Raw genomic sequence first — 115343 nt, forward strand, 5'->3', positions numbered from 1 at the left:
CGTGAGGACAACGCGCGGTTCTTCGGTGACGACGTGGACCAGGTGCCGCGGCACTGCCTGACGCAGGGGCTGGCCACGATCATGTCGGCGCGGCACCTGGTGCTGCTGGCCACGGGCAAGGGCAAGGCGGAGGCGGTGCACCAGCTCGTGGAGGGTCCGATCTCGGCGTTGTGGCCCGCGACGATCATGCAGATGCACCCGCACGCCACGGTGCTGGTCGACGACGCGGCGGCCTCGCGCCTCCAGCTCGGGGACTACTACCGCCAGACGTACGCGTCCAAGCCCGACTGGCAGGGCCTGTAGCCGATCTGTCGATGAACTCTCGCGGGCCGTCGCCCGCGAGGCACAGCCGCCCGCCGGCGCGGCGGTCCACGCCCCTGGACCGCCGCGCCGGCGGGCTCTTCTCGTCGCCCGGGCGGGGCGGTTCGCGGCACTCGCGGAACGACGCCGCGCCGCACGGGTGTCGGCGCACCGACGTAGACTTCCCTCCATGATCGAACTCCGTGCGAGCACGCCCCCCGGGGGTCCCCAGGACCCGTTCCGGAACCCCGCGACCGAGCCGACGACCGGCACGTCGACCGGGGTGCTCGAGCGCGAGGAGACGCGCGAGCAGACCGAGCCGGGCGACCACGAGCGCTTCGCGCACTACGTGCGCAAGGAGAAGATCATGGAGTCCGCGCTCTCCGGCAAGCCGGTGATCGCGCTCTGCGGCAAGGTGTGGGTGCCCGGACGTGACCCGAACAAGTTCCCCGTGTGCCCCACGTGCAAGGAGATCTACGAGGGTCTGCGGGACCCGCAGGACGGCGAGGGTGACTCCGGCAAGTGAGCGGGGAGCACCACACGACGTCCACCGGTCACTCCGTCCCCGACACCCGTAGCAGGACCACCCCGCCTGCGCCGCAGAGCCCGTCGTCGGCGGCGGCCTCCCACCTCTCGCCCGCGTTCCCGCGACGTGCCCCGTGGGGCTCGGCGTCGAAGCTGCGCGCGTGGCAGGCGGAGGCTCTCGAGCTCTACCGCACGCGCGCGCCGCGCGACTTCCTCGCCGTCGCGACCCCCGGCGCGGGCAAGACGACGTTCGCGCTGCGCGTCGCGACCGAGCTCCTGGAGCAGGGCGTGGTGCGGCGGGTGACGGTCGTCGCGCCGACCGAGCACCTCAAGCACCAGTGGGCCGACGCCGCCGCGCGCGTCGGCATCCGCATCGACCCCAACTTCCGCAACAGCCAGGGTCGGCACGGCGCCCACTACGACGGTGTCGCGCTGACCTACGCGCAGATCGCCGCGAAGCCTGCTCTGCACGCGGCACGGACGACCGCCGACCGCACGCTCGTCATCCTCGACGAGGTGCACCACGGCGGCGACGCGCTGTCGTGGGGCGACGCCGTGCGCGAGGCGTTCGAGGACGCGACGCGCCGCCTCGCGCTCACCGGCACGCCGTTCCGCTCCGACACCGCCGCGATCCCGTTCGTCGAGTACGAGCGCGGGCCTGACGGCATCCGCCGCTCGCGCGCGGACTACACGTACGGCTACGGCGACGCGCTCCGCGACCACGTCGTCCGGCCGGTGCTGTTCCTGTCGTACTCGGGGAACATGCGCTGGCGCACCAAGGCCGGCGACGAGGTGAGCGCGCGTCTCGGCGAGGCGCTCACCAAGGACATGACGGGCCAGGCGTGGCGCACCGCCCTCGACCCGAACGGGGAGTGGATCCCGTCGGTCCTCGCGGCCGCCGACAAGCGGCTCACCGAGGTACGACGGGCGATCCCCGACGCCGGGGGACTGGTCATCGCGACCGACCAGACCGACGCCCGCGCCTACGCGGGCCACCTCGCCCGCATCACGGGGAAGTCACCGACGGTCGTCCTCTCCGACGACGACGGGGCGAGCAGCCGCATCGAGGAGTTCTCCGACGGCGACGGCCGCTGGATGGTCGCCGTGCGCATGGTGTCGGAGGGCGTGGACGTCCCGCGCCTCGCCGTCGGCGTGTACGCAACCTCGACGGCGACCCCGCTGTTCTTCGCGCAGGCGGTCGGACGGTTCGTGCGGGCGCGCAAGCGCGGCGAGACCGCGTCGGTGTTCCTGCCGAGCGTCCCGCACCTTCTGGAGCTCGCGAACGGGCTCGAGATCGAGCGCGACCACGCGCTCGACCGCCCGCTCACCGCAGAGGAGCAGGGCGAGGGCTTCAACCCCGAGGACGCGCTGCTGGCGGAGGCGAACCGGGAGGACAAGGCGTCGGGCGAGCTCGTCCAGGGCTCGTTCGAGGCGCTCGAGGCGCAGGCCTCGTTCGACCGCGTGCTGTTCGACGGCGGCGAGTTCGGCACGGGCGCGGACGTCGGGTCGGACGAGGAGCTCGACTTCCTCGGTCTCCCCGGCCTCCTCGACGCGGACCAGGTCACCACGCTGCTGCGCCAGCGTCAGGCCGACCAGCTCAGCGCCCGCTCGAAGACCACGCAGTCGGCGGAGCGCGAGCGCTCCGAGATGGACCACCGTCGGGCGGCCGAGCTCCGCAAGGAGCTCCAGCAGCTCGTGTCCGCGTGGTCGCGCCGCAGCGGGCAGCCGCACGGCTCGGTGCACACCGAGCTGCGCCGCCGCTGCGGCGGACCCGAGGTGCCGCTCGCGACCGTCGAGCAGCTCGACGCCCGCGTCGCGACCGTCCGCGGCTGGTTCGTCGGCAAGCGATGAGGCCGCTCGTGGACGCGGCACCCTGCCGGGGAGTCGCGGCCGGCAGCGGTCGGCGCCGCGATCACAGCCCGACGAGTCCGGGTTGCGGGCACGCGGCGTTGATCCGCACCTGCTCGGCCTCGGCGCGTTCGACGGGCAGCGTGCCGAGGGCTTCGACGAACGCCTCGTAGGCGCTCCACGCCATTCCTTGCGACTCGACGAAGTCGGACTCGCTGACGGGTTCGGGGATCGAGTAGCCCTGGGCGAGCAGGCACTCCCTCGTGTCGAGCTGGCGCTCGTAGAGGCCGTGGAGCTGGCTCGTGGTCAACGGGGCGCGGTACGCGGCTCCGAGGATGGATCGGGTGCACTCGTCGAGCGCGTCGTCGAGTGCCGTGGCGAGGGCCGGGTCGACCGCGTAGAAGCCGCCGAGCTCGTCCGTCTGGAACTCGACGCCCCGGTCCGTGAGGCAGCGGGACTGTCGAGCGACCAGGCGGGCGTCCTCGGCGAGCTGTTCGTCCATCCATGCCGGGCGCTCGTAAGCCGTCGTGCGCGTCGGCTCGACGGGGCCCGGGCCGGCAGCGCACGCCGCGACGGAGAGGAGCAGAGCGCACGCCCCGATCGTCGCGGGCAGGCGGTTCCCGAACCGCCGGGCTGCCCGGGATCCGAGGATCCCGGGCAGCCGTCGTGGCGGACGGTGCATCAGTAGATGCAGCCCTTGGCGATGGACAGGGTCGATCCGCCACCCCACACGAGCCACTCGCCCGAGCGGATGCCGTAGGCGTTGTAGCGGTAGGTCTTCGTGGTGGAGGTCCCCCAGTTGTAGCTGCCCGACGGGGAACCGATCCGGCTCCGCCCCGGGGCCCAGATGCTCACGCTGTACTTCGAGGTCCCGGCGACCCATGAACCGCCCGACGCTGCCGAGCAGCTCGTGTCGGGGTACGCGTTCACGTTGGCGGACGCGGTGCTCGCGCCGGAAAGGAGCGACGCCGCCACCACGAGGGCGACGACGGCTGCCTTGAGGGACGTCTTCATGCTCAACCCCTACCTCCGACTCGTCCGGCACCTCCATTAGTGCGCGTCCTTAACGAATCGGCCAGCGACGATGCTAGCGAAGCCTGAGGGCGACCGGAAGGGGTTGAGCCGAGCCCACCTCACGGGGCCTCGCCGTCAGCCGCCGCGTCGCGGTACGTCGTCGCGTCACCCCGTCGGCCGGCCGAGCACCGCAGGTCAGGGGAGCGTGTGCACGACCGTCGGGATGGCGGGGTCGCCGGCGGAGAGTCGGCGGGCGCCGCGGGGCAGCTCCGCGCGGGCCTCGCGGTGGCGGTGCGCGGCGTTCTGGACGCCGTAGGACCCGACCCAGCGCGAGTCGACCGCGCCGTCGACGACGAGCGGCACCTGCAGGGGCCGCAGGTCGCCGTCGTCGGGCTCCCACTCCTGGACGGGGAGGTCGGCGCCGGTGACGACGACCTCCTCGACCGCGCGCCCGTCGACGTCGTACCGGCGTGCCGCGACCTTGCGCCCGCCGGTGCTGGTCTTGGCCGTGGACGCCTTGGCGACGGGCTGGAGCACGCCGGTGGAGTCGGCGCGGGCGACGAGCTTGTAGACCATGCCGCACGTCGGCGCGCCGGAGCCGGTCACGAGCGACGTGCCGACGCCGTAGGAGTCGACCGGGGCGGCGGCGAGCGACGCGATGGCGTACTCGTCGAGGTCGGACGTCACGGTGATCTTCGTGTCGTGCGCGCCGAGGGAGTCGAGCTGGCGGCGCACCTCGACGGCGAGGACGCCGAGGTCGCCCGAGTCGAGGCGGACCGCGCCGAGCCGTCCACCGGCGGCGCGCACCGCGTTCTGGACGCCCTTGCGCACGTCGTAGGTGTCGACGAGGAGCGTGGTCCCGGGCCCGAGCGAGGCGACCTGCGACGCGAAGGCCGACTCCTCGTCGTCGTGCAGGAGCGTGAAGGCGTGCGCGGCGGTGCCAATGGTCGCGAGCCCGTACCGGCGTCCCGCCTCGAGGTTCGACGTCCCGGCGAACCCGCCGACCACGGCGGCGCGTGCTGCGGCGACGGCGGCCTGCTCGTGCGCACGCCGCGCACCCATCTCGAGGCACGGGCGCTCGACGGCGGCGCTCGTCATGCGCGAGGCGGCGGACGCGACGGCGGAGTCGTAGTTGAGGATCGACAGCACGAGGGTCTCGAGCAGGACCGCCTCGGCGAAGGTGCCCTCGACGGTCATGACGGGCGACTGCGGGAAGAAGACCTCGCCCTCGGCGTACCCGGAGATCGTGCCCGTGAAGCGGTAGCCGGCGAGGAACTCGAGGGTGCGGTCGTCGACGACGGACTGGGCGTGCAGCCAGTCGAGCTCCTCGGCCCCGAAGCGGAACGACGAGAGCGCCTCGAGGACGCGGCCGGTCCCGGCGAGCACCCCGTACCGGCGCCCGGAGGGCAGACGGCGCGTGAAGACCTCGAACAGGCAGTGCCGGTCGGCGGTGCCGTCCGCGAGCGCGGCCTGGAGCATCGTCAGCTCGTACCGGTCGGTGAGGAGCGCGGTCGAGGCGGTCGGCTGGTAGGGCGGCCGCTGCGTGCCGACCTGCGGCGAGGCAGCGCTGTCGGTGGGGGAGAGGGCGACGCTGCCCGGGTCGGCGAGGCTCATGCGGAATACGGTAGGGCAGCCGTCGGCGACGTGGGCGTCGACAGGCCCACGAATACAGTGGTGGCGTGAGCCCCCAGCCGATCTTCACCCGCGCCGTCGGCGCGCGGGCGTCCGTGACCGTGCCCGAGGAGGCGACCCGGGTCGACGAGACCGTCCTCCCCGACAGCCCGTGGGTGACGCTCGTGTGGAACGACCCGGTCAACCTCATGAGCTACGTCGCGTACGTGTTCGAGTCCTACTTCGGGTACGCCGCGGAGCGCGCCCACGAGCTCATGCTGCAGGTGCACCAGGAAGGTCGCGCCGTCGTGTCGACGGGCGACCGGGAGCGCATGGAGGTGGACGTGCAGGCGATGCACTCGTTCGGGCTGTGGGCGACGCTCCAGAAGGACGGCGAGCAGTGAGGCCGTTCCGCGCCGAGGCGCACGGGTACGTCGCGGAGCTCGAACCGTCGGAGCGGATCGTGCTGGCCCAGCTCGCGGGCGACGTCGCGCAGATGCTCCAGGAGGGCGTGCCGGGGCGGGCACCGGGGGAGCCCGGGCCGTCCGGGCCCGACGACGCGTGGTCACCGCCCGGCTGGACGGGCCCGGTGCCCGGCGGGCACGTCTCGGACGCGACGCCGCCGCCGGACCCGGCGGTGCGGCGTCTGCTCCCGGACGCGTCGGACGACGTCGAGGTGGCGGCCGAGTTCCGGCGGTTCACGCAGGACGACCTGGCCGCGCGCAAGGTCGCGCGGCTGGTGCGGCTGGCGCGCCTGCTCGTGGACGCGGAGCCCGCCGAGGCAGCCCCGTTCGCCGTCGCCCGCGACGAGGCCGAGGACGTCGCGGGGGCGCTGACGGATGTGCGCCTCGTGCTCGCCGAGCGCCTCGGGCTGCGGACCGACGAGCAGGTCGAGGGGCTGTACGACGAGCTGGACCGCGAGGGCGACGACGGCCCGGACGACGGCGAGGTGGGCGGCGCGCCACGCCGCTTCCTCGTGAGCGTGTTCCTGCTGACGGGCCTGCTCCAGGAGTCGCTCGTGGACGGCATGCTCGCCGACCTCAGGACGGGGCGCGGCGGAGGGTCCTGAGCCTCGGCCCCGAGGGGCGGGCCGAGGGGCAGCCATCCTGTGGGCGCTGCCACAGGCGGGACCCGCGGTTCGGTACGCCCCGCGCGCGGGCGCGCCAGTAGGCTCGGGCGGGTGAACGACGCTCCCATCGGGATCTTCGACTCGGGCGTGGGCGGCCTGACCGTCGCCCGTTCGATCCTCGACCAGCTTCCGAACGAGTCCCTGCTCTACCTCGGGGACACGGCGAACAGCCCGTACGGTCCCAAGCCGCTCGCCGCCGTGCGCGCGATGGCGCTCGCGGTGATGGACCAGCTCGTCGACGACGGCGTGAAGATGCTCGTCATCGCGTGCAACTCGGCGACGGCGGTCGCGCTCCCGGACGCGCGCGAGCGGTACACGGTGCGCCGCGGCATCCCGGTCGTCGAGGTGATCCTGCCGGCCGCGCGCCGCGCGGTGCTCGCGACGCGATCCGGGCGCATCGGCGTGATCGGGACCAAGGCGACGGTGGACTCGCGCGCCTACGAGGACGCGTTCGCGGTCGCCCCGGGCATCGAGGTGACGTCGCAGGCGTGCCCGGCGTTCGTGCCGCTCATCGAGCAGGGCATCACCTCCGGCCCCGAGGTCCTGCGCGTGGCGCACGAGTACCTCGACCCGGTCAAGGCGGCGGGCGTCGACACGCTCGTGCTCGGGTGCACGCACTACCCGCTCCTGACGGGCGCGATCTCCTACGTCATGGGCGAGGAGGTCACGCTCGTGTCGAGCGCGGAGGAGACCGCCAAGGACGTCTACCGCACGCTCGTCGCGCACGACCTCGAGCGCTCGCGCGACGCGGGGACGCCGCAGCACCGCTTCCTCGCGACGGGGAGCGCGGAGCCGTTCGAGCACCTGGCGCGCCGCTTCCTCGGCCCCGAGGTGCTCAGCGTGGAGGCCGCCTGATGCGCCTCGTCACGGTCGGGTGCTCGGGGTCGTTCGCCGGGCCGGAGTCGCCCGCGTCGTCGTACCTCGTGCAGGTCCCGGCCGCCGAGGCCGCCGCCGCGGGGTTCGAGGCGCGCGACTGGAACGTCGTGCTCGACCTCGGCAACGGGGCGCTGGGCGCGCTCCAGCGGTTCGTGGACCCGCTCGACCTCGACGCCGTCGCGCTGTCGCACCTGCACCCCGACCACTTCGTCGACGTCTGCGGGCTGTACGTCTACCTGCGCTACCACCCCGAGCGCGGCTCGACCCGGACCGGGGTGCCGAGCCGGCTGACGGTGCTCGGTCCGGCGGGGACGGCCGGGCGCATCGAGGCGGCGTACGGGGCCGAGCCGGGCGACGGGATGAGCGAGGAGCTCGACGTGCGGGTCTGGGACCCGGACGCGCCCGTGCAGGTGGGACCGCTCACGCTGGAGCCGTACCGGGTGTTCCACCCCGTCGAGGCGTACGGCGTGCGCGTGACGGGGCCGTCGTCGCTGCGGCCGGGCGAGCGGGCCGTGCTCGCCTACACGGGCGACACCGACGCGTGCGACGGCGTCGTCGAGCTCGCGCGGGACGCCGACCTGCTGCTCTCCGAGGCTGCGTTCCACGAGGGCCGCGACGACGGCGTCGAGCGCGGCATCCACCTCACGGGACGCCGGGCGGGCGAGGTCGCGACGGCGGCCGGCGTGCGCCGGCTGGTGCTGACGCACCTCCCCGCGTGGAACGACCCCGAGCGCTCGCGCGCTGAGGCCCGCGAGACGTACGCGGGCCCGGTCGACGTCGCCACCACGGGCGCCGTCTTCGACCTCTGACCGTGAGTGTAGGAAAGAGCCGCGCCCCAGGCCGATCGGCGGGCGATCTCCTGCACTGAGCGGGTGGCGGCTGGTCGGTAAGGTGGCCGCATGACCACCCCTGCCTCTTCCGCGGTCGTGCGCGCCGACGGCCGCACGCCCGACCAGCTCCGCCCCGTGACCATCACCCGCCACTGGCTCGACCAGGCCGAGGGGAGCGTGCTCGTCGAGTTCGGCCGCACGCGCGTGCTGTGCGCGGCGTCGTTCACGGAAGGCGTGCCGCGCTGGCGCAAGGGGTCGGGCGAAGGCTGGGTCACCGCCGAGTACGCGATGCTGCCGCGCGCGACCAACGAGCGCAGCCAGCGCGAGTCGGTCAAGGGCAAGATCGGCGGTCGCACGCACGAGATCTCGCGCCTCATCGGGCGGTCCCTGCGCGCGATCATCGACGTCTCGGCGCTCGGCGAGAACACGATCGTGCTCGACTGCGACGTCCTCCAGGCCGACGGCGGCACGCGCACCGCCGCCATCACGGGAGCCTACGTGGCGCTCGCGGACGCGGTCGCGTGGGGCCAGCGGCACGGCCACGTCAAGGGTGGCAAGCCCGTGCTGACCGACTCCGTCGCCGCCGTGAGCGTCGGGATCATCGACGGCACGCCCATGCTCGACCTCCCCTACGTCGAGGACGTCCGCGCCGAGACGGACATGAACGTCGTCGTCACGGGCTCTGGCACGTTCGTGGAGGTGCAGGGCACGGCCGAGCACGCCCCGTTCGACCGCGCCGAGCTCGACGCGCTGCTCGACCTCGCGGTCGCGGGCACCGCCGACCTCACCGCGATCCAGCGCGCGGCGCTCGCGGCGGACGCGCGGTGAGCGGCGCGCCCGAGGCGGCGGGCGTCGTCGTGCCCGACGGCGCGCGCCTGGTCCTCGCGACGCACAACCCGGGCAAGATCGCCGAGCTGCGCGCCATCCTGGCCGCAGAGCTCGACGCGCACCCGGGACTCGAGCTCGCGCCCGAGGCGATCGTCGGGGCCGGCGACGTCGGCGCGCCCGAGCCCGTCGAGGACGGGGTGACGTTCGCCGAGAACGCGCTCATCAAGGCGCGGGCGCTCGTCGCGGCGACGGGCCTGCCGGCGGTCGCCGACGACTCGGGGCTCGCCGTCGACGTGCTCGGCGGCGCCCCCGGGATCTTCTCGGCGCGCTGGGCCGGGCGGCACGGCGACGACGTCGCGAACCTCGAGCTCCTGCTCGCCCAGCTCGGCGACGTGCGCGCCGAGCACCGCGCAGCGGGCTTCGTGTGCGCGGCGGCGCTCGTCACGCCGGACGGCACCGAGGTGGTGCGGACGGGCGAGATGCGCGGGGCGCTGCTCACCGCACCGCGTGGGGCCAACGGGTTCGGATACGACCCGATCCTGCTGCCGGACGAGCAGCCGGGCGGCGTCGAGGACGGCGTCCGGTCCGCGGCCGAGCTGAGCCCGGCGGAGAAGAACGCGATCAGCCACCGCGGCAAGGCGTTCCGCGCGCTCGCCCCGGACGTCGTCGCCGCCCTGTCAGCGCGGTAGCGGGCCGCCGGCGAGGTCGCGTGCGCGGCGGCGCCGGTCGCCCGGCCGGAGCACGCCGACGAGCGCGACCACGCCGCGCCAGCCCAGCATCGTCACCGCCAGGAACCCGAAGGACACGAGCTGGAACGCCGGGGCGACGCCCTGGCCGGTGAGGACGCGCAGGAGGACGCCGAGCGCCCAGGCGCAGCCCCAGACGACCACTCCCGCCGGCCACAGGGCCCACGGGCGGCGCCACGCGCGCGTGACGAGCCAGCCCAGCGCGGCGCCCGCCGCGAACGGCCAGGCGACGACGAGCAGCCGGGCCATGCCCTCGTCGGCGGAGTGCGTCGCGAGGCCGCCGCTCGCGAGCGCCAGGACGCAGGCGACGTCGGCGAGCGCCGCGAGCAGGACGAGCCCGGGGCGACGCCCGGCCGCTCCGGTGGGCGCGAGGTCGGTCATGCTCACGACCGTACCCCGCCCACGGGGACGGCCGGTCCGGCCGAGTCCGCCGCGCGGGAGGCCGGTCTCGCCACGCAGGGGATCGACCACGCGGAACATAAGGTGGTCCGCGTGCATCTCGCCGCCGACGACCTCGCCTTCGCCTACCCCGGACGTCTCGTCCTCGACGGCGTGAGCCTGCGCGTCGCCGGAGGGACGCGGCTGGGCGTCGTGGGGGAGAACGGCACGGGCAAGTCGACGCTGCTGCACGTGCTCTCGGGCGACCTGACCCCCAGCCGCGGCGAGGTCCGCCGCGCGGGCTCGCTCGCGCTCGTCGAGCAGGAGCTCGCGATCGAGCCCGGCCAGACGGTCGGCACGCTCGTCGCCGCGACGCTCAGCGGGCTGCGCGCGGTCGCCGCGGAGCTCGAGGCGGCGGCGCGGGACTTCGACCACGAGGCCGGGGACCTCGCCGAGCTCACGGAGATCCTCGCGCGGGCCGAGCACCTCGCCGTGTGGGACGCCGACCGCCGCGTCGACGTCGCGCTGTCGCGGCTCGGCGCGTGCCGGGACCGGGACCGCGAGCTCGCGACGCTGTCCGTCGGCGAGCGCTACCGCGTGCGGCTCGCGTGCCGGCTGGCCGAGCGCGCCGACCTGCTCCTCCTCGACGAGCCGACCAACCACCTCGACACCGGCGGGATCGACTTCCTCACCGGCGAGCTCGTCGCGTGGCGCGGCGGCGTGGTCATGGTCACGCACGACCGGCAGCTCCTCGACGACGTCGCGACCGAGATCCTCGACCTCGACCCGGCGATGGACGGGAAGCCGGTGCTCTACGGGCAGCCGGGCTACCTGTCCTACCGGTTCGCCAAGAACCAGGCGCTGCACCGCTGGCGGCAGCGCTTCCGCGCGGAGCAGAAGCGTGCGGAGAAGCTCGCCGCGGTGCTCGACGCGTCGTACGAGGGCCTGTCCGACGAGTGGCGCCCGCCCAAGGGCAGCCAGAAGCACCGCCGCGCCACGCGCGCCCGCATCCACGTCAAGGCCGCCGACCGGCGACTCCAGCAGCTCGAGGCGGAGGCCGTCGAGGTCCCGGTGCCGCCGCTCCAGCTCGTCTTCCCCGAGCTCCCCGCGATGTCGCCCGGCTGGGACCCGGGGGACCCCGTGCTCGAGCTGCGCAGCCCGCGCGTCGGGCCCGACGGCGGCGCGCGCCTCGACCTGCCCGGGACGCGGGTCGCGCTCCCGCCCAGCGGGCGGCTCCTCGTCACCGGCCCGAACGGGAGCGGCAAGTCGACGTTCCTCGCGGCGCTCGCGGGCCTCGTCGTCCTGGACCGGGGCACGCGGTCCGTGGTCGACGGCGCGCGGCTCGGCGTCGTCGCGCAGGAGGGCCCGGCGCTGCCCCCCGAGGCGGAGGACCGCACCGGGTTCGACGAGTACGCGCGCGAGGCCCTCGAGCTCCTCGACGCGAACCGGCTGGACCCGGACCACCTCGTGCCGGTCGCCTTCCTCGGCCTGCTCACCGAGGAGGACCTGGAACGTCCGCTGCGCGAGCTGTCCGCGGGGCAGCGGCGCCGGTTCGACCTCGCCCGGGCGCTCCTGGCCGCGCCGCACGTGCTCATCCTCGACGAGCCGACCAACCATCTCTCGATCGACCTCGTCGACGAGCTCACGCAGGCGCTGCGGGTCACGCCCGCGGCCGTCGTCGTGGCGACGCACGACCGGCGCATGCGCGAGGACCTCGAGGACTGGCCGCGGCTCGAGCTCGCGGGCTGACCGGGGCCGGCGGTCCGCTCCGACCCCGCGAGCCGCTCTCTCAGCGGCCCTCGACCGGGCTGCCCGCCGGGACGAGGAGCCTGCCCAGCGCACGGCCCCACGCCCGCGCGCGGTCGAGCTCGCCGTCGTCGAGCGGGCCCTCGACGTCGCCGACGTAGAACGACGCCGGGGGAGCGACCAGGCGGAAGCCCGCGCGGCGCAGCACCTTGGCCGCCCCGCGGGCGGCGGAGCCGGGCAGCGGCTTGACCTTGGTGACGCGCGTGTCGAACGTCGCGGCGAGGCGCGTCTCCTCCTGGCGCGGGACGGACTCGACCCACTCGCGCAGGCCCGTCGCGCGGTCGGACACGTCGCCGCTCGCGCGCTGCACCGCCTCCGCGCGCGTCGCCGGCCGGGTCATGCCGAACGCGTGGGTGGGGCCGCCGGCGACCACGAGCCCCATGTGCCGGAGCGCGTCGGGGCTCGCCGCCGGGTCGGTCACGTCGACCACCATGACGCGGACCGTCTCGCTCAGCCCCTCGGCGACGGCCTGCGCGACCCGCTCGCTGTTCCCGTACATCGACTCGTAGACCACTGCGGCATCCATGGCGCGCCCCTTCGTCGTCCGCCCGTCCGGACCGGACGGGTCCCCTCCCTCCAGCGTCCGGGCAGGGGGACGCCCGACCCAGGGCCGAGCGGACGGAGGTCGGGGGCCGTTGGTCCTGGGCGTCGCGAGGTCGCCCCTGCCCGGGTCGCGCGGGATCGGGGGCGGAGTCGGAGGCAGCGGGGCGAGCGCGTCAGGGGGCCGGGCGCAGCCGCGCGTCGACGAGGCGCACGAGCCACGCGAGGAGGAGGAAGACGACGGCGACGACCGCGGTGTTGACCAGGGATCGCGCGAGCCCCAAGGCCGCCACGTCGAGGAAGGGGTAGGGGTACCAGCCGACGACGGCGCCTCGGACGAACGTGTACGCGATCCACGCGAGGGGGTAGGCGACCGACCACCACACCGTCGCGGCGTCGACCCGGGGGCGCGGCCCGACGAGGAGCCACGCGGCGACCGCGAGCACGGGCGCGAGCAGGTGCAGGAGCAGGTTCGAGACCTGGCCGGCGGCGCTCAGCTCGGCGAGGCCGCGGAGCACGGTGTTGTAGACGATGCCGGTGACGGCGATGCACAGCAGCGCGTCGAGGTGGGCGACGCGGAACACCGGGCCGTCGCGCTCGGGCCGCACCGCGAGGAGGAGCGAGGCGACCCCGACGAGCAGGTTCGACTGGATCGTGAAGTAGGAGAAGAGACGCACGAGGCGCTCGGCCTGGCTCGGTGCGGTGCCGGGTCCGTCGACGAGCGCGATGACGAGCTCCATGACGACGCCCGTGAGCGCGGCGAGCGCCACGAGCGCGTGGAGCACCCGCGCGACGGCGACCCGGCGTCCGGCCGCCGGGACGCGGGGTGCACCCGTCACGGGAGGCGGCCCACGTATGCCATCGCCTGGCGCAGCAGCACCCCCTGGCCGCCGCGCATCTCGAGCTGCACCTCGTCGCTGCACGCCTGCTCGGGCGTGAGCCACGCGAGCTCGAGCGCGTTCTGCTGCGGGCGGCAGTCGCCCGTCACCGGGACGACGTACGCGAGGGACACCGCGTGCTGGCGGGGGTCGTGGTAGGAGGTGATGCCGGGCGTCGGGAAGTACTCGGCGACCGTGAACGGCTGCGGCGACGCGGGGACCTGGGGGAGCGCGACCGGGCCGAGGTCCTTCTCGATGTGCCGCAGCAGGGCGTCGCGGATGCGCTCGTGGAACATGACGCGGCCCGAGACGAGGGCGCGCGTCATCATGCCCTCGGGCGTCACGCGCAGCAGGAGCCCGACGGCGACGACGTCCCCCGAGTCGTCGACCCGCACCGGGACGGCGTCGACGTAGACGAGCGGGAGCTGCGCGCGTGCCACCGCGATCTCCTCCGGGCTGAGCCAGCCCGCGGGTCGCGGGTTCTCGTGGGAGAAGTCGTCGGGCGTGAAGTCGGCGGTGTCGGTCACGCGACTGTTCTACCCCGTGCGGTGCGACGGGGCGAGTCCGCTCACGGCGCGCCGGGCTCGGAGGGCGGCTCGGCGACCCGCGCGACGATCTCGACGAGGGCGCGCTCTGCGACGGGCGCCGGCAGCACCTCCATGACCGCCATGAGCGGTGCGAGCCGGTCGGGCAGGACGGAGCGGCTCGTGCCGCGGCGCTCCCCGTCGTCCGCGGCGAGCGCCGCGAGCAGCGCCCCCCAGACGGCGTCCGCGGTGGGCTCCGCCCGGGCGTCGCCCGGCGCCGCGGTGAAGGCCCCGGCGAGGGCGCCGAGGACGGCGCTCACGTCCGGGCGTGGCTCGCCGCGCACGACGTCGGCGCCCTGGACGAGCGCCGCCACGAGGTCGTCGAGGCCGGCCTCCGTCACCGGGGTGACCGTGAGGTGGGTCGTGTGCGGCAGGTGAGTGCCGTCGTCCTGCGCGAGCCCCGGCTGCGGCTGGAGGACCCACCCGAGTAACCGGACGGCGTCGGCCCAGTGGTGCGGGTCGACCTGCCGCGCGGCCGGGACGGACTCGTCGCAGGCCACCGCGACCAGGGGACCGGTCGGGTGGCCGACGACGCGCAGCCCGTCGATCCCGTCGATCGCCTCGCGCAGGGCCCGGGTCGCCCGCACGCAGCGCGCGGTGAGGGCCGTGTACCCGGCCGTGCCGAGGGCCTGGCTCACCGCCCACGCCGCCGCGAGCGGGGCCCCCGAGCGCGAGCCCGACGTCGTCGGGTTGACCACCGGATAGCCGGGCCAGCCCGTGGTCGCGAAGAACTGGCGGCGCTGGCGGTCGCGGCCGCGGACGAGCAGGACCGACGTGCCCTTGGGCGCGTAGCCGTACTTGTGCACGTCGGCGGAGATGCTCGTCACGCCGGGCACCGAGAAGTCGAAGGCCGGCACCGGCTCGCCGCCCGCGCCCTCCCAGAACGGCAGGACCCACCCGCCGACGCACGCGTCCACGTGCACCGGCACGCCGCGCGCGGAGGCGGCGGCGGCGACGTCGGCGACCGGGTCGACGACGCCGTGCGGGTACGACGGTGCGGACACGACGACCAGCGCGACCTCCGGGCCGTCGAGCTCCGCGACGAGGTCGGCGGCCGCGAGGGTCCCGGTCGCGGGGTCGACCGGCACGAGCGTGAGGTCGACGTCGAGGTACTGCGCGGCCTTGCGGAACGCCGCGTGCACGCTCACCGGCGCGACGACGCGGGGGCGTACGCCGGGCCGGGCCGCGCGCGCGGCGTCGCGGGCGATCTTCACCGCGAGCAGGCAGCTCTCGGTGCCACCGGAGGTCACCGAGCCCACGACCGCGTCCGGCCCCGCGACGGGTCCGCGGAGCATGCCCCGGGCGAACGCGACGAGCTCGGACTCCATGACGGCGACCGACGTGAAGGTCGTCGGGTCCAGGCCGTTGACGGGCTGGACCGCGCGCGCGGCGGCGGCGGCGAGCTCGTCGAGCTCGGCGAGGCCCGGGTCGTAGACGTAGGACAGGACGCGGCCCCCGTGCGTGGGGGCGTCGGCGGCGCGGAGCGCGGCGAGCCGGTCGAGGATCCCGTCCGTGCGCAGGGGGACCTCGCCCGTCGGCGCCCCGCCGGGGCGCTCCGAGGACGGGTCAGTCGCGGGCTCGGTCGGTGGGGGCGTGGTCACGCGGCAGCTCCGGTGCTGTGTCGTCGATGTCCCCCTTGCGCAGACCGTACCGTACGAGCGGTACGAGGCTCGCCAGCACGAGGACCGCGGGAACGACCGAGAACGCCAGGGCGATGCCGTCGACGGCGGCGTCCGGCTGCGCGACGGTCTCGCCGGCGCGCGTCGACACGTAGCCCGTGACCCCGAGGACGAGCGAGAGCACGGCGGCGCCGAGCGCCATGCCCGTGGTCTCGCCCGCGGTCCAGACGCCGCTGAACGCCCCGCCGCGGCCCTCGCCGTGCGTGCGTGCGTCATGGGCGATGACGTCCGGGAGCATCGCGAGCGGGAGCGCCTGCATGCCCGCGTAGGCGATCCCGGCGAGCGCCGTCGGGACGTACACCCAGGCGCCGGGGGACCACAGGAGCGGGACCATGCCGAGCGCGGCGACGGCGAAGAGCGCCGTGGCGACGACGAACCCGCGCTCCTTCCCGTCGCGGCGCGCGAGCCGCGTCCACAGCGGCATGCAGAGCAGGGCGGGCGCGATGAGTGCGGCGAAGAGGTAGCTCACCGCGGCCTCGTCGTGCAGCACGTACCGCGCGACGTACGCCGCCCCCGCGAGCATGAGGCCGGTGGCGACCGCCTGGAGGAAGAACGCGGCGAGCAGCGTGCGGAACGGCCGCGAGCGGCGCAGCGCGTCGAACGCCTCGCGGACCGCGAGGGTCCACGCGCGCGAGGCGGACGTCGAGGCGGCGGGGGCGAGCGGCGTCGTGCCCGCGACCGGCGCCGAGCCACCCGTGGTGCCCGAGCGGCCGGACCGGGGGGCGACGCGGGTGGCGACGAGCATGCCCGCGCCGATGACCACGCCGGACACGACGCCCATGACGAGGTAGCCCGAGGTCGAGTCGCCGCCCCCGCGCAGCGCGGGCCCGCCGGCGCCGAACAGCAGGATGGCGAAGGCGAGCGCCGCGACGCGCCACGCGAGCAGCCGTGTGCGGCCGTCGTAGGTGGGGTCGAGCTCGGCCGGCAGGGCGATGTAGGGGACCTGGAAGAGGGAGAACGACGTCGCGGCGAGGAGGAACGCGACGAGCACCCAGATCGCCGCGGCGGTCGGCCCAGCCGCGGCGGGGACGGCGAAGGTCAGCGCGAAGAAGACGGGCAGCGTGAGGGCGCCGATCGTCATGAAGCGCCGGCGCGAGCCGGTGCGGGCCAGGTCGCGGTCGGAGCCGTACCCGATGAACGGGTCGATGACGACGTCCCAGACCTTCGCCCCCGTGACGATGAGTCCCGCGACGGCGGCAGGGACCGCGAGCGCGTCGGTCAGGTACACGAGCAGCACGAGGCCGGGCAAGGTGCCGAAGCCCCCGGTGCCGACGGAGCCGGCGGCGTAGCCGGCGATCGTCGCGCGCGAGAGCCGAGGGGAGGCGGTGGCGTTCGTCACAGGGGCAGCGTAGAGGCTGGTCGGGCGCGGGGCGGGGTCGGCGCGTGCCGCGGTCGAGGCGCGAGGGGAATACGTGGGCGAAGATCGTTGCTCTACGAGGCAGACACCCCCACGTCCCAGGAGGATCATCCATGGCCACGCAGACGCTCACCGAGTCCACCTTCGAGCAGACGATCACGGAGAACGACATCGTCCTCGTCGACTTCTGGGCCGACTGGTGCGGACCGTGCAAGATGTTCGCCCCCGTGTTCGAGGCGTCGTCGGAGGAGAACCCGGACGTGGTGCACGGCAAGATCGACACCGAGGCGGAGCGCGGTCTGGCCGCCGCCGCGAACATCACGTCGATCCCGACGCTCATGGCCTTCCGCGAGGGCATCCTCGTCTTCTCCCAGCCGGGCGCGCTCCCCGCTCCCGCGCTCAAGCAGGTCGTGGACGCCGTGAAGGGGCTCGACATGGAGGACGTCCGTCGCCAGATCGCCGCGGCGAACGACGGCACCCCGGCGCAGGACGCCTGACTCGCCTGCGCGCACGCGAACGGCCCGGCACCTCGAGGTGCCGGGCCGTTCGCGTCTCGGTCAGAGGCCGTCGTGCGCGCGCAGGATGCGCCTCGACGGAAGAAGCCGGTGCCCGCACCGGCAGGGGGCAATGGTGCGGGCACCGGCTCTGACCCCAGGCTAGCCGTCCAACTGGACGGGCGTCCAGTTGGCGGCCGGGTGAATCCCCCTCGCAGGGCCTCGGCGGTCTGCGAAGTGGTGCTGTCGCGGTGCGCCTCGGGGTCCTAGGGTGCGGGCATGACGACGAACGGCTCGCCCCTCACCAACCGCGTCGGCCAGGTCTTCGTCCCCGTCCGGGACGTGGCCGCAGCAGTCACGTGGTACCGCGCGCTGCTCGGTCTGCCCGACGAGGGGCGGACGGCGCACGACGGGACGATCCACGACCTCCCGGCACTCGGAGAGGTCGGCCTCGCACTGGACGGCACGGTCGCCGACTTCACGGCCGACGGGCCGCCGCGGTTCTTCTGGTGGGTCGACGACCTCGTCGCCGTGCGAGCGCACCTCGACTCTCTCGGCGTCGAGGTGGTCGGGGACGTGCAGGACATCGGTAGCGTCTCGTTCCTGCAGTTCCGGGACCCCGACGGCAACCTGCTCATGGCCTGCGCCCGGAACTGACGCGACCACGTGACGGTGCGCGAGGCGGGACTCGAACCCGCACGTCCGAGGACACCAGGACCTAAACCTGGCGCGGCTGCCAGTTACGCCACTCGCGCGCGGAGGTCATTCTACGGCGCGAGCGCTGCGTCCCCGGTCGGTCGATGCGTCCGGGGACGCAGCGCTCGTGCGGGGACCCAGCGCTCGCACCGCGGCGACTACTTGGGGTCGATGCCCAGGTCGCGGCGCAGCTTGGCGACGTGGCCCGTCGCCTTGACGTTGTACTGGGCGAGCTCGACCTTGCCCTCCGGGTCGACGACGACCGTCGAGCGGATGACGCCCACGACCGTCTTCCCGTAGAGCTTCTTCTCGCCCCACGCGCCGTAGGCCTCGAGGACCGCCTTGTCGACGTCGGAGACGAGCGGGAACGTGAGGTGCTCGGCCTCGACGAACGCCGCGATCTTGTCCACGGGGTCGGGGGAGACGCCGACGACCGAGTACCCCGCGCCCTGGAGCGAGGCGAGGCTGTCGCGGAAGTCGCACGCCTCGGTCGTGCAGCCGGGGGTGCCGGCGGCCGGGTAGAAGTAGACGACGACGTGCTTGCCGCGCAGGTCGGAGAGCGTGACGGTGCTGCCGTCGGCGGCGGGCAGGGTGAAGTCGGGAGCGGTGTCGCCGACGGTGAGGCGCGTGGACATGGATCTCCTTCGGTCCGGCCAGGGTGTGGGTTCGAGCGTAGGTGAGGTGTCGTGGCACCGGTAGCGTTGTGGCTGTGAGCAAGACGACGTCCGCCCCCTCTACGTCCTCGACCCGCCCGTCCTCGGCCCGGCCGGCGGCCCGTGACCTGCCGATCCGGATGCTGCACGACCGGCTCCTCGTCGACCCGGAGGTCGACGCGAGCGAGCGCCAGAGCTCGGCGGGCCTCGTCATCCCCGCGACGGCTGTCGGCCCCAAGCGTCTGGCGTGGGCCGTCGTCGTCGCCGCTGGTGAGCACGTGCGCCAGGTGGCGGTGGGCGACCGCGTCCTGTTCGACCCGGACGACCGCGCGGAAGTCGAGCTCGGGGGGCGGGACCTCGTGCTGCTGCGGGAGCGCGACGTGCACGCGGTCTCCCAGGAGCTCGAGGAGGACGGCCCGACCGGCCTGTACCTCTGAACCGTCCCGCGGGGTCGTCGTCGGACGGGCGCCCGGGAGCTGTCGCCGACGTCACACGGGAGCGGGCGGAACGGATTTTCCCGGCGCGCCCCCGGCTGCTAGTGTTTTCTCTCGCGCGCCATTAGCTCAATTGGCAGAGCAGCTGACTCTTAATCAGCGGGTTCGGGGTTCGAGTCCCTGATGGCGCACCACCACCGATCGGGCCGTCCGCATGGCGGGCGGCCTGAGCCGTGCCGGTCGAGGGACCGGGGCGGCGGCGGGAGCGGAACTCCTCGTGCAGGACGACCCGCAGCCGCTGGTAGTGTTCCCTCTCGCGCGCCATTAGCTCAATTGGCAGAGCAGCTGACTCTTAATCAGCGGGTTCGGGGTTCGAGTCCCTGATGGCGCACCCTTCCTGACCAGGCCGTCCACCCTCCGGGTGGGCGGCCTGCGTCGTCCCGGACCCGCCGTGCCCGTGCCGCCGTCGTCGCGCGCCTCCGCCGGGCGTCCTGTCGTCCGCCCCGTCACCGTGTCGGGCACCGGACCGTCTCCCGTCGTTCGGACCGCGTTCGTCCCGTCTCGTCCGAGAGTTCACCCGTGCCCGGAATGGTCCGGTACGGGTGCGCCCGCCGCGGACGTCGGACCGGTCGTGCCTTCGCCTGTCGACGACGAAAGGACACACCGATGCGCACGCCTGTGCACACGCCCCGCACCCGGAGAAGACGCCGAGGGCTCGCCGCCGTGGTCGGCGCGAGCCTCGCCGTGGGAACCGCGCTCCCCGTGACGGCTGCCGTGGCCGCCGACCGCGCGCCGACGCAGCGCGCCGCCGCGACGGCCGAGGAGCCGAGCGGGACGCCGGTGCTCCACCCCACCCCCGGGACGTACCTGGACGGCACGGTGACCGTCACGGCGCAGCCCGTCCTGGCCGGCGACCCGGTCCGCGAGCTGGCCGTCGACGGCCGGCCGCTCGCGGGCGCCACGGCGACCCCCGCCACGGCGCGTCTCCTGTTCGACGTCGGCAGCAACTCGATCGAGAAGCGCTACGGCAGCTACGTGCTCGTCAACGGCACGCGACTCGACCTCGACCGCGACATGGTCTCCGAGCGTGTGGCGCTCGACGTGCCGAACGACCTGCTCGTGCAGGGGGAGAACGCGGTGCGGTTCGTCGTGGGCGCCGTCCCCACGTCGTGCGGCTCGAACTACGACGACTTCGACCTCACCGAGGTCTCGCTCGAGCTGCTCGGCGAGGTCGCCGACGGCTCCGGCAACCGTTTCACCTACCAGTTCGGCGACGGCTCGTGCGGGACGAACACGTCCCGCGTCCTGACGGCCGACCTGACGTTCACGGTCGCCCAGGACCCCGCCGCGACGACCGGCCTCGCGGCGGAGCTCGACACGACGACGCTCGAGAACGGCGCGCACACCCTCACGGCCACGACCGCGTCGGGCCAGACCGCGACGAGCGGCGTGACCGTGAACAACTCCGCGCCCGGCGCGCCGGCCCTGACCCCGGCGGACGGCGAGCTCCTCAACGGCACGCGGACCGTCCTCGCGACCCCGCCCGCCGGAGGCGACGCCCCGACGGGGATCGAGGTCGACGGCGCGCCCCTCACCACGACCGCGACCCTCGGCGCCGGCTCGTCGCAGTTCGTCTTCACCGTGGGCTCGAACTCGATCGAGGCCCGCTACGCGAACCACCTGCTCGTCAACGGCCAGCGCATCGACCTCGTCGACCGCGACTACGTGAGCGAGACCGTGCGCGTCGACGTGCCCAACGCGTACCTGGCCGCCGGGCGCAACACCGTCCGGTTCGTCACCGGGACCTACCCGACCGCGTGCGGCGACAACCGGGACGACTTCGCGATCTCGGGCATCGGCCTCGTGCCGAGCCACGGCACCGCGACCCCGGTCGACGTCGCGTCGTCGTACTCGCTCGGCGACGGCGACTGCGGATCGAGCGCGACCAAGCCGCGCGAGGCCGTCCTCACGTTCGACGTCGTCCCCGCCGCCGACGCCCCCGCGCCCGGCCTGCGTGCGGAGCTCGACACCGTCGCCCTCGCCGACGGCGAGCACGTCCTGTCCTCCTCGACCGCGGCGGGCGCGACGGCCCGGCGCACGGTCACGACGGACAACACGGGCCCCGCCGTCGCGTCGAGCACGCCGGCCGCCGGGGCGGAGCTCGCCACGGCGACCAGCCTCGCGGTCGAGCTCACGGACGCCTCGGGCGTGCTCGAGGGCCCGGCCGTCACGCTCGACGGGGAGGTCGTCGAGGCGGGCGCGCTCGTCGGCCCGGGCCTCGAGCCCGGGGCGCACGCGCTCGTCGTCACGGCGACGGACGTGCTCGGCAACGCGAGCACGCACGAGATCGCCTTCACGAGCCTCGGGGTCCCCGACGTCCCGACCGACCTCGCTCCTGCGACCGGGACGACCGGGGTCGAGGGCTCCGTCGAGCTCGGGGCGCGCGTGAGCGCCCCCGGCGGCGGCGACGTCACGGCGACGTTCGCACGCGCCGACGTGCGCGCGCCCGTCGTCGCGGCGCAGGGCGAGACCGCCGCGGTGCCCACGGACGTGCTGCACGTCGAGGGCGAGAGCCCGGCCGACGTCGACGCGCTCGTCCCGGGCGACGGCGCGACGCTCGACGCGGCGCCCGCCGCCGACGTCGCGTTCCAGCGCTTCGAGATCCCGGCGGAGGGCGACGTGGCCGGGCAGACCGTCCGCTGGGACGGCGTGATCGACCCGCAGCGCCTCGCGACGCTCCACGTCTGGGACGGCGCGGCCTGGGAGCCGCTCGTCTCCGCGCGCGGTGCCGTCGAGGGGCCGACGAGCCTCACGGCCACGCTGTCCGCGCGGCACGCGACGCAGGGTACGGTGCACGTCCTCGTCACCGGCACCGACCCGTTCGCCGACGACATCGACGACGGCGTCGGCACCGAGGAGCCGACGTCGTTCGCGGACCGCGACGCGTACGACTTCTCGATGGTCCACTTCACGGACACGCAGTACCTGTCCGAGGGGGCCGTCGAGCAGGAGACCGCCGAGGAGCGCGCGGTCTGGGCGAAGACCTACACCGACCTCGTGCAGTGGGTCGTCGACAACGCCGACGAGCGAGGCATCGAGTACGTCGCGCACACGGGCGACATCGTCGAGAACTACACGCGCACGCCGGCCGACGACGCGATGGCGGCCCAGGTCCGCGGCGAGTACGAGTTCTCGTCGTCCGCCCAGCGCCTGCTCGACGACGCGGGCATCCCCAACGGCGTCCTGGCGGGCAACCACGACAACCTCACGGGCGCCGACAACGGTCCCGGCGCGCTCTACAACGCGTACTACGGCCCCGACCGGTACGAGGCGCTGTCGGCCGGGTGGCAGGACGCGTCCTACGGCGGCCCGTGGCGCGAGGGCGACAACCAGAACCACTACGACCTGTTCACGGCCGGCGGCCTGGACTTCGTCGCGGTGTACCTCTCCTACGGCGTGACCGACGAGGAGGCCGCCTGGGCCGACGGCGTGCTGGAGCAGTTCGCCGACCGCAACGCGATCCTCCTCGCGCACGACTACCTCGCGCCGAGCACCAACCCCGACGGCCGTGGGGCACCCTTCTCCACGCCGGACGGGCGGCTGCTGTACTCGAAGGTCGTCGAGCCGAACCCGAACGTCTTCCTCGTGCTCTCCGGCCACGAGCACGGCGTGGGGATCAACGTGAAGCGCGACGTCGGCACGCCGGGCAACGGGGTCGTCGAGCTGCTCGCGGACTACCAGTTCTACGAGGTCACCGCGGAGGAGGCCGGCCTCACCGAGATCGGCGGCTACGCGCCCGACCAGGGCCTGCGGCTCGGGTCGAGCTACCTGCGCCTGCTCCAGTTCGACGTCGACCGTTCCGAGCTCGTCGTCGACACGTACTCGCCGTGGCTCGAGAACTTCGGCGCCACGGAGTACGACGACCGCAAGCGCTACAACGGGCTCGAGGACGACTTCACGGTGCCGGTCGACCTCACGACCCGCACGACCACCCTCGTGACGGACGCCGTGGCGCTCTACGCCCCGGCCGAGGAGATCGGGAGCGTCGCCGTCCCGTCGGGCGAGGTCGCGCGTGTGACCTGGGACGGTCTCGACGCCGGGGCCCTGCACGCGTGGGTCGTCACGGCGACGAGCGCGGGCGGTGGCACGGCCGTGTCGCCGGTCACCACGTTCACGACGGCCCCCGTCCAGGACGGCCTCGTCGTCTCGACGACGGCGCGCAGCCAGTGCATGGCGGGCGCGGCGTACGTCGCGGTCCGCGCGACCAACGCCGACACCGTGCCGGTCGACGTCACGCTGAGCACGCCGTACGGCGAGCGCACAATCACGGCCGTGCAGCCCGGCGCGTCGGCGTACCAGGCGTTCGCGGTCCGCTCGACGCAGGTCGCCGCGGGCAGCGCGGACGTGGCCGCGAGCGGCGCGGGCCGCGCGTTCGCGAGCGACGTCGCGTTCGACGCGCTCGCGTGCGGCTGAGCCGCTCCTGACGCGGTGACGCCGTTCCGCGGCGCTCGCCACGGCACGCGCTGCGGGAGATGAGGGCGACCCCCGGACCCGACGGTCCGGGGGCCGCTCCGCCGTGCCGCGCGGCGGGCGCGTCGAGGTCGGCGCGCCGAGGTCAGACGGCGGCCCAGCCGCCGTCGCTGTGCAGCACGGCGCCGGAGACGTTGGCCGAGTCGTCCGAGAGCAGCCACGTGATCGCCGCGGCGAGCTCGTCGGCGCTCGCGGCGGGCGGGACGGTCGTCGCCATGACCGGGCCGAGCCGCTCGCCGGCGAGCTGCGAGCGGAAGGGCGCCTCGATGCTCGTCGCGACGGCGCCGGGCGCGACGACGTTCGCCCGCACGCCCCGCGGGGTGTAGAAGAACGCCGTGCTCTTCGTGAAGCCGACGATCGCGTGCTTCGACGTCGCGTAGGCGGTGCCGGAGGCCGACGCGCGCGACCCCGCCTCGGACCCGACGTTGACGATCGACCCCTTCCCGGCGTCGAGCATGAGCGGCAGGACCGCGCGTGTGAGCCGCATGACGGCCGTGACGTTGACGGCCAGGACGAGGTCCCAGGTCGAGTCGTCGACCTCGGCGCTCGGCAGGAAGCCGTCCATGATCCCGGCGACGTTGGCGAGCGCGTCCACCCGGCCGTCCGCGGCGGCGACCACCGCGTCGACCGTGGTCTGCGCGCTCACGTCTCCCGCGACCGTCACGAGGGCGTCCGTGCCGACGTCCGCGACGAGCTTCTCCAGGCGGTCCTCCCGGACGTCCGTCGCGACGACGCGCGCGCCCTCCGCGAGCAGCCGCTCGACCGTCGCGCGCCCGATCCCGGCGCCCGCGCCGGTGACGATCGCGGTGCGGCCCTCGAACCGGCCGGGAACGTGGTTGCTGACCATGACGGCTCCTTCCGTCTGCGCCGGCACTGCCGTCGTCCGGCGTCCTGGTCCCATCCCATCTCCCGGGCCCTCGCGCGCGCGAGAGCCGATCGTCCCTCGGCCGGTGCCGCTGGTCCCTGCCGGCGATGTCCCGACCGCGCACGCCGGGGTAGGGTCGGCGGCGTGACGTACCCGTCCGTGACCCTCTGGTGGCCGGCCGCCTGACGGCCGGTGACCTCATCCGGCCGTGCCCCGACGACGTGGGCGGCCTCGGCGGACCCCGGAGCACGCGTCGTCGGCCCAACGGCCGTACCTGAGCTGGAGCCCCCAGAATGACGACACAGCAGTCTCCCGTCCCCGTCCGGTCTCTCGAGCCGACCGGCGCCGAGGTGCCCTCGACCGTCCCGACGCACTGGTACAACCTCGCCGCGGACCTGCCCGAGCCCGTGCCGCCGCACCTGCACCCCGGCACGCGCGAGCCCCTCACGCCCGACGACCTCGCGCCGCTGTTCCCGCTCGCGCTCGTCCAGCAGGAGGTGACGACCGAGCGCTACGTCGAGATCCCGCAGACGATCCGGGAGATCTACGCGCTGTGGCGGCCGTCTCCGCTCGTGCGCGCGCGACGCCTCGAGCGGGCCCTGGGCACCCCGGCCCGGATCTACTACAAGTACGAGGGCGTGAGCCCGGTCGGCTCGCACAAGCCGAACACCGCGGTCGCGCAGGCGTACTACAACGCGCTCGAGGGCACGACGAAGCTCACGACCGAGACGGGCGCGGGCCAGTGGGGCGCCTCGCTGTCGTTCGCGGGCGCGCTCCTCGGGCTCGACGTCGAGGTGTGGCAGGTGCGTGCGTCCTACGACTCCAAGCCGTACCGCCGTGCGCAGATGGAGGTCTACGGCGGGATCTGCCACCCGTCGCCGTCGGACCTCACCGACGCCGGGCGCGCGATGCTCGCCGCCGACCCGGAGACGACCGGGTCGCTCGGCATGGCGATCAGCGAGGCCGTGGAGACCGCGGCCAAGGACCCCGCGGCGCACTACGCGCTGGGGAGCGTGCTCAACCACGTCATGCTGCACCAGAGCGTCATCGGCCAGGAGGCGCTCGTCCAGCTCGACGAGGCGGGCGAGGGCGCGCCCGACGTGGTGTTCGGGTGCGCGGGCGGCGGGTCCAACCTCGCGGGCCTGACGTTCCCGTTCCTGGGTCGCAACCTGCGCGAGGGCACGACGACGCGGCTCGTCGCGTGCGAGCCCGCCGCGTGCCCGTCGCTGACCCAGGGCGAGTACCGCTACGACTTCGGTGACGTCGCGGGCCTCACGCCGCTGCTCAAGATGCACACGCTCGGCAAGGACTTCGTCCCCCCGGCGATCCACGCGGGCGGGCTGCGCTACCACGGCATGTCGCCGATGGTGTCGCACGCGGTGAACCTCGGGCTCATGGACGCGATCGCCGTCGACCAGGACGAGGCGTTCACCGCCGGGACGCTCTTCGCGCGCAGCGAGGGCATCATCCCGGCGCCCGAGTCGACGCACGCCGTCGCGGCCGCGGTCGCGCACGCGCGCGCGGCGACCGAGCCCGAGGTGATCGTCCTCGGGCTGTCGGGCAACGGCGTCCTCGACCTGCCGGCATACGCGTCGTACGTCTGACGGACGCCGCAGGGCGCCTCGCGCGGTACGCCCTCGCGCGAGGCGCCCGTACCCTGGTGCGGTGCCCGAACCGACCCCCGAGACCCTCGACGCCCACCTGACCGGCGCGCCGCGCGTGACGCCCGGCGACGACGCGGCCGACCTCTCGGACGACGTCGCCCGTCCGCGCTACCGGACCCAGCCCGTGTCGTTCGTGCGGCGCAGCGGGCGCCTGGCGCCGCGTCAGCAGCGGGCGTGGGACGCGTACGGCGACCGCTACGTCGTCGACGTGCCGCGTGACGTGGCGCGGACGTCGGTGGACCCGGCGTACGTGCTCGACGTCGTGGGCGCCTTCGGCCGCGGCGGACGCCTCGTCGTGGAGATCGGCTCGGGCCAGGGCGAGGCCGTGGTCGCCGCGGCCGAGCGCGATCCGGGCACCGACTTCCTCGCCGTCGAGGTCTACACCCCGGGCCTCGCGCAGACCGTGCTGCGCGCGTCCCAGCGCGACCTGACGAACGTGCGCCTCGTCCAGGCGAACGCGGCCGAGCTGCTGGCCACGACGCTGCCCGCAGGGAGCGTCGACGAGCTGTGGGTGTTCTTCCCCGACCCCTGGCACAAGTCACGCCACCACAAGCGCCGCCTCGTGACGCCGTCGTTCGCGGCGCTCGCCGAGCGCGTGCTGCGGGCCCCCGGGGAGGACGACGACGGCCGGCCCGGTGGCACGCTCCGGCTCGCCACCGACTGGGCCGAGTACGCGGAGCAGATGATCGACGTTCTCGACGCCGCGCCCGGGCTGCGCAACGTCCACGGCCCGCGCGGCGTGGCGCCGCGCTTCGAGGGCCGCGTGCTCACCGGGTTCGAGCGCAAGGGCGAGAACGCCGGCCGCGCCATCACCGACCTGGAGTACGTGCGCGTCTGACGCGTCGGGGGCCGGCGGCCGACCGGCCGCGCCCGGTTCTTGCGGACAGAAGTGATCTACGGCACATTGTGCCGGGGGCGGAACGTCGCCCCGGGCACGCAGCGTCGCGTGCGGTCGCGTCGACAGGTGGCCGTCTGCGGGTGCGGGCTCTGTGTCAGTCCACGGAATGAGCCAACGGAGGCGTCATGACCGACGTGACGGCCGGCCCCGGAACGGGGCCCGCCGAAGAGACCGACTACCAGCGCGTGCAACGCTCGCCCGAGTTCCAGGACCTGCGCAGACGCTTCCGGAACTTCGTGTTCCCGATGACCGCGCTGTTCCTCGTGTGGTACTTCGTCTACGTCCTGCTGGCGAACTACGCGCACGACTTCATGAGCATCCGGGTGTGGGGGAACATCACGGTCGGGCTGCTCTTCGGCCTCGGCCAGTTCGTGTCCACGTTCGCGATCACCATGATCTACGCGCGCTGGGCCAACAAGCGCTTCGACGCCGCGGCCGACGAGCTGCGCCGGGAGATCGAGGAGGACGAGCTGTGAGCGCTCACCTCCTGGCCGCGGAGGCCACCGACGTCGGGAACCCGGTCGTCAACGTCGCGATCTTCGGCGTCTTCGTCGCCGTGACGCTCGTCATCGTGCTGCGCGCGTCGCGGCAGAACAAGTCCGCCGCGGACTACTACGCGGGCGGGCGCTCGTTCACCGGCCCGCAGAACGGCACCGCCATCGCGGGCGACTACCTCTCCGCGGCGAGCTTCCTCGGGATCTGCGGCGCCATCGCGATCAACGGGTACGACGGCTTCCTCTACTCGATCGGGTTCCTCGTCGCGTGGCTCGTCGCGCTGCTGCTCGTCGCCGAGCTGCTGCGCAACACCGGGAAGTTCACGATGGCCGACGTGCTGTCGTTCCGGCTCAAGCAGCGCCCCGTGCGCATGGCGGCCGCCCTCGCGACCCTGGCCGTCGTGTTCTTCTACCTGCTCGCCCAGATGGCGGGGGCGGGCGGGCTCGTGGCCCTCCTGCTCGGCGTCTCCTCGACGGCGGGGCAGAGCGTCGTCGTCGCGGTCGTGGGCGCGCTCATGATCCTCTACGTGCTGGTCGGCGGCATGAAGGGCACCACGTGGGTGCAGATCATCAAGGCCGTGCTGCTCATCGCGGGCGCCGCCGTCATGACGGTCTGGGTGCTCGCCAAGTTCGGCTTCAACCTCTCCGACCTGCTCCAGGGTGCGATCGACAAGGCGGGCGCCGGCGGCGAGGCGCTCATCGAGCCGGGCAAGCAGTACGGCGCGACAGGCACGACCAAGCTCGACTTCCTCTCGCTCGCCCTGGCCCTCGTGCTCGGCACGGCCGGGCTGCCGCACGTGCTCATGCGCTTCTACACCGTGCCCTCGGCCAAGGAGGCCCGTCGCTCGGTCGTCTGGGCGATCTGGCTCATCGGCATCTTCTACCTGTTCACGCTCGTGCTGGGGTACGGCGCCGGGGCGCTCGTGGGACCGGAGACGATCAGCGCCGCACCAGGCGGAGTGAACTCGGCGGCGCCGCTGCTCGCGTTCGCGCTCGGCGGGGAGATCCTGCTCGGCTTCATCTCCGCCGTCGCTTTCGCGACGATCCTCGCCGTCGTGGCGGGACTGACGATCACCGCGGCGGCGAGCTTCGCGCACGACATCTACGCCAACGTCATCAAGCGGGGCGAGGTGAAGCCCGACGGCGAGGTCAAGGTCGCGCGCATCACCGTCGTCGTCATCGGGATCCTCGCGATCCTCGGCGGCATCTTCGCCCAGGGCCAGAACGTGGCGTTCCTCGTGGCGCTCGCGTTCGCGGTCGCCGCGAGCGCGAACCTCCCGACGATCCTCTACTCGCTGTTCTGGAAGCGGTTCAACACGTCCGGGGCGCTGTGGAGCATGTACGGCGGGCTCGTCTCGTGCGTCGTGCTCATCGCGTTCTCGCCGGTCGTGTCCGGCAAGGTCGACCCGGTCACCGGCGCGAGCCTGTCGATGATCAAGAACACCGACATCGACTTCGCGATCTTCCCGCTGAGCAACCCCGGCATCGTCTCCATCCCGCTCGCGTTCCTGCTGGGGATCCTCGGGACGCTGCTCAGCAAGGAGAAGCCGCACCCGGAGAAGTTCGCCGAGATGGAGGTCCGCTCGCTCACGGGCGCGGGGGCCGAGAAGGCGGTCACGCACTAGCGGGACGCTCGTCCGCTCCCCACGAGGACACCCCCGGTCCGGTCGGACCGGGGGTGTCCGCGCGTCCGGTGGTCCGGTCGACGCGCGCGCTGCCGTCTCGCCCCGCCGGCGACTCCTCGCGCCGCAATCCCGTCGCCGTGGGCACGGCCGGCGACGTACGGTCGCGCCATGACCTCTCCGACCCCACCCGACGCGGTCGCTCCCGCGGCGACCCCGGCGCCCGTCCTCGTGGTCACGGGGGCGATGGCCTCGGGCAAGTCGACCGTCGCCGAGGCGCTCGCACGGACGTTCCCGCTCGCGGCGCACGTGCGCGGCGACCTGTTCCGGCGGTTCGTCGTGAGCGGTCAGGCGTCGATGGAGCCGCCCCTGTCGCCCGCGGCCCGCGCCCAGCTCGACCTGCGACAGCGGCTCGCGGCCCAGGCCGCGGACACGTACGCCATGGCCGGCGTGGTCGCCGTCGTCCAGGACATCCTGCTGGGGCCCGACCTGGAGCGGTTCACGGCGCGCGTGCGCACCCGCCCGTGCTACGCCGTCGTGCTCGCGCCCGACGCCGCGACGCTCGCCGCGCGCGACGCGGCCCGGCACAAGCAGGCGTACGGGGAGTGGACGCCGGGCGAGTTCGCGGCCGCGGCGCGGGAGACCCCCGGCGGCCTGCACCTCGACACGACCCGGTGGACCGTCGCCGAGACCGTCCGGCAGGTCCTCGACCGGCTCGACGAGGCGCGCGTCGCCTGAGCCCGCCGACGAGCCCGCCGATGAGCCCGCCGACGTCCCGCTGAGCGCCGACCGCGTCACCGCGTGAGGATGGGCCCATGACGAGCGACCCGCAGCAGCCGACCGCGCCCGACGACACCTACGACGTGATCGTGATCGGCGGCGGACCCGTCGGGGAGAACGCCGCCGACCGCGCCGGGCGCACGGGCCTGAGCGTTGCGCTCGTCGAGGCCGAGCTGGTCGGCGGCGAGTGCTCGTACTGGGCCTGCATCCCCTCGAAGACGCTCCTGCGTCCCGGCGCGGCGCGCGCCGAGGCGCGGGGCGTCCCCGGGGTGGGCGTCGACGACGCGCTCGACGTCCCCGCCGTCCTCGCGCGCCGCGACGCGATGGTGGCGGACTGGGACGACGGTGGTCAGGTCTCGTGGGTCGAGGGCGCCGGGATCACGCTCGTGCGCGGCCTGGGCCGGATCGTCGGGCCGCGCCTCGTCGAGGTCGTCGCCGAGGAGCCCGACGCCGACCCGGACGGGCTCCCGCGGACGCGACGGCTCGCGGCCCGGCACGCGGTGATCGTGGCGACGGGGAGCGTCCCCGTGCTCCCGGACGTGCCCGGCCTCGTCGACGCGAACCCCTGGACGAGCCGCGAGGCGACGGCGGTGGAGGACGTGCCGGAGTCGCTCGTGATCGTGGGCGGGGGAGTGGTCGCGACCGAGATGGCTGTCGCGTTCACCGACCTCGGGTCCCGCGTCACCGTGCTGTCGCGCGGCGGCCTGCTCGGCCGGACCGAGCCGTGGGCGGGCGAGGCGGTGGCCGCGTCCCTCCGGGAGCTCGGCGTGGACGTGCGCCTCGGCGTGGGCACCGAGTCGGTCGAGACCCTGCCCGACGGCGGGGCGCGCCTCACGCTGTCGGCCGTCGGGTCGCGGCGGGGCGCGGGCGGCGCCGGCAAGGCACCGGACCTGTCGCCCGTGACCGCGGAGCGGGTGCTCGTCGCGACCGGTCGTGTCCCGCGGACCCAGGACCTCGGCGTCGACGCCGTCGGGCTCGTCCCGGGGCGCGCGCTCGACGTCGACGACACGATGCTCGTCCGAGGGGTGGGGCCGGACGGCGTCGAGGGGGCCGGCGGCTGGCTGTACGCCGCGGGCGACGTCACCGGGCGGGTCGCGACGACCCACCAGGGCAAGTACCAGGGCCGGGTCGTGGGCGACGTCGTCGCGGCCCGCTTCGGCGACGCGGACGCCGACGGGGCGCCGACCGCCGGGGAGCAGGCGCCCGCCGTCGGGTCCGCGCCCGAGCCGTGGTCGCGGTTCGCGGCGACGGCCGACGGCGTCGCGTCCCCGCAGGTCGTCTTCACGCGCCCCGAGGTCGCGGCCGTCGGGCACACCGAGGCGTCCGCCCGCGAGGCCGGGATCGACGTGCGGGTCGTGCGGTACGACCTCGCGAACGTCTCCGGCGCCGCGGTGCGCGCCGAGGACTACGCCGGCAGCGCCCAGCTCGTCGTCGACGCCGCGCGCGAGGTCGTGGTGGGCGCCACCTTCGTCGGCCCCGACGCGGCGGAGATGCTGCACGCCGCGACGATCGCCGTCGTGGGCGAGGTCCCGCTGCGGCGCCTGTGGCACGCGGTGCCGTCGTACCCGACGGTGAGCGAGGTCTGGCTGCGCTTCCTCGAGGAGTACGGGCTGTAGCGCGCGACGTCACGGGCGGCGGGGGCGCGTCGCCCAGGCCGAGCGGGTCACAGGGGGCCGGGGCGCCCGCGCGACGGTCCCGTCCCCTAGGCTCGGGGCGTGACGACCGAGACCTCCGCCCCGCGCGTCGCCCTCGCGACGTGCTCCGTGCTGCCGCACCTGGACCCCGACGACGCGCCGCTCGTGCGCGCGCTCGACGCCCGCGGCGTCGCCGCGCAGCCCGCCGTCTGGGACGACCCGGACGTCGACTGGGGCGCGTTCGACGCCGTCGTCGTGCGCTCGACGTGGGACTACTCGGCCCGGCGCGACGAGTTCGTCGCGTGGGCGACGCGCGTCCCGCGCATCCTCAACGCGGAGGCCGTGCTGCGCTGGAACACCGACAAGGGCTACCTGCGCGAGCTGGAGGGCGCGGGGATCCCCGTCATCCCGACGCTGTGGCTCGACCCGGCACGCAACCTGTCCTCGCGCGCGATCCACACGCGGCTGCCCGCCCAGGGCGACTTCGTCATCAAGCCGGTCGTCAGCGCGGGGGCCAAGGACACCGGCCGGTACCAGGCCGGCGAGGCGCACTCGCGCGGGCTCGCGATCCAGCACGCGAAGAACCTGCTGGTCTCGGGCCGGGAGGTCATGGTGCAGCCGTACGTGACGAGCGTCGACACCGCGGGCGAGACGGGCCTCGTCTTCGTCGACGGCGAGTTCTCCCACGCCGTGCGCAAGAACGCGCTCCTCACCGGCCCGCACCGCCCGACCCGCGGCCTCTACCAGCAGGAGGAGATGAGCCCGTTCACCGCGACCGAGGAGCAGCTCGACGTCTCGCGCCGCGCGCTCGCGGCGGCGGCCGACGCGGTCGGCGGCGGGGACGTGGCGAGCTTCCTGTACGCGCGCGTCGACGTCGTGACGGGCAACGACGGCGGCGTCGTCGTCATCGAGCTCGAGCTCACCGAGCCGTCGCTGTTCCTCGCCCTCGCGCCGGGATCGCTCGACCGGTTCGCCGACGCGATCGCCGCGCGCGTCGCCGCCTGACGCCGCTCACGCCGCACCGGCGCGGAGACGTCGGCCGAGCCGTTCACATCGTCTCGTGCGGTGAGAAGGTCGCGGCTCGGGGGTGGCGTCAGGCGCGACCGACCGTACGGTGTCGCCCCGTCCCGCGACACCGAGAGGCCGACCATGCTGCCGATCCGCACCGAGGTGCCGACCCCCGTGGTCGGCACCGGCTCCGCGCGGGGTTTCACCACGCGCCAGGTCCACGCGGGCGACGCCGCGTGCGGTCCCGGCGGCGTGCGCCCGCGCGCGACGCCCGTCTTCCTCACGGCGGGGTTCCGGTTCGACGACTTCGAGCAGGCGGGGGCGCACTTCGGCACGGGCGAGGGGTACGCGTACACCCGCCACGGCAACCCGACGACGGACGCCGCCGAACGCAAGGTGGCGGACCTCGAGGGAGGCGCGGAGGCGCTGCTCGTGGCGAGCGGGCAGGCTGCGGTCACGGTGGCGGTGCTCGCCCTCGTCGCCGCGGGGCAGCGCGTCCTGTCCGCGACGAGCGTCTACGAGGGGACGCGCGGGCTGTTCCTGGAGAACCTGCCCCGACTGGGGATCGAGACCGACTTCGTCGAGGACGCCAACGACCCCGACGAGTGGGCCCGGCGGATCACGCCCGACACGCGCGTGCTGTTCTGCGAGTCGGTTCCCAACCCCCGCAACGACCTGGTCGACCTCGCCGCCGTCGCGCGCGTCGCGCACGCTCACGGGCTGCCGCTGGTCGTCGACAACACGCTCGCCACGCCGTACCTGCTGCGCCCGATCGAGCACGGGGCGGACGTCGTCGTGCACTCGGCGAGCAAGTTCCTCGCCGGGCAGGGCGCGGTGCTCGGCGGGGTCGTGGTCGACGCCGGGACGTTCGACGCCGGACGGTCGGGCGCGCTGTTCCCGCACCTCGTGGAGCGGACTCGACTCGGCGGTCCCGGCTACGTCGAGCGCTTCGGGGGGAGCGCCCGCATCGCCTACGCGCGCGAGGTCGTGGCGCCGCGGCTCGGGCCGACACCGTCGCCGTTCACGGCGTTCCTCGTCGCGCAGGGGGTCGAGACGCTCTCGTTGCGCGTGGCACGGCAGAGCGCCGTCGCGCTCGAGGTGGCCGAGTGGCTCGCCGGACGTCCCGAGGTGCTCTCGGTCGACTACTCGGGACTCCCGTCGAGCCCGTCGCACGACCTCGCGCGGCGCTACCTGCCCGACGGCCAGGGGTCGGTCTTCTCCTTCACGCTGCGCGACGGGGAGCATGCCGCGCGGCACGTGGTCGAGAGCGTGCGCCTCTTCACGCACATGACGCACCTGGGAGACGTGCGCTCGTTGGTCCTGCACCCCGCGAGCACGAGCCACGTGCTGCGCTCGCCGGAGGAGCAGGCGGCCGCGGGCATCTGGCCGGGCACGCTGCGCGTCTCGATCGGGATCGAGGACCCGCTGGACCTGGTCGCCGACCTCGAGCAGGCCCTGGCGACCGTCCCGGCCGCTCCGGGGAGGGTGTCGTGAGCCGCCCGCAGCACCTGGGGTGGTTCCTCGCGCGCGGCTTCGGACCCCACGGCTGGGGCCATCCGTACCTCGACTGGGGCTACCGCTGGACGTCTCCCGACCTCTACCAGCAGTCCGCCCGCGAGCTCGACCAGGCCGGGCTCGACCTCCTGGTCATCGAGGACGCGCCGTCGCTCGGCTCGGCCGCGACGATCGACCTGCGCGTGCGGCACGCGTTCGGCGGGCCCAAGCTGGACCCGCTGCTGCTCGCGCCCTACCTCTTCCAGGCGACGCGGCACCTCGGCGTCGTGCCGACCGTCAACCCCGCCGCGGTCGGCCCGTACACGGCGGCGCGCCAGCTCGCGACGCTCCAGCACCTCAGCGGCCACCGGCTCGGGCTCAACGTCGTGACCGACACGGGCTCCGCCCGGCACTTCGGGGACGGAGCGCCCCTCGGCCACGACGCCGCGTACGACCGAGCGGAGGAGTGGCTCGACGGCGTGCGATCGCTCTGGCGGAGCTGGGACGAGGGCGCGCTCGTCGCGGACCCGGCCAGCGGCCGGTACGCCGACGGGAGCCGGATGGACGCGGTCCGCCACCGTGGCGAGCACTACGCGTTCGACGGTCCCCTCAACTTCGTGCCCTTCACCGACGGCGAGCCGGTCGTCGTGTCGCCGGGCGGCTCGGGCCGAGGACTCGCCTTCGCGGGTACGCGGTCCGACGTGCAGCTCGCGCTCCCGCCGCTGGACGTCGAGAGCGTGCGCGCGTACCGGGGACGGGTCCACGCGGCCGCGGTGGCGGCCGGGCGCTCGCCCTCCGACGTGAAGATCCTCTTCGCGGTCCAGCCGGTGCTGGTGTCGAGCCGGGAGGAGGCCGACCGGCTCGTCGCCGCGTCGGCCCACCCGGACGACGGCACCCTCCGCCGGGTCGCGGAGCGTCAGTCGAGCGATCTCGAGACCGACCTGACGACGCTCGACCTCGACCGGCCGCTCGACCTCGGGGTCTTCGGCGACCACGTCTCGCACGGGAGCATCGCGCGTCTGGTCGGGACGCACGACGTCGCCACGACGCCGCTGCGCACGCTGCTCGGCGCGCAGGCGCGGCTCGGGCGGCTGTCGGACCGCAGCGGGTTCGTCGGCACGGCCGACGAGCTCGCCGACGTGTTCGAGGAGCTCGGTGACGACGCGGACAACGACGGGTTCCTGCTGTGGGGCGACCTGCACCCGGTCACCGTGCACCGCACGCTCGACGAGCTCGTCCCGGTCCTGCGCCGCCGCGGCATCCTCCGCACCGATCGCGGCGCGTCGCTCCGGGAGAACCTCGCAGCGTTCTGACCCGCGGTCGTCACCGCCCACGAGAGCGGCCCGGGAGCCGACGAGACCGTCGACCCCGGGCCGCGCTCCGGAGAGTCCGATCCTCGTCAGGCCAGGCCGTTCTCCGACAGCCAGTCCGCCGCGATGTCCTCGGGCGAGCGCTGGTCCTCCGTGGACTGCACGTTCAGGGCGACGAGGCCCTCGGGCGTGAGCGCCGCGCTGACGGGGTTGATGACGTCCGCGATCTCCTCGGCGATGTCCGCGTTGACGAGCGGCACGACGTTCGAGGCGAGGAACAGGCTCTCCGGGTCCTCGAGCGTCACGAGCTTCTCGGTCTGGATGCGCGGGTCGGCGCTGAACACGTTCGCGACGTTCACCGTGCCGGCGACGAGGTCCTGCACGGTCGTGTCGCCCGTCGCGACGAACGACACGTCGACGCCGTACACGTCCTTGAGGCCCTGCGGGCCGTAGGGGCGCTGCTCGAGCTCCGCGGGCCCGCCGAGCGTGAGCGGCACGTCGTCGAGGCCCGCGAGGTCGGCGATGCTCGTGAGGTCGTGCTCCGTGGCGAACGCCTCGGTCACGTTGTACGAGTCCTGGTCGGTCGCGCTCGACTGGTCGAGGACGGTGAGCCCGTCGGGCAGCGCCTCCTGGAGCGCGGCGTACACGTCGTCGGGGGACGTCGCCGTGGTCTCCGGGTCGAAGAACTGGAGCAGGTTGCCCGTGTACTCCGGGAAGAGCTGCACCTCGCCGCTCTCGAGCGCCGGCATGTAGGCGTCGCGCTGGCCGATCGAGAAGTTCCGCTCGACCGTGAAGCCCTCGGCCTCGAGCGCCTGGGCGTAGATCTCGGCGATGATCTCGTTCGAGTAGTACGCCTGGGAGCCGACGACGATGGTGTCGGACGCCGCGCTCCCACCGTCGGAGGTCCCGGTGTCGGCGTCGAGCGGGTCGGACCCGCCGCCGCAGGCGGTGAGAGCGAGGACGGCGGTCGCCGCGGCGGCGACGAGGGCGGCGGTGCGTCGGGTGGTGCGCATGTGTCTGCCTTTCTGAGGGCCGTCCCGGGGACCGGGAGGGAGTGGGAGAGGTCGGTCTGGCGGTGGGCGGTACGGCGGTCGGGGCCGCGCGTCAGGCGGTGGTCGGTGCGGGGACCCGGCGGCGGCGCCGCCGGGCAGGTTCGTCGTCCGAGGAGCGGCCCGCGGTCACGCCGCGCGGCACGACGACCCGCTGGAGGATCGCGAACAGCGCGTCGAGCACGACGGCCAGGACGACGATGAGGAGGGCGGCGCCGAGGATCTGGGAGAAGTCGCGGATCTGGATGCCCTGCACGATGTAGAAGCCGAGGCCCCAGTTGCCGACGTACCCCGCGAGGGTCACGGTCGCGACGACCTGGAGCGTCCCGGAACGCAGCCCGCCGATGAGCAGCGGGAGCCCGAGCGGCACCTCGGCCCTGAAGAGCACCTGCCACCCGGTCATGCCGACGGACCGGGCGCCGTCGACGACGCGCCGCTCGACGGCCTCCACGCCCGCGTAGGCGCCCGCGAGGATCGGTGGGATCGCCAGCAGGACGAACGCCGTCGTGGACGCCGCGATCTTGTGGGTCACGCCGAGGACGAGGACGAGGAGGAGGACGAGCCCGAAGGACGGGACGGCACGGGCCGCGCCCGAGAGGGCGACCGCGAACTCCCGCCCGCGTCCGGTGTGGCCGATGGCCCACCCCGCGGGGATCGCGATCGCCGCGGCGATCAGCACCGAGACGAACGTGAACGCGAGGTGGGTCCAGATCGCCTCGGGGAGGGGGAGCGCGCCCGTGAGCCGGTCGGGGGAGAAGATCCAGGCGATCGCGTCGGAGAACAGGTTCATGCGCGCACCTTCCGGGACCAGGGCATGACCGCTCGCCCGGCGAGCACGAGCAGCAGGTCGACGAGCAGGGCGATGACGACGACCGCGACGACGCCCGAGAGGATCTCGGCGACGATCTGCCGCTGGTAGCCGTTGGTGAAGAGGTACCCGAGGTTGTCGATCCCGATGAGGATGCCGACCGTCGCGAGCGAGATGGTCGACACCGCCGTGACGCGCAGCCCGGCGAGCACGACCGGGCCCGCGAGCGGGAGGTCGACCTGCCAGAAGCGCCGCCACGGCCCGTACCCGACCGCGAGGGCCGCCTGCCGCACCGTCGGGTCGACCGAGGCCAGGGCGTCCGCGACGAACCGGGTCATGATCGCCACGGCGTAGATCGTCAGCGCGACGACCAGGTTGAGCTCGGAGAGGAAGCTGATGCCGAGGAGCGGCGGGAGCAGCGCGAACAGCGCGAGCGACGGGATCGTGTAGAGCAGCCCGACGAGGGTCAGCACGAGGCCCCGCGTGAGGCGGAACCGGAAGGCGAGCCAGCCCAGCGGGATCGAGACGAGGAACCCGAGCACGATAGGCAGCACGCACTGGCTCAGGTGCTCGACCGTGAGGCGGCCGATGAGGTCGAGGTTGTCCAGGACCCAGGTCATGCGCTGCCCTCGACGTGGTCGTCGACCAGGACGCCCTGCGTGCGGCCGGTGCCGTCCACGAGCACGGTCCCGTGCTCCGTGCGCTTCGTGTGCAGCGCCCGGGCGCCGCGCTCCGCCCCGATGAAGCTCGCGACGAACTCGCTCGCCGGGTTCTCGATGATCTCGCTGGGCGACCCGATCTGGGCCACCTGCGCCCCCTTCTCGAGGATGACGACCTGGTCGCCGAGCAGGAAGGCCTCGTCGATGTCGTGCGTGACGAAGACGACCGTCTTCTCCAGCTCGCGCTGGAGCCGGATCGTCTCCGTCTGGAGCTCGGCACGCACGATCGGGTCGACGGCCCCGAAGGGCTCGTCCATGAGGAGGATGTTCGGGTCCGCGGCGAGCGCGCGCGCCACGCCGACGCGCTGCTGCTGGCCCCCCGAGAGCTGGCTGGGGTAGCGGTCCGCGAGCGCCCGGTCGAGCCCCACGGTGTCGAGCAGCTCGAGCGCGCGGTCGCGCGCCTGCCGGCGCGGCGTGCCCTCGAGGCGCAGGACCGTCGTCACGTTGTCGACGACCTTGTGGTGGGGGAGGAGCCCGCCGTTCTGGAGCACGTAGCCGATGCTGCGGCGCAGCTTCACGGGGTCCCGGTCGAGGATGGAGGCGCCGTCGATCTCGATCGTTCCCGACGTGGGCTCCACCATGCGGTTGATCATGCGCAGGAGCGTCGTCTTGCCGCTCCCGGACGACCCGACGAGCACCGTCGTGCGGTGGGGCGGGATCACCAGGTCGAAGTCCGCGACCGCCGCCGTGCCGTCGGGGTACGTCTTGGTGACCGATCGGAACTCGATCATGGGGCGCTGCCTCCCGACAGTCGGTGAACGGCCTCCACCCAACCACGACCGCGGTTCGGCCAGTCAAGCGCAATGCCTCGCGTCTCACAGACCGTACGACGAACCACCGACACGTCGCACTCGCACCGGTACGTCGGCTTCGCGTCGTGGCACGCCCCGTGGGTCCGCCGCGGGCCGCGCGTGAATCTCCCGTGACGCTCGTCACGTCGGGGCCTATCGTGGCGCTGTGCCGCACCTCGAATCCCTGCTCGCCTTCTCGCTCGCCTCGCTGGTGCTCGTCGTGGTCCCCGGCCCGAGCGTGCTCTTCGTCGTCGGCCGGTCGCTGGCGCTCGGGCACCGGGGCGGGGTGCTGAGCGTCCTCGGCAACGAGCTCGGCGCGCTGACGCTCGTTGCCGCCGTGGCGCTCGGGGTCGGGACCGTCGTCGCGACGTCCGTCGCGGTGTTCACGAGCGTGAAGCTCGTCGGCGCGGCCTACCTCGTCTACCTCGGCGTCCAGGCGATCCGGCACCGGCGGGAGAGGGCCGTCGCGGTCGCGGTCGCGCCTGTGCGCGAGCCGTGGTGGCGCGTCGTGCGGCAGGGCTACGTCGTCGGCGTGACGAACCCGAAGACCATCGTGTTCTTCGTCGCGGTCCTGCCGCAGTTCACGGACTTCCACGCCGGTCGCGTGCCCGCCCAGATGATGGTGCTCGGGCTGGTCTTCACGGTGATCGCGTTCGTCTGCGACAGCGCGTGGGCGCTCGCGGCGGGAGCGGCGCGGTCGTGGTTCGCCTCGTCGCCCCGGCGCCTGAGCGCGGTCCGCGCGACGGGCGGCGGCATGATGATCGGCCTGGGCGGCGTGCTCGCCGTCGCCTCGCACCGCACCGCCTGACACGGGCGCCGAGCACCGGGGAGACGCGGCGAGGGCCGGCCTCCGTCTCGGAGACCGGCCCTCGCCGTCTGGGGTGAGTAACGGGACTTGAACCCGCGACCCCCTGGACCACAACCAGGTGCTCTACCAGCTGAGCTATACCCACCATGACCGGCGCGTGAAGCACCGGCCGTCGAAAAGTGTACCTGGTCCGGGAGGGGCTCCCGGACCGCTTTTCGAGGTCAGGAGTCGGCGGACCCTGTGACGGTGGCCACGGAGGTCTCGGCGTCGTCGGCGGGTCGGGTCCGACCGCGCGTGACGCTCGTCGCCACCACCTGCTCGGCGACCTTGCGCGCCGTCGCGGAGTCGGGACCGGGCTGGGGGACGAACACGGCGGCGCGGTAGTAGCGCAGCTCGTCGATGCTCTCGAGGATGTCCGCGAGGGCGCGGTGACCGCCGTGCTTCTCCGGCGACGAGAAGTACGCGCGCGGGTACCAGCGGCGCGAGAGCTCCTTGACGGACGACACGTCGATGATCCGGTAGTGCAGGTGGCTCATGAGCGCGGGCATGTCGCGGTCGAGGAAGCCCTTGTCGGTGCCGACGGAGTTGCCGGCCAGCGGTGCCTTGCCCGGCTCGGGGACCCACGTGCGGACGTAGTCGAGGACGCGCTGCTCGGCCTCGGCGAGCGTCAGGCCCTCGTCGAGCTCGTCGAGCAGCCCGGAGGTCGTGTGCATCTGGCGGACGAAGTCGCCCATCTGCTCGAGCGCCTCGGCGGGAGGGCGGACCAGCACGTCGACCCCGTCGCCGAGCACGTTGAGCTCGGAGTCGGTGACGACGGCGGCGACCTCGACGAGGGCGTCGGCGCCCAGGTCCAGCCCGGTCATCTCGCAGTCGATCCAGACGATGCGTTCGTTCGCGTTCACAGGACTCACGCGCCACAGCCTAGCCGCGGCGCGCACGACGAAGGCCCCGGCTGTCCGGTCCACGGGGGTCCGGACGGTCGGGGCCTTCGGCGAGGTGCGCCGCCGCCTGTCGGGGAAGGTCCCCGGCGCGGCGAGCGGTCGGTGCGCGTCATGCGGTGCGGCGCGGCAGGCGGGCCTGCCGGGTGTTCGCCGGGACGCGGGTCGTGGTGCGGCGCAGCTGCGACCGGCGCAGGGTCTGCTCCTGCAGCTGCTCGCGACGGCTGAGGGCCGCCACGTCGTACGTGATCAAGGGATGCATGGTCTGCTCTCGTGACGCTGGGTTCGTGGGTCTGGCCGGACCCTCCACCGCCCGGTACGGACCGGACGGACGTCACCGCGGTGTGAGTACATACGACCACGGTCGTCGTGGGCGGTGCATCCCTTTTTCGCCACGAGCGTCGGGTGGGTGCCCTGGTGGCCGACGGCGGACGGTCGCGCTGCGCCGTCGGCTCGCCGTGCGTAGCCTCCGGGGATGAGAGCGGCAGACGGGCAGGCACGCGGCACGGCGGGCGAACGGCGCGGCGTGTCCGCGCGCGAGGTCCTGGCGAGCGTGTGGCCGGGCGTGCTCCTGGTGCTCGCCGGCGTCGCGGGGTTCGCGCTCCTCCTGGACGCGGTCCGTGACCAGGACGACCTGTGGCGCCTCGACGAGCCGCTGCTCGCGTGGATGGTCGCGCACCGCACCTCGGTCGCGACGGGCGTCCTGACGGTGGTCACGACCGTGTCTGGCCCGTTCGTGCTGCCCGTCCTCGTCGCGGTGGGGTGCCTGGTGTGGGCGCGCCGCACGGGGACGTGGTGGGAACCCGGGCTGCTCGCGGGGGCCATGGTGCTCGCGACGCTGGTCTCGACGGTGCTCAAGGCCGCGATCGCGCGGCCGCGGCCGCCCGACGTCTCGATGGTCGTCGCCGGGGTGGAGCGGTCGTTCTCCTTCCCGTCCGGTCACACGATCGGGGCGGCGACGCTCGTCCTCGTCGGTGGCTACCTGGTGTGGCACCGCCACCACGACGGCCGTGTCCTGGCGGTCTGGGCCGCGGCGTCGGTCGTGGTGATCGGTGCCGTGGCGCTGAGCCGGCTCTACCTCGGCTACCACTTCCTCACCGACGTGCTGGCGGGGCTGTCGCTCGCCGTGGCGGTGCTCGGCGTCGTGGTCGCGGTGAGCCGCGTCCACGACCTCGTGGTCGCGCGTCGGGAGGATCCCGGAGCGGCAGACGCTTACTAAAGAACTCTTGCGCAAGAACTCTTTCGTGAACTAGCGTGGCGGGCATGAGCACACCAGCCGACCCGCCCGCCGGCTCGCCGGACGCCGCGGCCGTCCCGACCGACACCGGCCCGGCGTCGTCGGACCGCCTCCCGCGCGGCCCGCGGCCCGAGCCCGGGCAGGTCGTCGCGACCGACCCGGCGACGATCCGGGCGCTCGCCCACCCGCTGCGCCTGAGGATCCTCGCGCTGCTCGACGACGAGGGCGAGGTCACCGCGACCCGGTGCGCCGAGGTGACGGGGGAGTCCGTCGCGAGCTGTTCCTTCCACCTGCGGATGCTCGCCAAGTACGGGTACGTCGAGCCCGCGGAGCGCCGCGGCAAGGAGCGGCCGTGGCGCTCCGTCGGGCGCGGACGCCAGACGAAGTTCGACCCCGACGTGCCGGAGTCCCTGCACGCCGCGGGCGCGGTGGCGACCCTCATGCTGGACCAGGAGACGGCGCGCGTCCGGGCGTGGCTCGCCGGGTCCGCCGCCGACGACCCGCAGTGGCTCCTCGCCTCGACGATGACCGGCGCGTCCTTCTACGCGACGCGCGAGGAGCTCGACGCGCTCGCCCGCGAGGTCGAGGCGCTCACGGACCGCTTCCGGGGACGCTGGGACGACCCGTCGCTCCGTCCCGCGGGAGCGCGTCGCGCGCGCCTCTTCTCGATCGTCAACGCCGACCTCCCGGAGGCCCCGCGATGAGCACGCCTCCCGAGCCGACGGCCGTCACGGCACGGAACGCGCCGGAGGACGTCCCCTCGGCGGCCGAGGAGACCGTCGCCACGACCGTCCCCGCCGCTGCTCCCGGCGACGTCCCGGACTCCCGCGCCGCGCTGCGCTCCCGCCCCTTCCGCCTCCTGTCGGTCGCGTGGGGGTTCACGAACTTCGCCGACTCGGTCCTCGCGATCATCCTCGCCGTGTGGGTCAAGGACCTCACGGGCTCCAACGGCGCCGCCGGGCTCGTGTTCGCGGCGCTCGGCCTGCCGGCGCTCGCGTCCCCGCTCCTCGGGCAGCTCGCGGACCGGGTGTCGCGACGGCGGATGCTCGTCGTCACGTACCTCGTCGGCGCGGTGAGCCTGCTCGCCCTCCTCGCGGTCCGCGGGCCCGAGCAGGTCTGGCTCGTGTTCGTGGTGACGGTCGTCTACTCGGGGGTCGGGTTCGCGACCGCGGCGGCCCAGGCCGGCCTCGTGCGCGACATGCTCCCGGACGAAGCCATCGCTCCCGCGAACGGTCGGCTCACGACCATCGACCAGGTCTTCCGCCTCCTCATGCCGGTCGTCGGCGCGGGCGCGTACGCGCTCGCGGGCGCCTGGCCCCTCGTGGTCGCGGCCTCGGTCGCGTTCGCGGTCGCGGGCACCGTGATCGGCCGCATCCGGCTCGTCGAGACGCCGCCGACCCCCGCCGCCGAGCGCGAGCCGTACCTGGCCGAGCTGACGGCGGGCTTCCGCCACCTCGTGCGCACGGCGCCGCTCGGCGTGCTCACGCTCGCCATGCTCGTCGCGTTCGCGGGGGTCGGGCTCCTGAACGCGGTCAGCCTCGCGATCGTCGAGGACGGGCTCGGCCTGCCCGCGGCGCTGCTGGGCCCGATCTCCTCCGTCCAGGCCCTCACCGCGATCGTCGCGGGGCTGACGGCGGCCCGACTCGTCGCGCGGTGGGGCGCGCAGCGGCTCGTCGCGCTGGGACTGCTCGTGCTCGCGCTCGGCATCGTCCCCGCGACGGGGACCCACGTCGTGGCGATCGTCCTCGGGCTGGGCGCGGTCGGGCTCGGCGCGACGTGGTCCATCGTCGGCTTCGTCACCGAGCGGCAGCTCCGCACGCCTCCGGGGCTCCAGGGACGCGTCGCCGCGGCGAGCCTGCTGCTCGTCAACGTCCCGCAGCTCGTGCTGACGGTGGTCGGCGCCGCCCTCGTGGGCGCGGTCGACTACCGCGCCCTGCTCGTCGTGACCGTGGTCGGCATCCTCGTCGCCGCGGTCGTCTCCCTCCGGGGCCACCGCGCCACCGGCGAACCTGCGACCCGATGAGAGCGGCCTCTCCGCGAGGGAGAGGTCTCGTACGCCGAGGTAGAGGTGTGGTCCTGGCCACGGCTCCACCTCGCGAGACCACGGCTCTCCCTCGGCACGACGGCGGGACGGGCCGTCAGTCGTCGAGGCCGCGGGCGCGCAGCGCGTCGCCGAGCGCGTCGGCCTGGCGCAGGGCGCCGACGACGAGCGGGACCGCGTAGGCGCGGACGTCGTGCTCACGGCCACGCGCCCGGCAGGCGTCGCGCACGCGCTGGGCGAGGGCGGCGACGACGGGGACGCAGCGCACGGCGAGCGACAGGACGAGGGCCGCGCGGTCGACGTCGACGCCGAGGCGGCGCAGCGGCCGCAGCCCCCGCTCGATCGCGGCGAGGACGGCGGACGTCCGGGTCGTGAGCAGCACGAGCCCCGCGAGCGCGACGAGCGCGACGAGCCGGGTCGTGAGCACGACCGCGGGCACCGGCCCCAGGGCGAGCCACTGGACGGCGAGGAGCACGGGCACCACCAGGCGCAGGGGCCGGACCTGGTCCCACGCCGCGCCCGGGCCCACGCCCGCGACCGCGTAGAGCGCACCGACGACGAGGACCACCGCGCCGACACCCGCCGGCGACGACGCCAGGAGCACGACGGCCGAGGCCACCGCGAGACCCACGAGCTTGGCCCCGGCCGGGGCCCGGTGCAGCACCGACCTTCCCGGCCGGTACGTCCCCGGGGTCACGGCGACGCCCCGTCGACGAGGCGCAGGTAGTGCGCGACGGCGGGGCCCGGCTCGTCGTCCGCGACGACCCGACCGTCGTCGACGACGAGCACGCGGTCCATCGCGTCCATGAGCGCGAGATCGTGCGAGACGAGCACGACCTGCTGGCGGAGCGCCGCGAGCTCGGCGGCGAACCGCCGCGTGTTGCGCAGGTCGAGGAGCGTGGTGGGCTCGTCGGCGACGACGAGCCGCGGCCCCGCCGCGAGCACGGACGTGAGCGCGAGGAGCTGCTTCTGCCCGCCCGAGAGGAGGTGGGCGGGATGGTCCGCGTGGTCCGCCAGGCCGCGCGCGGCGAGGGCCGTGCGCACGAGCGCGTCGCGCTCGGCCGGAGCACGGCGACGCAGCGAGTAGGCGACGTCCTCCGCGACGGTCGGCATGACGATCTGGGCGTCCGGGTCGGTGAAGACGAACCCCACGCGCTTGCGGACCGCCGCGCCGTCGCGCCGGGTGTCGAGCCCGTCGACCAGGACGCGGCCCGACGTCGGTACCACCAGCCCGTTGAGCAGGCGCGCGAGCGTGCTCTTGCCGGAGCCGTTGGCCCCGACGATCCCCACGCGCCGCTCGCGCAGCTCGAGGTCGATCCCGCGGAGCACGTCCCGCTCGCCGAGGCGGACGTGCACGTCCTCGATCCGGACCGTGCAGCCGGGCCCGGGTGCCTCCGGGCCGGGAGTGTCCGACGTGCCGGGGATCGCGCCGGGCGTCTCCACCGGAGCGGTCGGGGCGCCCCCGACGGCGTCTCGTCGCCGCTGCCGGGCCCGGGCTCTCGCGATCATCGGACGACCTCCAGCACGGCCGCGACGCCCAGCCCGCCCCCGACCGCGGCCGTCGCGAGTCCGAGCGTCCCGGCCGGCGCGCCCGCGCGCACGAGCCGGGAGAACAGCCGCACGACCGACACGGCGCCGCTCGCGCCCCACGGGTGCCCGAGCGCGAGCGCGCCGCCGTCCGCGCACACGCGGGCGTCGTCGGCGGGGTCGGCGAGCGGGTCGAGGCCGAGCGCGTCGGTCACCGCGAGGACCTGCGCGGCGAACGCCTCGACGACCTCGACCGCCGCGACGTCGTCGAGCCGCGCGCCCGCACGCTCCAGCGCGGCGCGCACCGCGGGGACCGGACCCCACCCCGGCAGGGCGGGGTCGCAGCCGACCGTCGCCGACGCGAGCACGCGCAGGCCGGGGGCACCGAGGCCGCGCCGGACGCGCTCGGGCACGACCGCGACGGTCGCCGCGCCGTCGCTCACCGGGCTCGCGGTGGCGGCGGTGACGGTGCCGCCGGGCGTGAACGCGGGCGACAGCCGGGCGAGCACCGCGGCGTCGAGGCGCCGGGCCCGCTCGTCGCGCGCGAGCGACCTCCCCGGCGTGCCGACCCGGACGGTCTCGGCCACGAACCGCCCGCCCGCGTGCGCCGCCAGGGTGCGCGCGTGGCTGCGCAGCGCGTACGCCTCCTGGCGCTCGCGGGTCACACCGCGGCGGCGCGCGAGCTCGTCGGCGGCCGCGCCCATGCCGGGGTCGGCCCAGGGCGTCGGCGCGAACGCGGCGCGCGCGTACGGCACGTCGCCCCACGCCGTGCGGTGCGAGCGCGCCGGGGCGCGCGACGCGCTCTCGGTCCCGCCCGCGAGGACCAGGCCGGCGTCGCCCGCGCGGACCTGCTGCGCGGCGAGGAGCACCGCCGCGAGGCCGGAGGCGCACTGGCGGTCGACGGTGAGGCCCGGGACGGCGACGCCCAGGCCCGCGGCGAGCGCCGCGACGCGGGCGACGTTCCCGCCCGGCCCGGTGCAGCATCCCAGGACGACGTCCACGACGTCGTCCGCGACCCCCACCGCGCGCGCGTCGTGGAGCGTCGCGCCGAGAGCCGCGGCCGCGAGGTCGACCTCGGACAGCGACCGGTGCCCGTGCCCGGCCGTCCCGACCCACGTGCGGCGCGCCGCGACCACAACGGGCGTGTCGTCCGCCGCACCTCGGCCCGGTCTCATCGCAGCGGCTCCAGGCCCGACCGTGCCGGGTCGGTCCCGCGCAAAGCCTCGCTCACGGCCCCGCGCGCGGGCTTGCCCGACGGCGTCCGGGGGAGGGCGCGCGTGCCGTACCAGCGCCGCGGCCGCTGCGCCGGGGCGAGGGCCGCGCGCGCGACGCGCTCCAGGTGGGCGCGCAGCCCCGGCCGGTCGTCGCACTCCACGACGGCGCTCACGACCGCGCCGAGGCGACGGTGCGCGGTCCCGAGCACGACGACGTCCCGGACGGCCGGCACGGCGCGCAGCACGACCTCGACGTCCTCGGGCACGACGGTCGACCCGCCGGTGAGGATCGCCCCGTCCCCGCGGCCGCGCAGCACGAGCCCGGCACGGGCTTCCCCGCCGGGCGCCGACGCGGGCGCGGCGCCCGGCGCGGGCTCGGGCAGGGGGTCGGCGAGGTCGCCGACGGTGCTCCACGCGCCGTCGCGGCGCAGCGGGCCCGTGGCACGCGCGAGGTACCCGCGCGAGACCCAGGGCGAGCGGACCCAGACCTCACCGACGCTCGCCGCGGGCAGCGGCCGCACGGCCAGGTCGACCCCCGGGAACGCGCGCAGCCCCGACCCGTCGGGGTCGTAGGCGACGAACGACAGCTCGACCGCGCCGTAGTACGCGAGCACGTCGATGCCGAGAGCCGCCGCGCGCGACCGCGCCCCCGGGGCGAGGGACGCGCCGCCGACGACCGCCTGCCGCAGCCGCGACGGCGCTCCCGCCGCGACGGCGTCGAGCACGTCGTCGAGGACCTGCGGCACGAGGTGCACGACGTCGCTGCTCGCGAGCGCGGAGGTCGTGGCCGCCGGGGTGCGCGTGAGGTACGCGCACGCCCCGACCGCGAGCGTGTGCACGGCGGCGAAGCAGTAGAGGGACGACGCGAGGGGCCCCGGGACGAGCACGGTGTCGGTGGGGCGGAGGCGGAGGAGCCGCGTGACGTCGTCGAACGACCCCGCCCACGACGCGCGGGTGCGCACGACCGCGCGCGGCCGGCCGGTGCTGCCCGACGAGAAGCCCGCCCACGCGAGGTCGTCCGGGGCGGGCGCGTGGCCCGTGCCAGGGCTCGCACCCCCCTGCGGGGCGAGCCCCGGCACGAGGTCGGGGACGGCGCCGGTCCCGCGCGGCAGCGGCACCTCGACGAACGTCCGGGGGGCCAGCGTGCGCAGGACCTCCGCGCGGTGCGCGCGCGGCCACGCCGCGTCGCACACGAGCGGCGTCGCGCCGGCGTGGTCGGCGGAGAGGACCGCCGTCAGCAGGTCCAGCGGGTCGGGCAGGGACAGGGCGACCAGGTCGCCGGGACGCGTGCCCGTCGCGGTGAGGTGCGTCGCGCCCGCGCGCACGTCCGCGGCGAGCGCGGCGTAGGTGCGCGACCGCTCGGGGGTGCGCAGGGCGAGTCGGTCGCGCACCGCCGGGTCGGCGGCGTGCGTCAGGACCTGGTGGGCGACGGGCACGCGGACACTCTCGCAGGTGTCAGGAGAAGGCGCGGTCGGCGGCCGCGGGACGCCCTGCCGAGCCGCCCGACCGCCGCGCGGCGGGGTAGGAGCGCACGACGCCGACGGTGATCGCCGCGGCGGCCAGCGCCTTGAGGACGTCGCCGGGCACGAACGCGAGGGAGAGCTGCGCGGTGGTCGCGAGCGGCACCCCCGTGACGAGCGACTGGACCGGCACGCCGAGCGCGTAGACCACCGCGACCCCGCCGACGAGGCACGCGACGAGCACCCCGACGAACGTCACCCGGCGCAGCCGGTCGACGAGCCAGCCCACGACCGCCGCCCCGACGAGGAACCCGACCAGGTAGCCGGCGGACGGGCCGACGAACGCCCCGAGGCCGCCGCGCCCGCCCGCGAGGACCGGGAGCCCCGCCGCCGCGAGCGCGAGGAACGTCGCGACGGCGAGCGCGCCGCGCCACGCACCGAGGATCGCGCCCGCGAGCATGACACCGAGCGTCTGGAGGGTGATCGGGACCGCGTTCCCGAACAACGCGATCGAGCCCGGCATCCCGAGCGCCGCGATCAGCGCCGCGAACGTCGCGACGCGCGCCGCGTCCCCTGCGTCGAGGGCGAGCGGTCCGCGGGTCCCGGCCGCCGGGGCGGGGGTCGTCGTGGCGGTCCGGGGCGTCCCCGCGGTCGTCCCGGTCGATGCGTCGGTCATGGCGCTCCCTGCGTCGTCGTGGCGGGTCGGTGCTCGACCCGTCGTGGCCACGTCCACTCTCCCGACTCGCGGCGGTGCGCGACGACGGCGGCGCGGACGACCGCGGTGGCGTCGCGTGCACGAATCGCACAAGCGGTTGGAGGGTTCCCCCAACCGGATCGCGCGGACGGGCGGCGGAACCCGAGGAAGCCGACAAACGTGCTTCCGGATGCCCTCGGCCGGGATGCGCGACGACCTCTTGGCACTCCCCGGGGGAGAGTGCTAGAACAGTCGTGTAGCCGCCCGTGAGGTGCCTACCTCGCGGGAGCACCGACCGGTCCCGGACGGTCCGGGACCGACCGACGAGGGAGGTGAGAGGTGTGGCTGCGATGACCGACCCGTTCACGACCACCTTCGACGCGATGGACCGGCTGGTCGGCCAGCTCGCGTCCGGGGCACGCACGACCGCCGCGTCGGCGTCGGGTGGTATGCCGCTCGACCTGTTCCGGGCGGGGGAACACTACGTCCTGACGATGGACCTTCCGGGCGTCGACCCGGGGACGATCGACGTGTCCGTCGAGGACCGGACGCTGACGATCCGCGCCGAGCGCAGCCAGCGGACCGACCCCGACGTCCAGTGGCTCGCGCGCGAACGGCCTTCGGGGACCTACGCGCGCCAGCTCACGGTGGGGCGCGGGCTCGCGCTCGACAAGATCTCGGCGTCCTACGAGGACGGGGTGCTGTCGCTGACCATCCCCGTCGCGGAGGAGGCCCGGCCCCGCCGGATCGAGGTCGCGCACCGTGCGGGCAGCGGTGCGGCGACGCAGATCACGGCCGAGGCCGAGCCTCGGGCGAGCGAGGGCTGAGCCCCGCTCAGACCTCGCCCGGGAGTGCCTTGCGGACGACGAGCCGCGTCCAGGCGCCGAGGTAGATCCGGTCCCCGTCGGACAGCTCGCGTCGCTGCCCGGCGGGGACCGGGTCCGTCGGCAGCGGTTCGCCCGCGGGGCTCACGTAGGTCCCGTTCGACGACTGCAGGTCCTCGACCCACCACCGCTGGCCGTCCGTGCTGAGCTGGCAGTGCCGGCGCGAGACGCCGGTGTCCGCGCCGCAGTCGACCTGCGGGTGGATGCCCCGCGACACCGACGGGCGCCCGACGAGCACGCTGCGCTCGCGCAGCACGACGAGGCCGGGCAGGCCCGCCGAGGGCATCGGGTCCTCGGGCTGCTGCGCCGTGTACCAGTCGGGGTCGATCCAGATCTCCACGACCCACTGGTCCGGTCCCGGCACCGGAGGTGTCGGCAGGTGGGTGCCCGACGGCGCGGGCTCGCCCGGAGCGGCCGGCTCGCCCGCGGCGCCCGCCTCGGGTGCGGTGGGCGCGGCCGCGCTGGGCAGCGGCGGCGGGGTGGACGACGACGCCGGGGTCGCGGCGGAGGCCGGCAACGGGGGCGGCGTGAGCGCCGAGGGCGTGCCCGGGACGGGGGCCGCGGGCGGCGTCGGGCGCGACGGCGGGTCGAGCGAGAGCGCGGACGGCGGGTCGACCGGGTCGGGCAGGGCGCCCGTCGTGAAGTCGTAGCCGCAGTTCTCGCAGAACAGCGCGCCGCCGGCCGCCGGCGACCCGCAGTTCGGGCACTGGACGGGCTGGGTCGTCGCGGGGGCGGGGGTGCCGCCCGGCGCGGGCGTCGCGCCGCTCGGCGCAGACGCGGCGGGGGGCGACGCGGCGCCGATCGGCTCGCCGCACACGTCGCAGTAGTCGGTCGACTCGGACGGGTGCCCGTTGGGGCAGACGACGGCGCTCACCGGCGGACCCGGGTCGTCTTCGTCGAGGCGGTGTCGAGCGCCATCTCGTCCAGGGTCGAGGTGTTGCGCTTGAGGCGCACCGTCCCCTGCTCCTCGTTGTCGATGTCGACGACCTTGCGCAGGCGCGACGTCGCCTCGTCGTTGCCCGTCTGCTGCGCGAGCTGCACGGCGCGCCCGAGCTTCACGGTCGCCGTCGCCTCGTCGCCCGACGCCTTGGCCGCGAGACCCTCCTGGATGGCCGCGGCGAGCTCGGTCTGGCCCGTGTAGTGCGCGACCTCGGGGTTGATGCGCGTGGTGAGCGACTCGTCGTCGGACCACTTGGCCTTGACCAGGCCGGAGGAGACGACCTCGCCGTTGACCGCCAGCTGGACGCGCGCCGCGAGCTGCTCGGAGCCGACGGGCTTCGAGGCCACGCGCACCGCGACGTGGTAGTCGCGCGACTCGTCGCCCCACGACCCGGTCGGGTACGCGCCCGTGAGCGGGTTGACCTCGGCCCGGCGGTGCGTGAGGTCCTCGACGGTCGGGGCGACCTGGCGCACGAAGAGCACCAGGGAGCCCTGCGGGGCCCAGACGCGGAGGTCGGCCGAGGCCACGCCCCGGGCCATGGATGCCTGCATGAGCTTCTCGAAGTCGGCGGCGATCTCGTTCGGGTCCGCGATGAGGCCGACCGAGCCGAGCAGCGCGGTCGAGATCTCGCGCAGCTCGTCGACCTGCCAGCGCGAGCCGACGCCGCGCGCGTCGCACTGGAAGTGCCCGGTGACGTCGCGGACCGCGGCGGAGAGGTTCGCGCGCGGCTCCGACTCGTTCTTGCCGTCCGTGAGGAGGATCGCGTGCCGCTGGGTCGCCTGCGGCACCGTCGCGAAGAGCTGGTCGGCGAGGCGCAGCCACGTGCTCATCGCGGTGCCGCCCCCGGGCGTGAGCATCGAGATCGCGCGCTTCGCCTCGGCGCGCGCGCCGGGCTCCATCTGGACCATCGCCATGCGGGCGTTGGGGTAGGGGAAGACGCGGTTGGCGACGTGGCTGCCGCCGACGATCGCGAACCACGTGCCGTCGAGGATCTGGTCCACGGCCACCTGGGCCGCGTGCTTCGCGGCCTCCATGTTCCGGCCCGACATCGACCCGGAGGTGTCGACCATGATGATCTCGGCGACCCCGCCCGCGCCGCCGACGCTCCCCGCGCTCCCGGCCCCCGTGCACGTCACGGTGACGATCGCGTGGACGTCCGTCGCGCCCTCGGACAGGAACTCGTTCTGGTAGACCTCGGCGGCGAACTCGGCCATGGGGGCTCCTTCGGTGGTGCGGGTGTTCGTGCAGGCTATCGGGTCGTGGGCGGGTCGCGCGTGGGTGGGGTCGTACCGCGGTGCGAGGCCCGCGTCAGGCGGTGGGGATCGTCGTCTCGAGGTCCGGGTCGAGCTCCGGGGAGTCCGGGTCCGAGGACCGGTCGAACCGCGCGAGCGTCGCCGTGATGTTGTCGCGGCCGCCCTGGGCGTTGGCCCAGTCCACGAGGGCGCTCGCCACCGTCTGCGGGTCGTGGCCGACCCGCTCCTGGGTGGCGTGGAGCAGCGCCGCGAGGTCGACGGCGGGGGAGCAGTAGTTCCACAGGCCGTCGGAGCACACCAGCACCCAGCCGTCGCGGTCGGGGAAGGTCGCGGCCGTCCGGGCGACCGGATCCGGGGCGTCGGGGCCGAGCCAGCGCGTGATCGCGTGGGCCTGGGGGGAGCTCTCCGCCTGGGCGCGGGGGATGCCCTGCGCCATCATCTCCTGCGCCCACGAGTCGTCGACGCTGAGCTGGTGCGCCTCGCCCGTGTCCGGGATCCAGTAGGCGCGCGAGTCGCCCACCCAGCCCGTGACGACGAGCGGGCCGTCCACGACGGCGGCGACGAACGTGCACGACGGCGGGTTCTCGCGGTCGGCCATCGCGCCCACGGTCGTCAGGATCGCGTCCTGCGCGGCGCGCGAGGCGTCCCCGACGAGCGCCGACCAGGCGGCGACCCGCGCCGTCGGCTCGCCGACGACGGGGGAGCTCCCCTCCGGGGCGCCCGCCGCGAGCACGTCGCGCGCCGCCCGCGCGGCCGCGAGGCTCGCGACGTCGGAGTCGGGGGCGGAGGAGACGCCGTCGCACACGACGAGCGCGGCGAACGCCCGGTCCGCCACGGCGGACGGGCTGGCGGCGAGGGCCATCGCGTCCTCGTTGCGGGAGTGCCGCACGCCGCGGTCGCACACGCCGGCGACCCACGTCGCGGGCCGCTCGGCCCAGTGGTCGCGTTCGGAGGCGGCGGGCTCGCCGCACTCGGTGCAGTACCCGTCCTCGGCGACGCGGCCCCCGCACCGCACGCAGGGTCGGGCGCCGGGGTCCGTCGCGCTGCCCGGCGCGGTCCCGTCGCTCACCGGGGAGCCGGCCGTGGGCGCGGCCGAGCCGTCCGGCGGCGCGAGCCGTTCCGCCCCGAGACCGGCCGACGCGTCGTCCGCCGGGTCCCCGGCGTGGGGGAGCGGGGCGAGCGGCGTGCCGCACGCCTCGCAGAACCGCGCACCCTCGGGCGACGGCTCGCCGCACGCGGGGCACGCGAGCAGCGCGGGCGGTGCCGGGACGGCCTGGTCGGGTACCGCCTGGTCGGGCGCGGCCTGGTCTGGCACGGCCTGGTCGGGCACGGGCGCCGGGGCGTCGCTCATCGGACCGTCCACCGTCGCACCTCGTTCGCGCGGTCGACGAGCGTGATGCGCTCGTCGCGCGAGTCCGTGAGCGACGCGAGCTCGCGGTACGCGCCCTCGAGGGCGTCGCGCAGCGCGGGCTCGTCGGCGGGGACGCCCGCGATCCGCGTCGTGGGCTCGGGCCCGGACCGCGTGACGGTCTCGAGCGCGGAGCGCAGTACGCCGACGGACAGCTCGGCGCGCTCGCGCGGCGCGATCGACACCGCGGAGACGCTCGCCATCGCGTCCGCGAGCGCGGGCAGGCCGCGCCCCGACTCGGCGAGCAGGTGCGCACGGAGCGTGCGGGACTCGACGTACGACCCGCGCGTTGGGCCGACGAGGTCGAGCGCGTGCAGCGCGCCGTCGAGGTCGCCGCGCGCCTCGCGGATGCGCATGAGCCCGAACGCGGCCGGCGCGGTGTAGTTCGCGTCGGTGCGCGCGCAGATCACGTAGAGCGACTCGGCGATGTCGGGCTCGCCGCTCAGCTCGCAGGCCGCGGCGAGCGCGAGCTTCGGTGCGAGCTCGCCGGGCACCTGGCCGTAGACCGCGTTGAACGACGCGCGGGCGGCGACCGGGTCGCCCTGCGCGAGCTCGCCGAGGCCCCCGAGCCAGGCGGCGCGCCACTCCCACGGGTCGTCCGCGAGGATCGTGCCGATCGTGCCGCGCAGCACGTCGAACCGGCCTGCCTCGATCGCCGCGCGGGCGCGCGCGAGGTGCACCTCGACCGTGTCCTCGGGCGCGTCGGCGAGCGCGGCGAGCCGCGCGTCCGGGTCGACGACGTTGACGCCGGCGAGCCAGCTCGCCATCGGGTCGTGGTCGTCGCGACGCAGCGTGGGGAGCTCGTCCCACGCGAGCGGCCGGGCCGCCACGTCGGCGACCGGCGCCTCGAACAGCACGGACGCCGCCGAGTGCAGCGCCGGGTTGCCCGGGCCCGCGTCGGCGGCCACGACCTCGCGCAGCACCCCGAGGAGCTGGGTGCGCATCTCGTCGGCGGTCGCGAAGCGGTCCGCCGGGTCGAGCGCGCACGCCTTGGCGAGCAGCCGGTAGAACGAGTCGTACTGCTGGAACACGGGCGTGTCCGCGACGGGGGGCAGCGACGCGACGTACGTCGTCGTGTTGCCCCGGAAGTCGAGGACGAGCGTCGCGAGCGTGCGGCCGATCGTGTAGATGTCGGAGGCGACCGACGGGCCGACCTCCGCCACCTCGGGGGCCTGGTACCCCACGGTCCCGAAGATCGCCGAGGTGAGGTCGTCGCTGCGCCGCACGCCGCCGAGGTCGATGAGCTTGACCCCGTCGCCCTGCTGGATGACGTTCTCCGGCTTGAAGTCGCAGAACAGCAGGTTGTGGTCGTGCAGGTAGGCGAACGCGGGGAGGATCGCGAGGACGTAGGCGAGGGCCTGGTCCACCGGCATCGGGTCGATGACCCCGTTGTTCGTCTCGCGGCGCTCCTGGAGGATCTCCTTGAGCGACTCGCCGCCGACGTACTCCATGACGGTGTAGCCCGCGCCGTCGTGCATCGCGAAGTTGTAGATCTCGACGATGAGGGGGTGCTCGACCTCCGCGAGGAACTGCCGCTCGGAGATCGCGGCCGCGTAGGCGTCCGGGTCGCCCGAGTTGAGCAGGCCCTTGAGCACGACCCACCGGCCCGACACGTTCTGGTCGCGGGCCAGGTAGATCCAGCCGAGGCCGCCGTGCGCGAGGCAGCCGACGACCTCGTACTGCCCGCCGACCAGGTCGCCCGGCTTGAGCTGCGGCGTGAAGTCGAACTTGTTGCCGCAGTGCGGGCAGAAGCCGGACGTGCGGCCGGGCTGGCCGTCGCGACCGCGGCCGACCTTCTCGCCGCACGCGGGGCAGAACCGCTTGCGCTCCGCGACCTCGGGCACCGCCATGACGGACTGCAGCGGGTCGCGCGCGGGCACGGACGGGACGGTCGTCAGACCTGCGCCGAGTCCGCGACCGCGCAGGCGCGTCGAGGACGTCCCGACGCGTCGCGTCGCCTTCGAGCCGGTCGCGGCGGTCCGCGCCGAGCCGAGCGCGGCCGTGGCGAGGCGGCTCGAGCTCGTGCGGCCCGTGCGGGTCGAGCGCTCGGCATCGGGGTCAGCGCCCGCCGCCGACCCGGTCCCGGGGCGGCCCTGGACGAAGCCCGTGCCGAGCATCGCGGACGGCGACGCTGCGGCGGCCGAGCCGGGCACCGGCGCGCCGGTGGTGCCGGTCGAGGTCCCCGTCGGCGTGCCGCCGGAGCCGCCCGCGGGCGCGCCGCAGACGTTGCAGTAGCCGTCCTCGATGGTGCCCGGGCAGCCGGGCTCCGAGCACGGGACGGTCGCGGTGGTGGTCACGACGACGCTCCTTCCGGGGTGGGCAGGTCGCGGGTGAGGAACTGGTACTGCTCGACGAGGAAGCGGGCGAGCGTCACGTCGCACGGCACGGCCTCGACGGCGTCGCGCGCCTCGACGTGGCCGGAGCGCACGGTGGGCGACGCGGACCGCCCGTTGGCCCGGGCCTTCGCCGCGAGCCGCTCGAGGCTGTAGCGCAGCTCGGCGCGCTCGCGCAGGGGCCGCGTGTAGGCGTCCTCGACGGTCTCGACGGCGCGGGCCACGGTCGCGAGTCGCGCCGCGTAGGCGTCGAGCTCGAACCGGGAGTCGGGGACGGGCCCGAGTCGCGAGACGTCGGGGACCGCGAGCCGCGGCGGGTGCGCGATCTCGCGCCGGCACCGCGCGACGAGCTCGCGCAGCGCGGGCTCGCGGGCCTCCAGCGCCTCGCGCTGCTCCTCGGTCCGCGCGCGGTCGCGGCGCAGCTCGCGGCGCTGCGCCGACGCGACGATGAGGTCGCGCTCGGCCCGCGCGACCTCGGTCTCGAGCTCCGCGAGCGGGCCCGCGACGTCGGCCCCGCGCGCGGCCTGGGCGACGAGGTGGTCGAGGCGCCCGCGCAAGGTCTCGACGCGGCCCCGCGCGTCCGCGTCGGAGCCGGCCAGGTCCTCGCAGCGCACGAGCTCGGCGCGCACGCCGCGCAGGCGGGCGACCTGGTCGGCCGTGTGCGGGTCGAACGACAGGCGGGTGCGGAGCTGGACGACGAGCGCGTCGCACAGCTTCACCGCCTCCACCAGCGAGACGAGCGCGGCGCCCGACCCGGAGTCGAGGCGCCCCCAGACGAGCTGGGAGATCTTCTCGCGCGCGACGGCGTCCGCCCGGCCCGAGTCCCAGACGGGCCGGATCTCGTCCGCGCGCGTGCGGATCGCCTGCCAGAGCGAGAGCGCGAGCACGAGGTCGGCCGTGTAGACGTCGGGCGTCGCGGCGGCCTGCGCGGCGGCGTCGAGCCGGTCGAGCTCCGTGCGCCGCTCGTCGAGCCAGGTCTCGAGCGCGGCGAGGTACGCCAGGAGGTCGGCGGCGGGGATCGCCTCGCCGAGCCGTCCCGGCGCCTCGGGTGCAGTCGTGCGGGTCACGGCGTGCGGCCGTACACCGCGGTCGGCGGGGTCGGGGCCGGGCCGAGCCCGCCGAGCCACTCGCCGTAGGTCGCGGCCCAGCGCCCGTCGGCCTTCATCTGCTCGAGCACGCCGTTGACGAACCGGACCATGTCCACGTTCTGCGCGGGGACGCCGATCCCGTACGGCTCGTCGCTGATCGCCTCGCCGACGACCTTCGCGTACGGGTCCTGCGCGGCGAAGCCCGCGAGGATCGTGTCGTCGCCCGTGATCGCGTCGACCTTGCCCTGCTGGAACAGCACGAGGCACTGCGTGTGGGTCGTGGCGGGGACGGGCTCGATGCCGGAGAACTGCTCGAGGCGCGTGAGCGTCGTCGTGCCCTCGGGCGCGCACACGCGCTGACCCTCGAGGTCCGCGATCCCGCTCGCGGTCGAGTCGCGCGTGACGAGCACCTTCTGGCCCGCGTGGTAGTACTCGGCCGAGAACGCGATGGACTCCCACCGCTCGCAGTTGATGGTGAACGCACGGGCGACGAGGTCGACCTCGCCGTTCTCGAGCACCTCCAGGCGCTGGCCGGAGGTGATCACGCGGAACTGGAGCCGGTCGGGGTCGCCGAAGATCGCGCGAGAGATCTCGTGCAGCACGTCGATGTCGAAGCCCTCGATCTGGCCGGAGAGCGAGTTGCGCGCGCCCATGAGCAGCGTGTCGGCGGAGACCCCGACGACGAGCGAGCCGCGGTCGCGGATCGCCGCCATGGTGCTCCCGCCGGGCAGGGCGTCCGGACCGGGCAGCGCGCCCTCGGGCGCGTAGGAGGCGAGCGGGTCCGCGCACTCCGCGGGGGCGGCGGGCGCCGCCGGAGCCTCCTGGGCGGCCTCGTCCTGCGGTGCCTCGGTGAGGCGGAGGTCGTCCGCGCCGGACGGTCCCGAGCACGCGGCGAGCGCGAGCGCCGCGGCGAGCGCGGTGGCGACGACGCCGGTGCGGCGCCGACGGGCACCGGCGCGCCGGTTCCGGACGGACCGGTCGGTGGTGGCGAGCGTCGTGGTCACCGGTACTCCTCCAGTCGTGCGGTCACACCGCGCCACGCGAGCAGCGCGGCGATCAGGCCAGCGACCAGCAGGAGCCAGCCCGCCACGGTCGCGGTCGTCGCCGCGCCGTCGAGGCGCTCGCTCGTCGCGGCCGCGTTGGTCTCGATGTCGTCCCGGGCGGACGCGGAGAACGCGTCGAACGCGGCGTTGGGGCTCTCGGGGTCGGTCGCCGTGGCGAGGGCGACGGCGTCGTCCCACTGGCCCGCGTCGTCGAGCGCCCGGATGTCCGCGTGCCGGGTCACCCACGCGTCGAGCGCCTGGGCGGTCGACCCGTCGAGGATCCCCTCGGACGCCGCGGTGTCGAGCCGCGACGTGGCGTCGTCCGTGGCGGTGACGAACGCCTCCTCGTACGCCTGCCCCGACCCTCGCTTGATGAGCGTGAACGCCTCCATCGACTTCGCGTCGTTGGCGAGCGAGTACGCCTGGGACGCGGCGAGCGTCGCGGCGTACGGGCCGGTGCGGACGTCCTGCGCGCGCGAGCTCGCCTGGGCCAGGAGGACCGTCGACACGATGCCGACGACGAGCACGACGGCGGTGGCGACCGCGAGGCCGACGTTGAGCACGCGGTGCGTGCGGCGCGCGAGCCAGACCTGGCTCACGACGAGCACCGCGAGCGCGACGAGCCCGCCCGCGAGCACCCACAGCGCGTTGCGGACGCCCGAGAAGTCGGCGGCGACACGGTCGGCGTCGTCGAGCACGACCTCGTCGAGCGCGGGCAGCATCTGCTCGCGCAGGATGGTCGACGCCTGGTCGAGGTACGCCGAGCCGACCGGGAAGCCCTGCCGGTTGTTGGCGCGCGCCTGCTCGACGAGGCCGGTGTAGACGGTGAGGTCGGCCGCGACCTGGCCGAGCAGCTCCGCGTCGCCCTCGTTGCTCCCGGAGAGCGTGGCCAGGCCGCTCGCGGCCTGGTCCACGAGGTCGTCGTACCGGGCGCGCTGGTCGGCGGGCTCGAGGCCGCCCACGAGGAACGCGCCGGTCGCCGTCGCGTCCGCCGCGACGAGGGCGTTGCGGACGTCCTGGACCCCGACGAGCTGCGCGGTGTCCTCGCTCGCAGCCTCGAGCGCCCGGGACTGGACGCTGCCCGCCTGGAAGCCGAGCACGCCGAGCGCGACGGCGGCGAGCACGCACAGCGCCATGACGAGCCGCAGCTTGCCGGGCGTGCGGCGCAGGGCGCCGCGGGCGCGGGACACGCCGGCCTCCGGCGCCCCGGTGGGGGCGCCGGCCGGGCCGGGCGCGCTGCCCGGGGCCGGGCCGCCCGCGGGGACGATCTGCTGGCCCGCAGGGCGGACCGGGGTGGTCGTCATGCGTTCTCCTCGGCGGTGGAGGGGGCGGTGGCGGACGCGTCGTCGGCGGGGGCGCCCGAGGTCGGTGCGTCGTCCTGGTTGTCGTCGCTCTCCGGCGGGTCGAGCGTGGCGAGGAGCGCCGGGGCACCCTCGCCGTCGACGACGTCGACCGGCAGCAGGAGGCGGAGCTCGTCGATCGTCGGCGCCTCGGTGTCCTTGAGGCGCCACGCGTGGCGCGCGATCGCGGCGTCGAGCACGTTGCGTGCCCAGCGCGCGTTGCCGAAGCCCTCGGTGCGCGGCTGCGCCGCGGCGAGGCGCGCGAACACGTCGAGCGCGTCGGGCGTCGGCTCGAAGTCGGACTTCGCCGCCATGCCCGCGAAGATGTCGCGCAGCTCGGCGTCGGCGTAGTCCTCGAAGGTGATGGTCGTGGAGAACCGCGACTCGAGGCCGGGATTCGTCGCGAGGAAGTCCGCCATCGGGCCGGGGTAGCCCGCGACGATGACGACGAGCTCGTCGCGGTGGTCCTCCATGTCCTTGACGAGCGTGTTGATCGCCTCGGCACCGTACTGGTCCTCCGCGAGGCCGTACGCCTCGTCGACGAACAGCACACCGCCGAGCGCGGTGGCGACGACCTCGGACGTCTTCACCGCGGTCTGGCCCAGGTAGCCCGCGACGAGCTCGGAGCGGTCGACCTCGACGAGGTGGCCCTTCTCGAGCAGGCCGAGCGCGCGGTAGATCCCCGCGACGAGGCGCGCGACCGTCGTCTTGCCCGTGCCCGGGTTGCCGAGGAACACGAGGTGGCGCGTCAGCGTCGGGCGGGTCAGCCCCGCCTCGGTGCGCAGCTTCTCGACGCGCAGCAGCTCCGTCTGACGGTGGATCTCGTCCTTCACGCGGGTGAGCCCGGTGAGCGCGTCGAGCTCGGCGAGCAGCTCCTCGATCGATCGGGGCGGCTCCTCCGCGACCGCGGCCTCGGTCGCCGTCGCCTCCTGGGACCGCGTGGCCGCGGCGTCGGCGCCTGGCGCGGGCGCGCCGTCCTGCGCGCCCGACGTCGTCGGGCTCGACGACGCGGGCGTCGGCCCGGGCGGTGCCGCGGCCGGGCGCGCGCCGAGCGCGTCGAGGATCGACGCGACGGACGGGACCTCGGGCGCAGGCCGGCGCAGGGCGTCGAGCGAGCCCTGCGCGGCGAGCAGGTCGCCGAGGTCGAACGGGTCCGCCCCTCCCGTCGCCGCACGCGCGGCGACCGGACCGCCCGCGGCGGGATGCGCCGTCGGGCCCGACGAGGCCCGGCCGGCCACCGGGGCGACCGCCGGGGCGCCGCCCGAACGCTGCACCGCGGCGGTGGCCGCGGCGGCCCCGGCCACGTGCGGGCCGGGGGAGCCGAGGTGCCCGGCAGCGCGTGCGACGTCGGCGAGCGCCTGCCCGTACGTGGCGGCGTGCTTCGAGCGGGCGGCACCGAGCGCGGCGAGGACGTCCGTCGGCGACGTGCGCCAGCGCCGCGCGCTCGACGCGGCCGTGAAGAAGGCGCCCGTCGCGGCGGGGTCGTGCCCGAGCGCGGCGAGCCACGCCGCGGGCGCGCCGGGGGAGGACTCGGCGACGGCCGCCGCGAGGCGAGCGCCCTCGTCGCGCGCCGCCTCCTCGTCCACGCCTGCGGCGCGCGCCGCGGCGTCGAGCGCGTCGAGCGCCGCCGCGAGGCTCGGGGTCACCGGGCCGGTCATGGTGCCTCCAGTCGTCCGGGCTCCGACGCCGGGCCGCTCGGCGGCTGGGGCGTGCCCTGGCCGGCCCCGGGGTCGAGCGCGATCGACGAGTCGCGGAACTTCTCCGCGAGGAACGCGCCGTGCGCGACGAGCGCGGCGGCGTCGGCACGCGAGACCGCGTCGGAGATCTTGTCGAGCGTGACGCCGAGCAGGTCGAGCTGGTCGCACAGCAGCATGAGCGACGTCTTGCCCTGCGCGACGACCCGCCGGTCGGCGAAGTCGCGCGGCAGGCGCAGGTACGCGCCGACGGCCTCGGGCAGGTAGCTCGTGGCCGTCGCGACGACGGTGTGCGCCTGCTGCGACCCGCCGCCGAGGCGGTCGAGGCGCGGCACCATCTCCTCGACCGTGCCGGTGATGCGGTGCACGCGCGCCGTGACGGCAGGCGGCACACGCCCCTCGATCTGCTGCTCCACGCGCTCGACCGAGGCGAGGATCTCGGCCGACGTCGGCGGGGCGGGCAGCTCGAGCGCGGGCTCGGGCGCGGGGGACCGGCCGCCGAGGCGGCCGATCACGTCGGAGAACCAGCCCATCTAGCTCGGGGTCCGATCTGTGGTGCGGGGAGCGGCGGTCAGGCCGCGGGAGGACGGAGGGCGTACGTCGCCAGGGGTCACAGGCGCCCGATGTCGAGCGAGCCGTTGCCGACCTGCGACTGGTCCGAGCGGCGCGCGCGGTCGAGGTACTCGTTCGCCTTGGTCGTCTCGGTCTCGAGCACCCCGATGGTCTGCGCCATCGAGTCGAGCGCCTGCGTCTTGAAGGTCGAGATCGAGTCGAGCGTCGCGTAGATGTTGGCGAACGCCTGCTGGAGCTGGGGGAGCCCGACCGTCGCGCTCGCGGCCTGCTGCTGGATGCTCGCCGACTGGTCGGCCAGCATCTTCGAGGTCGAGGCGATCATGTTCGACGTCGTCGTGTTGAGCGCCGTGATCTGGTCCAGCACGAGCTTCTGGTTCGCGAGCGCCTGCGCCACGATGACGGCCGTGCGCAGGGCCGAGACCGTCGTCGTCGTCGCACGGTCGACGCCCTTGATGAGCTCGATGTTGTTCTTCATGATGATGTCCATCGCGAGGTAGCCCTGGATGGACACCGCGAGCTGCGTGAGCAGGTCCTGGTGCTTCTGGCGGACGTAGAACAGCACGTCCTCGCGCAGCGCCTGGGCCCGCTCGGGGTCGCTCGCCTCGAGCTCGGCGATCTTCGTGGAGAGCTCGGTGTCGAGCCGCTCGGCGATGAAGATGTACTGGTTGAGGCGCGCCATCGAGTCCCAGAGGTTCTGCTTCTCGAGGTTCAGGGCGGCGTTGTCCTTGCGGAGCTCGTCCTGGCCGTTGTAGAGCGACTGGACGATCGCGTTGAGCTGCTTCTGCGAGCTCTCGTAGCGGCGGAAGTAGTCCTGGAGCTTGCCGCCGAACGGGATGAGACCCAGGAACTTCTTGCCCACGCTCGCCTCGCTCGGGTCGAGGTCCTCGACCGTGCGGCGCAGCTCGAGCAGCGACTTGCTCACCTTGGAGCTCTCGGAGACGCCGCCCTCGCGCAGCTCCCGGACCGGCATCTCGAGCATGCGGTTCGAGACGTCGGAGGCCGCGCGGATGTCCTTGTCGCCCATCTTGCGGATGTCGTCGGCCTTCGCCGCGAACTCGGGCGAGCGCGTGTCCGTCGCGAGGAGCTGGTCGAGGTAGGAGGAGACCTTCGACTCGAGGCCCGGGATCGCGGCCTCGTCGACGCGCGGCGCGAGCGACGGCGCCTGCGTGGCGGCGACCGGCTTGACGGGCTCCGGGGCGCTGAGCGTGAGCGTCTCCGTCGGGGCGGGGGGCTGGAGCGGTGCTGCCTCGGTCATGTCGGTCCTTCGCTCGTGCGTGCCGTCGGACGCCGTCGGTGGCGGGTGGGGGCGGCCCTCGCGAGCTCCCCCTCGACCCGGGCGAACCGGGCGGAACCGGCTTGCGCCGGTCGGCCGAGTATATCTACGACGGGTGGCCTGATCTTTACCCTTTCCGGGGATCGGGAGGGTGAGAACTCCCCATGCCAGACCCAACGTCCGGGCGGCCGATGAGTTCCGCCCGCCCGCGGCGTCGTCCGTGTGCGAGAGCTCGCCGCGCGCCCCGTCCGAGGAGGCGCGTGCCGCCGCCGACGAAGGGAAGACAGATGCAGCTCGCCGGGAAGAACGCGGTGGTCTACGGCGCCGCCGGGTCGATGGGGTCGGCGGTGAGCCGCGCGTTCGCCGCCGCGGGTGCGCGCGTCTTCCTCGCGGGGCGCACGGCCGCCACGCTCGACGCGCTCGCGGACGAGATCCGCGCGGCCGGCGGCCAGGCGCACGCCGCCGTCGTCGACGCGACGGACAAGGAGTCGGTCGACGCGCACGCGGCCGACGTGGTCGAGCAGGCGGGGAGCCTCGACGTGTCGTTCAACGCCGTCGCGTACGACGTGCTCCAGAACGTCCCGCTCGTCGACATGTCCCTCCAGGACTTCGTGGCGCCGATCGTGTCCGCGACGACCACCCACTTCCTCACCGCGACCGCCGCGGCGCGGCGCATGGTCGCGCAGGGCTCCGGCGCGATCGTCATGCTCTCCTCGACGGCAGCGCGGGAGTCGCGGCACGAGATGGGCGGGTTCAGCCTCGCGTGCGCGTCGATCGAGACGCTCGTGCGCAGCCTCGCCGGCGAGGTCGGCCGCCACGGCGTGCGCGTCGTCGGGCTCCGGCCCAACTTCACGCCCGAGACCGTCGGCGCGTCGGACGACGACCTGCCCATGCTCGTGAAGGACACCCTGCTCGGCCGCCTGCCCCGCCTGTCCGAGGTCGCCGGCACCGCCGTCTACCTCGCGTCCGACGCTGCGGGCGCGACGACGGGGGTCGTCGTCGACCTCTCGTGCGGGGCGATCGTGTGAGCGCCGGCCCCGTGCCCGGACCCGCCCACGTCCCCGAGGCGGCCCGCGCGCTCGTGGCCGGACCGCACGTCGCGCACCTCGCGACCGTCCTGCCCGACGGCGGCCCGCACGTCGTGCCGCTCTGGGTCGGCTGGGAGGGGGACCGGCTCGCGTTCCTCACCGGCCCCGGGTCGCGCAAGGCGCGCAACCTCGCGCGCGACCCGCGCGTCGCGGTGTCCGTCACGGAGACCGGGAACCCGTACGTCATGGCGACCCTGCGGGGGCGCGTCGTCGAGGTGCTCGACGGCGACGCGGGCTGGGCGGTCGTCGACCGGCTCTCCGTCCTGTACACCGGCGGCCCGTACCCGCGCGGGGAGGATCGGCACGCCTACCTGGTCGAGATCGACCACGCGACGGCGCCGTCGTTCGGCTGAGGAGTGGTGCCCCGAGCAGGACTCGAACCTGCAACCTACGGATTAGAAGGCCGTTGCTCTATCCATTGAGCTATCGAGGCGCGCGCCCATCGTAGTGGGCGTCGGGCGTGCTCGGGAGGTGGAGGCCGTGGTGACGGACGCGCAGGTGGCGTGGTCGCGCGTCGTGCGGCGCGTGCGTTTGGCGGGGCCCCCGGCAGCCGTCACTATGAACCAGTGAGAACCCCAGACGCCGCCACGAGCGACGCGAGCCCCGCCGCGCCCGGCCGGTCGCCGGGCTCGTGGAGGCCCGCGCAGGCGACCGAGGAGCTCGGTGTCACCGTCTACGACGTCGCGCGCGACCTGCGCCGCGACGTGGCGGACGTGCGCCTCCCGCTCGCGATCGACGGCGCGGACGACTCGGACGCCTCGCGGCGCCGGCTCCTCACCCAGCTCGACGAGCACCTGCTGCCGCGGCTGCGCGAGCTCTCGTCGCCGGCGATCGTCGTGATCGCGGGCTCGACGGGCGCGGGCAAGTCGACGCTGTACAACTCGCTGCTCGGCGAGGAGGTGTCGCAGGCGGGCGTCCTGCGACCCACGACGCGCGAGCCGGTCCTCGCGTTCAACCCGCTCGACGCGGACGTGATCGTGGAGGGCCCGGTGACGCGCGTCGCGCGCGTCGTCGACCACGACGGCGTCCCGCGCGGCACGGGCCTGCTCGACGCCCCGGACCTGGACTCGCTCCTCTCGGAGAACCGGGACACCGCGAGCCTGCTGCTCGAGGCGGCGGACCTGTGGCTGTTCGTCACGACCGCGTCGCGCTACGGCGACGCGCTGCCGTGGCAGGCGCTGTCGCGCGCGAAGGAGCGCGGGGCGAGCGTCGCGATGGTGCTCAACCGCGTCCCGCGCGAGACGCTGACGACGATCCGCGGCGACCTGCTCCAGCGCCTGCGCGACCACGGCATGGACGGGACCCCGCTGTTCGTCGTGCCCGACGTCGGGCCGCACGAGGGGCTGCTCGACCGTTCGGTCGTGGCGCCGGTGGCGCGCTGGCTGACGATGCTCGCGGGCCCGGACCGGTCGCGCGCGGTGATCGTGCGCACGCTCAAGGGGGCGCTCGGCGCGCTGCCCGCGTGGGTCACGGGCGTCTCGGACGCGGTGGAGCAGCAGGTGGAGGCCGCGGCCGACCTGCGCTCCGCGGCGGAGAAGGCGCTCCCGGCCGTGCGCGACGCCGCGCGGCAGGCGGCGCTGGACGGCGCCGTCGCGCACGGGTCGCTCGAGGCACGATGGGCCCAGGTGACGGGCGCGGAGCGCGTGGACCGCGTCAAGGTGCGCGGCGGCGTGGTCCGGTCGTCCAAGCGGCGCGGACGCGCGCGCGACCTCGTGCTCGCGCCGCTCCTCGACGAGACGCGCGACGCCGCGCACCGCACGCTCGCCGCGAACGGCGTCCTCGCCCACGAGGCGCTGCGTGCCGCGCTCGACGGGGACCGGCCGCTGCCGGGCGCCGCCGACGTCCTGCCGACCGAGGAGGACGCCGCGGCGCGGCGCGAGGCCTCGGCGACGACCCAGGTGCTCCAGTGGTCCCGGCGGGCGGAGCAGGTCGTGACCGAGCTCGCCGCTCCGACGGCGAGCGAGGCCGCCCGCGCGGCGGTCAAGGCGTTCGGCGAGACCGGCCTGGCCGCGCTGCTGCTCGCGGGCGCCGCGGGCAGCGACGACGCGGCCCGCCTCGTGCGGACCGTCCTCGCCGAGACGGGCGACGATGCGCTCGCGGCCCTGCGCGACGACCTCGCCGACCGGGCCGCGACCATGGTCGAGCGGGAGGCCGAACCCGTCCTCACCGCGCTCGCCGACCCCGCGCTTGCCGCGGACGCCGCCGTCGGGCTGCGCCTACGACTCGCCGAGCTGAGGAGGCTCATGTGACGTCCCACGACGCCCAGCTGCGTGCCCGGGTCGACGACCTCGCGCGCGCGGTGGACCTCGCGGGGGACCGCCTCGACCCCGTGGTCGCGGCCCAGGTGCGCGACGCGATCGGGGGCGTGCGCGAGCGCCTCGCGCTCGGCGTCGACCACACGGTCGTCGCGCTCGCGGGCGGCACCGGGTCGGGCAAGTCGAGCCTGTTCAACCGCGTGTCGCGGCTCGACTTCGCGGACGTCGGCGTGAAGCGCCCGACGACGGCGCGCGTCACGGCGTGCTCGTGGAGCGGCGCGGCGACGGCCCTGCTCGACTGGCTCGCCGTGGACCCGGAGCGCCGGATCACGCGCGACGGCGAGCTCGACGCCGAGGACGAGGCGGCGCTCGGCGGCCTCGTGCTGCTCGACCTGCCGGACCACGACTCGATCGAGCCGGCGCACCGCGACGTCGTCGACCGGGTGCTCCCGCTCGTCGACCTGCTCGTGTGGGTCGTCGACCCGCAGAAGTACGCCGACGACGCGCTGCACTCCGGATACCTCCAGAAGTCCACGGGGCTCGAGGGGTCGATGGTCGTCGCCCTCAACCAGATCGACACCGTCCCCGAGGCGCGCCGCGCGGCGCTCGTCGAGGACATGGGGCGGCTGCTCGAGGAGGACGGGCTCGACGGCGTCTACGTCACGACCGTCTCCGCGCGCACGGGCGAAGGGCTCGACGAGCTGCGCTCGCTGCTCGAGCAGGCCGTCGCACGGCGCAGCGTCGCCGCGAGCCGCGTCGCGGGCGAGCTCGACCGGGCCGGCGCGCTCCTGCTGGAGCAGCTCCCGGGAGACGTCCCGTGGACCATGAGCACGGCCGTCGAGGAGGAGGTCGACGCGCTCGCCGACGCGACGGGCCTCGCCGCCGTCGCCGGCCAGGTCGGCGCGGCGGTGCGCAACGGCTACGGCCGCCCCGAGTTCTCGCCCCCGCAGCCCGACGCCGTCGCGCTCTCGCGCTCGCGCTGGCTCGCGCGCGCGGGGCGTTCGCTGCGACCGGGGTGGCAGAAGGCGCTCGACGACGCGGTCGCGCCGTCGGGCAAGGTCGCGGAGGCGACGCGGTCCGCGCTCGCGAAGATCCCGCTCGACACGCGCGGCCCGTCGTCGTCGCGCCCCACGCGGCGCGCCGCGTGGGCCGCGCTCGCGGTCGGGGTCGTCGCCGGCGTGCTCGCCGTGCTGGGCTCGTTGCGCGTGCTCGACCTCGGACGGACGCTCGTCACGGTGTGCGCGATCGTCGCGGCGGTGGCCGTGCTCGGCGCGGTGGTCGCGTTCCTCGTCGCGCTCCAGGTGCGCCGCACGCTCGCGCGACGCCGCGAGCAGCAGGTCCTCGCCTCCGGCCGGGGAGCGATCGAGCGGGTCGTGCAGGACGCCATGGGCAAGCCGACCCAGGCGCTCCTCGACACCCATCGTCAGGTCCGCGAGCTGGCGCAGTCCGCCCGGGACAAGGCGCCGGCGGCACCGCTCACCGGGGCGCTACGGCTACCCACAGGCCCGGAGATCACGGGCCCGTCCACAGGTGAGGGCACGACGACGGACGGCGCCGCCGCTCCGACAGCACCCTGAGGCGGTGGCCGGGACCCGCCCGGCCGCCGACCTCAGGAGGAACCATGCCCGGTGACGTCACGGTCACGCTGTCCGGATTCGTCGCGACCACGCCCACGCTGTTCCGCTCGCAGTCCGGCAACGACTTCACGAGCTTCCGCATCGCCCAGACGCGCCGCTACCTCGACCGCGAGCGCGGCGAGTGGGTCGACGGCCGCACGCTGTGGTTCACGGTCAAGGCGTGGAAGCACGTCGCGCGCAACGTCGCCCTGTCCCTGCACAAGGGCGACCCCGTGGTCGTCACGGGGCGGCTCTCGCTCGACGAGTGGGACGGCCCCGACGGCCCGCGCACCAGCCTGGTCGTGGAGGCGACGGCGCTCGGCCCCGACCTGACCCTCGGCGAGGCCCGGTTCGCGCGCACGGTCCACCGGCGCGAGGACGACGGCGCGCGCCGGGCCGAGGCGACCGGCGTCGCCGCGTCCGGGACCACCGGTGGCGAGGGTGGGGTCGACCGCTCGTCCTTCGGACCGGGCGCCACGGCGCACGACGGCACCGCGTTCGAGGGCGGGCCGCTCGACGGGCGCGCGCTCGACGACCCGTGGACCCTCGCGGACGCCGGCGCGGCGCTCGCGGGTGAGCCCGACGAGGAGTCCGAGGACGATCCCGCAGCCGACCCCGAGCCGAGCGACGACGCCGGCGCCGCCGTCGAGACCGGCGCGCTGGCGTCCGCCTGAGCGCCACCGTGCGGGCGGTGCCGCGGCCCGCGGGGGTCGTGGCGCCGTCGGGCGCGCCCCGGCGGCCCGACCGCGTAGGCTGAGTGGTCGACGAATCCCGTACCTCTCCCGACCGAAACGGTGGAACGACAGGCTGTGGCTGAGTTCATCTACTCCATGTACAAGGCGCGCAAGGCGCACGGAGACAAGGTCATCCTCGACGACGTCTCCCTGAACTTCCTGCCCGGCGCCAAGATCGGCGTCGTGGGCCCCAACGGCGCCGGGAAGTCCACGATCCTCAAGATCATGGCCGGCCTGGACACGCCGTCGAACGGCGAGGCGCGGCTCTCCCCGGGCTACAGCGTCGGCATCCTGCTGCAGGAGCCGCCGCTCAACGAGGAGAAGACCGTCCTCGGCAACGTCCAGGAGGCCGTCGCGGACATCCTCGCCAAGAAGCAGCGCTTCGACGAGATCTCCGCGCTCATGGCGGAGCCCGACGCCGACTTCGACGCGCTCCTCGCGGAGATGGGCACGCTCCAGGAGGCCATCGACGCCGCGGACGCGTGGGACCTCGACTCCCAGCTCGAGCAGGCGATGGACGCGCTGCGCTGCCCGCCGCCGGACGCCGACGTGTCCGTGCTGTCCGGTGGTGAGCGTCGCCGCGTCGCGCTGTGCAAGCTCCTGCTCGAGAAGCCGGACCTGCTGCTGCTCGACGAGCCGACGAACCACCTGGACGCCGAGTCCGTGCTGTGGCTCGAGCAGCACCTCGCGACGTACCCCGGCGCGATCCTCGCGGTCACCCACGACCGGTACTTCCTCGACCACGTCGCGGAGTGGATCTGCGAGGTCGACCGCGGGCGTCTGTACCCCTACGAGGGCAACTACTCGACCTACCTCGAGAAGAAGGGCGAGCGCCTCCAGGTCCAGGGCAAGAAGGACGCGAAGCTCGCCAAGCGCCTCAAGGAGGAGCTCGAGTGGGTCCGGTCCAACGCCAAGGGTCGCCAGACCAAGTCGAAGGCCCGTCTCGCCCGGTACGAGGAGATGGCCGCCGAGGCGGAGCGCACGAGGAAGCTGGACTTCGAGGAGATCCAGATCCCGCCGGGCCCGCGCCTGGGCAACGTCGTCCTCGAGGCGTCGAACCTCCAGAAGGGCTTCGACGGTCGCCAGCTCATCGACGGCCTGAGCTTCACGCTGCCGCGCAACGGCATCGTCGGCGTCATCGGCCCCAACGGCGTCGGCAAGACGACCTTGTTCAAGACGATCGTCGGGCTCGAGCCGCTCGACGGCGGGGACCTCAAGGTCGGCGAGACGGTCTCGATCTCCTACGTCGACCAGTCGCGTGGCGGCATCGACCCCAAGAAGACGCTGTGGGAGGTCGTGTCCGACGGCCTCGACTTCATCAAGGTCGGCAACGTCGAGATCCCGTCGCGCGCGTACGTCGCGTCGTTCGGGTTCAAGGGCCCGGACCAGCAGAAGCCTGCGGGCGTGCTGTCCGGTGGTGAGCGCAACCGCCTCAACCTCGCGCTCACGCTCAAGCAGGGCGGCAACCTCCTGCTGCTCGACGAGCCCACGAACGACCTCGACGTCGAGACCCTGGGCTCGCTGGAGAACGCGCTGCTCGAGTTCCCCGGCTGCGCCGTCGTCGTGTCCCACGACCGGTGGTTCCTCGACCGGGTCGCGACCCACATCCTCGCGTACGAGGGCACGGAGGAGGACCCGGCGAACTGGTACTGGTTCGAGGGCAACTTCGCGTCCTACGAGGAGAACAAGGTCGAGCGCCTCGGCGCCGACGCGGCGCGGCCGCACCGCGTCACGTACCGCAAGCTCACGCGCGACTGACGTCGCGACCTCGGTCGACCACGACGCCGGGCGGGACACGTTCCCGCCCGGCGTCCGTGCGTCCAGGGCCGGGTGGCTCCGTTGCCGGCTGGGGGAGCGAGTCGCGAGCGCGAGATCGACCTGGGCGTTCGAGATCGACCTTCGGAGGGCCGATCTCGTGCCGGGCGGGTCGATCTCGGTCGACGGACTGGCGGCGTGCCCGTGTCACACCGGGCCTGACCAGCGGCGTTCCGGCAGACTGGCGGGATGACGGCCAGCGGTGACCCCGGAGACGACGCGGTCCGCACGGACGCGTCCGCCGGGGACGCCGTGGCGCGGGACGGCACCACGCCGGGTGGTTCGGTCGCCGCAGGCGCCGTGGCGACGGCCGGGCTCGTCGAGTCGCTGGAGATCCTGCGCGGCCGGCTCGCCGCCGCGCGGCTGCCGCTGGATCTCCCGGGCGCGGCGGCCGCGCGCGAGGACCTCGACCTCGCGGTGCACCAGCTCGACGACTACCTGCTGCCGCGCCTGCGCTCGCACGCCGCGCCGCTGCTCGTCGTGGTGGGCGGGTCGACCGGCGCGGGGAAGTCGACGCTCGTGAACTCGCTGCTCGGCGAGCACGTGTCGGCACCGGGCGTGCTGCGCCCCACGACGCGCGCACCCGTCCTGGTCCACCACCCGCTCGACGAGCGGTGGTTCTCGACCGACCGCGTCCTGCCGGGGCTCGCGCGCGTGAGCGAGCACGGACCGCGCCCGGGCGCCGACGTGCCCGTGGGCGGGACCGCTCCCGCGGTGCAGCCCGACCCGACGCGCACGCTGCGGCTCGTCGCGAGCGACGCGCTGCCGCAGGGTCTCGCGCTCGTGGACGCGCCCGACGTCGACTCGGTGGAGACGGCGAACCGCGAGCTCGCCGCCCAGCTCCTCGCGGCCGCGGATCTGTGGCTCTTCGTCACGACGGCCGCGCGCTACGCCGACGCGGTCCCGTGGGACCTGCTGCACCGCGCGGCGGAGCGTCGTGCACAGGTCGCGATCGTGCTCGACCGGGTCGACCCCGGCGCCGAGGCCGTGGCCGACGACCTGCGCCGCATGATGGACGAGAACGGCCTGGACGCCGCGCCGCTGTTCGCGGTGGGGGAGTCCGAGCTGGTGGACGGCTTCCTCCCGGAGCCCTCGGTCGCGGAGGTCGCGTCGTGGCTGTCCGCGCTCGGCGCGGACGGCGACGCGCGCGACCGGGTCGCGACCGCGACGCGTGACGGGGTCGTGGACGACCTCGTGCGCCGGGCCGTGCTCGTGGCGAGCGCGGCCGACGCCCAGGCGACGTCCGACGCGCGGCTGCGGGCCGTCGTCGGGCGCGCGTACGACGAGGCCGCCGCGACCGTCGACGCCGCGACGAGCGACGGAGCGCTGCTGCGCGGCGAGGTGCTCGCGCGCTGGCAGGACTTCGTCGGGACGAGCGAGCTGTTCCGGTCCGTGGAGCAGGGCGTGGGGCGCGTGCGCGACGCCGTCGCGGCGTTCTTCCGCGGCCGTCCCGCGCAGGCGCCGCAGGTCGAGCAGGCGATCGCGCACGGGCTGGAGGCCGTCGTGCTCGACGCGACCGACGCGGCCGCGGAGCGCGCCTACGGCGGGTGGCGCGCCGACCCGGCCGGCACGGCCCTGCTGGACGGGCTCGACCTGTCGCGCTCGTCGGCCGGCGTGCGGGCCCGGGTCGCCGAGGAGATCCGGGGCTGGCAGTCGGACGTCCTCGACCTCGTGCGCGAGCAGGGAGCGGGCAAGCGCGGGGCGGCGCGTGCGCTGTCGTTCGGGATCAACGGGCTCGGACTGAGCCTCATGGTCGTGGTGTTCGCGTCGACGGGTGGCCTCACGGGCGCGGAGGTCGGCATCGCCGGCGGGACGGCGATCCTCGCGCAGAAGCTGCTCGAGGCCGTGTTCGGCGACGACGCCGTGCGTCGCCTCACGCGGACCGCGCGCGAGCGCCTCGCCGAGCGGGTGCGGGCCGTGCTCGACGACGAGGCCCGGCGCTACACGGCCCAGCTCGACGCGCTCGGTACCGCCGACGCCGACGAGACGGCGCGCTCCGTGCGCGAGGCCGCGCGGGCGGTCGAGGCGGCGGCGCGCGTCGAGCGCTCCGCGCGGGGCACGGGCCTCGACGCGGGACGCGCCGCGGTCGGACGGCACGCCGCGCGGCTCCTGCGCGGTGCGGGATGGCGTGCGGCGGAGGACGAGCCGGTCGCCGCACCGGGCGAGGACGGGCCGGAGCCTGCGCCGCGCCCCGGGTTCTGGCGACGGCTCCTGGGCGGTGAGCGCGCATGACGATCGACCTCGCCGCGCGCACGACCGCCCTCGAGACCGCCGTCCGCGCGGGCGAAGGGCGCGTGGACGCCGCCCTGCTCGCCGACGCGCGCACCGTCGTCGCCCGGGCCCGCGAGCGGGCGGGCCTCTCGGCCGACCACACCGTCGTCGCGCTCGCCGGCGCGACCGGCTCGGGCAAGTCGTCGGTCTTCAACGCGCTGGCCGGGGCCGACCTGGCGGCGGTCGGGGTCCAGCGTCCGACGACGTCGCACCCGCTCGCGGCCGTGTGGGGCACCGGTGCGGTGGCGCACCCGGCGGGCGGCGCGCCGTCCGGTACCACGCCCGGCGCGGCTGGGGCCGGGGCCCTCCTCGACTGGCTGGAGGTGCGGCGCCGGCACGAGATGGGCACGCCGCTCACGTCGGGGGACCCCGACGACGCGCGGGCGGGCGGCGGCCTCCGCGGGCTCCTCAAGGGCCGGCGCGCCGCAGAGGTCACGAGCGGCCTCGTGCTGCTCGACCTGCCCGACCACGACTCGGTCGTCGTCGAGCACCGCGTGCGCGCGGAGCGCCTCGTCGAGCGCGCGGACCTGCTCGTGTGGGTCGTGGACCCGCAGAAGTACGCGGACGCCGCGTTGCACGAGCGCTACCTGCGCCCGCTCGCGGGGCACGGCTCGGTCGTCGTGCTGGTGCTCAACCAGGTGGACCGGCTCGCCCCCGCCGACGCGGACGCGTGCCTCGCGGACCTGCGTCGGCTCGCCGCCGCGGACGGGCTCGGCGACGCGCGCGTCCTCGGGGTGTCGGCACGCACCGGCCAGGGACTGGACGAGCTGCGCGGCCTGCTGGCGGACGCCGCCGCGCGTCGTCGAGCGGCGAACGACCGGCTCGCGGCCGACGTGCGTGCCGTGGCTCGGCGCGTCGCCGCCGCGTGCGGCGAGCCCGTCCCGGAGCGGGCCGCGCGCCGGGCGCGCGACGGGCTCGTGGACGCGCTCGAGGCCGCCGCGGGCGTGCCGACGGTCGTCGCGGCCGTGCGGGGATCGGCGGTCCGCGACGCGCGCGCCGCGACCGGCTGGCCCGTCACGCGCTGGGTCGGGCGGTTCCGCCCCGACCCGCTGCGGCGCATCGGGCTGCGGACCGGCCCCGCCCCGGGCTCGGACCGGGCACGCACCGCGAAGGAGCTCGGGGCAGGCGAGGCCGAGGTGCGACCCGAGCTCGCCCGGACGTCCCTGCCCGCGGTCGGCGCGGCGCTGCGCGCCGGTGCGCAGACGGCCGTGCGCGACTACGCGGCCGAGGCCACCGCGGGCCTTCCCGACGACTGGGCGCTCGCCGTGCGTCGTCGGGCCGCCGAGGGCGCCGCGGACCTCGCCGACGCGCTCGACCAGGCGGTGGCCGGGACGGAGCTCGAGGCGTCGCGACGCCCGGCGTGGTGGCGCGTCGTGGGCGCGCTCCAGTGGCTCGTGCTCGCGGCGCTCGTCGTCGGGCTGCTGTGGCTCGCCGCGCTGTGGGGCTTCACGTACCTGCGCCTGCCCGAGCCGCCGACGCCGGTGCTCACCCTCGGTGGCCCGGGCGCCCCCGAGCTGCCGTGGCCGACCCTGCTCGCGCTCGGAGGCGTCGTCGTCGGTGTCCTCGTCGCCCTGCTCTCGCGCGCCGCCGCGGCCGTCGGCGGGCGTCGCCGCGCGGCCCGGGCCCGACGCCGCTTGCGCGACGCCGTCGGGCAGGTCGCGGACCGCCGTGTGCGGCTCCCGGTGGGCGAGGAGCTGTCCGCGCTCGCGAGCTGTCGCGCCGCGGCCCTCGTCGCTGCCTCCTGACCCGCCGGGCACGAGGTAACGTCAGCCGCGCCATGTCGAGCGAGAGGACCTCCGAATGACCCGCCTGCACGTCCCCGTCTCCCTGCGGTGGTCGGACCTCGACGCGTACGCCCACGTGAACAACGTCGAGATGTTCCGGCTGCTGGAGGACGCGCGCATCACCGCGTTCTGGACCCACCCGGACGCCGGCGAGGACGCCTGGCCGACGGCGGTCCTGGAGACCGGGCCGGCCGCGACGAGCCACACGCTCGTCGCCCGGCAGGAGATCGAGTACCTGCGCCCGCTCGGCTTCACGCGGACGCCCGTGCGGGTCGAGCTGTGGATCGGGCACCTGGGCGGCGCGAGCCTGGAGGTCTGCTACGAGGTGCACGACGGCGCGGCCCGCTTCGAGCGCACCGGCCCCACCTCGGGCGGTGCCCCTTACGCGAAGGCGGTGACCACGATCGTCGTGGTCGACGCGGCGACCGGCGCGCCCCGCCGCATCACCGAGACCGAGCGCGCGGCGTGGGAGCCGTTCGTCGAGGAGCCGCTGACCTTCCGCCGCCGGAGATGACCGTCGCCCGCGCCGGGGAGCAGCGTCCCGGCGCGGGCGACGATCGTCCGTGGCTGCCGTGCGGGATCACCCCACGGTGCACGCCGTCCCGCCCGACGCGCCGACCAGCGTGAAGCCCGCCGGCGGCGTGCTCACCCCGCCGTGCGCGACGTTCGCGCCGACCTCGACGGACGACCCTGGGGCGAGGGCGCCGTTCCAGGCGGCGGACCGCACGGTGACGTCGGCGCCCGACTGCGTCCACGTCGCGCTCCAGCCGTTCGTCACCGTCTGCCCGGACGGGAGCACGAACGCGAGCGTCCAGCCGTCGAGGGGCGTGGTTCCGGTGTTCGTGAGCCGGAGGGTCACGGTCCCGCCGGAGCCCCAGTCGCTCGACGACCACCGGACCGCGCAGGCGCCGGGCGCGGGACCCGTCGACGTCGCCGGGGTCGTGAAGGTCGCGGCCGGCCCGGGCGCGGACGCGTTCCCGGCCCGGTCGGTCGCGACGAGGGCGACGCGATAGGTCGTCTCGGGCGCGAGGTCTGTCAGGGCCTGGCGGGTGCCCGACGTGGTCGCGACCCGCACGCCGTCGAGCAGCACGTCGTACCCGGCGATGCCGCTGCCCGCGTCCGAGGAGGGTGCCCATGCGACGGACGCCCCGGTCGCCGTGACGCCCGAGACCGTCGGCGTGCCCGGCGTCGTCGGCGGCGTGGTGTCCGGCTCGACGGGCCCGGCGGCGGGCTCGGTGCCCCACAGCAGCTCGGCACCCTCGTAGAGGGTGATGCGCGCGTTCTTTGTGAGCGTGTCGCCGGTCGCGACCTGAGCGAACGACCAGTCGTCCGAGGCGTCCCAGACGTTCGCCGACACCCGGAACTGCACCTCGCGGCGGTGCTGGGACTGGCCGCCCGGGTAGACGACCGAGCCCGAGCAGTCGATCTCGACGAAGTACCGGTCGCCGCCCGCGTGGCCGACGCTAGCCGTCGCGCCGGGGCACTCGGAGTAGTTCGTCGTGGCGCGCAGGGTCGCCGGGTCGGCGCCGTCGTCGAGCGTGAACCAGTACCGCAGGCGGACGTCGTCGAGCACGCGCGCCGGGAAGGCCGACCGGTTGCGCAGCACGGCCTTGATCTCCGTGAACGCGGTGCCGGGCTGGTTGAGGCGCGACTCGACGAAGAACTCGTCCTGGTCCGGGGTCTCGGGCTGCGGGAAGTCGGCGAGCGGGACACCTCCGTGCTCGCCGACGAGGAACGCGAGCGCCGACGTGAAGCCGGCGTTGTAGTCCGTCGCGACCTCGTTCGCGACGTAGTCCGAGCGGCGGTCCGTGTAGGTGTCGTCCGGTGCACCCGGACCTCCGACGAGCGCGCCGTACAGGACGTGCCGCGTCGCCGCGGGCTCGGCGAGCGAGTCGAGCCACGAGCCGTGCGCGGTGCGGTGGTGCGGGTTCTGCGGCGAGTCCTCGCCGTACCCGACGACGTACGAGGCGCCGCGCGGGTTGTCGCCGAGCGCGTAGCCGATCTGGCGCTCGCCGAAGTCCTGGTAGGTCTGCGCGCGGGTCGCGTCGCCGCGGCCCCGCAGCCACTCGCCGTAGGTCAGCGCGACGAACGCCGTGTTCGCGGCGTAGCGCAGCGAACCCCACGAGTCGAGGAACGCCTGCCCGCCGGGGGAGTACCGCACGCGCGACCCCTGGTACCCGGCGGTCCAGAAGTCCAGCCACCTGTTCGCGTCGTCGACGTACCGCTGCTTGCCGGTCGCCTGGGCCAGCAGCGCGTACGCGCCGTACGTCTTGTCGTCCCACGCGATCGTCCAGCGGTACGACGGCGTGCTCGTCTGGTTCTCGCGCGAGAGACCGGCGTACTCCTGCTCGGCCTTCGCGAGGTACGTCGCGTCGCCCGTCGCCTCGTACAGCCAGGCCGCGCCCCAGACGAGCTCGTCCTGGTAGCCGGACCACGAGTTGTAGAACGCGCCCACGGGCACGCAGTCGGAGTACTTGCCCCGGTAGGTGTCGGCGAAGGCGTAGAGCTGCTCCGCGTGCTCGACGAGCTCGGCCGCGTACGCCGGGTCCGAGTCCGCGAAGACGATCGACGACGCGGCCATGGCCGCCGCGGTCTCGCCCGCGACGTCGCTCCCGGGGCACGACCGGTCGACCTTGTACGCGGGCCGGGCCATCTGCATCGCCTCGGCGGGGCCCCACCACTTGTGGTCCGCGTCGCCGTCGCCCACCTGCGCGTACAGCACGTCCGGCTCGGGGTGGGCCTTGATGAAGTAGTCGTTGACCCAGCGCAGCGAGTCGAGCAGCTCGTCCCGCTGGCCCGACGCCGCGTACCCGTCGGGGCTCGCGATCGCGCCCCACGCGAGCATCGTCGTCGTGAAGGCCATGGGCAGCCCGAACTTCACGTGGTCGCCCGCGTCGTACCAGCCGCCCGTGAGGTCGAGCCCGACGTCGGCGCCGTCGTCGAGCGCGGAGTCGCCGCGCCAGCTCACCCGGAAGTCGTCGGGGAGGTCGCCCGAGCGCTGGGCGTCGTAGAAGAACAGGGACTTCTGGAGCGCTTCGGCGTAGTTCGGCTCGGCGGCGGCAGCGGCGGCCGCTGCCGGGACCGGCGTCGGATCCGGCGCGGCCGAGGCCGGGGTCGTGGCCGCGAGGCTCGCGACGAGCAGGGCGCCCGTGGCGAGGACCGCGGTGGGTCGTGGGTGCATGGCTGCCTCTCGGTCCGGCTGCGTCCGCGTCGACGCAGGTCGACGCCACTGTCCGGACGCGGCGGAGCCGGGGTCAAGGACGCGCGCGACCCGAAACGTTTAGCCGTCGTCGGCGGCGCGCTCCGCGGCGGCGGCGACGTTGCGCTGCATCCCGCCGAACACGACGCCGTGGAACGGCTTGACCGCCCACCAGTAGAGCTGGCCCGCGAGGCCGTGGGGGTAGAACAGCGCGCGCTGGGCGAAGTAGGTCCGGCCGGGACCGCTCGCGTCCTCGGGCGAGGGGCCGGGCGCGTCGGGGTCGGTGGCATCAGGGAGCTCGGCGGCGGCCTCGTCGACGCGCAGCTCGAGCCATGCGAGCCCCGGCAGGCGCATCTCGGCCCGGAGCAGCAGGCGACGGCCCGGCTCGATCGCCTCGACACGCCACCAGTCGAGCTCGTCGTCCACGCGCAGGTGCCGCTCGTCGCGCCGGCCCCGGCGCAGCCCGGGCCCGCCGACGGCGCGGTCCAGGAGCCCGCGCACGCGCCACGCGAGCGACCACGAGTACCAGCCGCCCTGCCCGCCGATCTCCTCGACGACGCGCCAGAGCACGTCGCGCGGCGCGTCGACGACCGTCCGCCGCTCGTCGACGTACAGCGAGCCGCCGGCCCAGTCGGGGTCGCTCGGCAGGGGGTCCGACGGCGCTCCCGGGACCGAGGCGGACGACCAGCGCGTCACCACCTCGCCGTCGTGGATGCGTTCCAGGGCCAGCTCGACGGCGCGGTCGAAGCCGAGGAGGCCCTCGGGCGGGTCGGGCACGTACCGCCGGATGTCGTGCTCCCGGCACACGACCTCGTGCTGGAGCGACTCGACGAGCGGCCGCGCGATGCCCGACGGCACGGGCGTGACGAGCCCGACCCACAGGCTCGAGAGCTTCGGCGTGAGCACCGGGACGCTGACGATCGCGCGCCGGGGGAGCCCGGCCACCTTGGCGTAGCGCTGCATCATGTCGCGGTAGGTGAGGACGTCGGGCCCGCCGACGTCGAACGCGCGCGAGACGTCGGGCGGCATCGTCGCGGACCCCACGAGGTAGCGCAGCACGTCCCGCACCGCGATGGGCTGGATGCGGTTGTCGACCCACTTCGGCGTCGTCATGGCCGGGAGCCGCTCGGTGAGGTAGCGCATCATCTCGAACGACGCGGACCCGGAGCCGAGGATCACCGCCGCCTGGAGGACCGTCGTCGGGACGCCCGACGCGAGCAGGATCTCGCCGACCTCCTTGCGCGAGGCCAGGTGGCGCGAGAGCTCGCCCTCCGGGACGTCCGGGAACATCCCGCCGAGGTAGACGATCCGCCCGACGCCCGCCTCGCGCGCCGCGCGCGCGAACGTGAGCGCGGTGCGGCGGTCGCGCGCCTCGAACGTGCTCCCGGTGCCGAGCGAGTGCACGAGGTAGTACGCGACGTCGGCGCCCTGGAGCGCCGCGCGGGTCTGCTCGAGGTCGGCCGCGTCGGCGGCCACCGTCTCGACGTCGTGGACCCACTCGCGCCCCGCGAGCCGCTCGGGGTGCCGTGCCAGCGCGCGCACCTCGAACCCTGCGCGCAGGAGCTCGGGCACGAGCCGCCCGCCCACGTAGCCCGTGACGCCGGTGACCGCGGCCCTCACGAGAGGAGCTCCAGGAGCTCGCGCTCGGCGCGCGTCTGGGAGCGGGTCGAGCCGATGGTCTCACCGCGCTCCCACAGGTCGAACAGTCGCGGGTCGATGTACGAGGACCGCGCGACGGCGGGCGTGTTCCCGAGCTCCTCCGCGACGTCCTTGACGATCCCCGTGACGACCTTGCGCCGCGCCCGTTCGGAGGCGGGCGCGGCCCCCGCGTCGGCGAGCGCGCGTGCCGCGAGCACCGTCGCGTGCCAGGTGCGGAAGTCCTTGGGCGTCGCGTCGTCGCCGAGCCGTTCCTTGATGCCCGCCTGGACGTCGGCGCTCGTGACGTCGTGCCACACGGCGCGCCCGTCGGGGCCGTCCTCGCGCCACGCGAGCAGCTCGACGCCGCCGCGGCGCCGCTTGAGCGTGGTGACGAGCTCGGCGACCACCGGGTCGTCCACGACGACGTCGCGCACCTGGCCCGACTTCGCGGGGTAGTGGAAATGGACGCTCCCGTCGCGCCGCACCCGCGCGTGCTCCTTACGGATCGTCGCCAGGCCGTAGCTGTTGTTCTGCTTCGCGTAGATCTCGCCGCCGGCACGGAAGTACGCCAGGTCGAGCAGCCGGAACGCGAGGGCGAGCACCGTGTCGCGACCCATGCCGGGCTGTGCGAGCTCGCGCGCGACGCGACGCCGGGCCGCGGGCAGTCTCCGGCCGACGTCGAGCACGTGGTCGTGCTTGCGCCGCGCGCGCCGCACCTGCCACTGCTCGTGGTACAGGTACTGGCCACGACCGGCGACGTCGCGCCCGAACGCCTGGATGTGCCCGTTCGGGTACCGGCAGATCCAGACGTCGGACCAGGCGGGCGGGACCGCGAGGCGCGTGCACCGCGCGAGCTCCTCCTCGTCGGCGAGCGGAAGTCCCTTGACGTCGAGGAACACCCACGAGTCGCCCTTCGGGCGCCGTGAGTACCCGGGGGAGGTCACGGACACCCGACGCAGTCGCACCCGGTCATGGTGCGGGACGCGTGGCCCGCTCGCGCGCCGGGGGACGCCGCCCGCGCCGCGGCTCGCGCGCGCCGACGGCCGGGGCGCACGCGCCCCGGCCGTCGGCGTCAGGTCAGGCGACCGTGCAGGTGGCGCCGTTCAGGGTGAAGGACGTCGGCTCGGTGTTGGTCCCGGTGTGGGAACCGTTGAAGCCGACCTCGACGCTCGCGCCCGCGCCGAGCGTGGTGTTCCACGCGGCGGGGGTCACGGTGACGGTCGAGCCGGACTGCGCGTACTGCGCGGACCAGCCCTGGGTGATCGTCTGGCCGTTCGCGAAGGCGAACGTCAGGGTCCAGCCCTGGAGGGCGGCGGCGGAGTCGTTCGTGATCCGCAGCGACCCCGTGAACCCGGTGTTCCACGAGCTCGCGGTGTACGCGACCGTGCAGGCGCCGGGGGTGCCGCCGCCCGGTGCCGTCGTGCCGGTCACGGTGCCCGACGTCGCGGACACGTTGCCCGCGGCGTCGACGGCGCGCACCGCGTAGACGTGCGCCGTGCCGGCCGCGAGTCCCGTGTCGGTGAAGGACGTGGTGGTCACCTGGGCGACCTGCGCCCCGTCGCGGAACACGCGGTAGCCGGTCACGCCGGTGTCGTCGGTGGACGCGTTCCACGCGAGCGCGACGGTGGAGGCCGTCACGCCCGAGACGCGCAGCCCGGTCGGGGCGGACGGCGCCTGGTCGTCGCCGCCCGGGCCGCCGTCCTCGTCCGTGGTCACGGTGAGCGGGGCGGACGCGGCCGAGACGTTGCCCGCGGCGTCGCGCGCCCGGACGGTCACGGCGTAGGACGTGCCCGCGTCGAGACCGGTGACCGTGAACGAGGTCGTGGCCGTCGTGCCCACGGCGGTGCCGTCGACGAGCACGGTGTAGCCCGTGACGCCACGGTCGTCGCTGGACGCGGTCCAGCTCACGCTCGCCGACGTCGTCGTGGTCGTCCCGGCCGTGAGGCCCGTCGGGACCGACGGCGGGGTCGTGTCCGCGGGGCCGCTGCTCCCGTCGGCCTCGATGGCCGGGTAGGCGTTCTCCACGAGCATCCGGAACTGGGACTCGAACCACTGGCCCGCGAGCGGGGCGTCGGGGAGCGCGCCGGTGAGCTGGTTGGCGAGCTTCGGCGAGACGAACGTCGGGTCGCACATGCGGTCGAACCGCTTGCCCTGGTCGTTCGGGATGTCGGACGACGCGCCGTCGGACTCGCCCGGAGGCTTGACCCACACGTACGCGTGCAGGTGCGACTCCGGGAAGCCCGCGGGCGAGGCCTGCGGGCGCTCGCCGATGCCTGCGCCCGCCGGGTTGCACCACGCGCCGCGGTGGATGCGCTTGTCGACGCGCGACTCGTCCACGTAGGTGTTGAGGTTCGTCGACGTGCTCACCGCCGTCGGGCGGTCCTCGCCGCCCCAGCCGTTGCGCGACGTGTCGACGAGCATGCCGATCGACGTCGGGAAGCCCTCGGCGACCAGCAGGTCGTAGAGGTGCGCCGTCCAGTCGGCCTCGTCGAAGTCGGCGTTCCACTCGTAGAAGGAGGCCGAGCGCACGGGCGTGCTGCCGAGCTGGACGTCCTCGAGGAACGGCTCGTGCAGCGGGGTCGAGTTGGCGGTGTTCGTCACGAAGCCGGTCACGGACGCGTAGCCCGCCTCGGTGGAGAGCACGACCTCCTTGAAGAGCTTCGCCGCCGGGCCCGCGTTGCTCGGCCAGCCGAGCCAGCCCGCGTGCGCCGCGTCGATGTAGGAGTACACGTTGCCGACGTCGTGGAGCGCGTCCAGCGCGTACGTCACGCCCTCGCGGTAGTACGGCGCGGACGCCTGGCAGTCGGGCGTGCTGATGTTCGTGATGAGGTTCGGCAGCGAGTCCGGCTCGATCGTCGCGACGACGCGCAGGTCCTCGTAGGCGGGGTCGTCCAGGATGTCGGCGATGACGTCGATGTACTCGGTCTTGTACCGCGCCATGTCCGTGGCGTTCGGCTTGAGCTCGCCGTTGGACGCGAGCGCGTAGCAGTCGCGGCCGGGCAGGTCGTAGATCACGAGGTTGAAGACCATCGGCACGCCGGGCTGCTTCTGCTCGACCGCGGCGTCGAGGTGGTGCCGCAGGCCCGGGCCGTCGGCGTTGCCCTCGATCGCGCTGATGCGGTCCATCCAGACCGCGGTGGGCTCCTCGGCGATCGCCCGCATGCGGGACCCGAGGTCGCCGCCCGCGCGGTCGGCGGCGGCCTCGACGTTGGCGGACCAGAAGTCGTTGACGTACTGCGTGGCACCGGCGAACGGGTTGCTCACGCGTGGTTCGGCAGCGCTCGCCGGCGCGGCGGTCGCGACCAGCGGGGCGGCGAGCAGCGCGAGCGACGCGGCGACGGCCGCGCCCCTGCGCGGTCGGCTGGATCGGGATGGCACGTGGTCCTCCAAGGGTCCGGGGGCGCGGACGGGTCCGCGCACCGGGCGGCTCTGCCCGGCGGGGACAACGTGACGAACCGGGGCCGTCGTCGGCCACCGACTGAAACGTTTAGGCGCCCCGCGGTGGCGCCGTCGTCCCGCGCAGGAGGAGGCGCGCGGCGGGGCGCTCGCGGTCGACGGCCGGACGGGTCGCGGCCGGGTCGGCGTCGGGGCGCGCTACCGGGCGCCCGAGACCGAGCCGCGCGACGACGACGTCCGCGACGTGCGCGCCGAGCCGCTGGAACGGCCGGTGCACGGCGGTGAGCGCCGGGGCCACGAGGCGGCACGTCGCGGAGTCCTCGCCGGAGAGCACGGACAGGTCCCACGGCACCTCGAGCCCCTGGCTCCGCCCGGCCTCGAGCACGGCGAGCGCGGCGACGTCCGTGTCGGTGAGCACGGCGGTGGGGCGCGCGTCGTGCGCGACCAGCCGTGCTGCGCGCGAGCGCGTCTCCTCCCACGTGCGGCACTCGACGACGTCGACCCGGGCCTCCGGGCCACCCGCGTCGTGGGTCGCCGCGACCAGGGTGCGCGCCACCTCGTCCTGCGCGTCCGAGACGAGGACCGCGATCCGGCGGTGCCCGAGCTCGACGAGGTAGCGGGCCGCGCGGGCGTCCGCGTCGCCCGCGAACCAGGTCCGCACGCCCGGGGCGGCGGGGCCGGGCGGGCCGGGAGCGACCTCGACGAACGGGATCGCCGCCTCGCGCGCGACCCGGGTCCGGGGGTCGCGCGCGTGGGCGTCGACCACGACGTACGCGGCGTGCCGCCGCTCGGACCAGCCCGTCTCGAGCTCCCGGGCGCCCTCGTCGCGGTCGTCGGTGACCTCGAGGCCGAGGGCGAGGTCGTGCTCCGCGAGGACGGCGCGCATGCCGGCGGCGAGTGCCAGGGCGCGAGCGGGTCCGGCCGCCCCCTCCGCCGCGTGCACGACCTGGAGCGCCACGCTCCGGGCGCTGGTGCGCAGCGAGCGGGCGGCCGCGCTCGGGCGCCAGCCGAGGTCGGCAGCGGTGCGCAGGACGTGCCGTCGTGTGCGCTCGGACACGCCGGGGCGGCCGTTGAGGGCGTAGGAGACGACGGCGATCGACACCCCCGCCGCGCGCGCGACGTCGGTGATCGTGATGCGTCGTTCGGCCGGGCGGGTGGGGCGTGGCGAGGGCGGTCCGCCGGGAGAGTTGGTGGTCACGCTCCCACACTGTGCCCGGTTTGGGTGCATGATGCCTATCAGGACTCGGTGACGATGACGTGACGGGGACGGTGACGAGGATGTCGACGGACGCGACGAGGCGCCCGAGACAGGCGGGGGAGCACCTGACGTTCGGTGTGCTGTGCCCCGTGGTCGGAGGCTTCTACTTCGGGCGGTCCCTGGCGGGGATCGCCCGGGTCCTGCGGGCGCACGGGCACCGGGTGGTCGCCCTCCAGACCTACCCGGCGGACCTCGACCGCGACGAGTTCCCGGGTCCCCCAGGGCGCCGGCCGCTGCTCGGCCGCTCCTCGTTCGACGGGTTCGTCGTCATGACGACCGCGCTCGCGGACGCGGAGCTGCGCGAGCTGGACGCGTCGGGCATCCCGCTCGTGCTCCTCGGGGTGCGCGCCGACGGGCTGCGCGCTCCCGCGGTGTCGCCCGACAACGCGGGCGGCGTCCGCGCCGCCGTCGACCACCTCGTCGAGCACGGCCACCAGCGCATCGGCTTCGTCGGCAACACCGAGCAGCGCGACACGCTCGAGCGCTACGACGCCTACCGCGCGGCGCTGGGCGCGCACGACCTCGCGTGGTCGCCGTCGTGGGTGTACCGCACGCGCGACAACCAGGAGGCGAGCGCGGAGGCCGTCGCGCGGCGGCTCGCGTCCCGGGGCCTGCCGACGACGGCGACGCTCGCCGCCACCGACCGCAACGCCATCGGCTTCATGCGCGGCCTGCAGGCCAGCGGGTTCGAGCTGCCCGCGGAGCAGGCGGTCGTCGGGTTCGACCACGCCGACTCGGGCGCGCGCTCGCGTCCCCGGCTGTCGACGGTCGACCCTTTGCACGACCAGGTCGGCGAGCGGGTGGCGGAGCTTCTCGTCGCGCAGGCCCGGGGCGAGAGCGTCGGCCGGGAGAACCGGCTGGGGCGTGCGGCGCTCATCCGGCGCGAGTCGTGCGGGTGCCTCGAGGGCACGCAGGGCGAGCTCATCGGCGCCCCGGCCGCCCGGTCCGCGGTCGTGCCGGCGCCCGCCGACCCGGACCGGCCCCTCGACGACGTCGCCCGCGTCGTCTTCGCCTCCGTCCTCGAACGGTCGGACGCGCGCGGCGTCCTGCGCCGACGCGGGCCGGACGGCGGCCAGCGCCCCGCCCCGCTCGAGGCGTGGCTCCTCGTGCTCCGGCACCTGCTCCGGGGCGCCGCGGAGACGGGCGCCGTCCCGCCGGCCGCGGCGCTGCGCTCGCTCGCGGACCGGACAGCGGCCCTGCGGCCGTCGCAGGAGGCGCTCGAGCAGATCGTGCCCGCCCTGGAGACCGAGGTCGCCGCCATCGTGCGCGACGTCCGGCGGCGACGCCCGGGCGCGCGCGCGTCCCAGCTCGGCCGGACCGTCCTGTCGCGCGGCACCCACCGGGACCCCCCGGCGAGCTCCGCCGCCGCGCGCGCCGAGGCGGTCCGGGCGACCGCGGCCGAGGTGGTCGTCGCCGTGGCGCGTGGGTGCGCGCACGGGGCGGTCGCGCGCACGGGACGGCTCGAGCAGGACCTGGTGGACCTCTACGAGGTCGACCTCGGCCTGCTGCGCGGCGACGAAGCGGGGCTGCGCCGCCTCGACTGGCTGCCTCGCGGGGTGGGCGGGACGGCGGCCCTCGCGCTGTGGGAGGACTCCGACGACGGCTCCGGGCGCCGCGTGCTGCGGGTCGTCGGCGTGCGTGGCGGGGGGACGGTCGTCGAGCGGCTCGTGGGGACGGTCCTGCCGACCGCGCAGTTCCCGCCGCGCGAGCTCCTCGACCCGCGGTCGCTCACGGTCGTCGCGCCCGTCGCGTTCGGACGCTCCGACTGGGGCTTCCTGGTCGTGGGCGGCCTCGTGGACACGCGGACGACGAGCACCCGCGAGCGGTACAACCACTGGGCGGCGATGCTCGCCGTCGCGCTCGACCGGGAGACCCTGGTCAGCTCGCTGCGTGAGCAGCAGCACGCGCTCGCCGACGCCGCGGACCGCGTCCGCGAGCTGGCTCTCGAGGTCGAGGCGGGGGCCGAGCGCGCCGCGCTCGTGTCGATCGCGTCCCACGACGGCACGTGGGACTGGGACGTCGAGACGGGCGTCGTGCGCTGGTCGCCGGCGTGGGCCCGCATCGTGGGCTGCGACGTGGCCGACCTGCGGGACGACCCCGAGGAGTGGCTCGGCCGCGTGCACCCGGACGACGTGCAGGCCGTGCACGCGGCCGTCGCCGCGCAGCTCGCGGGCACGACCGAGCCGCTCGACGTCGAGCACCGCCTCCGGTGCGCCGACGGCGAGCACGTGCGGGTCCGCGGCCGCGCGGTGACCGTGCCCGACGCCGGCGGGCGCCCGGCCCGCATGGTCGGCGCCCTCGCCGTCCTGTCCGACGTCGAGCGGTACCGCAGCGAGCTGCGCGAGCGCGCGCTCGTCGACCCCGACTCGGGCGTGCTGCACCGGACCCTGTTCGTGGACCGCCTCGAGCAGGCGATCGGGCGCGGTGGGCGGGTCGAGGGGTACGGCGCGCACGTCCTGGCCGTCGGGCTCGAGGTGCCGCCGCCGGTCCCCACGATCCACCGCCTCCGCGGCGCGCTGGGCCCGGCCGGCTCGCTGTGCGCGCTGGCGCCGACCGACCTCGTGGTGCTCCTCGACGGGGTGTCCGACGACGCGGCCCGCCACGCCGCGGTCCGTGCGGCGGGGGCGTGCGGGTCCGCGGTCGTCGAGCACCTCGGCGACGTCACCGGCGCGCCGGACGCGCTCGAGGTGCTGCGGCGGGCCGGGGTGGCTCTCGCGCGCCGACGGGCCCGCGCGCACGAGGCCGTCGTGCCGTGGTCGGCGCCGTCCGAAACGTTTCGTGCGTTGTGACGGCCGGTCGCGGCCGCCGAGAGTCGATCGACCCGTGGGGGTGGGGGAGCCGACGACGGCGCCCCCGCGACCGCCGCCGCGGGGCTCGACGACGAGAGGGAGCACGATGCCACGCACGTCCCGGCGCGCAGCGCCACCACCCACCGCCCCGCACGCGCGAGCCGCACGGGGACGGCGCACGACGGCGGCCGCGCTCGCCGTCGGCGTCGCGCTCGCGGCGCTCGCCACCGTCCCCCCGGCGAGCGCCGACCCCGCGGAGCCCCGGTCCACGACGGCGGGGACGGCCGCGGCGCTCGTCGACGGCGAGTACACGCAGCGCTTCCTGGAGCTGTACGCGAAGATCCACGACCCCGCGAACGGCTACTTCTCCCCGCAGGGCATCCCGTACCACGCGGTCGAGACGCTCATGGTCGAGGCGCCGGACTACGGGCACGAGACGACGTCGGAGGCGTACTCCTTCTGGCTGTGGCTCGAGACGTCGTACGGCCAGGTGACCGGCGACTGGGAGCCGTTCAACCACGCGTGGGACACGCTCGAGGCGTACATGATCCCCACCACGGAGAACCAGCCCACCAACGGGGCGTACAACCCGGCCAAGCCCGCGACGTACGCGCCGGAGTTCAACCACCCGAGCCGGTACCCCTCGCAGCTCGACACGTCGGTCTCCGTCGGCTCCGACCCGATCGCGGCCGAGCTGCGCTCGACCTACGGCACGCCCGAGGTCTACGGCATGCACTGGCTCGCCGACGTCGACAACGTCTACGGGTTCGGCGCCGCACCCGGCTCCTCGACGCTGCTCGGGCCGGACCACGAGGGCACGTCGTACATCAACACGTTCCAGCGCGGCCCGCAGGAGTCCGTCTGGGAGACCGTGCCCCAGCCGTCGATCGACGACTTCAGCTTCGGCGGGAGGAACGGCTACCTCGACCTCTTCACGGGCGACGCGTCGTACGCGAAGCAGTGGAAGTACACCAACGCGCCCGACGCCGACGCGCGCGCGGTCGAGGCGGCCTACTGGGCGAACAAGTTCGCGACCGAGCAGGGCCAGCCCGAGGCCGTGGCAGACACGGTCGGCAAGGCCTCGAAGATGGGCGACTACCTGCGCTACGCGCTGTTCGACAAGTACTTCAAGACGCCGGGCTGCGAGTCCACGTCGTGCGCCGCGGGGTCGGGCCGGAGCAGCGCGCACTACCTGCTGTCCTGGTACTACGCGTGGGGCGGGGCGCTCGACACGTCCGGCCCGTGGGCCTGGCGCATCGGCTCGAGCCACGCGCACTTCGGGTACCAGAACCCGATGGCGGCCTGGGCGCTCGCGAACGACCCCGCGCTCCAGCCGGCGTCGCCCACCGCGAGCGACGACTGGGGCACGAGCCTCGACCGGCAGATCGAGCTCTTCCAGTGGCTCCAGTCGCCCGAGGGCGGCATCGCGGGCGGCAGCACGAACTCCTGGGACGGCCACTACGCCGACCGCCCCGACGACGTCGCGACGTTCTACGGCATGGCGTACACCGAGGCGCCCGTCTACCACGACCCGCCCTCCAACTCGTGGATGGGCATGCAGGGCTGGGGCGTCGAGCGGATCGCGCAGCTCTACGAGGAGACGGGCGACGAGCGCGCCGAGGAGATCCTCGACAGGTGGGTGCCGTGGGTGATCGACCACGTCACGGTCACGGACGACTCCTGGCAGATCCCGTCCAACCTCGCGTGGTCGGGCCAGCCGGACGACTGGGACCCCGAGAACCCGGGGGAGAACGCGGGCCTGAGCGTCGAGGTGACGGGCTACGGCCAGGACGTCGGCGTCGCCGGCGCGCTCGCCCGCTCGCTCATGTACTACGCGGCCGGGGGCGAGGGGCCGCAGCACGACGCGGCGCAGCAGGTCGCACGCGACCTGCTCGACGCGATCTGGGAGCAGAACAGCGACCCGATCGGCGTCGCGACGACCGAGACGCGCGGGGACTACGCCCGCTTCGACGACGTCCTCACGTCGACCACGGGCGACGGGACGTACGTGCCGGCCGGGTGGTCGGGGACCATGCCGAACGGCGACGTGATCGAGCCGGGCGTGTCGTTCCTCGACCTGCGCTCGTTCTACCTCGACGACCCGCAGTGGTCGAAGGTCCAGGCGCACCTCGACGGCGGGCCCGCGCCGGAGTTCACCTACCACCGGTTCTGGGCCCAGACCGCCGTGGCGACGGCGCTCGCCGACTACGACCGCCTGTTCGGCGAGGACGTCCCGACCGAGCCGGACACCGAGCCGCCGACGACGCCCGCCGGTCTCGCCGTGACGGGCACCACGGCCACGACGGCGTCGCTGTCGTGGACGGCGTCGACCGACGACGTGCGCGTGGTGGGCTACGACGTCCTGCGCGACGGGGTGAAGGTCGGCACGGCGTCGGGCACCTCGTACACCGACGAGGACCTCGCGCCCGAGACCACGTACCGGTACACGGTGCGGGCACGCGACGCGGCGGGGAACATCTCGCCCGTGTCCCTCGCCGCCGAGGCGACGACGCTCGCGGACGACGGCGGGCCGGAGCCCGGTGCGTGCACCGCGACCTACGCGACGCGCGGGTCGTGGCAGGGCGGGTACCAGGGCGAGGTCACGGTCACGGCCGGGCCGTCCGGGGTCTCGGGCTGGACCGTGTCGCTCGACCTCGCGCCCGGCGGCCTGTCCCAGGCCTGGAACGCGACGACGAGCGTGAGCGGGAGCGTCCTGACCGCGACGAACGTCGGCTGGAACGGCACGCTCGCCGCCGGCGGGAGCACGTCGTTCGGGTTCATCGGCACGGGCGCGCCGCCGTCGTCCCCGACGGTCGCGTGCGGCTGACACCGGGCTGACACCCGGCTGGCAACCGCGGTGAGGGCGGTCCGCCTCCCGGTGCTCACAGCGCCGGGAGGCGGACCATGCCCTCCTGCGCGATGGACGCGACGAGCGTCCCGTCCTGCGCGAACACGCGCGCCGCGCCGAGCCCGCGACCGCCCTGGGCGCTCGACGCCGACTGCACGTAGAGCAGCCACTCGTCGACGCGCGCGTCGCGGTGCCACCACATCGCGTGGTCGAGGCTCGCGATCGACAGGTCGGGCGTGACCCAGCTCGTGCCCGACTGCCGCAGGATCGGCTCGAGCATCACCTGGTCGCACGCGTACGCCATGAGCGCGCGGTGCAGCAGCTGGTCGTCCCCGACGTCGCCGCGCGCCCGCATCCACACCATCTGGTGGTCCTTGGGCTCGTGGTCGGGACCGAGGTAGAGCGAGCCGCCCACGTGCCGCAGCTCGAACGCCGAGTGGTGCGACCAGAAGCGCGCGATCGGGTGGTCGATGCCGCCGAGCACGTCGAGCGCGGACGGCACCTCCTCCGGGGCGGGAGCGTCGGGCATCGGCGACGAGTGCTCGATGCCGCCCTGGTCCTCCTGGAACGAGGCGATCATCGACAGGATCGGCTTGCCGTGCTGGATCGCGTGCGTGCGGCGCGCGCTGAACGAGCGCCCGTCGCGCAGCCGCTCGACCGCGAAGTCGATCGGCACGTCGAGACCCCCGGGCCGCAGGAAGTAGCCGTGCAGCGAGTGGGGAAGACGCCCGTCGGGGACGGTGCGCCCCGCGGCGAGGACGGCCTGCGCGAGCACCTGGCCGCCGTAGACCCGGCCCGTCGGCTGGTGCACGCTCTCGCCGCGGAAGTGCTCGGGGTCGGCGGCCGACCCGTCACCGTCGCCGACGCGCTCGAGGCGCAGCACGTCGAGGAGGTGGCTCAGCGGGTTGGGGACCTTCTCGCGCGGGGCGGCGTCCGACGTCGGGCCGGGGGAGGTCGAGGAGGACGACGGCGGCGTGGGCTCGGGGGTCACGGGTGGGGGCTCCTTCGCTCGGGCGGCGGGTCGGTCAGTCCTCGAAGGTGTTGAGGAGCGAGTGCGCCGCGCGCTCCAGATAGTCCCACAGCGTCGCCTCCTGGATCGGCGCCAGGTCGAGGGTGTCGACGGCGGCGCGCATGTGGGCGAGCCAGCGGTCGCGCGCCTCGGGGTTGACCTTGAACGGGGCGTGCCGCATCCGCAGGCGCGGGTGCCCGCGCTGCTCGCTGTACGTCGTCGGGCCGCCCCAGTACTGCTCGAGGAACGCGGTGAGGCGCCAGCGCGCGGGACCGAGGTCCTGCTCGGGGTACATGGGCCGCATGACCGGGTCGTCCGCGACGCCCTCGTAGAACGCGTCGACGAGGCGCACGAACGTCTCGTGGCCGCCGACCTCGTCGTAGAACGTGCGGCTCGGACGCACCGGCGTGGCGTCGGTCCCGGGTCCGGTCGACGGGCCGGTCGTCGTGCCGTTCGAGAGGCCGGCGACGGGCAGCGTCGGGCGGGGGGTGGGCTCGGTCGTCACCGGCCCATCATCGCACCGGGCGCGGCCCTGTCCGGCCGGAGCACGGGGGACCGGGGCGCACGTCACACCGCGCGTCGCGCCGCGCTCACGGCGACGAGCGCCGCGCCGTCCACGTCAGAGGCCGAGCTCGGCGAGCACCGGCAGGTTCTCGCGGACGACGGCGCGGGCCTCGGCCGCGCTCTCGGCCTCGACCGCGAGCCGCGCGAGGCGTCGGCACTCGTCGAGGTCCACCTCGCGCAGGAGCGCGGCGACGTCGGGTATCGCCCGGGCCGTCATGGACAGCGACGACACCCCGAGGCCCACGAGCACGACGGCGAGCACGGGCTGCGAGGCCGCCTCGCCGCACACCCCCACGGGCCGGCCCTGCTGCGCGCCACCGGCGCACGTCACCTCGACGAGCCGCAGCACGGCCGGCTGCCACGGGTCGCTCAGCTCGGCGAGCGAGCCCAGGAGGCGGTCGGCCGCCATCGTGTACTGCGTGAGGTCGTTCGTGCCGATCGAGGCGAAGGCGGCGCGCGCGAGGATCGGGCCCGCGAGCAGCGCCGCGCTCGGGACCTCGACCATGACGCCCGCGACGTCGAGCCCGTGGGCGCGGCAGCGCTCGACGAACCACTCGGTCTCGCCCACGGTCGAGACCATCGGTGCCATGACCCACACCTCGGCCTCCTCCGCGGCGGCGGCCTGCGCGATCGCGTCGAGCTGCTGCTCGAGCAGCTCCGGCCAGCGCGCGGCCGTGCGCAGCCCGCGCACGCCGAGCGCGGGGTTCTCCTCGTCGTCGACGGTGAGGAAGTGCAGCGGCTTGTCCGCTCCCGAGTCGAGCGTGCGGATGACGACCTTGCGCCCGCCGAACTCGCGGAACACCGTGCGGTAGGCAGTCACCTGCTCCTCGACGGTCGGGGGCTGCTCGCGGTCGAGGAAGCAGAACTCGGAGCGGAACAGCCCCACGCCCTCCGCCCCCGTCGCGGCCGCGGGCGCCGCGCCGGCGGGGTCGCCGACGTTCGCGAGGAGCTGCACGCGGTGCCCGTCGCGCGTGCGGCCGGTGCCGTCGAACGTGCGCACCTGCAGCGAGCGCGCCCGCGCCGCGGCGACCTGCTCGTCGGACGGGTGCACGACCACCGTCCCGGCGGCGCCGTCGACGAGGACGACGTCCTCCGGCGCGAGCGCGGCGCTGGCCCCGGTCGCCGCGACGACCGCGGGGATGCCCTTGGCGTTCGCCACGATCGCGGTGTGCGAGGTCGGCCCGGCGCCGTCGGTGACGATCGCGAGCACGCGCGCGGGGTCGAGGGCGGCGGTGGCAGACGGCGCGAGGTCGGGCGCCACGAGCACGAACGGCTCCGTGTGCTCGGGCACGCCGGGCGTCGGGCGGTCGGTCAGCACCGCGACGAGCCGGTCACGCACGTCGGCGACGTCGCGAGCGCGCTCGGCGAAGTACCCGCCGAGCTCGGTGAACTGCCGCACGACCTCCTGCGCGGCCTCCCACACGGCGCGCTCGGGCACTAGGTGCTCCTCGAGGACGCGGCGCCGCGCGTCGGCGGCCAGGGTGGGGTCGCCGGCCATGGCCGCCGTCGCCTCGAGCACGTCGCGCGTCTCGCCGTCGGCGGCGTCCGCCGCGCACTGGAGGTCGGCGGCGACCTGCGCGGCCGCGGCGTCGACGCGCCGGGCCTGCGCCTCGTGGTCCTCGCGCGGTCCCATCCGGAGCCCGGGAGCAGGCTCCGCGATCGGCTCCGGCATGAGCACCACCGGTCCGACCACCGTCCCGGGGCACACGCCGATGCCCGTGATGACCTGCCGTGCCTCGTCCTGAACTCCGCCCGTCACGACCCTCGCTCCTGTCCGCCTCGGGCGTGCGACCCGGGTGCCCGGGCCGGTGCGCACGCGTGCCCGCCACCGTCCCGACCGTCGCACGCCCGCGGCACAGGTCTGTTGCGCCGTGGTTGCAGGTCGGCGTCGATCCGGTGACAACCTCGCGAGGAGACTAGGCTGATCCCAGGTGCACGGCACCCCGACACCCCGGATCCCCCGCGCGGATCCCACCCGCGACTCGCCTCAGGAGACACTTTCGATGAGCACCCCCTCGGACCAGAAGGCACAGCAGATCCTCGAGGCCCTCGGGGGCCAGGGCAACGTGGTCGACCTGGAGCCGTGCATCACGCGCCTGCGCGTCGAGGTGACCGACCCGCAGCTCGTCGACGAGGCGCGCCTCAAGGCGACCGGCGCGTTCGGCGTCGTGCGCTCGGGCCGCGTCGTCCAGGTCATCGTCGGCCCGGAGGCCGACAACCTCGCCGCGGAGCTCGACGGCCTGCGCTGACCCCTGCGGCCCTCCGGAGCGGAGGGCCGGCGCCGTCGGTCCGCGTGCCCGACGGCGCCACCCGGCTCAGGCGGTCGGTCCGGCCGCGCCGCCGGTGCGGTCCTGCACGACGGCCGCCGCCGCGGCGCCGCGGCGGTCGCGCGCCGCCTGCTCGTCCCGCCCCGAGGTGCCGGCACCGTCGTCGGGCCGGTCGTCCGGTACGGACGGCGAGTGGTCGAGGACGACCACCTGCTGCGCCCCCGCGAGAGGGATCCGCGCGTCGGACAACCCCTGCCGGACGCGGGTGCGCAGGGCGCGCGCCACCTCCCACTGCATCGCGGCCTGCGTCTTGACCTGCACCTTGAGCAGCAGCGCCTCCGCCGTCATCGACTCGATGCCCGTGACCTCCGGGGGCTCCAGGAAGTACGTGCCGAGCACGGGGTCGGCGCCGACGTCCTCGGCCGCGGCGAGCAGCGCCGCGCGCACCGCCTCGACGTCCGCCCAGTACGCGACGCGCACGTCGACCACGGCGCGGCCCCACTCCTGGGTCTTGTTCCCCGTGCGCAGGATCTCCCCGTTGCGCACGAACCACAGGGTCCCGTTGCCGTCGCGCACCTTGGTGACGCGCAGCGCGACCTCCTCGACGGTGCCCGTCACCTCGCCGAAGTCGACGGTGTCGCCGACGCCGTACTGGTCCTCGAGCAGCATGAACGTCCCGGACAGGAAGTCCTTGACGAGGCTCTGCGCGCCGAAGCCGAGCGCGACGCCCGCGATGCCCGCCGAGGCGAGGAACGGCGCGATGTTCACGCCCAGCTCCGTGAGCACGAGGAGCACGATCGTCGCCCCGATGACGATGTTGGCGACGGACCGCAGCACCGAGCCCACCGTCCGCGCGCGCTGGGCCCGTCGCGCGGACGCGAGCGGGTTCGCGCGCAGCAGGACGCTGCCGACCCCGGACTCGGCCACACCCCGCAGACGCTTGCTGCGCAGGGCGGGCGTCCCGTCGGCGATGTGCTCGGTGATCCTGCGGATGAGGCGGCGCACGAGCGCGAGCGCGATCGCTCCGATACCGATGATGAGGAGGACCCGCAGCGGGACCCCGACGAACCACTCGAACCAGTCGTCGGGGTTGCCGGGGTCGAAGCCGTTGCGGACCTCTTCCGGGACGTCCGCGGGCAGGCGCAGGACGGGGGCGAGAAGGGGGTGGGACATGAGCGCAGGGTACCCGGGCGAGGTGGGCGGTCCCTGGGCGCGCCGGGCGAACGCGCTGCTCGCGGGCCCGCGTTCTGGCAGGATGCAGGCGTGAGCGAACCCCCGCAGACGGACCTGCCCGAGCCGTTGGTGCAGCTGGCCGACGCCCACGGTGTCGCGTCCGACTTCTGGGACTTCGACGGGTCGCGCCGCCAGGTCCGCGCCTCGACGCTCGTCGCTGTGCTCGAGGCCCTCGGTGTCCCGGCCTCGTCGCCCGAGAAGGTGGCGGTGAGCCTCGAGCACTCACGCGACGACGCGTGGCGCCAGATGCTGCCGCCGACCGTCGTCGTGCGGCAGGGCGACGCCGTCCCGCTCCCCGTGCACGTCGCCGACGGGTCCGCCGTCGAGGTGTGGGTCGAGCTCGAGGCCGAGCCGTCGCGCCACGGTGGTCAGCCGGCCGGGCAGCACGCGGCACGGGCCGCGCGCGAGCGTCGCGACCTCGGCCAGCTCGACGTGTTCGTCGAGCCGCGCACGGTCGACGGCCGGCGCGTGGGGCGCGCGACGTTCGAGGTGCCCGCCGACCTGCCCCTCGGGTGGCACGACCTGCACGCCGAGAGCGACGGGACGCAGGCCCGCGCGACGCTCGTCGTGACGCCGCAGCGGCTCGAGCTGCCCGCCGCGGTCGTCGAGCGGCGCGCTTGGGGCTTCATGGCCCAGCTCTACTCGGTGCGCTCGCGGGCCTCGTGGGGCGTCGGGGACCTGGCCGACCTCGCCGACCTCGCCTGGCTGTCCGCGCGCGAGGCCGGGGCCGACTTCGTGCTCGTCAACCCGCTGCACGCCGCCGAGCCGCGCACGCCGATGACGCCGTCGCCCTACCTGCCGACGAGCCGGCGCTTCGTCAACCCGCTCTACGTCCGGGTCGAGGACATCCGCGAGACGGGCTACCTGTCGGCCGCGGACCGCTCGCTCGTCGAGTGGGCGTTCGACCCGGTGCGCGACCTCGACACCGACCCCGGGCCGATCGACCGCGACGCCGCGTGGGACGCCAAGAAGGCCGCGCTCGAGGTCGTCTTCGCCGCGCCGCGCTCGACCGCGCGCCAGGCGTCGCTCGACGCGTTCCGCGCCGAGCAGGGACGTGGGCTCGAGGACTTCGCGACGTGGTGCGCGCTCGCCGACCACTACGGCGACCGCGACTGGCCGCCCGGCGCGTACGACCCGCACGGGCCGACCGTCGCGGCCCTGCGGGACCAGCTCGCCGACCGGGTCGAGTTCTACTGCTGGCTCCAGTGGGTCGCCGACGAACAGCTCCGGGCCGCCCAGCGCACCGCCCGCGAGGCGGGGATGTCCGTCGGGATCATGCACGACCTCGCCGTCGGTGTGCACCCCGAGGGCGCCGACGTGTGGGCGCACCGTGGCGTGCTCGCGACGGGGGTCTCCGTCGGCGCGCCCCCGGACATGTACAACCAGCAGGGGCAGAACTGGTCCCAGCCGCCGTGGCACCCGCGCGCGCTCGCCCGCGCCGGCTACGCGCCCTACCGCGACATGCTGCGGACTGTCCTGCGCCATGCGGGCGCGATCCGCATCGACCACGTCATCGGGCTCTTCCGCCTGTGGTGGATCCCCGGCGGGGCGCGCGCCGACGCCGGCGCCTACGTCCGCTACGACCACGAGGCCCTCATCGGCATCCTGTGCCTCGAGGCCCACCGCGCCGGGGCGATCGTCATCGGCGAGGACCTCGGCGTGTTCGAGCCGTGGGTGCGCGACTACCTCGCCGACCGCGGCGTGCTCGGCACGTCCGTGCTCTGGTTCGAGAAGACGGGCGACGGCGCGCCGCTGCCCCCGGAGGACTACCGAAGGCTCGCGCTCGCCACCGTCACGACCCACGACCTGCCGCCGTCCGCCGGCTACCTCGCGGGCGAGCACGTCGAGCTGCGCGACCGGCTCGGCGTCCTCACCGAGGACGTCGCCGACGTGCGTCGCGCGGCCCGCGCCGAGCGCGACGCCATGGTCGCGTTCCTGCGCGAGCGCGGGCTCGTCGGTGACGACCCGTCCGAGCGCGAGCTCGTCGAGGCCCTGCACCGCCTGGTCCGCGCCACGCCCGCCGTCCTGCTCGGCGTCTCGCTCGCCGACGCCGTGGGGGAGCGCCGCTCCCAGAACCAGCCCGGAACGGACCAGGAGTACCCCAACTGGAAGGTGCCCCTCGGCGACTCGTCGGGCAACGTCGTCCTCCTGGAGGACCTCTTCGACTCCGCCCGCCTGCGCTCCCTCGCGAAGGCCATGAACGACGCCCTCTGACGCGCCGAGGGACGTCCGCCCAGTCGAACGCGGTCACCCGAGGGAGAACCCTGGTTTGCCGAGGGAGAACCGTGGCGGGCTGAGGTAGAACCCTGGTTCGGTGAGGTAGAGCCGTGGTCCTCCTGCTCGACGGCGTGTGGTCGCCCTGGGTGGTCGGGGTGGGTGGTGGTGCCGCGTCTACCATCCGCCGCTCGTTCCTCGCGGCTCCCGCCAGGCCCGCCACGACGCGGCACCACCACCCACCCCGCCCGGCGTCGTCTCACCCTGGTCTTTGCCCGCCTGGGCGACCGCCCGCCTGGTGGGTTGCGTCTTGCGTCGTGCGTCTGGCTTTCGCGGCACAGCATTGTTCCGTGCCTGGGCGCGTCGTCGTGACGGGCCGAACGTCGTGCTCCGCCGAGCATGTGGTTGTCGCCCTTCCCGACCGTCCGACGAGCCGTAGTCACACGGCTCGGCAAGAGAAGGCGCGTGGTCGCGCGCAGCCCCGCGCGGGCAGACGGTTTACGCGCATCCTGGTTCGGTGCCGTACGCGGCCAGGCCACGTACGTGACACGTCCACAGTCTCCGGCCCGGCCTTCAGCGCGCCTGGGTGACCGGCCGGGTCACCTGGTCGACCGCGACGTCTCGAGCTCGACGCCGCCCTGGGGGCCGGCTGCCGTTGACGACCTGACCGCGACAGGCGAGCGAGCGCCGTCGCGCAGGACCACGGTTCTGCTTCGACGGACTGCAACTCTGCTTCGGCGGACCCGCGTTCTACCTCGGCGGGCGGGGTTCTCGCTGGGCCGACCACGGTTGTACCTCGGCGAGCGGAGGGACGGGACGCGCCCCGTCGCGGGGCCGACCTCGCGGGCTCGAGGTCGACCGCGAGTCGTGGACCCCGGCCCCCGGGTTCGAGACGCAGTGGGGAGCGCCGGGCCGCTCCGTCGTGGGAGCGGCCCCGGCGCCTCGGGCGGGTGAGGTCAGGCGTCGGCGGCCTGGGCGGCGAGGGCGCGCTCGACGCCCGCGAGGTTCTCGACGACGAGGCGACGCAGCGCGGGGGCGGCGTCGGCGTTCGCGTCGAGCCACTCCTGGGTCGCGTCGCGCAGGACGGTGCTCGCGAGCGGTGCCGGGTAGAGCCCGGTGACCAGCGCCTCGGCGATGTGGTAGGACCGCTGGTCCCACAGCGGCAGCAGCGCGTCGAAGTACGCGCCCACGAGGGGCGCGAGCGACTCGGGGTCGTTGACGTGCTGGAAGCCGAGCGTCGTGGCGCGGACGATCGCGTTGGGCGCGTCGTCCGAGCCGACGAGGCGGTCGAACGCCGCGCGCTTGGCCTCGGCGGTGGGCACCGTCGCACGGGCGCGGGCGGCGGACTGCTGGCCGGTCGCCGTCGAGTCGGCGGCGAGGGTCGCCTCGATCTCGGCGTCGTCCGCGAGGTCGAGCAGGACCAGGCCCTCGAGGATCTCCCAGCGCAGGTCGGTGTCGATCTCGAGCCCGTCGAGGGCGGCCGACCCGTCGAGCAGCGACCGCAGCGCCTCGCCGTGCGCGGGGGTGGAGGCGAGGTGCGCGAAGAACTTGACCAGCTGGAACTGCAGGTCGGACGCGGGCGCGGCGTCCTGCGCGAGCGACCAGAGCACGTCTCCGACGTGCGCGAGGGTCTCGTCCCGGCGCTCCGGCGCGACGTACGTCTTCGCGGCGAGCGCGAGCTGGTTGAGCGTCGTGCGGATCGTCGTCGACTCGGTCTCGCGCGCGATGTTGCCGAGCACGAGCTGCACGTAGTCGCCGGCCGGCGTCTCGCCGTCGCGCGTCGCGTCCCACGCGGAACCCCAGACGAGCGAGCGGGCCAGCGGGTCCGCCAGGTCGGCGAGGTGCTCGGTGGCCACCTGGAGCGACGCGTCGTCGAGGCGGATCTTCGCGTAGGCGAGGTCGTCGTCGTTGAGCAGGACGAGCTGCGGGCGGTCGAGCCCGAGGAGCTCGGGGATCTCGGTGCGGGCGCCGTCGACGTCGACCTCGACGCGGTGGACCCGCGTGAGGACGCCGTCCACGAGGTCGTAGAGGCCGATGCCGAGACGGTGGGGACGCAGCGTCGGGTGGTCCGCGGCAGCCGACTGCAGGACGGCGAAGGTCGTGAAGCGCCCGTGCGCGTCGAGCTCGAACTCGGGGCGCAGCGTGTTCACGCCGGCCGTCTCGAGCCACAGCGCGGACCACTGCGTGAGGTCGCGGCCGCTCGTCGCCTCGAGCTCGACGAGCAGGTCGCGCAGCTCGGTGTTGCCCCAGGCGTGCTTGCGGAAGTACGCGGCGACGCCCGCGAGGAACTGCTCCTTGCCGACCCACGCGACGAGCTGCTTGAGCACGGACGCGCCCTTGGCGTACGTGATGCCGTCGAAGTTGACGAAGACGTCCTCGAGGTCGTTGATCGTCGCGACGATCGGGTGCGTCGAGGGGAGCTGGTCCTGGCGGTACGCCCACGACTTCTCCATCGCGGCGAACGTCGTCCAGGCCTCGTGCCACTCGGTGGCCTCGGCGGTCGCGAGGGTGGAGGCGTACTCCGCGAACGACTCGTTGAGCCACAGGTCGTTCCACCACTTCATGGTCACCAGGTCGCCGAACCACATGTGCGCGAGCTCGTGGAGGATCGTCACGACCCGGCGCTCCTTGACGGCGTCGGTGACCTTGGAGCGGAAGACGTAGGTCTCGGTGAACGTCACGCACCCGGCGTTCTCCATCGCGCCCATGTTGTACTCGGGCACGAAGAGCTGGTCGTACTTGTCGAACGGGTACGGGTGCTCGAACGCGGACTCGAAGAACGCGAAGCCCTCACGCGTCTTGTCGAAGACGTAGTCGGCGTCCATGTGGTCCGCGAGCGACGCGCGGCAGAAGACCCCGAGCGGGATCGTGCGGCCGTCGGACGACGTGAGCTCGCTACGCTCCACGACGTACGGGCCCGCGACGAGCGCGGTGATGTACGACGAGATGCGCGGCGTGGGCTCGAACGCCCAGCGCGCGACCTCCACGTCGCCGGCGCCGGTGCCGGTCGGGTCGGCCTTCGCGCCGAGCGCCTCGGGCGCCGGCGTCGGCTGGTTGCTCACGACCTGCCACGCCGCGGGGGCCGTGACGGTGAACGCGAACGTCGCCTTGAGGTCGGGCTGCTCGAAGACGGCGAACACGCGGCGTGAGTCCGGCACCTCGAACTGGGTGTAGAGGTAGACCTCGCCGTCGACCGGGTCGACGAACCGGTGCAGGCCCTCGCCGGTGTTCGTGTACGCGCAGTCGGCGACGACGCGGAGCTCGTTGTCGGCCGCCAGGCCCTCGAGCGCGATCCGCGAGTCCGTGAAGACCTCCGCCGGGTCGAGGGAGCGCCCGTTGAGCACGACCTCGCGCACCGTCGGGGCGACGAGGTCGACGAAGGTGCTCGCCCCCTCGGTCGCGGTGAACCGCACCACGGTCGTCGACGCGAACGTCGTCGCCCCCGTCGTGAGGTCGAGGTCGACCTCGTAGGACTGGACGTCGACGATCGCCGCGCGCTCGCTCGCCTCGGCGCGGGTGAGGTTCTCTCCGGGCACTGCATCTCCTCGGTCTCGGGTCGGGCCGGGCGGCCTCGACGGCGGCCTGTGGGCCACGGACGATCATCCCACGGGTGCCCGCGCCCGCCCCCGGGATTACCGTCCGGGAATACGCTGCGCCCGCCCGGTGTCGAGACTGGGTGGGCGACGCCGCCGGCCGTCCGCGCGCGCCGCCCTGCCACTCCGGCGACCCGGGTCCACCGGGCGCCGCCCACGACGAAGGAGACCCGTCCCGTGACCCTCACCGCGACGTCCGACACCACCGCGACCGAGGACGCCGTGCGCGTCGCCGACTTCTGGTTCGACCCCGTGTGCCCGTGGGCGTGGATGACGAGCCGCTGGATGGGCGAGGTCGAGCAGGTGCGCGACGTCACCGTCCGCTGGCACGTCATGAGCCTCGCCGTGCTCAACGAGGGTCGGGACCTGCCGGAGGAGTACCGCGAGCTCATGGAGAAGGCGTGGGGCCCGGTGCGCGTGGTCACCGCCGCGCGCGTCGAGCACGGCGAGGAGGTCGTCAAGCCGCTCTACGACGCGATCGGGACGCGCCTGCACCCGGGCGGCCGCACGGACTACGACGCGGTGCTGCTCGAGGCGCTCGCGGAGGTGGGCCTGCCCGCGTCGCTCGCGGAGGCCGCGAGCTCCGACGCCTACGACGAGCAGCTCCGCGCGTCGCACGCCGAGGGGATCGGGCGCGTCGGCGAGGACGTCGGCACCCCGGTCGTCGCGTTCGGCGACACCGCGTTCTTCGGCCCGGTCGTGACGCCCGCCCCGAAGGGCGAGGCCGCAGGTCGGCTGTGGGACGGGTGCGTGCTCGTCGCCAGCACCCCCGGCTTCTTCGAGATCAAGCGCACGCGGACCCAGGGCCCGGTCTTCGACTGACCCGGTCAGGCTCGGGAACCCCGCCGACGGGACCGTCCGGCCGTCGGCGGGGTTCGACCCGCACGGGTGCCTCGTGCCATGCTTCGTCAGGTTGCGGGCGGTGTCAGGAGCGCCCGCCGCCCGGTCGTGCCGGGTGAGTCCGACGAGGAGCCCGCGAGGAGCCGCATGTCCCCGAACGCACCCGTGCCACCACCGCCGCCGCCCCCTGGCGGCGTGCCGGGGCGCGCGGTCGGGAGGGACGACGCCCAGCCGACCCAGGCGTTCGCCGGTCCGGTGACGAGCGCCGCGGCGGTGGTCCCGCCGTCGTTCGCGCCCACGAGCGGGCCGACGGCCCAGGCGCCCCGCGCCACGCCCGCGGACGGGCAGCCGACCGTCGTCGCGTCGTCGTTCCAGCCGACGACCGTCCAGCACGTCACGCCGATCACGGAGCTCCCGACCGCGGCCCAGCCCGCGGTGCCCGCGCCGGTGCCCCCGCAGCGGGTGCGCTACGCGACCGAGCAGAACGGGTTCGGTGTCGCCGCTCCCGTCGGGACCGCAGCGAGCCGACCGGTCTACGCGGACGCCGCGCCGACCGGCTACGCGCCGACGAGCACGTACGGCGCTCCTGGCGCTCCGTCGTACGACCCCGGGGTGCCGGCGGGCTACGCCTCGGCCGCGCCCCAGCAGCCGCAGCCTGCCTACCACCCGCCGGCCTCGGTGGCGGCGTCCGCGGCGTCGCCCGGCGCGGGCTCCTCGGGCGCGACGCCCCGACCGCCCGCCGGTCGCGGCGGGAGCAACGGCGGCGGTGGCCGCCGGTCGGACCGGCTGAGCCCCGGGTGGATCGCGTTCATCGTGGTCGACGCGCTGCTGGTCATCGGCGCGATCGTCTTCGCGATCTCGCTGCTCGGGGGCGGAGGCGACGACGATCCCGCGGGCGGAGCGACCCCGCCCCCTTCCGCGACCGCCACGGAGGGGACCGAGGAGGCGCCGCCCGCCGAGCCCACCGTGTCCGAGACGTTCGCGTCGGAGTCCCTCAACATCACGTGCGAGGTCACCGATCTCAGTGCGACGTGCGTGATCGCCCAGCTCGGCACCCAGCCGGCGCCCGTGGCGGGCTGCGACGGCACGGTCGGCTACAAGGTCGTCCTCGGCGCCGACGGCAGCGTGGAGCAGCCCTGCGTCCCGGCGGCCGAGCAGCCGCAGCCCGCTCCGGGCGGCACCGCGGTCCTGGACTACGGGACGTCCAAGACGGTCGGCCCGTTCACGTGCGACAGCGCGGAGACAGGCATGACGTGCCGCGACGACGCGACGGGCAAGGGGTTCACGATCGCCCGCGCCGGCATCCGGACGCTCTGAGCCGCCGAGACCCGCTCCGAGCGAGCGAGAGACCGGACGGTCCCGGCACGCACGAAGGGCCCGCGGCGGGTGAACCGCCGCGGGCCCTTCGTGCTCCCTCACGTCACCAGATGCGCACGCGCTCCTCGGGGGCGAGATACAGCGCGTCGCCCGGCTGCACGTCGTAGGCCGCGTAGAACTCGTCGACGTTGCGGACCACGCCGTTGCAGCGGAACTCGTTGGGGGAGTGCGGGTCGGTCGCGATGCGGCGCACGACCTCCTCGTCCCGGCCCTTGGACTGCCAGACCTGCGCCCAGCCGAGGAACACGCGCTCGATCCCCGTGAGCCCGTCGACGACGGGCGCCTCGTCGAGCGGGCGGCCGAGCGCGATCCGGTAGGCCTTGAGCGCGATCGACAGGCCGCCGAGGTCGCCGATGTTCTCGCCGATCGTCAGCGCGCCGTTGACGTGCGGCCCGTCCTCGCCGAGCTGGGCGGGGCGGAAGGTGTCGTACTGGGCGATGAGCGCCTTGGTGCGCTTCTCGAACTCCTCGCGGTCCGTCGTCGTCCACCAGTCCTCGAGCCGCCCGGCGCCGTCGTACTTGGAGCCCTGGTCGTCGAAGCCGTGCCCGATCTCGTGCCCGATCACGGCGCCGATGCCGCCGTAGTTCACCGCGTCCTCGGCCTCGGGGTCGAAGAACGGGGGCTGGAGGATCGCCGCGGGGAAGACGATCTCGTTCATGCCGGGGTTGTAGTACGCGTTGACGGTCTGCGGCGTCATGAACCACTCGTCGCGGTCCAGCGGCTTGCCGATCTTGCCGAGCTCGCGGTCCTGCTCGAACGCGTGGGCGCGGCGGACGTTGCCGACGAGGTCGTCCGCCTCGACGACGAGCGCCGAGTAGTCGCGCCACTTCACCGGGTAGCCGATCTTGGGGGTGAAGGCCTCGAGCTTGGCGAGCGCCTTCTCCTTGGTCTCCTCCGTCATCCACTCGAGCGTCGTGATCGACTCTCGGTACGCGGCGACGAGGTAGGCGACGAGCTCCTCCATGCGCGCCTTGTGCGCGGGCGGGAAGTGCCGGGCCACGTACTGCGCGCCCACGGCCTCACCGAGCGCACCCTCGACGACGGAGACGCCGCGCTTCCAGCGCTCGCGCACCTCCTGCGCGCCCGACAGCGTGCGCCCGTAGAAGTCGAAGTTGGCCTCGACGACCTCGTCCGTGAGGTACGGCGCGCGGGCGGTGACCAGGTGGTACACCATCCAGAGCTTCCAGTCCTCGAGCGGCTCGCTCGCCCACAGCTCCGCGAAGCCGGCCGCGAAGTCCGGCTCGCGCACGACGACGTCGTCCAGCGAGCCCTGCGGGGCGCCGAGCGCGAGGACCCAGGCGCGCCAGTCGAACCCGGGCGCCTCGTCGGCGAGGGCGGCGAGCGTGCGGGGGTTGTACGTGAGGTCGGCGTCGCGGTCGCGCACGACGTCCCAGTGCTTCGCCGCGAGCCGGGTCTCGAGCGTCAGGATGCGGGCGGCCGCGTCCTCGGGCGTCGCGCCCCACGTCTCGGCCGTGACGCCCGCGAGGGCGAGCATGCGCGCGACGTGCGGCACGTACTTCTCGCGCACCGGCGCGTACTGGTCCTCCCGGTAGTACGCCTCGTCGGGCAGCCCGAGCCCGGACTGGAAGAGGTAGGCGACGTACCGCTCGGGGTCCTTCGCGTCGTTGTCCACCCAGAAGCCGACGGCGCCCGCGCCCCCGGTGCGCTGGAGCGCGCCGAGCGTGCCGGTGAGCTCGGCCTGCGTCGTCGCGGCCGCGATCAGCGCGAGGTCGGTCTGGAGCGGGGTGGTGCCGAGCGCCTCGATCCGGTCGGTGTCCATGAAGCTCGCGTAGAGCGCGCCGACCTTCGCCGCGTCGGCGCCGACGTCCTCGGCTCCCGACGCCACCTGCTCGCCGAGGTCCGTGATGATCTCGCGCACGTGGACCTCGGCCTGGTCGTGCAGCGCGCGGAACGCGCCGTCCATGGCGCGGTCGGCGGGGATCTCGTGCGTCGCGAGCCAGCGCCCGTTGACGTGGCGGTACAGGTCGTCCTGCGGCCGGACGGCGGGGTCCAGCGCGTCCAGGTCGATGCCGGACCGCTCGGTGCCGACGGTGCCGGTCGTGCCGGACGAGGACGCGGGCGTGGACGTCGGGGAGGTCTGTGTCATGCGTCTCAGGCTACGGCCTCCCCCCGACGTCCCGGTGCCTCGCTGGGGCATGATGGGCCCATGCGCGTTCACCTCGCCGCGGACCACGCCGGCTACGAGCTCAAGACCCATCTCGTCGAGCACCTCGAGGCCGCGGGGCACGACGTCGTCGACCACGGGGCCCACACCTACGACGCGCAGGACGACTACCCGTCGTTCTGCTTCGCGGCGGGCGAGGCGGTCGCCGCCGAGCCGGGCTCGCTCGGCGTCGTGATCGGCGGGTCGGGCAACGGGGAGCAGATCGCGGCCAACAAGGTCGTCGGGGTGCGGGCCGCGCTCGCGTGGAACCTCGAGACCGCACGCCTCGGCCGCCAGCACAACGACGCGAACGTCGTCGCGGTGGGTGCGCGCCAGCACTCGGTCGACGAGGCCGTCGAGCTCGTCGACGCGTTCCTCGCCGAGCCGTTCAGCGGCGACCCGCGCCACCAGCGCCGGATCGACCAGCTCGCGGCGTACGAGGCGACGCGCGGCACCTCCGCCTGACGTGCCCGAGGGGCACACCGTCCACCGGCTCGCGCGCGCGTTCGGCGAGCTCTTCACGGGTGAGACGCTCGCGGTGAGCAGCCCGCAGGGCCGGTTCGCCGCGGGCGCGGCCGTGCTCGACGGACAGGTCCTCGTCGCGAGCGAGGCGTGGGGCAAGCAGCTCTTCCTCGGGTTCGCCGACCCGACGCTCCTCGGTCAGGGGACCGCCGGGCGACCCGACGACGTGCGCTGGCTCCGCGTCCACCTCGGCCTCTACGGCGCCTGGACGTTCGCGGGCGACGGCAGCACCGCCGTCGTGCACGCGATCGGTGCCCCGCGGCGCCGCATCGGGGAGCGCGAGACGGTCCCGGCGGGGCCGGGTGCGCCCGACCCCGTGCCCGACGACGCGTGGTCGCCCCCGCCGCCCCGTGGCGCGGTGCGCGTGCGGCTCGTGGGGGCGCACGCCGTCGCCGACCTCACCGGGCCGACGGCGTGCGAGGTGGTCACGGGGGAGGAGAAGCGGGCGGTCGAGGACCGGCTCGGGCCCGACCCGATCCGCGACGCCGCTCCCGGCGAGGGCGACCCGCGCGAGGAGTTCGTCGCCGCCGTGCGGCGCTCGCGCAGCGCCGTCGGGCTGCTCCTCATGAACCAGGACGTCGTCGCCGGCGTCGGCAACATCTACCGCGCGGAGTCCCTGTTCCGCGCGCGGCTCGACCCGATGCGCGCCGGTCGTGACGTGCCCGCCGAGGACCTGCGCGCCCTGTGGGACGACCTCGTCGTCCTCATGCGCGACGGCACCCGGACGGGAGCGATCGTCACGACCCGACCCGAGGACCGGGACGCCGCAGCCCCCACGGCCGACGTCGTCGAGGCGCCGTCCGGGCGCCGCCGCGTGCGGCAGAACACCGACGACGCGCCCGACGCGGTCCCTGCGGACGAGGCGTTCTACGTCTACCACCGCGACGGGCTGCCGTGCCGCGTGTGCGGCACGCCCGTGCTGCTCAAGGAGCTCGCCGGCCGGAACCTCTACTGGTGCGGCGTCTGCCAGGCGTGAGCCTCAGAAGACCCAGCTGCACACCGGGGCGACCGGCCAGCCGAACGCCGCGCCCGCACGGGCGAGGGCGCCGGGGGAGTGCTCGGTGACGAGACCCGCGGCGCCGAGGGCCGCGAGCGACGTCCCGCCGAGGTACGCGGCGCCGAGCTCGCGCACGTCCAGCGAGAGGTCCGCGGCGTCCTCGGTGCGCTCGACCGTCGCGTCCCCGAATGCCCCGGCACGCAGCCGCCAGCGGCCCGCGTTGTGCGGCAGGCGCTCGTCCGTCACGTGCAGGACGACGTCCACGTCCGCCGCGTAGCGCCGCACGGCGAGCGCGGCCGGCACGTCCACGACGCGCACCCAGAGGTTGTCCGCGAGGCGCGGCGACGCGGAGCGCGGGTCCACGAGGAGGCTCGTGACGACGTCGTCGACCGGCAGCATGAAGGGCGTCACCTCGTGGGTGAGGTCGAGGTCGGTGAGGACGCCCCACAGCGCGCGTGCCGCCGCGGCGTCCAGCGCGACGACCTCGCCCGTGCTCACCGGCCCACGCGGCCCGGTGACCTCCCAGGAGAGCTTGCGGTGGAACCGTGCGTACCCGCGCGGCTCGCCGTCGAGCTCGACGATCGCGATGCGCGTCGGCTCGCGGTCCTTGCGCCACACCTTCGCGTCGTCCCAGAACGTCGCCTGGAGCTCGGGCGTCTCGCGCGTCGCCCAGCCGGGCCGGTTGATCCCGGCGCCCTGGCCGGTCGGGTCGGCGCCGGCCTGCTCGTGCAGCGCAGCGACGAGCGCGCCGTGGCGCTCGCGGTCGGCCCGCTCGATGCGCACGGTGTGGCGCTCGGCACCGGGGACGTCGCGCAGCGCGGCGCCGCGCGGCACGGTGAGGCGGACGTCGTCGGCGGCCTTGCCGTAGCCGAAGCGCCCGTAGATGGCCGCCTCCGCCGCGAAGAGCGCCGACACGGGCTCGCCGCGCTCGCGGCACCGCGCGAGGTGCGTGTCGATCATGGCCGAGAGGATCCCGCGGCGGCGGTGCCCGGGGTGGACGCCCACCCACGTGAGGCCGGCGACCGGGGCGGTCGCCCCGGGGACGGGGAACTGCGCGAACGGGTACGAGGCGTGCATCCCGACGAGCTCGCGACGCACGGGTCGTGCGCCGTCGACGGGCGGCGCGTCGTCGTCCTCGTGCTCGACCGTCACGCCGAGCGCGCGCTCCCACGTGAGCGGGAACGGGAGGTCGACGAGCTCGTCGACCTCGACCGGGGACGGGAACGTCGCGGTGTCCAGCTCCAGCACGTCGCGGAGGTCGGACGCCGAGAGGGGGACGAGCTCGTAGCCGTCGGGGAGGCGCGCGGGGCGGTGGTCGCTCATGGCCTCGATCCTCCAGGCTCGGCACGCGTCGCGCCAGGACAAATGCGGCGGCTAGGGTCGGGACCCATGGCACGACGCACGGGTGGCTCGACCGCGGACCGGCCCCCGGTCGGCGACGCCGGCACGGACCGCACGGCGCTCGCCGCCGAGTACGCGGGCGCCGTCCTCGCGCTCGTCCGGCGCATCCCGCCGGCGCGCGCCATGACGTACGGGCTCGTCGCGGAGATCGTCGCCGAGACGCTGCACCGCGGTGGCCCGCGCCAGGTCGGGCAGGTCCTCGCGGGGTCGTCCGGCGTGGACGACGACGGTGCGCCGGTCCCGTGGTGGCGCGTGGTCAACGCGGCGGGCTCGCCGCCCGCGCACCACCTCGACGCGGCGCTCACGGAGCTGCGCGCCGAGGGGTGCCCCCTGTCGCGCGACGGCCGCCGCGTCGACCTGCGCCGCGCAGTCTGGTTCCCCGAGGACGACACCCCCGACCGTTGATCGCGGGGCGTCCGTCGTCCGAGCGAGCGCGGGACGACGGATGCCCGGCACTCAGCGAGGGGGTCGGGGCGCGAGGAGCGGGGCGAGCGTCTGCACGGCCGTCGCGTCGCCCTGGACGAGGAGCGTCGTCACGGCGGTGTCGCGCCACGCGGCGAGGTCCCGCGCGATCTTCTCCGGCGGCCCGACGAGCGCGACGTCCTCGACCATCGCCGTCGGGACGGCGGCGGCCGCGAGGTCCTTGCGCCCGGCGAGGTAGTGCGCCTGGATCTCGTCGCACGCCTCGGCGTACCCGAGGCGGTCGAGCGCGTCCCGGTGGAAGTTCGCGCCCTTGGCCCCCATGCCGCCGACGTACAGCGCGAGGAAGGGCCGCACCTGGTCCGCGGCCTGCTCGACGTGCTCGCGCACGACGACCGGCACCGTCGCGCTCACCTCGAACCCGGACTCGGGCGAGCGTTCCGGGGCGCGTCGCGCGAAACCGTCGGCGAGGAGCTCGCGGAACGTCGCGTCCATGCGGGGCGAGTAGAACAGCGGGAGCCACCCGTCCGCGATCTCGGCCGCGAGGGCGATGTTCTTGGGGCCCTCCGCCGCGAGGTGGATCGGGAGGTCGGCGCGCAGAGGGTGCACGGTCGAGCGGAGCGGCTTGCCCAGACCGGTCCCGGCGCCCTCGGGCAGGGGGAGCGGGTAGTGCGGCCCGGCCGACGTCACAGGGGCCTCGCGGCGCAGCACGTCGCGCACCACCTGGACGTACTCGCGCGTGCGGGCGAGCGGCTTCGCGTACGGCTGGCCGTACCAGCCTTCGACGACCTGCGGGCCCGAGACGCCGAGCCCGAGGACGAACCTGCCGCCCGAGAGGTGGTCCATCGTCAGCGCGGCCATCGCGGTGGCGGTCGGGGTGCGGGCGGAGAGCTGCGCGACGGCGGTCCCGAGCCGGATCCGGGACGTGCGCGAGCCCCACCACGCGAGCGGCGTGAAGGCGTCGGAGCCGTAGGCCTCCGCGGTCCACACGGAGTCGACGCCGAGACGGTCCGCCGCGACGATCGCGTCCTCGATGCCGTCCGGGGGACCGGCCGACCAGTAGCCGGTGTGGATGCCGAGACGCATGCGGGCTCCTCCTCGTCGAGGGTCGTCGTACGGGTGCGCCCGCGCACCGGGCGCCCGGCGTCGTGCCGGGGCGTCGTGCGCGGGGTCGGGGTGCGGGCGGTACCCGGTCGCGCGCCGGGCAGGGGGTATCCGGTACGCGGAGTCTCGGGTACCGCCCGGCTCCAGACTAGCCGATCCGGCGTGCTCGGTCGGCGAGGGTGTTGAGGAGCGCCGCGGCGGTCCCGGCGTCGTCGACCGTGACCACGAGCGCGCGGCCGCCCGTGCGCTCGACGCGCAGCGACTCGCCGGCACGCACGACGATGCCCACGGCGCCGTCCCGACCGGCGCGCCAGCCCCAGCCGCCGAAGTCGCGCATCGGCGAGACGTCGGCGACGTCGGCTCGCACCACCTCGTCGGCCGGGACGCGCGTGCGGGGGAACCCGAGCGTCGACCGGACCGAGAGCCCGCCCTCGTCGACGCGGACGACCCACGACATCATCGCGGCGAGCAGCAGTCCCAGGACCACCGGCACGAGGAGGAGCGCCCACTCGCGCAGGACGAGCGCCAGGACCGTGGTGAGGACGATCGCGCCCATCGCGACGAGCACCGTCGGCCCGCCGCTCACGCGCCCGACCCAGGCCGCCCGCTCGCCCGGGCGGAGCGCGACCCGGGGCGCGTCGTCGGGGACTCCGGCGTCGGTCGGGTCCGGATGGTCGCCGGGGATCAGCACCCCGACCACGACGCCCACGAGGAGGCCGGTGCCCAGCGCGACGGCCGTGACGGCGCCCACCCCGCCGACGTCGTGGGCGTCGGCGAGGCCGCGCTGGATCCAGAGCGACCCGAGGGTGAGGACCGCGAGCATGACCGGGAGCCCGACGGCGACCCCCGCGGCGACCCGCCGGTTCGCGGCCGACCGCCCCAGGAACGCCGTCATCGCGGCGAACCCCGCGGAGGTGAGCAGGCCCAGGGCCGTGCTTCCCGCCACCGCCGCACCGAGCGACGCGAAGCCGTCCGCGCCGTCGGCGCCCCAGTGGATCGCCACGGGGTCGGGGAGGTCCGCCGACCAGCTCAGGGCGACGAGCGCCGCGACCACGGTGACGACCGCCCCCGCGGCACCGACGAGGAGCGCGAGGGTGCGGTGGCCGTCCGGGCGCGGGCGACCGTCCTCGGTCGGTCGTCCGGGCGAGCGGCGCGGGGTGGCTGAGGTCATCGGAGGGCCTCCTTCACGAGGGTCAGGACGGTCTCGGGGGGCAGTGCGAGGGCGCGGGCCTCGGCCGCGACACGGTCGACGGCGGCCCGCAGCGGCGTGAGGTCGACGGCGGCGGGTGCCGTGACGACGGCGCCGCGCCCGCGGCGGAGGTCGACGAGGCCCTCGTCGCGCAGCTCCTGGTAGGCGCGCAGCACGGTGTGCACGTTGACGTCGAGCGCCTCCGCGAGCTCACGGGCCGCGGGGAGCCGCTCGCCCGGGGCGAGCCGCCCCTGGACGACGCCGAGGCGCACCTGGGCGACGAGCTGCGCGAACAGCGGCTCGTCGGCCTGCGGGTCGATGCGGAACATCACGAGCCCAGTCTAGTTGTTCTAGGGAAACTAGAACAAACGCGTCAGACGACGGGGCCGCCGTCGTTCCCGACGGCGGCCCCGCGTCCGTGCGCTCAGATGACGTACTCGATGAGGAGCGACGGGTCCTCGACGGCGTCCCGCGCCGCGGGTGCGGCGGCGGGCGTGCGGATCTTCGCCGGGACCCCGACCGCGACCGCCCCGGCGGGCACATCCTTGACGACGACGGCGTTGGCCCCCACCTGCACGTCGTCGCCGATCCAGACGGGTCCGAGGATCTTCGCTCCCGCCCCGACGACGACGCGGTCCCCGAGCGTCGGGTGTCGCTTGCCGCGCTTCATCGACCGCCCACCGAGGGTGGACGTGTGGAAGAGCACCACGTCGTCGCCGACGACCGCCGTCTCGCCCACGACGACCCCCATGCCGTGGTCGATGAACAGGCGCCGGCCGATGCGCGCGCCGGGGTGGATCTCCACGCCGGTCAGCGCCCGCGCCGCCTGCGAGACGAGGCGTGCCGGGAGGCGCAGCAGGGGCTCGCGCCACATGCGGTGCGCGAGCCGGTAGGCCCACACGGCGTGCACGCCCGGGTACGCCAGCGCGACCTCGAGGCGGCTGCGGGCGGCGGGGTCCCGCCGCCGGGCGGCCTCGAGGTCCTCGCCGAGCACGCGCACGAACCGGCGCAGCCGGTAGCCGGCCGTCCGGTGGTGGGGACGCGGGTCGGTCACGTCAGTCCAGCAGGTCGGCGTAGAGCACGGAGGACAGGTAGCGCTCACCGAACGAGGGGATGATCGTCACGATGAGCTTGCCCGCGTTCTCGGGGCGAGCGGCGAGCTGGAGCGCGGCGGCGATCGCGGCGCCGGACGAGATCCCGACCAGCAGCCCCTCCTCCTTGGCCGCGCGGCGCGCGAACTCGACCGCGGTCTCGGCGTTGACGTCGATGACCTCGTCGTAGACCGAGGTGTCGAGGATCTCGGGCACGAAGTTGGCGCCGATGCCCTGGATCTTGTGCGGGCCGGGCTGGCCGCCGTTGAGGATGGCCGACTCCTCGGGCTCGACCGCGACGATCTGCACGCCGGGCTTGCGCTCCTTGAGCACCTGGCCCACGCCCGTGATGGTGCCGCCGGTGCCGATGCCCGCGACGACGATGTCGACGGCACCGTCCGTGTCGGCCCAGATCTCCTCCGCCGTCGTGCGGCGGTGGATCTCGGGGTTGGCCTCGTTGGCGAACTGGCGCGCGAGGATCGCGCCCTCGCGCTCGGCGACGATCTCGTCCGCCCGGTTGACGGCGCCCTTCATGCCCTCGGACCCCGGCGTGAGGATGAGCTCGGCACCGAACGCACGGAGCAGGGCGCGCCGCTCCTTCGACATCGTCTCGGGCATCGTCAGCACCACGTCGTAGCCGCGTGCGGCGCCGACCATCGCGAGCGCGATGCCGGTGTTGCCGGAGGTGGCCTCGACGATCGTCCCGCCCGGCTTCAGCTCGCCCGACGCCTCCGCGGCGTCGATGATCGCCACGCCGATGCGGTCCTTGACCGAGTTCGCGGGGTTGTAGAACTCGAGCTTGCCCACGACGGTGGCGCCGAGGCCGTCCGTGAGCTTGTTGAGACGGACCAGGGGGGTGTTGCCGACGAGCTGCGTGACGTCGTCGTAGATGCGTGCCATGTCTTCCTCTTCTGTCGACGGCTCGGGGTGAGCCGGGGTGGGGGTACTGATCAGGGGACGAGGGCCGTCGCGGTCCGTGACCACGGTGCCCAGCGTCTCGCGGGGACGCTGCGGGCGCGCGGGCACGACGGCGGGGGCGGGCTCGTGCGGACGGGGCGGCCTGGGTGCGGCGCGGAGCGGCGCGCGGGGTCGGCGGCGGTTCGTCAGCGACAGCCGAGACAGCGACAACAGGAGACGCGCGACTCGGCGCGGTGCAGCGGTGCGGGACGCGCGATCGTCGCGGTCATTCCTCGCTCCTCCTGGTCGGTCGCGCCGCGGTCGCCCGGAGGTCCGGGCCTGCGGGCGGCGCGTGTGACCCCGAGGCTATCGGTCCGCGTACGGACCCTGCAACGCCGTCCACGAGACGGTCGCGCGGTCGGAGGCGTCGGTGTGCGGGCGAGACGACGAGGGGCGCCCCGCCGTCCTGGCGGGGCGCCCCTCGTCACGTTCGGGTTCCGCGGTCGGGACGGAGCCCGAGAGCGTCGGAGCGGGCGACGGGAATCGAACCCGCGTAGCCAGTTTGGAAGACTGGGGCTCTACCATTGAGCTACGCCCGCACGGGCCGTGGGACCGGGATCCGGGCCCCCGACCGGAGGGCCGAGGACCGGCACGGCGCCGACCTGCGGCCGCAACCTTAGCAAACCCCGGTGGCTCTGCCCGCCGTGCACCCGCCGCCGCCCGGTGGTCTGCGGCGCGCCGACGAGGGTGCCCTCACCCGCCAGTACACTTGCCCTGGCCCGCCGCCGTGGCGGGCGACGGGGTGTGGCGCAGGTTGGTAGCGCGTCCGCTTTGGGAGCGGAAGGTCGCAGGTTCAAATCCTGTCACCCCGACCTTCGCGCGGCGCCCCTTCTGGGGCGTCGCGGGGCGTCGTCGACGTCCGGGCCGTCTCGTCGGTCCCGTCCTCGAGAGGTGCCCGTGACCACGTCCACCACCGCGACCGGACCGGCGACGCGCGTCACCCTCGCCGCGGTCGTCGCCGCGGGCAGCGGCGCCGTGCTCTCGCTCCAGGGCCGCCTCAACGGCGACCTCGCCGCCGCCGGGACCGGACCCGTGGTCGCGGCCTGGCTCTCCTACGTCGGGACCTTCCTCGCGACCGTTCTCGTGGTGGTCGCCCGCCGTCGTGTCCGCTCCACGCTCCACGTCCTGCGCACCTCCGCGTCGTGGTGGTGGTTCGCGGTCGGGCTGTGCAGCGTCCCGATCGTCGTCGCCATGGCCGCCGGGGTCCCGCTCGTCGGCGTCGCGGTCGCGTCGGTGTGCTCGGTCGCCGGCCAGACGGTCGCGGGGCTCGCGCTCGACGCGCGCGGCGTCGGGCTCCCGGCCCCGCTGCGGCTCACCGCGCGCCGGGCCGCCGCGGGGCTCGCGGCGCTCGTGGGCCTGGGCGTCGCGGTGCTCGGCGGCGCGACGACCGACGCGGGGTGGGGCGCCGTCCTCGCGGGGGTCGCGCTCTTCGTCGGCGGCGCCGTCCTGTGCGGGCAGCAGGCCGGGAACGGCCGGGTCACGCAGCTCACAGGCGACCCGGTCGTCGCGACCCTCACCTCGGTCACGGGCGGGCTCGTCGGCATCTCTGTCGTGTGCGCGCTGGCCGCGCCCCTCGGCGCGCTCGACGGCGTCACGCTGCCCGGGCAGTGGTGGCTCTACCTGGGCGGCCCGCTGGGGACCCTCATCACCGTGGCGGCCGCGTACGCGGTGCGCCACCTCGGCACGTTCGTCCTCACGCTGACGGTCGTCGGCGGCCCGATGGTCATGGCCGTGCTGCTCGACGTGCTCGGCGTGGTCGGGCTGCGGTGGCAGACCGTCGTCGCGACCGCCGTCGTCGGGCTCGCCGTCGTCCTGGTGGTGCAGCGCCCGGGTCCGCGCACGTCGGCCTGACCGCGACGCTTGACCGCTCGCGTACCATGGAACGGTTGCCCGTACGCCTGCGTGCGGAGCCGTCCCCGGCCGGACGCCGGCCCACCCCGATCAGTTGGAGATCATCGAAGTGAAGAGCGCCGTCGAGACCCTGGACCCCACCAAGGTCAAGCTGACCGTCGAGGTGGAGTACGACGAGCTCAAGCCGAGCATCGAGCACGCCTACCAGCACATCGCGGAGCAGGTGAACATCCCCGGCTTCCGCAAGGGCAAGGTCCCGCCGCGCGTGATCGACCAGCGCGTCGGCTGGGGCGCCGTCATCGAGCACGCCGTCAACGACGGCCTGTCCGGCTTCTACCGCCAGGCCGCGAGCGAGGAGAGCCTGCGCCCGCTCGGCCAGCCCGAGGTCGAGGTCACCGAGATCCCGGCCAAGGCCGGCGAGGGCCAGCTGGTCTTCACCGCCGAGGTCGAGGTCCGCCCCGAGATCACGCTGCCCGCCCTCGACACGCTCGCCATCACGGTCGAGCCCGCCGAGGTCACCGACGAGGACGTCACCGAGCGCCTCGACGCGCTGCGCGAGCGCTTCGGCACCCTCGTCGGCGTCGACCGTCCCGCGGCCGAGGGCGACTTCGTCGTGCTCGACCTCACGGCCGAGATCGACGGCGAGGAGGTCGACTCCGTCTCCGGCGTCAGCTACCAGATCGGCTCGGGCAACATGCTCGAGGGCCTGGACGAGGCGCTGACCGGTCTCTCGGCCGACGAGACGACCACGTTCAACGCCCCGCTGGCCGGTGGCGAGCACGAGGGCAAGGAGGCGTCCGTCACCGTCACGGCGACGTCCGTCAAGCAGCGCGACCTGCCCGACGCGGACGACGACTTCGCCCAGCTCGCGTCCGAGTTCGACACGCTCGAGGAGCTCACCGCCGACCTGCGCGAGCAGGTCGCGAGCATCAAGACCTCGAACCAGGCCGTCGCCGCGCGCGACGAGCTCCTCAAGGCGCTCAACGACGCGGTCGAGATCCCCGTGCCGTCGGGCGTCGTCGAGGCCGAGGTGCACCGCCACCTCGAGTCCGAGGGCCGCCTGGAGGACGAGACGCACCGCGCCGAGGTCACCGTCGAGGCGACCGACGCCATCCGCAACCAGATCCTGCTCGACACCCTCGCCGAGCAGCTCGAGATCAAGGTCGCGCAGAACGAGCTCCTCGAGTACCTCGTGAGCGCGTCGCGCCAGTACGGGATGGACCCGAACCAGTTCATCCA

General features: G+C 74.9%; 97 protein-coding genes and 7 tRNA genes (1 of these 104 running past the window's edge). 51 read left to right on the forward strand and 53 right to left on the reverse strand.

Going from position 1 to position 115343, the window contains the following annotated elements; all coding sequences use genetic code 11:
- The 3 genes from A0J59_RS20360 to A0J59_RS20370 form a co-directional block, all read left to right on the forward strand.
- Nucleotides 1-303, forward strand: a 303-nt coding sequence (locus A0J59_RS20360) for a 6-phosphogluconolactonase (RefSeq protein ID WP_172820083.1), incomplete at its 5' end; no start/stop codon positions are given.
- A 187-nt stretch (nucleotides 304-490) separates the two neighbouring features.
- Nucleotides 491-826, forward strand: coding sequence for a DUF3039 domain-containing protein (locus A0J59_RS20365; RefSeq protein ID WP_047233238.1), 336 nt, complete (start codon nucleotides 491-493; stop codon nucleotides 824-826).
- Entirely contained in the window at nucleotides 823-2676 is a 1854-nt protein-coding gene (locus A0J59_RS20370; RefSeq protein ID WP_047233237.1) for a DEAD/DEAH box helicase, read from the forward strand. Before A0J59_RS20365 ends, A0J59_RS20370 begins: the two co-directional genes overlap by 4 nt.
- A gap of 61 nt (nucleotides 2677-2737) precedes the next feature.
- On the opposite strand, the gene A0J59_RS20375 is transcribed toward A0J59_RS20370, so the two are convergent.
- The 3 genes from A0J59_RS20375 to A0J59_RS20385 all read right to left on the reverse strand — a co-directional run bounded on the left by A0J59_RS20375 (nucleotide 2738) and on the right by A0J59_RS20385 (nucleotide 5166).
- Nucleotides 2738-3355 carry a hypothetical protein gene (locus tag A0J59_RS20375; RefSeq protein WP_053371071.1) on the reverse strand — a complete coding sequence of 206 codons (618 nt, stop codon included), beginning with the start codon at nucleotides 3353-3355 and terminating at the stop codon, nucleotides 2738-2740.
- Nucleotides 3355-3687, reverse strand: a complete 333-nt coding sequence (locus tag A0J59_RS20380) for a hypothetical protein (protein WP_064317286.1) — start codon at nucleotides 3685-3687, stop codon at nucleotides 3355-3357. Before A0J59_RS20380 ends, A0J59_RS20375 begins: the two co-directional genes overlap by 1 nt.
- A gap of 195 nt (nucleotides 3688-3882) precedes the next feature.
- On the reverse strand, nucleotides 3883-5166 hold the full coding sequence (locus A0J59_RS20385; protein ID WP_047233256.1) for a nicotinate phosphoribosyltransferase: 1284 nt from the start codon (nucleotides 5164-5166) through the stop codon (nucleotides 3883-3885).
- 248 nt (nucleotides 5167-5414) lie between these two features.
- On the opposite strand from A0J59_RS20385, the gene clpS reads away from it, so the two are divergent.
- The 6 genes from clpS to rdgB all read left to right on the forward strand — a co-directional run bounded on the left by clpS (nucleotide 5415) and on the right by rdgB (nucleotide 9650).
- Complete coding sequence (gene clpS, locus A0J59_RS20390; RefSeq protein ID WP_047233255.1) at nucleotides 5415-5702, forward strand: ATP-dependent Clp protease adapter ClpS; 288 nt, start codon at nucleotides 5415-5417, stop codon at nucleotides 5700-5702.
- A complete protein-coding gene (locus A0J59_RS20395) occupies nucleotides 5699-6367 on the forward strand; it encodes a DUF2017 family protein (RefSeq protein WP_064317287.1) in 669 nt (222 codons plus the stop codon). The genes clpS and A0J59_RS20395 overlap by 4 nt, the downstream gene beginning before the upstream one ends.
- Before the next feature lie 111 nt (nucleotides 6368-6478).
- On the forward strand, nucleotides 6479-7282 hold the full coding sequence (murI, locus tag A0J59_RS20400) for a glutamate racemase (RefSeq protein ID WP_047233233.1): 804 nt from the start codon (nucleotides 6479-6481) through the stop codon (nucleotides 7280-7282).
- Complete coding sequence (locus A0J59_RS20405) at nucleotides 7282-8112, forward strand: MBL fold metallo-hydrolase (RefSeq protein ID WP_064317288.1); 831 nt, start codon at nucleotides 7282-7284, stop codon at nucleotides 8110-8112. The genes murI and A0J59_RS20405 overlap by 1 nt, the downstream gene beginning before the upstream one ends.
- A 90-nt stretch (nucleotides 8113-8202) precedes the next feature.
- Nucleotides 8203-8961, forward strand: a complete 759-nt coding sequence (gene rph / locus A0J59_RS20410) for a ribonuclease PH (RefSeq protein WP_047233231.1) — start codon at nucleotides 8203-8205, stop codon at nucleotides 8959-8961.
- A complete protein-coding gene (gene rdgB / locus A0J59_RS20415; RefSeq protein ID WP_064317289.1) occupies nucleotides 8958-9650 on the forward strand; it encodes an RdgB/HAM1 family non-canonical purine NTP pyrophosphatase in 693 nt (230 codons plus the stop codon). The genes rph and rdgB overlap by 4 nt, the downstream gene beginning before the upstream one ends.
- Here rdgB and A0J59_RS20420 read toward each other — a convergent pair.
- Nucleotides 9639-10088, reverse strand: a complete 450-nt coding sequence (locus A0J59_RS20420; RefSeq protein ID WP_064317290.1) for a DUF3054 domain-containing protein — start codon at nucleotides 10086-10088, stop codon at nucleotides 9639-9641. The genes rdgB and A0J59_RS20420 overlap by 12 nt on opposite strands.
- A gap of 111 nt (nucleotides 10089-10199) precedes the next feature.
- On the opposite strand from A0J59_RS20420, the gene A0J59_RS20425 reads away from it, so the two are divergent.
- Entirely contained in the window at nucleotides 10200-11834 is a 1635-nt protein-coding gene (locus A0J59_RS20425; RefSeq protein ID WP_064317334.1) for an ABC-F family ATP-binding cassette domain-containing protein, read from the forward strand.
- A 40-nt stretch (nucleotides 11835-11874) separates the two neighbouring features.
- On the opposite strand, the gene A0J59_RS20430 is transcribed toward A0J59_RS20425, so the two are convergent.
- The 5 genes from A0J59_RS20430 to A0J59_RS20450 form a co-directional block, all read right to left on the reverse strand.
- Nucleotides 11875-12417: a flavodoxin domain-containing protein gene (locus tag A0J59_RS20430; protein WP_053371067.1), complete on the reverse strand. Its 543-nt coding sequence runs from the start codon at nucleotides 12415-12417 to the stop codon at nucleotides 11875-11877.
- Nucleotides 12418-12607: 190 nt separating this feature from the next.
- Nucleotides 12608-13270: a Pr6Pr family membrane protein gene (locus A0J59_RS20435; protein WP_064317291.1), complete on the reverse strand. Its 663-nt coding sequence runs from the start codon at nucleotides 13268-13270 to the stop codon at nucleotides 12608-12610.
- Nucleotides 13267-13836, reverse strand: coding sequence for an NUDIX hydrolase family protein (locus tag A0J59_RS20440; protein WP_047233227.1), 570 nt, complete (start codon nucleotides 13834-13836; stop codon nucleotides 13267-13269). Before A0J59_RS20440 ends, A0J59_RS20435 begins: the two co-directional genes overlap by 4 nt.
- Nucleotides 13837-13877: 41 nt before the next feature.
- On the reverse strand, nucleotides 13878-15494 hold the full coding sequence (locus tag A0J59_RS20445; protein WP_082919224.1) for an aminotransferase class V-fold PLP-dependent enzyme: 1617 nt from the start codon (nucleotides 15492-15494) through the stop codon (nucleotides 13878-13880).
- Nucleotides 15460-16911 carry an MFS transporter gene (locus tag A0J59_RS20450; RefSeq protein ID WP_064317292.1) on the reverse strand — a complete coding sequence of 484 codons (1452 nt, stop codon included), beginning with the start codon at nucleotides 16909-16911 and terminating at the stop codon, nucleotides 15460-15462. Before A0J59_RS20450 ends, A0J59_RS20445 begins: the two co-directional genes overlap by 35 nt.
- 131 nt (nucleotides 16912-17042) lie before the next feature.
- Here A0J59_RS20450 and trxA point away from each other — a divergent pair, with 131 nt between their 5' ends.
- The gene (gene trxA, locus A0J59_RS20455) at nucleotides 17043-17426 is read left to right on the forward strand and encodes a thioredoxin (RefSeq protein ID WP_047233225.1); all 384 of its coding nucleotides are present in this window, start codon (nucleotides 17043-17045) and stop codon (nucleotides 17424-17426) included.
- Between the two features lie 276 nt (nucleotides 17427-17702).
- Nucleotides 17703-18080: a VOC family protein gene (locus tag A0J59_RS20460; protein WP_053371064.1), complete on the forward strand. Its 378-nt coding sequence runs from the start codon at nucleotides 17703-17705 to the stop codon at nucleotides 18078-18080.
- A gap of 16 nt (nucleotides 18081-18096) precedes the next feature.
- Here the strand turns inward: A0J59_RS20460 and A0J59_RS20465 are convergent.
- Together A0J59_RS20465 and bcp are read right to left on the reverse strand one after the other, a co-directional pair.
- A tRNA-Leu gene (locus A0J59_RS20465) sits at nucleotides 18097-18178 on the reverse strand.
- A 99-nt stretch (nucleotides 18179-18277) separates the two neighbouring features.
- Nucleotides 18278-18754 carry a thioredoxin-dependent thiol peroxidase gene (bcp, locus tag A0J59_RS20470; RefSeq protein ID WP_053371063.1) on the reverse strand — a complete coding sequence of 159 codons (477 nt, stop codon included), beginning with the start codon at nucleotides 18752-18754 and terminating at the stop codon, nucleotides 18278-18280.
- A gap of 158 nt (nucleotides 18755-18912) precedes the next feature.
- On the opposite strand from bcp, the gene A0J59_RS20475 reads away from it, so the two are divergent.
- The 4 genes from A0J59_RS20475 to A0J59_RS20490 all read left to right on the forward strand — a co-directional run bounded on the left by A0J59_RS20475 (nucleotide 18913) and on the right by A0J59_RS20490 (nucleotide 23679).
- A complete protein-coding gene (locus A0J59_RS20475; protein WP_047233222.1) occupies nucleotides 18913-19209 on the forward strand; it encodes a co-chaperone GroES in 297 nt (98 codons plus the stop codon).
- Between the two features lie 115 nt (nucleotides 19210-19324).
- Nucleotides 19325-19400, forward strand: a tRNA-Lys gene (locus tag A0J59_RS20480).
- A 124-nt stretch (nucleotides 19401-19524) separates the two neighbouring features.
- Nucleotides 19525-19597: transfer RNA gene (locus tag A0J59_RS20485), tRNA-Lys, on the forward strand.
- A gap of 275 nt (nucleotides 19598-19872) precedes the next feature.
- Nucleotides 19873-23679: a metallophosphoesterase gene (locus A0J59_RS20490; RefSeq protein WP_156533216.1), complete on the forward strand. Its 3807-nt coding sequence runs from the start codon at nucleotides 19873-19875 to the stop codon at nucleotides 23677-23679.
- Nucleotides 23680-23821: 142 nt separating this feature from the next.
- Here the strand turns inward: A0J59_RS20490 and A0J59_RS20495 are convergent, their stop codons facing one another.
- Nucleotides 23822-24583 carry an SDR family NAD(P)-dependent oxidoreductase gene (locus A0J59_RS20495; protein ID WP_047233221.1) on the reverse strand — a complete coding sequence of 254 codons (762 nt, stop codon included), beginning with the start codon at nucleotides 24581-24583 and terminating at the stop codon, nucleotides 23822-23824.
- 311 nt (nucleotides 24584-24894) lie between these two features.
- On the opposite strand from A0J59_RS20495, the gene A0J59_RS20500 reads away from it, so the two are divergent.
- The 9 genes from A0J59_RS20500 (at nucleotide 24895) to A0J59_RS20540 (ending at nucleotide 35508) form a co-directional block, all read left to right on the forward strand.
- Complete coding sequence (locus A0J59_RS20500) at nucleotides 24895-26205, forward strand: TrpB-like pyridoxal phosphate-dependent enzyme (protein WP_064317294.1); 1311 nt, start codon at nucleotides 24895-24897, stop codon at nucleotides 26203-26205.
- 61 nt (nucleotides 26206-26266) lie between these two features.
- Nucleotides 26267-27103, forward strand: a complete 837-nt coding sequence (gene trmB, locus A0J59_RS20505; RefSeq protein ID WP_255365388.1) for a tRNA (guanosine(46)-N7)-methyltransferase TrmB — start codon at nucleotides 26267-26269, stop codon at nucleotides 27101-27103.
- 185 nt (nucleotides 27104-27288) lie between these two features.
- Entirely contained in the window at nucleotides 27289-27639 is a 351-nt protein-coding gene (locus tag A0J59_RS20510; RefSeq protein WP_047233219.1) for a DUF485 domain-containing protein, read from the forward strand.
- Complete coding sequence (locus tag A0J59_RS20515) at nucleotides 27636-29282, forward strand: cation acetate symporter (protein WP_047233218.1); 1647 nt, start codon at nucleotides 27636-27638, stop codon at nucleotides 29280-29282. Before A0J59_RS20510 ends, A0J59_RS20515 begins: the two co-directional genes overlap by 4 nt.
- A 168-nt stretch (nucleotides 29283-29450) precedes the next feature.
- A complete protein-coding gene (locus tag A0J59_RS20520) occupies nucleotides 29451-30017 on the forward strand; it encodes an AAA family ATPase (RefSeq protein ID WP_064317295.1) in 567 nt (188 codons plus the stop codon).
- A gap of 77 nt (nucleotides 30018-30094) precedes the next feature.
- Nucleotides 30095-31675: an NAD(P)/FAD-dependent oxidoreductase gene (locus A0J59_RS20525; protein ID WP_064317296.1), complete on the forward strand. Its 1581-nt coding sequence runs from the start codon at nucleotides 30095-30097 to the stop codon at nucleotides 31673-31675.
- A 99-nt stretch (nucleotides 31676-31774) separates the two neighbouring features.
- Nucleotides 31775-32698, forward strand: a complete 924-nt coding sequence (locus tag A0J59_RS20530) for a RimK family alpha-L-glutamate ligase (protein ID WP_047233215.1) — start codon at nucleotides 31775-31777, stop codon at nucleotides 32696-32698.
- A gap of 144 nt (nucleotides 32699-32842) precedes the next feature.
- Nucleotides 32843-34195, forward strand: coding sequence for an O-acetylhomoserine aminocarboxypropyltransferase/cysteine synthase family protein (locus A0J59_RS20535; RefSeq protein ID WP_064317297.1), 1353 nt, complete (start codon nucleotides 32843-32845; stop codon nucleotides 34193-34195).
- Entirely contained in the window at nucleotides 34192-35508 is a 1317-nt protein-coding gene (locus tag A0J59_RS20540) for an LLM class flavin-dependent oxidoreductase (RefSeq protein ID WP_047233213.1), read from the forward strand. The genes A0J59_RS20535 and A0J59_RS20540 overlap by 4 nt, the downstream gene beginning before the upstream one ends.
- A gap of 86 nt (nucleotides 35509-35594) precedes the next feature.
- On the opposite strand, the gene A0J59_RS20545 is transcribed toward A0J59_RS20540, so the two are convergent.
- From A0J59_RS20545 to A0J59_RS20560, 4 genes are all read right to left on the reverse strand, one after another.
- Nucleotides 35595-36518 carry an ABC transporter substrate-binding protein gene (locus A0J59_RS20545; RefSeq protein WP_064317298.1) on the reverse strand — a complete coding sequence of 308 codons (924 nt, stop codon included), beginning with the start codon at nucleotides 36516-36518 and terminating at the stop codon, nucleotides 35595-35597.
- 91 nt (nucleotides 36519-36609) lie between these two features.
- Nucleotides 36610-37344, reverse strand: a complete 735-nt coding sequence (locus A0J59_RS20550) for an ABC transporter permease (RefSeq protein WP_064317299.1) — start codon at nucleotides 37342-37344, stop codon at nucleotides 36610-36612.
- Nucleotides 37341-37982: an ABC transporter permease gene (locus A0J59_RS20555; RefSeq protein WP_047233210.1), complete on the reverse strand. Its 642-nt coding sequence runs from the start codon at nucleotides 37980-37982 to the stop codon at nucleotides 37341-37343. The genes A0J59_RS20550 and A0J59_RS20555 overlap by 4 nt, the downstream gene beginning before the upstream one ends.
- Nucleotides 37979-38812: an ABC transporter ATP-binding protein gene (locus tag A0J59_RS20560; protein ID WP_064317300.1), complete on the reverse strand. Its 834-nt coding sequence runs from the start codon at nucleotides 38810-38812 to the stop codon at nucleotides 37979-37981. Before A0J59_RS20560 ends, A0J59_RS20555 begins: the two co-directional genes overlap by 4 nt.
- A 226-nt stretch (nucleotides 38813-39038) precedes the next feature.
- Here A0J59_RS20560 and A0J59_RS20565 point away from each other — a divergent pair, with 226 nt between their 5' ends.
- A complete protein-coding gene (locus A0J59_RS20565) occupies nucleotides 39039-39680 on the forward strand; it encodes a LysE family translocator (protein WP_047233209.1) in 642 nt (213 codons plus the stop codon).
- Between the two features lie 69 nt (nucleotides 39681-39749).
- Here the strand turns inward: A0J59_RS20565 and A0J59_RS20570 are convergent.
- The 3 genes from A0J59_RS20570 to A0J59_RS21755 all read right to left on the reverse strand — a co-directional run bounded on the left by A0J59_RS20570 (nucleotide 39750) and on the right by A0J59_RS21755 (nucleotide 40871).
- A tRNA-His gene (locus A0J59_RS20570) sits at nucleotides 39750-39825 on the reverse strand.
- Between the two features lie 76 nt (nucleotides 39826-39901).
- Nucleotides 39902-40543 (reverse strand): oligoribonuclease, encoded by a 642-nt coding sequence (orn, locus tag A0J59_RS20575; RefSeq protein ID WP_369799806.1) that lies wholly within the window; start codon nucleotides 40541-40543, stop codon nucleotides 39902-39904.
- Between the two features lie 187 nt (nucleotides 40544-40730).
- Nucleotides 40731-40871, reverse strand: a complete 141-nt coding sequence (locus tag A0J59_RS21755) for a hypothetical protein (RefSeq protein WP_156186391.1) — start codon at nucleotides 40869-40871, stop codon at nucleotides 40731-40733.
- 222 nt (nucleotides 40872-41093) lie between these two features.
- Between A0J59_RS21755 and A0J59_RS20580 the strand changes: the two genes are divergently transcribed.
- From A0J59_RS20580 to A0J59_RS20590, 3 genes are read left to right on the forward strand one after another with little or no spacing between them, the layout of a single operon-like run.
- Nucleotides 41094-41837, forward strand: coding sequence for a phosphatase PAP2 family protein (locus A0J59_RS20580; protein WP_064317301.1), 744 nt, complete (start codon nucleotides 41094-41096; stop codon nucleotides 41835-41837).
- 44 nt (nucleotides 41838-41881) lie between these two features.
- Nucleotides 41882-42559 (forward strand): helix-turn-helix transcriptional regulator, encoded by a 678-nt coding sequence (locus tag A0J59_RS20585; RefSeq protein ID WP_082141262.1) that lies wholly within the window; start codon nucleotides 41882-41884, stop codon nucleotides 42557-42559.
- Nucleotides 42556-43878, forward strand: coding sequence for an MFS transporter (locus A0J59_RS20590; RefSeq protein ID WP_064317302.1), 1323 nt, complete (start codon nucleotides 42556-42558; stop codon nucleotides 43876-43878). Before A0J59_RS20585 ends, A0J59_RS20590 begins: the two co-directional genes overlap by 4 nt.
- A gap of 115 nt (nucleotides 43879-43993) precedes the next feature.
- On the opposite strand, the gene A0J59_RS20595 is transcribed toward A0J59_RS20590, so the two are convergent.
- The 5 genes from A0J59_RS20595 to A0J59_RS20615 are packed head-to-tail and all read right to left on the reverse strand — an operon-like array spanning nucleotide 43994 to nucleotide 48773.
- Nucleotides 43994-44593 (reverse strand): energy-coupling factor transporter transmembrane protein EcfT, encoded by a 600-nt coding sequence (locus A0J59_RS20595; protein WP_064317303.1) that lies wholly within the window; start codon nucleotides 44591-44593, stop codon nucleotides 43994-43996.
- Nucleotides 44590-45405 (reverse strand): energy-coupling factor ABC transporter ATP-binding protein, encoded by an 816-nt coding sequence (locus tag A0J59_RS20600; RefSeq protein WP_082919227.1) that lies wholly within the window; start codon nucleotides 45403-45405, stop codon nucleotides 44590-44592. The genes A0J59_RS20595 and A0J59_RS20600 overlap by 4 nt, the downstream gene beginning before the upstream one ends.
- Nucleotides 45402-46598 (reverse strand): thiolase family protein, encoded by a 1197-nt coding sequence (locus A0J59_RS20605; RefSeq protein ID WP_064317304.1) that lies wholly within the window; start codon nucleotides 46596-46598, stop codon nucleotides 45402-45404. The genes A0J59_RS20600 and A0J59_RS20605 overlap by 4 nt, the downstream gene beginning before the upstream one ends.
- Entirely contained in the window at nucleotides 46595-48073 is a 1479-nt protein-coding gene (locus tag A0J59_RS20610; protein WP_064317305.1) for a class I adenylate-forming enzyme family protein, read from the reverse strand. The genes A0J59_RS20605 and A0J59_RS20610 overlap by 4 nt, the downstream gene beginning before the upstream one ends.
- A gap of 19 nt (nucleotides 48074-48092) precedes the next feature.
- Nucleotides 48093-48773, reverse strand: coding sequence for a biotin transporter BioY (locus A0J59_RS20615; protein WP_064317306.1), 681 nt, complete (start codon nucleotides 48771-48773; stop codon nucleotides 48093-48095).
- A gap of 359 nt (nucleotides 48774-49132) precedes the next feature.
- Between A0J59_RS20615 and A0J59_RS20620 the strand changes: the two genes are divergently transcribed.
- Nucleotides 49133-49618: an Hsp20/alpha crystallin family protein gene (locus tag A0J59_RS20620; protein WP_369799805.1), complete on the forward strand. Its 486-nt coding sequence runs from the start codon at nucleotides 49133-49135 to the stop codon at nucleotides 49616-49618.
- Nucleotides 49619-49625: 7 nt separating this feature from the next.
- On the opposite strand, the gene A0J59_RS20625 is transcribed toward A0J59_RS20620, so the two are convergent.
- The 10 genes from A0J59_RS20625 to A0J59_RS20670 all read right to left on the reverse strand — a co-directional run bounded on the left by A0J59_RS20625 (nucleotide 49626) and on the right by A0J59_RS20670 (nucleotide 62602).
- Nucleotides 49626-50549, reverse strand: a complete 924-nt coding sequence (locus A0J59_RS20625) for an FHA domain-containing protein (protein WP_047233202.1) — start codon at nucleotides 50547-50549, stop codon at nucleotides 49626-49628.
- Entirely contained in the window at nucleotides 50546-51829 is a 1284-nt protein-coding gene (locus A0J59_RS20630; RefSeq protein ID WP_064317307.1) for a VWA domain-containing protein, read from the reverse strand. Before A0J59_RS20630 ends, A0J59_RS20625 begins: the two co-directional genes overlap by 4 nt.
- A 94-nt stretch (nucleotides 51830-51923) precedes the next feature.
- A complete protein-coding gene (locus tag A0J59_RS20635) occupies nucleotides 51924-53219 on the reverse strand; it encodes a protein phosphatase 2C domain-containing protein (protein ID WP_082919234.1) in 1296 nt (431 codons plus the stop codon).
- Nucleotides 53216-55573: a serine/threonine-protein kinase gene (locus A0J59_RS20640; protein ID WP_064317309.1), complete on the reverse strand. Its 2358-nt coding sequence runs from the start codon at nucleotides 55571-55573 to the stop codon at nucleotides 53216-53218. The genes A0J59_RS20635 and A0J59_RS20640 overlap by 4 nt, the downstream gene beginning before the upstream one ends.
- On the reverse strand, nucleotides 55570-56676 hold the full coding sequence (locus A0J59_RS20645; RefSeq protein ID WP_047233244.1) for a hypothetical protein: 1107 nt from the start codon (nucleotides 56674-56676) through the stop codon (nucleotides 55570-55572). The genes A0J59_RS20640 and A0J59_RS20645 overlap by 4 nt, the downstream gene beginning before the upstream one ends.
- Nucleotides 56673-57701, reverse strand: coding sequence for a glutamate ABC transporter substrate-binding protein (locus tag A0J59_RS20650; RefSeq protein WP_064317310.1), 1029 nt, complete (start codon nucleotides 57699-57701; stop codon nucleotides 56673-56675). Before A0J59_RS20650 ends, A0J59_RS20645 begins: the two co-directional genes overlap by 4 nt.
- Nucleotides 57698-59044, reverse strand: a complete 1347-nt coding sequence (locus A0J59_RS20655; protein WP_064317311.1) for a hypothetical protein — start codon at nucleotides 59042-59044, stop codon at nucleotides 57698-57700. The genes A0J59_RS20650 and A0J59_RS20655 overlap by 4 nt, the downstream gene beginning before the upstream one ends.
- Nucleotides 59041-60738, reverse strand: coding sequence for an AAA family ATPase (locus A0J59_RS20660; RefSeq protein ID WP_064317312.1), 1698 nt, complete (start codon nucleotides 60736-60738; stop codon nucleotides 59041-59043). Before A0J59_RS20660 ends, A0J59_RS20655 begins: the two co-directional genes overlap by 4 nt.
- On the reverse strand, nucleotides 60735-61307 hold the full coding sequence (locus A0J59_RS20665) for a hypothetical protein (RefSeq protein WP_064317313.1): 573 nt from the start codon (nucleotides 61305-61307) through the stop codon (nucleotides 60735-60737). The genes A0J59_RS20660 and A0J59_RS20665 overlap by 4 nt, the downstream gene beginning before the upstream one ends.
- A gap of 77 nt (nucleotides 61308-61384) precedes the next feature.
- Nucleotides 61385-62602 (reverse strand): toxic anion resistance protein, encoded by a 1218-nt coding sequence (locus tag A0J59_RS20670; RefSeq protein WP_047233196.1) that lies wholly within the window; start codon nucleotides 62600-62602, stop codon nucleotides 61385-61387.
- A 305-nt stretch (nucleotides 62603-62907) separates the two neighbouring features.
- On the opposite strand from A0J59_RS20670, the gene A0J59_RS20675 reads away from it, so the two are divergent.
- Nucleotides 62908-63648, forward strand: coding sequence for an SDR family NAD(P)-dependent oxidoreductase (locus A0J59_RS20675; RefSeq protein ID WP_064317314.1), 741 nt, complete (start codon nucleotides 62908-62910; stop codon nucleotides 63646-63648).
- Between the two features lie 11 nt (nucleotides 63649-63659).
- A complete protein-coding gene (locus A0J59_RS20680; protein ID WP_064317338.1) occupies nucleotides 63660-64061 on the forward strand; it encodes a PPOX class F420-dependent oxidoreductase in 402 nt (133 codons plus the stop codon).
- A 4-nt stretch (nucleotides 64062-64065) separates the two neighbouring features.
- On the opposite strand, the gene A0J59_RS20685 is transcribed toward A0J59_RS20680, so the two are convergent.
- A tRNA-Arg gene (locus tag A0J59_RS20685) sits at nucleotides 64066-64141 on the reverse strand.
- A gap of 133 nt (nucleotides 64142-64274) precedes the next feature.
- On the opposite strand from A0J59_RS20685, the gene A0J59_RS20690 reads away from it, so the two are divergent.
- The 7 genes from A0J59_RS20690 to A0J59_RS20720 all read left to right on the forward strand — a co-directional run bounded on the left by A0J59_RS20690 (nucleotide 64275) and on the right by A0J59_RS20720 (nucleotide 74697).
- Nucleotides 64275-65957, forward strand: coding sequence for a GTPase (locus A0J59_RS20690; RefSeq protein WP_047233194.1), 1683 nt, complete (start codon nucleotides 64275-64277; stop codon nucleotides 65955-65957).
- Nucleotides 65954-67540 carry an ABC transporter gene (locus tag A0J59_RS20695; RefSeq protein ID WP_047233193.1) on the forward strand — a complete coding sequence of 529 codons (1587 nt, stop codon included), beginning with the start codon at nucleotides 65954-65956 and terminating at the stop codon, nucleotides 67538-67540. Before A0J59_RS20690 ends, A0J59_RS20695 begins: the two co-directional genes overlap by 4 nt.
- A 44-nt stretch (nucleotides 67541-67584) precedes the next feature.
- On the forward strand, nucleotides 67585-68253 hold the full coding sequence (locus A0J59_RS20700) for a single-stranded DNA-binding protein (protein WP_052877631.1): 669 nt from the start codon (nucleotides 67585-67587) through the stop codon (nucleotides 68251-68253).
- Between the two features lie 135 nt (nucleotides 68254-68388).
- Entirely contained in the window at nucleotides 68389-70071 is a 1683-nt protein-coding gene (ettA, locus tag A0J59_RS20705) for an energy-dependent translational throttle protein EttA (protein ID WP_047233192.1), read from the forward strand.
- Between the two features lie 246 nt (nucleotides 70072-70317).
- Entirely contained in the window at nucleotides 70318-72360 is a 2043-nt protein-coding gene (locus A0J59_RS20710) for a dynamin family protein (RefSeq protein WP_064317315.1), read from the forward strand.
- Nucleotides 72357-74144, forward strand: coding sequence for a dynamin family protein (locus tag A0J59_RS20715; protein WP_053371037.1), 1788 nt, complete (start codon nucleotides 72357-72359; stop codon nucleotides 74142-74144). Before A0J59_RS20710 ends, A0J59_RS20715 begins: the two co-directional genes overlap by 4 nt.
- A 55-nt stretch (nucleotides 74145-74199) precedes the next feature.
- Nucleotides 74200-74697 carry a thioesterase family protein gene (locus tag A0J59_RS20720; protein WP_047233190.1) on the forward strand — a complete coding sequence of 166 codons (498 nt, stop codon included), beginning with the start codon at nucleotides 74200-74202 and terminating at the stop codon, nucleotides 74695-74697.
- Nucleotides 74698-74763: 66 nt separating this feature from the next.
- Here A0J59_RS20720 and A0J59_RS20725 read toward each other — a convergent pair whose 3' ends face one another.
- From A0J59_RS20725 to A0J59_RS20745, 5 genes are all read right to left on the reverse strand, one after another.
- The gene (locus A0J59_RS20725) at nucleotides 74764-77364 is read right to left on the reverse strand and encodes a glycoside hydrolase family 9 protein (protein ID WP_064317316.1); all 2601 of its coding nucleotides are present in this window, start codon (nucleotides 77362-77364) and stop codon (nucleotides 74764-74766) included.
- A 99-nt stretch (nucleotides 77365-77463) separates the two neighbouring features.
- Nucleotides 77464-79002, reverse strand: coding sequence for an SDR family oxidoreductase (locus A0J59_RS20730; RefSeq protein WP_064317317.1), 1539 nt, complete (start codon nucleotides 79000-79002; stop codon nucleotides 77464-77466).
- Nucleotides 78999-79985: a DNA topoisomerase IB gene (locus tag A0J59_RS20735; RefSeq protein ID WP_064317318.1), complete on the reverse strand. Its 987-nt coding sequence runs from the start codon at nucleotides 79983-79985 to the stop codon at nucleotides 78999-79001. The genes A0J59_RS20730 and A0J59_RS20735 overlap by 4 nt, the downstream gene beginning before the upstream one ends.
- Nucleotides 79986-80097: 112 nt before the next feature.
- The gene (locus A0J59_RS20740) at nucleotides 80098-82398 is read right to left on the reverse strand and encodes a glycoside hydrolase family 6 protein (protein ID WP_064317319.1); all 2301 of its coding nucleotides are present in this window, start codon (nucleotides 82396-82398) and stop codon (nucleotides 80098-80100) included.
- A gap of 109 nt (nucleotides 82399-82507) precedes the next feature.
- Complete coding sequence (locus tag A0J59_RS20745; RefSeq protein WP_064317320.1) at nucleotides 82508-83614, reverse strand: LacI family DNA-binding transcriptional regulator; 1107 nt, start codon at nucleotides 83612-83614, stop codon at nucleotides 82508-82510.
- Nucleotides 83615-83763: 149 nt separating this feature from the next.
- On the opposite strand from A0J59_RS20745, the gene A0J59_RS20750 reads away from it, so the two are divergent.
- Together A0J59_RS20750 and A0J59_RS20755 are read left to right on the forward strand one after the other, a co-directional pair.
- The gene (locus tag A0J59_RS20750) at nucleotides 83764-86463 is read left to right on the forward strand and encodes a substrate-binding domain-containing protein (RefSeq protein WP_172820095.1); all 2700 of its coding nucleotides are present in this window, start codon (nucleotides 83764-83766) and stop codon (nucleotides 86461-86463) included.
- 106 nt (nucleotides 86464-86569) lie between these two features.
- Nucleotides 86570-89290, forward strand: a complete 2721-nt coding sequence (locus A0J59_RS20755; protein ID WP_053371031.1) for a glycoside hydrolase family 48 protein — start codon at nucleotides 86570-86572, stop codon at nucleotides 89288-89290.
- Between the two features lie 55 nt (nucleotides 89291-89345).
- Here the strand turns inward: A0J59_RS20755 and A0J59_RS20760 are convergent, their stop codons facing one another.
- The 3 genes from A0J59_RS20760 to ptsP all read right to left on the reverse strand — a co-directional run bounded on the left by A0J59_RS20760 (nucleotide 89346) and on the right by ptsP (nucleotide 92643).
- Nucleotides 89346-90194 (reverse strand): acyl-CoA thioesterase II, encoded by an 849-nt coding sequence (locus tag A0J59_RS20760; protein WP_053371180.1) that lies wholly within the window; start codon nucleotides 90192-90194, stop codon nucleotides 89346-89348.
- Nucleotides 90195-90336: 142 nt separating this feature from the next.
- Entirely contained in the window at nucleotides 90337-90723 is a 387-nt protein-coding gene (locus A0J59_RS20765; RefSeq protein WP_047234465.1) for a globin, read from the reverse strand.
- A 216-nt stretch (nucleotides 90724-90939) separates the two neighbouring features.
- The gene (gene ptsP / locus A0J59_RS20770) at nucleotides 90940-92643 is read right to left on the reverse strand and encodes a phosphoenolpyruvate--protein phosphotransferase (RefSeq protein WP_082919229.1); all 1704 of its coding nucleotides are present in this window, start codon (nucleotides 92641-92643) and stop codon (nucleotides 90940-90942) included.
- 172 nt (nucleotides 92644-92815) lie between these two features.
- Between ptsP and A0J59_RS20775 the strand changes: the two genes are divergently transcribed.
- Nucleotides 92816-93133 (forward strand): glucose PTS transporter subunit EIIB, encoded by a 318-nt coding sequence (locus A0J59_RS20775; RefSeq protein ID WP_255318904.1) that lies wholly within the window; start codon nucleotides 92816-92818, stop codon nucleotides 93131-93133.
- Nucleotides 93134-93199: 66 nt separating this feature from the next.
- On the opposite strand, the gene A0J59_RS20780 is transcribed toward A0J59_RS20775, so the two are convergent.
- Nucleotides 93200-94324 (reverse strand): mechanosensitive ion channel family protein, encoded by a 1125-nt coding sequence (locus A0J59_RS20780; protein WP_082141514.1) that lies wholly within the window; start codon nucleotides 94322-94324, stop codon nucleotides 93200-93202.
- Between the two features lie 90 nt (nucleotides 94325-94414).
- Between A0J59_RS20780 and malQ the strand changes: the two genes are divergently transcribed.
- Nucleotides 94415-96598 carry a 4-alpha-glucanotransferase gene (gene malQ, locus A0J59_RS20785; protein WP_064317323.1) on the forward strand — a complete coding sequence of 728 codons (2184 nt, stop codon included), beginning with the start codon at nucleotides 94415-94417 and terminating at the stop codon, nucleotides 96596-96598.
- 956 nt (nucleotides 96599-97554) lie between these two features.
- Here malQ and pepN read toward each other — a convergent pair.
- Nucleotides 97555-100134, reverse strand: a complete 2580-nt coding sequence (gene pepN / locus A0J59_RS20790; protein ID WP_064317324.1) for an aminopeptidase N — start codon at nucleotides 100132-100134, stop codon at nucleotides 97555-97557.
- A gap of 234 nt (nucleotides 100135-100368) precedes the next feature.
- Here pepN and A0J59_RS20795 point away from each other — a divergent pair, with 234 nt between their 5' ends.
- Nucleotides 100369-101013: a DsbA family protein gene (locus A0J59_RS20795; protein ID WP_269430027.1), complete on the forward strand. Its 645-nt coding sequence runs from the start codon at nucleotides 100369-100371 to the stop codon at nucleotides 101011-101013.
- Between the two features lie 165 nt (nucleotides 101014-101178).
- On the forward strand, nucleotides 101179-102348 hold the full coding sequence (locus A0J59_RS20805; RefSeq protein ID WP_156533219.1) for a hypothetical protein: 1170 nt from the start codon (nucleotides 101179-101181) through the stop codon (nucleotides 102346-102348).
- A gap of 103 nt (nucleotides 102349-102451) precedes the next feature.
- On the opposite strand, the gene A0J59_RS20810 is transcribed toward A0J59_RS20805, so the two are convergent.
- Complete coding sequence (locus tag A0J59_RS20810; protein ID WP_082919231.1) at nucleotides 102452-104515, reverse strand: M13 family metallopeptidase; 2064 nt, start codon at nucleotides 104513-104515, stop codon at nucleotides 102452-102454.
- Nucleotides 104516-104575: 60 nt separating this feature from the next.
- Between A0J59_RS20810 and A0J59_RS20815 the strand changes: the two genes are divergently transcribed.
- Together A0J59_RS20815 and A0J59_RS20820 are read left to right on the forward strand one after the other, a co-directional pair.
- Complete coding sequence (locus tag A0J59_RS20815) at nucleotides 104576-105037, forward strand: ribose-5-phosphate isomerase (RefSeq protein ID WP_047234459.1); 462 nt, start codon at nucleotides 104576-104578, stop codon at nucleotides 105035-105037.
- 1 nt (nucleotide 105038) lies between these two features.
- Complete coding sequence (locus A0J59_RS20820) at nucleotides 105039-106070, forward strand: Fpg/Nei family DNA glycosylase (RefSeq protein WP_064317326.1); 1032 nt, start codon at nucleotides 105039-105041, stop codon at nucleotides 106068-106070.
- Between the two features lie 3 nt (nucleotides 106071-106073).
- Here the strand turns inward: A0J59_RS20820 and eis are convergent, their stop codons facing one another.
- On the reverse strand, nucleotides 106074-107414 hold the full coding sequence (eis, locus tag A0J59_RS20825) for an enhanced intracellular survival protein Eis (RefSeq protein ID WP_064317327.1): 1341 nt from the start codon (nucleotides 107412-107414) through the stop codon (nucleotides 106074-106076).
- A 66-nt stretch (nucleotides 107415-107480) separates the two neighbouring features.
- On the opposite strand from eis, the gene A0J59_RS20830 reads away from it, so the two are divergent.
- Entirely contained in the window at nucleotides 107481-107897 is a 417-nt protein-coding gene (locus A0J59_RS20830; RefSeq protein ID WP_082919232.1) for an MGMT family protein, read from the forward strand.
- Nucleotides 107898-107948: 51 nt separating this feature from the next.
- On the opposite strand, the gene A0J59_RS20835 is transcribed toward A0J59_RS20830, so the two are convergent.
- From A0J59_RS20835 to A0J59_RS20860, 6 genes are all read right to left on the reverse strand, one after another.
- A complete protein-coding gene (locus A0J59_RS20835) occupies nucleotides 107949-108998 on the reverse strand; it encodes an LLM class F420-dependent oxidoreductase (RefSeq protein WP_064317328.1) in 1050 nt (349 codons plus the stop codon).
- Nucleotides 108999-109164: 166 nt separating this feature from the next.
- On the reverse strand, nucleotides 109165-110187 hold the full coding sequence (locus A0J59_RS20840) for a hypothetical protein (RefSeq protein WP_064317329.1): 1023 nt from the start codon (nucleotides 110185-110187) through the stop codon (nucleotides 109165-109167).
- A complete protein-coding gene (locus tag A0J59_RS20845; RefSeq protein WP_064317330.1) occupies nucleotides 110184-110537 on the reverse strand; it encodes a GntR family transcriptional regulator in 354 nt (117 codons plus the stop codon). Before A0J59_RS20845 ends, A0J59_RS20840 begins: the two co-directional genes overlap by 4 nt.
- 92 nt (nucleotides 110538-110629) lie before the next feature.
- Nucleotides 110630-111259: a serine O-acetyltransferase EpsC gene (gene epsC, locus A0J59_RS20850; protein ID WP_064317331.1), complete on the reverse strand. Its 630-nt coding sequence runs from the start codon at nucleotides 111257-111259 to the stop codon at nucleotides 110630-110632.
- A 1-nt stretch (nucleotide 111260) separates the two neighbouring features.
- Nucleotides 111261-112196 carry a cysteine synthase A gene (gene cysK, locus A0J59_RS20855; RefSeq protein ID WP_064317332.1) on the reverse strand — a complete coding sequence of 312 codons (936 nt, stop codon included), beginning with the start codon at nucleotides 112194-112196 and terminating at the stop codon, nucleotides 111261-111263.
- A gap of 525 nt (nucleotides 112197-112721) precedes the next feature.
- Nucleotides 112722-112792: transfer RNA gene (locus tag A0J59_RS20860), tRNA-Gly, on the reverse strand.
- A 199-nt stretch (nucleotides 112793-112991) separates the two neighbouring features.
- Between A0J59_RS20860 and A0J59_RS20865 the strand changes: the two genes are divergently transcribed.
- From A0J59_RS20865 to tig, 3 genes are all read left to right on the forward strand, one after another.
- A tRNA-Pro gene (locus A0J59_RS20865) sits at nucleotides 112992-113065 on the forward strand.
- A gap of 85 nt (nucleotides 113066-113150) precedes the next feature.
- A complete protein-coding gene (locus A0J59_RS20870; RefSeq protein ID WP_172820096.1) occupies nucleotides 113151-114104 on the forward strand; it encodes a DMT family transporter in 954 nt (317 codons plus the stop codon).
- A gap of 109 nt (nucleotides 114105-114213) precedes the next feature.
- On the forward strand, nucleotides 114214-115343 hold the 5' portion of the coding sequence (gene tig, locus A0J59_RS20875; RefSeq protein WP_053371021.1) for a trigger factor. 280 nt of this gene lie beyond the right edge of the window; only the first 1130 of its 1410 coding nucleotides appear in the window; its start codon is at nucleotides 114214-114216; the stop codon falls past the right edge of the window.

It is taken from the genome of Cellulosimicrobium sp. I38E (assembly GCF_001647255.1).
In the GTDB taxonomy this organism is placed as follows: Bacteria; Actinomycetota; Actinomycetes; order Actinomycetales; family Cellulomonadaceae; genus Cellulosimicrobium; species Cellulosimicrobium cellulans_E.

Coding starts and splice junctions, on each gene's coding strand:
- A0J59_RS20550 (WP_064317299.1), bottom strand. CDS start 37,344: ATGAACCTGTTCTCCGACGCGATCGCCTGGATCTTCTCCCCCGACCGG.
- A0J59_RS20585 (WP_082141262.1), top strand. CDS start 41,882: ATGAGCACACCAGCCGACCCGCCCGCCGGCTCGCCGGACGCCGCGGCC.
- A0J59_RS20525 (WP_064317296.1), top strand. CDS start 30,095: ATGACGAGCGACCCGCAGCAGCCGACCGCGCCCGACGACACCTACGAC.
- A0J59_RS20710 (WP_064317315.1), top strand. CDS start 70,318: ATGACGGCCAGCGGTGACCCCGGAGACGACGCGGTCCGCACGGACGCG.
- A0J59_RS20555 (WP_047233210.1), bottom strand. CDS start 37,982: ATGACCTGGGTCCTGGACAACCTCGACCTCATCGGCCGCCTCACGGTC.
- A0J59_RS20495 (WP_047233221.1), bottom strand. CDS start 24,583: ATGGTCAGCAACCACGTTCCCGGCCGGTTCGAGGGCCGCACCGCGATC.
- cysK (WP_064317332.1), bottom strand. CDS start 112,196: ATGGCACGCATCTACGACGACGTCACGCAGCTCGTCGGCAACACCCCC.
- eis (WP_064317327.1), bottom strand. CDS start 107,414: ATGAGCGACCACCGCCCCGCGCGCCTCCCCGACGGCTACGAGCTCGTC.
- A0J59_RS20715 (WP_053371037.1), top strand. CDS start 72,357: ATGACGATCGACCTCGCCGCGCGCACGACCGCCCTCGAGACCGCCGTC.
- A0J59_RS20665 (WP_064317313.1), bottom strand. CDS start 61,307: ATGGGCTGGTTCTCCGACGTGATCGGCCGCCTCGGCGGCCGGTCCCCC.
- A0J59_RS20815 (WP_047234459.1), top strand. CDS start 104,576: ATGCGCGTTCACCTCGCCGCGGACCACGCCGGCTACGAGCTCAAGACC.
- A0J59_RS20500 (WP_064317294.1), top strand. CDS start 24,895: ATGACGACACAGCAGTCTCCCGTCCCCGTCCGGTCTCTCGAGCCGACC.
- A0J59_RS20405 (WP_064317288.1), top strand. CDS start 7,282: ATGCGCCTCGTCACGGTCGGGTGCTCGGGGTCGTTCGCCGGGCCGGAG.
- bcp (WP_053371063.1), bottom strand. CDS start 18,754: ATGTCCACGCGCCTCACCGTCGGCGACACCGCTCCCGACTTCACCCTG.
- A0J59_RS20670 (WP_047233196.1), bottom strand. CDS start 62,602: ATGACCGAGGCAGCACCGCTCCAGCCCCCCGCCCCGACGGAGACGCTC.
- A0J59_RS20810 (WP_082919231.1), bottom strand. CDS start 104,515: ATGACACAGACCTCCCCGACGTCCACGCCCGCGTCCTCGTCCGGCACG.
- A0J59_RS20365 (WP_047233238.1), top strand. CDS start 491: ATGATCGAACTCCGTGCGAGCACGCCCCCCGGGGGTCCCCAGGACCCG.
- A0J59_RS20510 (WP_047233219.1), top strand. CDS start 27,289: ATGACCGACGTGACGGCCGGCCCCGGAACGGGGCCCGCCGAAGAGACC.
- A0J59_RS20460 (WP_053371064.1), top strand. CDS start 17,703: ATGACGACGAACGGCTCGCCCCTCACCAACCGCGTCGGCCAGGTCTTC.
- A0J59_RS20380 (WP_064317286.1), bottom strand. CDS start 3,687: ATGAAGACGTCCCTCAAGGCAGCCGTCGTCGCCCTCGTGGTGGCGGCG.
- A0J59_RS20635 (WP_082919234.1), bottom strand. CDS start 53,219: ATGAGCGACGCCCCGGCGCCCGTGCCCGACCAGGCCGTGCCAGACCAG.
- A0J59_RS20605 (WP_064317304.1), bottom strand. CDS start 46,598: ATGAGACCGGGCCGAGGTGCGGCGGACGACACGCCCGTTGTGGTCGCG.
- trxA (WP_047233225.1), top strand. CDS start 17,043: ATGGCCACGCAGACGCTCACCGAGTCCACCTTCGAGCAGACGATCACG.
- A0J59_RS20660 (WP_064317312.1), bottom strand. CDS start 60,738: ATGACCGGCCCGGTGACCCCGAGCCTCGCGGCGGCGCTCGACGCGCTC.
- A0J59_RS20655 (WP_064317311.1), bottom strand. CDS start 59,044: ATGACGACCACCCCGGTCCGCCCTGCGGGCCAGCAGATCGTCCCCGCG.
- A0J59_RS20700 (WP_052877631.1), top strand. CDS start 67,585: ATGCCCGGTGACGTCACGGTCACGCTGTCCGGATTCGTCGCGACCACG.
- A0J59_RS20835 (WP_064317328.1), bottom strand. CDS start 108,998: ATGCGTCTCGGCATCCACACCGGCTACTGGTCGGCCGGTCCCCCGGAC.
- A0J59_RS20420 (WP_064317290.1), bottom strand. CDS start 10,088: ATGACCGACCTCGCGCCCACCGGAGCGGCCGGGCGTCGCCCCGGGCTC.
- A0J59_RS20805 (WP_156533219.1), top strand. CDS start 101,179: ATGTCCCCGAACGCACCCGTGCCACCACCGCCGCCGCCCCCTGGCGGC.
- A0J59_RS20630 (WP_064317307.1), bottom strand. CDS start 51,829: ATGGCCGAGTTCGCCGCCGAGGTCTACCAGAACGAGTTCCTGTCCGAG.
- A0J59_RS20430 (WP_053371067.1), bottom strand. CDS start 12,417: ATGGATGCCGCAGTGGTCTACGAGTCGATGTACGGGAACAGCGAGCGG.
- A0J59_RS20545 (WP_064317298.1), bottom strand. CDS start 36,518: ATGCGCACCACCCGACGCACCGCCGCCCTCGTCGCCGCCGCGGCGACC.
- A0J59_RS20600 (WP_082919227.1), bottom strand. CDS start 45,405: ATGATCGCGAGAGCCCGGGCCCGGCAGCGGCGACGAGACGCCGTCGGG.
- rph (WP_047233231.1), top strand. CDS start 8,203: ATGACCACCCCTGCCTCTTCCGCGGTCGTGCGCGCCGACGGCCGCACG.
- A0J59_RS20520 (WP_064317295.1), top strand. CDS start 29,451: ATGACCTCTCCGACCCCACCCGACGCGGTCGCTCCCGCGGCGACCCCG.
- A0J59_RS20780 (WP_082141514.1), bottom strand. CDS start 94,324: ATGTCCCACCCCCTTCTCGCCCCCGTCCTGCGCCTGCCCGCGGACGTC.
- A0J59_RS20840 (WP_064317329.1), bottom strand. CDS start 110,187: ATGACCTCAGCCACCCCGCGCCGCTCGCCCGGACGACCGACCGAGGAC.
- A0J59_RS20615 (WP_064317306.1), bottom strand. CDS start 48,773: ATGACCGACGCATCGACCGGGACGACCGCGGGGACGCCCCGGACCGCC.
- A0J59_RS20675 (WP_064317314.1), top strand. CDS start 62,908: ATGCAGCTCGCCGGGAAGAACGCGGTGGTCTACGGCGCCGCCGGGTCG.
- A0J59_RS20580 (WP_064317301.1), top strand. CDS start 41,094: ATGAGAGCGGCAGACGGGCAGGCACGCGGCACGGCGGGCGAACGGCGC.
- A0J59_RS20590 (WP_064317302.1), top strand. CDS start 42,556: ATGAGCACGCCTCCCGAGCCGACGGCCGTCACGGCACGGAACGCGCCG.
- A0J59_RS20385 (WP_047233256.1), bottom strand. CDS start 5,166: ATGCTCCAGGCCGCGCTCGCGGACGGCACCGCCGACCGGCACTGCCTG.
- A0J59_RS20560 (WP_064317300.1), bottom strand. CDS start 38,812: ATGATCGAGTTCCGATCGGTCACCAAGACGTACCCCGACGGCACGGCG.
- A0J59_RS20755 (WP_053371031.1), top strand. CDS start 86,570: ATGCCACGCACGTCCCGGCGCGCAGCGCCACCACCCACCGCCCCGCAC.
- orn (WP_369799806.1), bottom strand. CDS start 40,543: ATGACCGGGCTGGACCTGGGCGCCGACGCCCTCGTCGAGGTCGCCGCC.
- A0J59_RS20375 (WP_053371071.1), bottom strand. CDS start 3,355: ATGCACCGTCCGCCACGACGGCTGCCCGGGATCCTCGGATCCCGGGCA.
- A0J59_RS20720 (WP_047233190.1), top strand. CDS start 74,200: ATGACCCGCCTGCACGTCCCCGTCTCCCTGCGGTGGTCGGACCTCGAC.
- A0J59_RS20725 (WP_064317316.1), bottom strand. CDS start 77,364: ATGCACCCACGACCCACCGCGGTCCTCGCCACGGGCGCCCTGCTCGTC.
- A0J59_RS20535 (WP_064317297.1), top strand. CDS start 32,843: ATGCTGCCGATCCGCACCGAGGTGCCGACCCCCGTGGTCGGCACCGGC.
- A0J59_RS20830 (WP_082919232.1), top strand. CDS start 107,481: ATGGCACGACGCACGGGTGGCTCGACCGCGGACCGGCCCCCGGTCGGC.
- A0J59_RS20490 (WP_156533216.1), top strand. CDS start 19,873: ATGCGCACGCCTGTGCACACGCCCCGCACCCGGAGAAGACGCCGAGGG.
- A0J59_RS20475 (WP_047233222.1), top strand. CDS start 18,913: ATGCTGCACGACCGGCTCCTCGTCGACCCGGAGGTCGACGCGAGCGAG.